A 115,343-nucleotide genomic window follows, 5' to 3' on the forward strand; every position below is an offset into this window, starting at 1 on the left:
CTGTGCTATTTGTTGGATTCGAGAAATCGTAAGGTCAATCTCTCCTCTTTCTATTTTAGAATAGCCGCTAACGCTCATTTCAAGGTCAGCTGCCATTTGCTCACGTGTAATATTCTTTAATTCACGGAACTTCTTAATGTTATCTCCTATATCCATACCGCTAAAGTAGCAAATTAATCTTTTCAGTTGCAAATAAACACTCGAATTTAATGTTTAACTGTATTTAATCCAGTTTTTTTGAAGTGTTTAATCTACTAATATTTACATAATGAAAAAGTAATACTCAGATTCAATTTTTCTTCCTAACACTGTAAAAACATTCAACAAACTTTAAAAATTAAAAATAATGATTCCAATACTATTGCTCTTAGTCGCAGTCTTAATCTCAATTTTCATAGCCAAATTTCTAGGGCATAGAAAAAAAGAATATCAATCTTTACGTTTAATGCAGAACTTCTATCTATATATGGGCGGAATAATCATCTTTATAACCATAGCATATAGTATGGTTATTGCTTATATTCTCATTAGCGATGATTTGGATTTGAGAGGGTTTGTGGCAAGATTTAGAGAAAGAGATTATAACATCTTTGATTTAATCAAAACTCTTTCAATTGGCTTGTGTATGGGTATTTTCCTTATTGGAATGTCACAACTCGTAGAGATACTATTAGATATAAAATCAACTTTGAATAAGAACAATTCAAAATCTAATTATACCACTGATAATTAGTAGCTACATTCAGAGTTCTGTCAAATAAATCCATTTCGTTATATCTTCTATTGAATTTGAAACAGAATTCGTTAAGATAGTTTTGTATATAGCCTCTACCTATAGAATGGTGGATTCCTAAAAGATTTCTTTTTGCATTAGATATTGTCTTATGTACCCAAGGCAAAACTGTATGAGCATCTATGTGCGTCATTTTTACACATTGATGACCTTTAACTATAGCACGGAGCTTACTGTAATGATTAGCTCCATCTGTAGTTATTTCCGCATTTTCACACACAATATTTTTTCTTACTTCTGGTAAAATTGTTTCAGCTTTATTGTCTTCGACACGAATCATTTTTATGAATCTAACAGCTCTTTTTGGCTTATGTATATTGTTATGATTGAAATTAGGTATTGATTCTGCCATAACCAAAACTGTAGCTGTGCGAGGACTTCCTTTACCAGGCTTCATTCTTTTCTTTAACCTAGGCAGTCTCTTACCTTTGTAATCTCTTCTTATATCTTCTGGTGTTGTAATAAAGAAGCCCTCATCCATTTCAATGGTATTTTCTAATCTATATTCTGCATCACGTTGTCCCATAACTCTACGGATTTTATGCATCATTAACCAAATAGGCTCATAAAACTTGTGTTCAATCTGTCTTTGGATTTCTAGGGCAGAAAAGGATTTCTTTGTGCTGCTTACAAGCATAAAAGCCATATACCAATGTTGATATGGTAACTTGCTATTTTCCATTACAGTACCACTTTTAAGAGAGGTTCTGAATCCACAGCTTTTACATTTGTAGTATGAGATTGTAGAGAGCCAATAATGCTCTTTTCCTTGGCATTTTTTACAAGTTACGCCAGATTTATCTCTATAGGCTTTGAAGTGTTGTTTACAAGCTTCTTCATTAGGGAATCGTTGGAAAAATTGTTTAAAGGTCATCTTGTTTATTATTTGGGTTATATTCGGTGTTTTTGGCGTGTTTTATAAGTATATCTTCCATTAGGTTTTTAAGGCTTCTATTTTCTTTTTCTGCTTGTTTTTGAAGCAAATCTATTATGTCTTGTGTTAGGTGTACCTCACGTCTAGTTTTATTTTTAGCTATTGTCATTTTATGTGAATTAATTAAGTTACGTTAAAGATACGTAACTTTTTAAAATAAACAAATTTTTTCATAATATTTTAACAAATGTGGTTTCTCGTAAATTATATATCAATGAATTTGTTAATTTTGAAAAAGTAAACAAATAATGCTAAAAAAATTATGAAATTAATAGATATACCATATTATGTAAAATTCATTTTTAGTTGTGATTCCAATGACGAATGTTTCTCAACTACTGATAGTGAAATGATGAAATTTATTGTCAATGCGTCCAATAAAGAATCTATTTCCAGATTAGAGATAGGTCAAAAAATTCAATTTGAACCAATAGCAAGAAATCCAAAGGTTTATGAAATAACCAATATTACAATTAGGCATCTATTTGATGATACTGACTCACATAAGTATGGTTTCGATTCGGAAGATTGTGAATATAATCAAGGAGAAAATAAGGAATGGTTATTTAGTATTTTAATTAAAACAGAAATTAAATAAATTATGAACTTTTATCAATTAACTATTTTACATAAAGATTCATTGCATATCTCTACAATACAGAGGTTTGCGCATACATATGGAGCCGTTTATTCAGCACCCACAAATAACAAAGATGGAATAACATTTGAGTTTGAGTTTCCGACCTATAACCAGATGAAAGATTTTATAGCTGCGCTTGACACTTTAAATCCAAGGCTTTTTTCAAAATGATAAATTTACAATTAGTGAAGAACAGCAAAAGAGATGCTGAATTAGTTATTAATGGAATAATCGTATTAATAATGGTGGCTAGCTACTTAAATAAAACTTATAAAATAGTTAAACGCTAAAATTCTATTTACTTTAATTGGTTTCATAACTATTTATAAAGAAAATAGTTATGAAACCAATTTTTAATATCTTTACTATTCTAAACCAATTTTTAATTGATATGATACTTAGAATAGCACAAAATATAGAAGACAGATTTATTCAGACATACCACGTAAACTATCAATTTCAAACATCTGATACCATACATAGTTTTGAGATGCCTATCATTCTCGAAGTAAGAGATGAAAATGAAATGAAGATTATTCATTCAAGAATAATTAATGAAATTACCTGTCCTGGCAAATTTATTATGGATTCAGTTGAAAAACCTATATTAATCGATGAGGATAAAAAAAATCTTTTATTAAGACAAAATGCAATTTTAGATAATTCTGAAATAAAAGCTGAATTCAAATTTACTATAAGTGATGAGAATATAAGTCTGAATAAGGATGTATCACCAGTAAAATTGAATATTAAATTGATTTCAACTAAAAAGCCGAAAGATGTTTATGGTAAAAAGATTTATGCTATATCAGATATCAGTCATTTATTCAAATTTACCATTCCAACAGAACTTAAATAAAGTAAAGCCCTTGTTTAAGGGCTTTACTTTTATATTGATTGTTTGGTATAAAGTCACCGATAGTCAATAAATTTTATTGACTATCGGGAACTTTATACCAAAAAAAAGCACTAGAGATAGTGGCTTTTTTATTTATGTAAACTTAACAAATAAAAATATCATATGCCAGTAATGAGAGATATTTATACTAAAAAGGATATGAGAAGATATTGACAGTATAAATAAGCTATCTAATAAAATTCATCCTAAAGGAATGTTCAGATACTGAAAGAAAAGATATTGAACAGTATATTGAAAAAAATATTAAAGACAAAAAGTTTAAATATGTTACTACAAAATATATAAATTAAAAATCTTGCTTTAATACATTTCATATAGCTATTTATAAGAGAAATAATTACTGTTGAGAATATATAATTTATAGATAATTCTGATTGAGAAAATAAACAAGAATACAATAGAGAAACTTTTTATAATCTAGCTATAGAAATTAATGATGAATAACCTATTGAACTATAAGATAATAATATAGGAAATTCTTTATAGAGATTTGTTATTAGTTAACTTTGTATCATTATGAGCAAAAACAAAAATACTTCAGCAATAATTGCATCTGCTAAAAAATTCGCAGATGACAAAAAGGCTATACGTGCTTATATTAAAGGAGAGCTTACTTTAAAAGATTTGAATGAAAGAGGAATTAAACTTGCAATGCCCTTATAAGGTAACAATTGATTCCGAAAGCTTTACTTACTCCTTTACAACAAAAAACGGTATTGAGTACAATATTATTTTTTCCGACTCTATGAGTTATTTTTCCGACACATCTACTGTAAAAAAATTATCAAAAATATACAGTATAACTATTGATAAAGTTTCAGATGAAAAACCACAGTTAGATACTGATGTAGAGCTAACAATAGATGCGGTAATAACTCATTTTTTTAAAGACATCGAAAAATCAATTGTTTATTATTGCTATACTGCTGACCATAAGGAACGCTCAAGAGCTAGAAAATTTAATGCTTGGTATACCAACAGCCCTTTCAATATTAATACCACCAAAATAGACAATACTATAGAAGTACCAGATGATGAATATCATCATTTTACAAGTATAATCTATCACAAAGACAATCCTTTTTCGAGTGACTTAACTGTGGCTTATTATGAAATGGTTGATGGTCTTACCAAACCTCCTAAAGAAGAAATATAAGCTAAATAGCTCTTGAAATATCACCTCCTTCTTTAGGGAGGTTTTTATTTTCTATATATTTGATAAATCTTAAATAAGAAAGAAATATGTCTGGATTTATAAAAGTAATAGACAAAATGAATAGAGTACAATATTTAAATGTTAATTACATAGTAAAAATTACTCCTCTGGGAGAAGAGCGTATAGCCAAGGCAATAATCTTTACTACGTCAGAAACAATTGAGGTCTTACATACAGTTGAGGAGATTTTAGATATAATTAATTTATCAAAAAACTAACTTACTACAAAAAGATATAGTTCAATAATTTTTTGGTATAAAGTCACCGATAGTCAATAAATTTTAAGTTTTGGACCTCAGTCTTTAACTAAAAATAAATTACAAAAACGTACCTTTGCGTTTTGCAAAAAATGCTATGCTAGACACTGAAAATACGATTGAAGTTTTGGGCGCCCGCGTCCACAATCTGAAAAATATTGACGTTACGATTCCTCGTGAAAAACTGGTAGTAATTACCGGGCTTTCAGGTTCGGGAAAATCGTCTTTGGCCTTCGATACAATTTATGCCGAAGGACAACGTCGCTATATTGAAACCTTTTCTGCTTATGCAAGACAGTTTCTTGGCGGTTTGGAACGCCCGGATGTAGATAAAATCGACGGACTTTCGCCTGTAATTGCCATCGAGCAGAAAACCACCAGCAAAAGCCCGCGTTCTACTGTAGGAACCATTACGGAAATTTACGATTTCCTGCGTTTGTTATATGCCAGAGCCGGTGACGCTTACAGCTATGTAACCGGAGAAAAAATGGTAAGCTATAGTGACGAACAAATCAAGGAACTTATTTTCGAACAGTTCAAAGGACGACGAATCAATATCCTGGCTCCTATAATCCGTTCCAGAAAAGGACACTACCGTGAATTATTTGAACAGATTACCAAACAGGGATTCCTGAAAGTCCGCATCAACGGCGAAATCAAAGATATTACTGCCGGAATGAAGCTCGACCGTTACAAAACACACGATATTGAAACGGTTATCGACAGGATGCTCATCGAAAATACACCGGAAAATGACAAGCGCCTGACCGAAAGCATTAAGACAGCCATGTATCATGGTGATGATATTCTGATGATTATTGACCAGGATAGTCAGGAAATACGCTATTTCAGCCGAAACCTGATGTGTCCTACTTCAGGTATCTCCTATCCGAATCCGGAACCGAATAATTTTTCGTTCAACTCACCAAAAGGGGCTTGCGACCATTGCAATGGCCTGGGAACCGTGAACGAAATCAATATGAAAAAAATCATTCCGAATCCGAAACTTTCCATCAAACAAGGCGGTTTTGCTCCTTTAGGAGAATACAAAAGTTCCTGGATTTTCAAACAATTGGAAATCATTGGAGAGAAATTCGGTTTTAAACTGACCGACCCGATTGAAAAAATCTCCGATGAAGCCATGGAAATTATCATGCATGGTGGCAAAGAGAAATTTGAGGTTTCTTCTAAAACACTGGGAGTTACAAAAGATTATAAGATTGACTTTGAAGGAATTTCCAATTTTATAAAGAACCAATTCGACGAAAGCGGCTCTACAACCATCAGACGCTGGGCAAAAGAATTCATGGATGAAGTTAAATGTCCGGTTTGCGAAGGTTCCCGTCTGAAAAAAGAATCCTTATATTTCAAAGTAAACGGAAAAAATATTGCAGAATTAACCGATATGGATATTTCTGACCTGGCGGTTTGGTTTAAGCAACTGGATAACGACCTAACAGAAAAACAAAAGAAAATTGCTTCTGAAGTCGTGAAGGAAATCAAATCCAGATTGAGCTTTTTAGTGAATGTCGGATTAAATTATCTTGCCCTTAGCCGAAGCTCCAAATCGCTTTCCGGTGGAGAAGCCCAACGAATCCGTCTGGCTACCCAAATTGGTTCACAACTGGTTGGCGTACTTTATATCCTGGATGAACCAAGCATTGGATTGCACCAAAGAGACAACGAAAAGCTAATCCATTCCTTAGAACAATTGCGTGACATCGGAAATTCAGTTGTTGTTGTAGAGCATGATAAAGACATGATTGAAAGAGCGGATTATGTTATTGACATAGGTCCAAAAGCAGGACGTTTTGGCGGACAGATAATCAGCAAAGGAACACCCAAGGAACTTTTAAAAGAACATACTCTTACAGCTTCCTATCTGAATGGTAAGATGGAAATTGCCGTTCCGAAAAAGCGACGCGAAGGCAACGGAAAATTCCTTAAACTCACTGGAGCAACCGGAAACAACCTGAAAAATGTTTCGATTGAGCTGCCTTTGGGCAAGCTGATATGCGTAACCGGAGTTTCCGGAAGTGGAAAATCAACACTCATTAACGAAACGCTTTATCCAATTCTGAACGCCCATTTCTTTAATGGTGTCAAAAAACCTCAGCCTTACAAAAAGATTGAAGGATTGGAAAATATTGACAAGATTATTGATATTGACCAGTCGCCTATTGGAAGAACACCACGTTCCAATCCGGCAACCTATACCGAAGTTTTTTCGGAAATCAGAAGCCTATTTACACAAACACCCGAAGCCATGATACGCGGTTACAAACCGGGACGTTTCAGCTTTAACGTTTCTGGCGGAAGATGCGAAACCTGCGAGGGTTCCGGAGTACGAACTATTGAAATGAGCTTCCTGCCAGATGTGTATGTAGAATGTGAAACCTGTCAGGGAAAACGCTTTAACCGTGAAACTTTAGAAATACGCTACAAAGGAAAATCCATTTCTGACGTATTGAACATGACGGTTGATGAAGGTGTGGAATTTTTTGAAAATATCCCGAAAATCTACCGAAAAGTCAAAGCCTTGCAAGATGTCGGTTTAGGATATATTACACTCGGACAGCAAAGCACAACGCTTTCCGGTGGTGAAGCCCAACGAATAAAACTGGCCGGCGAATTGTCTAAAAAAGATACCGGAAATACATTTTACATTCTGGACGAACCTACAACCGGATTGCATTTTGAGGACATCCGCGTTTTGATGGAAGTAATTGACAAACTGGTCAACAAAGGAAATACCGTCCTAATTATTGAACATAACATGGACGTTATCAAATTAGCCGACTATATTATCGATATCGGACCTGAAGGAGGAAAAGGCGGCGGACAGCTGATTGCCAAAGGAACGCCGGAAGAAGTTGCCAAAAATAAAAACAGCTACACCGCGCAATTCCTCAAAAAAGAGCTATCTTAGCAGGCTGATTAATTTTTAAGAAAGATGAAAAAAGAGACATTCGAAAACGAAGACGACAAAATACAAGAAGTATTTAAACAAAAAACCTGGAACGAAATACGAAGCAATGACTCCTGGGCAATTTTCAAGATTATGTCCGAGTTTGTTAACGGCTACGAAAATATGGGAAGAATAGGCCCTTGCGTTTCGATTTTTGGTTCAGCAAGAACTAAGCCCGAAGATAAATATTACCTGCTTGCAGAAAAAATTGCTTATAAAATAAGTAAAGCCGGATATGGTGTCATTACCGGCGGTGGTCCCGGAATTATGGAAGCCGGAAACAAAGGCGCCCACCTCGGAGGCGGAACTTCTGTAGGTTTGAACATTGAACTGCCTTTTGAACAGCACTTCAATCCTTATATCGATAAAGACAAAAACCTGAACTTTGACTATTTCTTTGTTCGCAAGGTAATGTTCGTGAAATACTCCCAGGGTTTCGTGGTTATGCCGGGTGGTTTTGGAACTCTGGATGAGCTTTTTGAAGCGATAACGTTGATTCAGACCAAAAAAATAGGGAAATTCCCAATCATTCTGGTAGGAAGAGATTTCTGGGCCGGACTGATTGAATGGGTAAAAACCGTACTGATTGAAAAATACAGCAATGTAAGTCCTGGCGATATGGACCTTATTAAAATTGTAGACAACGAAGACGAAGTACTGGATGTACTGGATAACTTCTATAAAAAATACAATTTAAGTCCAAACTTTTAATTCAGGAATTACCCATCGCACAATAAAGAGCATCCTCAAACAAGGGTGCTTTTTTGTTTTTGCATCTTTAAGCCAATCTTAAGCAACCTTTATTAGGAAATGTATCTAATTATAAGTAAACTTGCTATAATTAAAATCATCATTTGAAGACTTTCGCCAAAATTGCTATTGCCTGCCTGTCTTTATTTTTTTCCACCAGGGGAAATGCACAACATCATTCAAAAGTGAATGTTGAAATCAACAGCGAAGAAAAGTCAGCTTATGTCCAGCAGGAAATTACTTTTTACAACCAAACCGGCGATACGTTAACTTCAATTGTAGTAAACGACTGGAATCAGGCTTATTCAGATAAAAACACGCCTTTAGCCAAACGTTTTTCTGATGAATTTGTACGCAGCTTCCACCTAGCCCATGATGAAGACAGAGGAAAAACAGAAAACATAACCATTATTGACCAGGAAAATCTGTTTTTGAAGTGGCACCGATTTGAAAAGCACCCTGACGTGATTGAAATCAATCTTCGTGAAAAATTAGCTCCAAACGAAAGAATAATACTAAAACTGACCTATCAGGTTAAATTCCCTAACGACCGTTTTACAAAATACGGATGGAACGACAAAGGCGAATTTAACCTTAAAAACTGGTGCCTTGCTCCTGCCCGCTATGAAAACCATCGCTTTATCATATACAGCAATAACAATCTTGACGATATCACCAATGCTGCAACTGATTTTGACGTAACCTTAAAACTGCCATCGGGACTGATAGCGACTTCGGACCTCGACGAAGTAAACCACATAAAAGACAGTTCATTTTCAACTTATGAACTGACGGGAAAAAACCGTCTGGACTTTAATCTGTTTGTAGAGCCAAAGACGACATTCTACAGTTACAAAAACAATAATGTTACGGTAGAAACCAATTTGAAGGAAAACAGGCTGAACGATATACAGAAAGCTATTGTAATTGACAGAATCGTGAACTTTGTCCATGAAAATATTGGAAGCTATCCATTTGAAAAAATAACGGTTTCCCAAACCGACTATGAGAGAAACCCTTTTTATGGACTCAACCAGCTTCCTTCCTTTATAAGTCCGTTTCCGGATGAGTTTATGTTTGAGATAAAATTCTTAAAGACTTACCTCAACAATTTTCTAAAAACCAGCCTGCATCTGAATGCCAGAGACGACAACTGGATTTATGACGGCATACAGATTTATACCATGATGAAATACATTGACGAAAATCACCCCAACAGCAAAATGATGGGTAACCTTTCGCAATGGTGGCTTTTGCGTGGCTATAATCTCACCACTATTGACTTTAATGAGCAGTACAGCTATTTCTATATGCTCATGGCCCGAAAAAACCTCGACCAGCCCTTAGGCGACCCAAAAAACACTTTTATTAAGTTTAACGAGCAGATTGCAAGCAAATACAGAGCCGGACTCAGCCTTAAATATTTAGACAATTATCTTGGAAATGATATCGTAGAAAACAGTATCAAAGAATTTTACAACCTCAACAGTGAGCATATCACTTCCCGTACTGATTTTGAAAACATTCTCAAGTCTAACGCCAACCAAAATATCGACTGGTTTTTCAATACCATTATCGATTCCAGAGACATTGTAGATTATAGATTTACGGGTGTTTCAAAAACAAAAGACAGCGTGACATTTACGGTACGGAACAAGACAAAAACCGTTGTTCCTATTCCTGTTTACGGAATTAAAAAAAATGAAGTCGTTTTTAAAAAATGGCTCAATAATATCAAAACCGACAGTACTTTTACCGTTCCGCGAAATGATGCCGATAAAATCGTATTAAATTATAAAAACGAGGTTCCGGAATACAATCTCCGCAATAACTGGAAATCTTTAAAAGGTTTCTTTTCTCAGAACCGGCCAATCAAGTTCAATTTCATGAAAGACCTTGAAGACCCGTATTACAACCAGATACTTTACATACCTACAATAAGTTATAACCTTTATGACGGGCTTTCGCCTGGTATTCGTTTCAACAATAAGACCATACTCGACAAACCGTTTATTTATGAAATCAATCCTATTTACTCTCCTAATACACAAACACTGACAGGTTCGTTTTCATTTCTGGTAAACCAACACAATCGCAATACCAACAGTCCTTTTAATGTCCGTTATCAGTTAAGTGGCTCCTATTTCCATTATGCGCCCGATGCAGCCTACACCAAATTAACACCAACGGTGACCATGCTTTTCCGTGAAAACAATTTCAGGGATAACAGAAAACAGGGTATCCAATTTCGGGAAGTGCTTGTAAACAGGGACAAATCGGCTTATAGTGTAGAAAGAACTGAAAATTACTCTGTCTTTAATGCCAAATACTACAATATAAAAACAGAAGTAACCAACCATTTTAATTTTTTGACCGACCTGCAGCTTTCAGGAAAATTTGGTAAACTTTCAACTGAAATCGAATACCGCAGGCTGTTTGAGGACAACAGACAACTGAATCTTCGATTCTATGCCGGAACTTTCCTCTATAATAAAACCAATACGGATTATTTCAGTTTTGCACTTGACCGCCCAACCGACTATTTATTTGATTACAACTATTACGGACGTTCCGAAAGTACCGGATTTTTTAGTCAGCAATTGATTCTTGCAGAAGGTGGTTTTAAATCAAAACTTGATACTCCTTTTGCCAATCATTGGATGGCAACCCTAAATGGTAGTTTCAATATCTGGCAATGGATTGAAATCTACGGAGATGCCGGATTCGTCAAAAACAGGCACAATGACCCTAATTTTGTGTATGACAGTGGTATCCGACTCAATCTCGTTACCGATTATTTTGAACTTTATTTCCCTGTGTACTCCAGCAACGGATGGGAAGTAGGACAACCTCATTACAATGAAAAGGTACGCTTTATCATTACCTTCAGTCCAAGAACATTAATTAATCTCTTTACCAGAAAATGGTTTTAAATCCTCAATTTCGATACAAGAATATTGAGAATCAATTATTTCGTCTTAAAATTGCATAAAAAATAATTTTAAAGAGGTTTTCCTGATTATTTTCTATCCAAAACAGCATTTCAAACAACTTGACTGAAAATATCAAAATTAATTCTCTCTTGTTTTATAAGCAGAAATGATTAAATTTGTTTTCTATTCAAGAAATTCCATTTTATGACACAGATAGCTTCCAAAAAAGAACTTTCGTTTGAAGATTTCAAAACTGAAGTATTGAATGACTATAGAATTGCCGTTATCAGCAGGGAATGTAGCCTGTTAGGACGTCGTGAAGTTTTGACCGGAAAAGCCAAATTCGGGATTTTTGGTGACGGAAAAGAAGTGCCGCAGCTGGCTATGGCCAAGGCTTTCAAGAATGGAGATTTCCGTTCCGGCTACTATCGCGACCAGACTTTTATGATGGCTATTGGGCAAATGACAATACAACAGTTTTTTGCCGGACTTTATGGCCATGCCGATATTGACCATGACCCGATGTCTGCCGGACGTCAAATGGGTGGGCACTTCGCGACACACAGTTTGAATGAAGACGGTTCGTGGAAGAATCTTACCTTACAGAAAAACTCAAGTGCCGACATCTCTCCTACTGCCGGGCAGATGCCTCGATTGTTAGGATTGGCACAGGCTTCTAAAATATACCGAAACGTTTCAGGAATCAACAACAAAACCAATTTCTCTATCAATGGTAATGAAATTGCCTGGGGAACGATTGGAAATGCAAGTACATCCGAAGGTTTGTTTTTTGAAACCATCAATGCTGCCGGAGTTTTACAGGTTCCGATGGTAATGAGCGTTTGGGATGACGAATACGGAATTTCTGTACATGCCAAATACCAGACTACAAAAGAAAACATCTCTGAAATTCTGAAAGGCTTCCAAAGAGACAATGAAAATAAAGGTTATGAAATCATCCGCGTAAAAGGATGGGATTATCCGGCTTTGGTCACTGCTTACGAACAGGCAGCACAAATTGCAAGAGAAGAACATGTTCCTGTGCTCATCCACGTTCAGGAATTGACTCAACCGCAAGGTCACTCAACTTCAGGTTCGCACGAACGCTATAAAAATGCAGACCGTTTGGCATGGGAAGCTGATTACGATTGCATCCGCCAGATGAAATTATGGATGATTGCTATTAATATTGCAACTCAGGAAGAATTAGACGAGATTGACAATGCCGTTAAAAAAGAGGTTCTTGAAGGCAAAAAAGCGGCATGGAGCGCTTTTGTAGACCCGATAAAAACAGAACAGAAGGAATTGGTTGCTCTATTAGAAAACATTGCAGCTTCAAGCGAGAACAAGGTTTTTATCCAAAAGTTCTCTTCTGATTTAGCAGGTATTAAAGAACCAATCCGTAAAGATATTATCGTAACAGCGCGAAAAGTGTTACGTCTAATTGCTAAAGAAAACGGTAAAAACCAGTTAGCACAATGGATTACAGCTTATATTGAAAAAATACAGCCAAAATTCAGTTCTAACCTGTTCTCAGAATCAACACAAAATGTTCTTTCTGTAGAGGAAGTACGCCCTCAATATGCAGAAAATGCGGAAGAAGTAGATGGAAGAATTATCATCCGTGACAACTTTGATGCTATTTTCAGCAAATATCCTGAAACTCTTGTTTTTGGTGAAGATGCCGGTAATATTGGTGACGTGAACCAGGGTCTGGAAGGAATGCAGGAAAAATATGGCGAGCTGCGTGTAGCCGATGCCGGTATTCGTGAAGCTACAATCTTAGGACAGGGAATTGGGATGGCGATGAGAGGATTACGTCCTATTGCCGAAATCCAATACCTGGATTACCTGTTGTATGCTATCCAGATTATGAGCGACGATTTGGCTACTTTACAGTACAGAACCAAAGGAAAACAGAAAGCACCGCTAATCATCAGAACCAGAGGACACCGTTTGGAAGGTATCTGGCACTCCGGCTCTCCAATGGGAATGATTATCAATGCTATTCGAGGAATACACGTTTTGGTTCCCAGAAGCATGACCAAAGCTGCCGGATTCTATAATACATTATTAGAAACGGACGAGCCTGCATTAGTTGTGGAATGCCTAAACGGCTACCGACTAAAAGAAGCCATGCCTGTAAATATGGGTGAATTCAAAACACCAATTGGTGTTGTGGAAACACTTAAAGAAGGAAAAGATATTACTTTGGTTTCTTACGGTTCAACATTGCGATTGGTTGAGCAAGCTGCAAAAGAACTTCTGGAAATTGGTATTGATGCTGAAATCATTGACGTACAGTCATTATTGCCTTTTGACATTAACCATGATATTGTAAAATCACTGGCTAAAACTAACCGATTACTGGTTATTGACGAAGATGTCCCGGGTGGAGCTTCAGCTTATATCCTGCAACAGATTCTTGACGAACAGAACGGTTACAAATACCTGGACAGCAAACCGGAAACACTGGCTGCAAAAGCACACCGTCCGGCTTACGGAACCGATGGAGATTATTTTTCTAAGCCATCTGTTGAAGATATTTATGAAAAAGTATATGCTATTATGAATGAGGTGAATCCTGAGAAGTTTCCTAATTTGTATTAATCGTATTTTTGATATTAAAAAATCCAGCTTTAGGCTGGATTTTTTAATTGAATTTTATTACTCTGAAAATTTATATTGATGGATTTTCTTGTTTTTTTATCTCTTCTAAAATTCTATCTATTACTTCTTGTGTTGTAAAATATAGATAAGTATGATTTTTTATATCTAATTTTTCACTCCAATCCTGTTTTAGAATTTTTACCATTTCTGGCACTTTATTTTTAAATTTTAATCTTACTATGCCTCCATAGCCTTTTGGTATAAGACCAATATTATCACTCTTCTTTAAAGATACAAAATCAATTTCAGCAACTACCTTCTGATATTTTTTTGGATCTTTTATATCAAACATGACGTTATATTGTTCTCCTTTTAAAATATCATTATAATTACTTACATTTTCGACATAAACATATTCATCCTTATTAACACTTTGTAATTGATGCAATAAAATATCTTTATCGGAAAGCATTGATTGTGCTCCTAAATAAGAAAATTCATTAAACAGACCCTCTTTTTTTAATTCCGCAAAAATTTCTCCTATTGTTTTCATGATTATTTTAATTTAATTACTTCTTTATAAAATTCTAATGCTTGTTTGGGCGTTAATTTTTCAGTATTTTCCATCAAATATAATCCATTATTAGGATCATTGACATAAATAGATTTTGGAATATCAACTTTATATAATTCATTTATCAACTTTCTTGCATCTTCAATAGGTATTTCTATTTTAACAAAACTAGACAATTCTTTAGGATTAGTTTTTACAATTATCTCTAATTCTTTACTAAATCTAAAATTAGGAGCTTGTAAATGTATGTTTTTCAAATCTTTGGATAAAAAAAACTGCAAAATTCCTTTTTGTCCAGATTCAGTTGCCGATTCAATTCCAAAAATAACAGCACGAATAGGATCTGTAGAAGTTGAAGTTCCATAAGCAACTGTATTCGCATTCCCTGAGAACAACAGTCCCTCAGCATTTCTCGTTGTACCTCTGAACAATACTTCGATACCTACTTTATCCAAATCAGTTGCTAAAACATTTTCATCGATTGCATTTAGGAAATCAATAAGTTCATCAACTCTAGTTATTTTTTTTCCTTTAAAGAAATTTGATAACCTTAAGAGTGTACTACCTCTTAATGCCGTTATTTCAGGCAATAACCCTCCTGCAATGTTATTTAAAATATTAGTTCTTTCATTATCAATTTTTTCATTTGTGAAATATTCCGCTACAAAAACTGGTACATAGATAGTATTTTTATCAACCATTATCTTCATTGGTTTATATGCATATACTAATTCTTGAGGTCCAATTTCTCTCTTTTGGTCTGGGGAAACAGATGTTCCAGTTTTATATCCAAAAATCGCTGTACCAATTTTGTATTGCTTTTTCAGCTTATCATAATACGCAAAACCAGTATAAGTAATATGAGAATCACTTAAGTTTCTTTCCTCCTTTTCAAACATCTCCTTATACTCTAAATCAAAATTCCATGCTTTTGCAAGTTCTTCATCAGACCAATTTTTCAGGCCTATCTTACTTAAAGAAAGTATTAATTGGTCAATGTATTTTAAGCTAAACTTTTCAAAAAGCAATCGTATTGTCTCAGGATCCTTATTAACCTGTTCAAAAAACCATTTTGCATTTTTAATATTATTTATAATGTTAAGAATTGCAATGTTTTCATTTGTTCCCCAATTGTCAATACCTTTTTTGGAGAGTAATACCAAATCCTTATACAAAAGCTCATCCTTTCTTTCTTTTAAAACAAAATCTGGAACGTTTTCATATAGAAAATCCAAAATTTCACTTTCATCTTTTGCTTCAAGAAAAGCATTATTAAACTTTTCTAAAACATTTTTTTGCGAAACCAATTGAAGGGCTTTACCCAAATAGGAAAGTAGTTCCTGAAATTCATTCCCTTTAGCAAGACTTAGAATAATAGCTAATTTGTTTTCATCTTTGGAATCTTTATACTTTCTAAATGGATAGCATAGTATATATTGTATTTTTTGCTTATTAATATCAATATTAAATCTAAAATAAGGATCAGCTTGAAAATCTATCTCTCCATTTAAAGTATTTAATTGGGCTTGAATAGCAATATTTTTTTCATTAAGAAGAAAATATTGCATATCAGTTGCTAACATTACTTCAAAATCAGAAAATTCGTATTTTAATGTATTTTTTTTATCGGTATATAACTTAATGATTTTCATTAACTTACCAATATTCACATCCATTGATACTAACTTACCATCATTATTATAAAAAACACTCCCTTCTCCAAAAGGACTTTTCTTAGAATATTCATTTGAACGTTCTTCAAAACTTTTATTTTTAATTACCGACTGAAAACTGCTGTTTTGCCTATTCTCCATAACTTGTTCAAAATCCAGCATCTTCAATCCTACCAATTGATTTTGACTTTCTTCATCAAAATCTTCAATTATATTTGTTGCCATATCTTTTATTATAAAATAAGGGAAGAAGAGTTGCCTTCTTCCCTTGTGGTTAAGATTAAAAATTCATGGATTCCTTAAGGGTTTCAATAGTAATCTGTGAGATGGTCTGGCTTGGCTCAGAATTAGTCTTCAGTTTTAAATATCCATCTTCGATAGCTATTTTTCCTATCATTTTTGAGGCTATTTCCTCAACTTGTTCCGCTAAATTTTCATCTTCTCCACTAAGCAACGAATCACTGACATAGAAATTTTCAGATTGCGGTACTGATGTCGGATCTTCAAAATCAGACAAGTCTTCATCAAATGGCAATGCTTTGTCGACTTTTAATCCAATGCTGTCTGCCTGAAGGATAGTCAGGGAAGTCGGGATTCTTGTCGCCCATGCTTTTCCTTCTTTTTGTCCTTCCGGCTGACGCAATTCGTCAACGATAGACATAAACAATTTGTCCTCAATTACCGGAACTTCGCCTCCGTTCCAAATTTGGCCTGTCTGCATATAATAACTTACAGCTTCTTCAAATCCTGGTTTAACAGTTACGATGACTCTTGCCATACCTGCCTGTATAAAGCTTCGGAACAATGGGTCGTTGTTTTCGTGTTGGTAGAGTTTATTCCAGCTTTGTCTTGCTCCCCAGTAATATGGATAGAAATTATATGACATGATGTCCCATTCAAATGCCTGTTCGATGAATTTCACGAAAGCTGTATAGTCATCAAGATTGGCATCTACCTGTATTTCATGATTGCCAAAGTTTTTTACAACTCCTGCGCCAAGCGGTTTGCTCATATCTTTGCCATATGTTCTTTTTGCAGTAGCATTCTGATCAATAATATAAGAGATACAATTTTTACGCAGTATCAGGTTCTCAATCTGACGATAAAAACCACTATTCGCTTCTTTGATCGTTACTTCTTTTGCCTTTTCTTCCGCTAACTTTTGCTCATATTCTGCAACAGCATCTTCATAAGCATCAATAATTGCCTTAAAAGTTTCTTTTTGCCATCTGTCTTTTACTTCGTTAGTAAGCTTGCATTCAACCGAAGCGTTCAGATTTCCATGTAAGAAGTTGGACATAGTATAAGAAACGGGCACATTTTTCACATAACCTACCAAATCAAATGTTTCATTAAGGTCAATCGAACCATCCTGACCTGGCAATAGCTTATTTACTTTTCCAAGTGAAGCATGCATTCCTGAATATACTTGTCTGTCATTATCTTTTGTCGCAGTAAAATTTAAAGTTCCGCGAGTTGTGATATATCCTTCAGGAATCTCAATCTTTCCAGATCCTGCAGCACCTTCATGTCGAGATGATGTAACCCCATCAAAAGTAACTCCAAATGAAGCACCACAATGAATTACCTCTTCAGGTTTGTCAGGTATTTCAACATTGTATTTTCCTGCCCAATATCTGACCGTATTATCGTTTACCGAAGCATAGTTCTCTAAGTTGAATTTAACGGCTGCGTTTGTTGGATCCTTATAGGTTCTTGGATCGACCGGTTCTACTAATTTTGTTATTGCTTGATTTTCTGCCATACCCAAAAAATGTAGTTTTGCAGGTTCAGGAATCATAAATTCAAACATAAGGCGCTTGCCATAGTTAACAACCTGGTTCTTGAATACCTTGTCTACCCAACGATAAACGCCCACAACATGGTTGTCGCCTTTTGTATTGTCAAAACCATGTTTGTTATTTTCTTCAAATTCATCAATGATTTTTTCAATACGTTCTTCCTTGACTTTTGCAACGATTCGCTCCATCGCACGCTCCGTAATTTCTTTAGCCTGGGTCACAGCCTGACGTGTACTTTCCTCTTTAGATGAATGTGTAGCCATATTGACATTACCACCAATATTATACTTACCTAAATCAGCATTAAAAAAAGTTCCAGCAGTAAAATCTTTATTATCCTGAATAATTTTGGCAACTTCATTCTGCATTTCATGGCGTGTAGTACTTGTAGTATCTGTCAACTGCTCTCTTTCACTTTCAGACGAAGTTGTAGTTGTGTTTTCACTTCTACGTAGCCTACGGGTGGCTTTTTCTTTATATTCGCGCGCCATGACGTTTTCTATCGCCGCTACTTCACCTTCGACATAACCCTGGATACTTTGCTCTACTTTTTTATAATCGGCAATCCCTAGCTGTCTTACACCAAACCCGGAAGGAATAAACGTTCCTTCAGAACCTGTTTGAGGTACAGATGGTATTGTTGGTATCTCAGGTACTTCTTGTTTGGGATCAGCAATAGTTACCATACTTCTCCTAGATACACAATTAAGCGATTGGAAGAAATTAACAGTGAGTGATTTTTTAGCACCATTTGAAAAAGCAATCTCCACAGTCAATGTTTTCAGGGTCGAATAAAACTCGTCTTCTGTCAATCCATTAGTATGAAGATTCGGTAACGTCACTTTATTTCCTGTCCAACTTTGTGTAAAGTCAGTTCCATATGTTTTTACTCCAGATAAGCTCTCTGTTATAGTGGTAACCCCAATTATTTGCCAAGACAAATCCGGTGTCGAAAAAGAAAGATCAAAATTCACATACGTTCCTGCAAGAGTAGGACTCTTATAACTTTTTGGGCAAATCTGGTAGGCAAACGGCGCTGCTAAGATTTCTAGTGTTCCTGTAGCTGGAATTAATACGCCACCTATACTAATAGAAGTATTGCCTTGTCCCGGTGTATTGCCAATAATGACACCTGTATTATGATTAATACCATCATCAATCAAAAGGTTGAGTCCTTCGAAAGAAGGCATAACAGGATCAAGAGAAAAGTTTTCAATTATACCTGATCTTGATGCAATTTCTGTTTCAATTTCCAATAATTCCAAAAGTGTTTCATAAGAAGGAGCTGATAATACGCTCTGAAAATAAGCTAAATCCAGCTGATCCTTGAATCTAAATTCAAATTTTGGCAACTCTGGCTTTGGAACACTAACCGGATTGTCACACGGATCATTAGGATTGTATGGCACTTGAGGATCCCTTACAGTGCACCAATTTTGTCTTTCCGCCTCTAGAGCAGCTTCGTAAGTAGCCAAAATAGGCTTTATGTCTTCTTCATATTGCTCTAAAGCAAGATCATAAGCAATCTTATAATCTCTATTATAAATTTTTTCAACTTTTTGCAGCTCTTTTTTAAGTTTTCTGTGTCTTTCAATATTTGCATTTGATTGAGAAATGGCCTGCACCCTTTTCATTTCCTCGCCTGGTAATGTGATAGTCTGTTCTTCCTCTTCTTCAACACTTCCAGCTGCTAATGGAGTATTCGGTAATGCAGGAACATCTTCTACAAAAAGTTTTTTAGGCAATACTACCTTAGCATTCATCAAATGTTTGACTAACTTAGTATTATTAGCATCGAAATTTTCTAAAACATGCACCGCAACTAAAAGTTGCATAAAAATTTCTTTTAAATAAAAATCTTTTTGGGTTATTACCTGATAGAAAAAATTGTCCCAAAGAACAGTTCTATCAACAGTATTCAAGACATTTCCTAAACCTGTAACTTTATTTGCCAATTCAGAAGCAGTATAAGAATATTTATTTCTTGTTATCCAAATTGCAAATTGCTGTAGATCGTGGTTAAAATAATCACTAATTCCTTCCTCTTTGACAGGATTAAAAGTTTCTGAAAAATTTTTCATGGCTGCCCATTTGCTAGTACCGATCGGTCTATTTGTCACAGCATTATCAAACCCAGATTCATTTGCTATTCGATAAACAAAACGTTTGTCCTTGTTAGTTTCTTCTGGCAATTCCGGCGAACGCATCGTTACAAATCGGAAAAGCGTGTTTTTAATTTCTGTACTCATTTTTTTTCGTGTTTAAATTATAAGATTAATTTCTTGCAATATTCGTGGCAAATAGAATTCTTTGGTATTGTTTTCCGGACAACAAGATTTTGAATGGCTATTATCGAATGATTACAATGCAAATGTATAAGAAATAAATCTTCTTTTCAAATAAAAATAAGATTATTTTCTAATTATTTATAATTCATTGATTACTAGCTTAATTATATAGTTTACTTATTTATAAGCTATCGGATATCAACATAATGAACTAGTTATAAATAACTTACAACAATAAACCATATTAACAAAAAAGCCTTTTTAATTGATTTTACAGAACAAAAAGAGAATATTTTCTAACAACATATGTGTTTTACTGTTCCCTTCTAAATTCTTATATTGCACAATTAATAGTAAATATAAGCCATGCTCAAAAAACTCTTTTTCCTATTTTTCGGATTTCAGGCTATTTATGCCCAAGAAAAAACGCCTCATTTGAATGGTAATGTGAAAATTTCAATTACTGAAGGCACATTTGAATGTGATTTTACACTTAGTGACATTCCCAACCTCAAAGACTATTATATCCGTATTAATTCCAGAATGAATATTCTTAATTTTAAAAGTCTGCAGCCAGATGAATTTCTAATTGGCTATAGCTTTTCTCCTGATGACAAAGCCTATGAATCCAGAGGTTATTATTTTTCGGCTAACAACAGAAAGAATAAGTTTTTACCTAAAGCGGTACAGGTAAAATATGTGGGGAAATTTCCTGTCATAAAAGACACAATTAATGATTATAGCCGAAAAGACTGGAAAGGTAACATTGCCTTTAACTCATTTTCGGTACGTGCTGACGGAACACAAAGCGCATGGTATCCTATTCTATATGATGTTACGAATGACAAGATATATGATCAGATGACTTATGATGTGACTATTGAATGTGCAGATTGCAATACTTTATATGTCAACGGAAATATCCCGGTCAAAACATCTAAAAATCGATTTGTAAGCGATACTCCAAAAGAATTGATGCTGTTTTGTGGAAATTACGATTACAAACAGATCAATTCCACCTATATCCTAAATCCTGATATTGGTATTGGTATTGACAAACTAAAAGAATTGGAAGCTTTTACAGACACTTTTAAAAAATATTATGAAAAAAAGTTATCAATTCCTTTTGGACAACCTATTACTTTTATACAGACGACACCAACTTCCAAAAAAGATGGTTGGCTTTTTGTCGCCTATCCAACTATAGTCAACGTCGGATACGGAAATAACAGCTTGAGCGGTCTTCTCGACAAATGGTTCAAGCCTTTTATCGCTCATGAATTAGGGCATTATTATTTTGGCACTTATAAAGTATTTAATTCTGAACTGGGTGATATGCTAAGCGAAGGTTTTGCAGAATATCTGTCACTAAAGCTCTCCTTAGACCTGTTAGGTAAAGATGTCTACCAGAAAGAAATCAATGAGAAATTCGAATTTCTAAGTGATTTTAAAGCAATTCCATTCCAAAAGATAAAAACTCCTGCAGATTACGTTGACAGACAGACTTATGTTTACGATTATGCTCCTGTTGTATTCCTTGCAATTGAAAAAGAAATTGGAGAAAAACAGATGTGGCAATGGATACGTACTCTATTACAATCTAAAACGGAAATGACCAATTATGATTTTATGATTAAGACTTTGGATAGCGTATTGAAAGACAAAACAAAACTGGAAAATATCATATCAAAGTATTTTGATTCAGATGATTCTGTCGAAAATGCTATTAAAAAACTAAAAAGCTGATTCTATCGAATCAGCTTTTACTTTCTAAAGCAAACAATTTTGCCAATTGTCTTCGGTTTAGACAAGTCGGCGTGGCTTTCATAACAAGATTCCTAAGTATAATCCCAAATGGATTTCTGAGGTGTGACAGTTTGCCTATTTTCCAACTTACGGCTACTACAGTATGCGCTTTTTCTTTACGCAATTGCGGGTACAGGCGAAACGCTTCCTGCATTGAATGTTTTTTAAACAATTCACCCAATGCATACGCATCTTCAATTGCCTGGCAGGCTCCCTGACCCAAATTAGGCGTCGTAGCATGGGCCGCATCACCAATAAGGCAAACGTTATCCAAATTCCATTGCTGTATGGGTTTTAAATCCATAATTGGAGAAACAAACCTATTTTCCTTTGGAGTGGCTTTTATAATTTGTGTTACCGATGGATGATAATCTTTTAAAAAAGGTAGAATGTCAGAATCAACTTCCGCCATATCCTTATCAGCAAGAAAATACCAGTATAGTTGACGTTCGTTAAGCTGGGCAAAACCAAACCGGGTGCCTTTTCCCCAGGCTTCATTAGCTTCATTCCTATAGGATCCCAGCAATTCGACCTTGTCAACTACGCCACGCCAACACCATTGTCCGGCATCACGCAATTCACTTTTCGGGAATAGCAATGCCCTTACAACAGACCGGATTCCATCGGCACCGATAAGGTATCGGGCTTTAACCGATGTACCGTCTTCAAATTCAACATGATGAATGTTTTCATAAGAAATAATATTCTTAAGTCTCTTGCCCAAAATGATATGTTCCAGCCCTACTTCTTCTGCCAATATTTTATGCAGGTCGGCTCTGTGAATCGCAATTGTACTGACATTCAATTGTTTTTCGAAAAAACTAAGGTCATTGGATGAAAGTTTGCTAAAATTGGGTTTGGTAAGATTCATGGCAGTAATCCTATTCCCATGCCGGGCAATCGTATCGGCCAGACCCAGATGACGGTATACCTGCATGGCATTCATTGCTAGTATGATGCCTGCGCCTACGGGTTTTAATTCGTCCGCACTTTCATAAATTTTAAAAGAGATTCCTGCTTTTTTTAGAGCTAAGGCGGTAGTTAGTCCTCCTATTCCTGCTCCTATGATCGCTATTTCCATTTGCTGATGTTTTTGATAAGGCAAAATTGCAGTACCGAAAATGAAAAAACGTTCACTAAAGTTAATTAATTGCTTCGTTTTCGGATACGGCTCAGCGATTGTGCCGTGATACCTAAATAGCTTGAAATGTATTTCTGAGGTATTTTCCTGATGATTTCCGGCGACTTCCGCAAAAGGTTCTGATAACGTTCTTCAGGGCTGTAAAAAAGCAAATCCTCTATCCTGCGCTTTGCTTCTAAAAAACAGATATCCGACATCGTTTTACTGAACCTGGTCCAGAAAATATCACTGTCTATTAATATATCGAGATGCTTCTTTTGAAAAACCAAAATCTCCGTATCTAAGGTAGTTTTGATAATAAAACCGGATTTCTGATTGGTGATATAACTTTCGTAATCGCCAAAAAAGTCACCATTCACCTGGAGCAGAAAACTGATTTCTTCTCCCAAATCATTCACGCAGTAAGTCCTTACAGCTCCATTGACAATATAGCCCAACCAATCGCAAACGGCATTACCTTCAAACAGAATATTGTTCTTTTTAAACTCCCTGGTTTCAGAAACAGATAAGAATTCTTTTAGCCTGTCGGCATTTATCCCCAAACGTTGAGCCAGTTCTGCTTCATTTATCATGGTTTGATAATTTATTGAAACAAAAATAGTAATTTGGAAAGCAAATTTTATGTGATGGTCAATCCAAAAGATATACTAAAACGATTAGGCATTCCTGAAAAACAAGCTGCGGAGTTATTGTCTATTTCCAGAACCAAATCAATAAGCAGCGGAGAAGACTATATTTCTGCAGGGCAAACTCCCAGAACATTCGCAATTGTCATCAACGGACTTTTCCGGTATTATTACATAGACGAAAAAGGGTATGAATTTACAAAAGGTTTTATTCCGGCAGATACAGTTTTGAGCGCCTACTCGGCTATGCGTTACGGAACATCGTCCTACTTTTATATCCAGGCTCTTGAAGACTCCGAAATTTTGGAAATAGATTATAAAAAATGGCTTTTATTGCAACAACAGGATGCTTTTTGGGACAAGTTTCTTATCCAGGCCCTGGAAAAAGGATATTTTATCAAAGAAAAAAGAGAAAGGGAATTGCTTTTACTGGATGCCGAAGCGCGTTATAAGATTTTCACAACTGAATTCCCCGATTTGGAAAAAAGAATAAAACTGCAAATTGTAGCTTCCTATCTCGGTATACAACCTGAATCCTTGAGCCGCATCCGAAAAAATAAGCCCGCTTAACATAAGTCAATTTTTTAACCGATTGCTCCTTCTATTTTTGGGCCATAAACCTATTAAAATAGAATTTAATGACTTTTCAAAACAACACCATCCTGATAACGGGCGGAAGTTCCGGATTGGGGCTTGAAATGGCAAAACAGTTTATCCGTTTGGGAAATAAAGTAATTGTTTGTTCGAGAACATCCGAAAAATTACGACAGGCACAAAATACAGTTCCTGAAATACTAACTTATACTTGTGACATATCTGTTGAAGAAGAACGCAGGAAGTTGAGCAAATGGGTTGACGAAAACCATCCTGAAATAAATATCCTAATCAACAATGCGGCTATTGTGCATCGGATTCAATTTGCTGATGATATAGAAAGCTACGAAAAATCAGTCGAGGAAATAACAACGAATCTTCAGGCACCTATTCACTTGTCGAAACTATTCCTGCCACTATTAGCAGTTAATTCCGGGACAAAAATCATCAATATTACTACGGGGTTGGTCTATGTGCCAAGAACGGATTATCCGTTTTATAACGCCACCAAAGCAGCCCTGCACTCATTTACTCAGGTTTTGAGAAATCATCTCAAAAACAATTCTGTAAAAGTGATAGAAGTGCTATTTCCTGTTGTAGACACACCCTGGCATGAAGGTAATGCTCCCAAAATAGCCATAACACCACAAAAGGCTGTAAATGAAATGATCAAAGGCCTGACAAACGGAAAAGATGAAATAAGGATTGGCAAAGTCAGGATATTGTATTATCTCTCACGCCTTGCCCCTAAATTTGCATTCAGAAAAATCAATTCTTTGAGATGAGCCAAAAATGATTCCGCAATCTTCTATATTTGTAATAAAGCCCATTCTATGAGACTAAAAGCATTCTTATTGTTTTCTTTATTCCTACTCTGGTCCTGCAAACAAGAAACCAAAATCCAAAATACAGTAAAAGAAGAAGAACCGATTGACACTATAGAAACTGCTGTAACTCCATTAAAAGAAGGCTTCCGTTTTGAGGATTTCCAAATCAGAAAAGGAGGATTAGGACGCATAAACGTAGGCATATCTTTGGAAGAAAGCGAAAAATACCTGAAAGAACTGACCCGAAAACGATGCGACCCCTTTGATTTCGGATTTGACGGAGGTGGCGATGCGTATATCTACTATTGGAAAGACCAGCCCGTTTTGGTACTTATTCCTGAAATGGATACTGATATATTGCTCGCCATTGTCGCTATACACAAAGAACTGAAAACCGAAAAAGGATTACATCCAAATGCTACCATAAAAAACATCCAAAAACATTACGGAAATCTTCCGTTGTACCAAAATCTTATGATGAGTTGGGAATTTATGTATGATGAGAAAACAAACTGGGATTTTGTATTTATGAAAGACCCCGAACATCAGGCAGGCAACTATGAAACCCCTGACGCTCCCGGCAAAGTAATTGATTTCAACGCCAAAACAGATTGGATAACCATCCATTAAGGCAAACAAACACTAACTGCAATCAGGACAGTACCCTGAAATAAAACCATTAAAATTAGAAACACTATAACCCACAGGCAAATTCAGATTCGCTTCGTTGGGCATACATTCTACCTTATCACAACCTAAACAACGAAAATGAAAATGGTTGTGGTGATGCTGTTTCTTTTCACAATTAATACAAATTGCAAAATATTGCTTGCCGTCATCGCCTATAATCCTGTGTGCAATACCCTCATCACAAAAACGATTCAAAACCCTGTAAATAGTAGCCCTGTCTGCCTGTCCGTCTAAAGTATTTAACAGATTTTCATGGCTTAGTGCCTGTCTGGATTTCTTCAATGAATCAAGGATTATACTTTTTGTTTTGGTATTTCGGGTACTCATATTTTATTTTTTTAATGCGACTTAGTTGCAATAATACAAAAAATATTTATCTTTGATGAAATTTTTAGCAGAAATCTAATTTGGATTTTAATGCTTAATTTAACATACTACACCTCTACCCACTTTTATTAATCTAAATACGATTACAATGGCAGACAGCAACACTTTTGAAGTTATCATTATAGGCGGTAGCTATTCCGGTCTTTCAGCAGCAATGAGTTTAGGGCGTTCTTTACGAAAAGTCCTGATTATTGATAGTGGAAAACCTTGTAACAGACAGACACCGCATTCCCACAATTTCCTGACACAAGATGGGGAAACACCTGCAGCAATTTCGCAAAAGGCAAAAAAACAGGTGATGAACTATCCCACCATCAGCTTTCACGAAGGACTGGCTATAAAGGCACATAAAACGGGTAATGATTTTGAAGTAATCACAGAAACGGGAGAAAAATTCACTTCAAAAAAATTGATTTTTGCAACCGGATTAAAAGATATTATGCCTGAAATAGATGGTTTTTCCGAGTGTTGGGGCATTTCTATCCTGCATTGTCCTTATTGCCACGGTTATGAAGCGCGTGATACTAAAACCGCTATTTTGGCCAATGAGGATAGCGGTTTTCATTACGCCCAACTGCTATCAAACTGGACAAAAGACCTTGCGCTTTTCACTGATGGAATTTCAATACTGACAGCAGAACAGGCCGAAATAGTCAAAAAAAACGGAGTAAAAATCATCGAAGAGCCTATTAGTCATATTGAAAATGAAAATGGCAAAGTGCGTCATATTGTCTTCAAAGACGGCACCCAATTTCCTGTAGAAACCATTTACTGCAGACCTAATTACATACAACACTGCCCTATTCCTGAAGAATTAGGCTGTGAATTGACTGAACAGGGACTTATAAAAACCGATGCTTTTCAAAAAACAAATATTGACGGCGTATTTGCTTGCGGAGACAGTACAAGCGGAAGGTCTGTTGCCGTGTCTGTATCTACCGGTTCAATAGCCGGAGTTTTTGCTAATAACGAATTGACAGGAGAAGCTTTCAATAGCTAACAAATAAAAAACCGGCGGTAAATTAGCGCCGGTTTATACTTCCATCTTATTTTTTAGATTTCTTTTTCTTTTTGGCTTTTGCTTTCGCTTTGGCTGCTTTTTTTGCCTTCGCTTTTTTTCTGGCTTTTTTCTTCTTTTCCTTCTCTTTTTTCTTTTTAGCTTTTGCTTTTTCTTTCTTCTTCTTTTTGGCTTTTTTGATTTTTTCCTTCTCTTTTTTAGCCTTTTTAGATTTCTTCTTATCTTTCTTTGCTACTTCGGTATTTTCTTGAGCTACCTGTGTTACTACCGATTTTTCTGCCTCTTGCGAAACTACTTCTGCATTTTCTTTAGGTGCTGCTTTAGCAGAAACAGTTTTGCTTGCAGTGGTCGTTTTTGAAACTGCTACCGTTTTTGCTGTTGCAGGTTGGGAAGCAATCGTTTTTGAAGCATTGGATGTTCTTGCGGCAGGTTTTGTTGTAGTTGGTTTTGCCGCTGTTGTTCTTGGCGTTGTTGTTCTTGCAGTAGCAGGCTTTGCTGTTGTGGTTTTAGCTGTTGTACCAGCCGGCCTTGTTGTTTTTGCTGTTGCAGCTGTTTTTGGACTTGCTGGTTTGGCAGCGGCCGGAGTTGCTTTTGGAGCATCCTGGCTTTTCTCTGGTGTATTGCCTGAATTGGTTTCGCTTATTTGACTCATTGTATCGGATTTACTATTTGTTTATTTTATTAAAAATTCCTTGAGATTTTTAGCTGTATTTCTTTAAAGTTAATCTATTGTAAATTTAACGTTAACAAAATTAAGGCTTTAATTCATTCGCCAATGTTAAGTTTTCACCTGAAGCAAAAACTTAACATTGGAATTTTTAGAAAAAAATAACATATAGCCAACTCTTGCCAAAATCACAACAATTCACAATATCTTCATAAAATTGGTGATTTGGGCCATCTATTTTAGGGTTTTTAAATAAAATTGAGTAAATTCAAAATATAAACCTTTAAAATTCCTATCCCATGAAAAAGTCAATCCTTATCGTTGGCATGACAGCACTTTTTGCTTTTGCCTCCTGCAGAGAAGATAAAAAAGTACCTGACCCTGCTCCTAAAACGCCACCTGTAGATAATCCTACGCCACCACCTTCACCGACAACCGGAGTACCCGCAACATCACAAGATGAAGATGGAACTAATATTTCGGTAAGCAAAGATGGTGCTGCAGTTGAAACAAAAGACGGTAAAAATAAAACAGGCATCAGTGTTTCTAAAAATGACGCTTCAGTCGAAATCAAGAAATCTAAAAATTAAACAGATAAGCCGGCAAAGTTTGCTGGCTTATTTAATCAAAGGTCATTTACTGTTGTAAAAAGCAGTTTAAATAAATTTTATTTTTTACTTTATATAATATTGTTTATATCACTATAAATAAACTATTTGACAAAACAATATTATTTAAAAACAAAAGAATTATTACTATGAAAAAAATATTCTTACTGTTGTTTGGCATCGCTATTCTGGGAGCGTGCAAATCAAAACCATCGACTCCAAAAATGGCAAAATTAGAACTCTCTCAAGTGAGTCCGTCGCAAAAAAACAAGGCCTACGAACTGGGAAAAAGAGTACTGAATGCCTGTAATACTTCCAAATTCAAACCTTTCACAAAAGAAGAAGCAACCGACAAAGTAATACAAAACACTACCATAGAAAGACTATCAAGCACCTGCAGGAAATTTTCAATCAAGTATGGCAAATTTGAAGACTTACGACTGGTTGAAGTAATTAAAAATAATGCTGACGAATCACTTATTTTTAGATATAAAGCCGATTACCAAAGAAAATTTGCTCAAAAAGAATTACAGGTTACGTTAGATAAGGACAACAAGGTAGCCGCCATTCGCTCAACAGATTGGACAGATAGTTATACACCGTAGGCAATATTTCCCTATTTTAGCATACCAAACCTGAAAAATGAACACCAACGAACAGATTATCGAAGAGTTTTATGCAGCCTTTGCTGCCCAAAATGCAGAAACCATGTCCAGCTGCTACCATCCGGATATTGTTTTTGAAGACCCTGCTTTTGGAAAACTGCACGGAAAAGATGTTTCTGATATGTGGCATATGCTCATTGAACGGGCAAAAGGAAACCTGAATATCGAATTTGCAGATATCAAAGCTGACGGACAAAAAGGAACCGCCACCTGGATTGCCACTTACCATTTCACAAAAACCAACCGAAAGGTCATTAATAAAATAAAAGCTTCTTTTGAATTTAAAGACGGGCTGATTATCAGGCATACTGACTCATTTGATTTCTGGGATTGGGCAAAACAAGCCTTGGGAACAACAGGTCTATTATTAGGATGGTCTTCCTTTCTTCATAAAAAAGTACAGCGCCAGGCTTTGGAATCTTTGAGAAAATACCAACAAAAACTACAATCATAATTGTTATGAAAAAAACAATCTGCTTAGCATTATTTTTCCTTTCCATATCTGCTTATTGCCAGGATTCATATAAAAACTTTCAGGATGCCTTAAAAGCAAATGACACTACAAAACAGTTACAAATCCTAACGCAATGGGAAAAATCAAATGCCAAAGACCCTGAATTATACACCTCCTATTACAATTATTATTTTTCCAAAAGCAGACAGGAAGTCGTTTCTATCGATAAGGAAAATAAAGGCAAGGAAAGCCTGAAATTAGTAGATTCCACGGGAAATGTTGCCGGTTATATGGGCAGTTCAATTGTGTATGATACTTATTTCCTGAAAAAAGCTTTTGAAAGCATCGATAAAGGGATTTCAAAATTTCCTAACAGGCTTGACATGCGTTTTGGTAAAATTTACGGCCTGGGTTTAAATAAAGATTATGAAGCTTTTACAAAAGAAATAATCAAAACCATTGAGCAGTCTGGCAAAAACAACAACAAATGGCTTTGGACACTGAACAAGCCGGTCGAGGATCCGGAAAACTTTATGCTTGGAAACATTCAAAGCTATGTAGAACAGCTATACAATACTGGCAATGATAATCTTCTCAAAAACATCAAGCAAATTTCGGAAACCGTTTTAAAATACAACCCCAAACACGTCGAAAGCCTTTCAAACATTTCCATATTCTATATCATCAACAAAGAATACGACAAATCATTGCAGTATTCGCTCAAGGCACACCAAATCAATCCAAGCGATGCAATTGTTTTAGGCAACATTGCCTATACTTATAAGGAAAAGGGCGACAAAGCCAATGCTATCAAATTCTATGAACTTACCTTAGAACATGGTGACGAGAGTGCAAAACAACAAGCGCAAAGAGCACTTGACAAACTCAAATAAGGCAATTAAATTAACAAACATTTAAATTCAAAGACGTCATAATTGCTTAACTTTAAAAGACCAGAAATTACTGCTCTTATAGAAATTATTGTATTATGACAAATCCAATTTTAAACTCTTTCCTACCCTTATTTTATATTGCCTGGTCTGATGATGTACTCACAGAAAAAGAAGCTACCCTGCTCCAAGAATCCATTAATTCGCAGGATTGGCTGACCAAAGCAGACAAAAAAGAACTGCTTTCTAAAATAAACATTGACAATCCGCCAACAAGAACAGAGCTTCTCGAATGGAAGGAATCTATAAAAAAAGCCGTAAACGAAGACAGTGAAGAGGAATCGCTTACGGATATTGCCCTAAAACTCGCATTGCTTGACGACCCTAAAATCAGCAATGAAAAACTAAAACCGCTTTATTTCTATCTTCAAAATCTGGAGAAATCATTGGGAATCATTAGTAACGAAGCAGTTTACGCCTTTAAGGAAACACACGACACCATTACTTCAAAATATAGTACCGAGGCTACTTTTTCAGTTGAAAAATTAACCGAAATATTAGACGGAAACCAAGCCGAAATCATCAATACCGTCAAGAAGGTAATCAGCCGTCCCTCTTTCAAATACGAAACCTCTACTGATATTGAAGTCTATCGTGAAAAGGTCCTGAAATGGTGCAAGATACTTGCCAAGGAAGGACTTGGAGCTACAGCCTATCCCAAAAAACACGGAGGACAGGATGATATAGAAGCCTACTTCTCTATTATGGAAACCCTTAGCTACCACGATTTGAGCCTCGTTATCAAGTTTGGAGTGCAATTTGGACTTTGGGGAATGAGCATCCAATCACTCGGAACAGAAAAACATTATGCAAAATACCTGAAAAACATTGGTTCACTTAAACTTCCCGGTTGTTTTGCTATGACAGAAACCAATCATGGCTCTAATGTTAAATCGTTGGAAACGACAGCTATTTACGACCACAAAACAAAGACTTTTACAATAAACACACCACACAAGCTCGCCAGAAAAGAATACATTGGTAATGCGGCCCGTGACGGACAAATGGCAACCGTATTTGCAAAATTAATCATCGACGGCAAAGATCATGGTGTTAATGCTTTTATCGTGCCTATACGCGATTCAAAAAACAATGTGCTGGAAGGCATAACAATTGAAGACTGCGGTCATAAAATGGGCCTGAACGGTGTCGACAACGGAATTATTTACTTTGACAATGTCATCATTCCTAAAGAAAATATGCTCGACAGGTTCGCATCCATCAACAGCAAAGGACAATTTGTAAGTCCTATTGCCAGTGATAACCGTCGCTTTTTCACCATGCTCGGCACTTTGGTAGGCGGAAGAATTGGCGTTCCGCGTTCCGCCCTGGCCGCCGCAAAATCGGCCTTAACGATTGCCGTACGCTATGGCGACCAAAGAAGGCAGTTTGGCCCACAGGGAGGTTCTGAAGTTCCTATTTTAAATTACAGGATACACCAGCGCAGATTGATGCCCTATCTGGCAAAATCATATGCTGTCCATTTTGCACTGCAATATGTTACGCAACGGTTTGTCAAACGACAGGAATCCGAAATGCAGGAAATCGAAGCACTGGCTGCCGGAATGAAAGCCTATTCCACCTGGAACACACGCGATACGATTCAGGAATGCCGCGAGGCTTGTGGCGGAAAAGGCTATTTGTCTGAAAACCGGTTTGATGCATTGAAAAATGATACTGAAGTCTATACTACTTTTGAAGGTGATAATACCGTACTGATGAATCTGGTGGCTAAAAACCGACTTACCGAGTTTAGAAATCAGTTTGGAGAAATGAATGTGCTAAGCCTTTTCAATTATGTAGTCGACCAGGCCAAGACTTCCATCACTTATAAAAATCCTTTTGCCACAAGGAATACAGATGAAAACCATCTGATTGACAGCGAATTTCATATCCATGCATTTACTTTCCGTGAAAAAGAAATACAGGCTTCTGCGGCAAAACGCATCAAAAAGCTGCTGGATAGCGGCCTGGATTCTTTTGACGCATTTAATATCGCACAACATCACTTGATAAACGTAAGTCAGGCCTATCTGGAAAGAATTGTATTAGAACAGTTCCAGCTACAGGTTGAAAATACAAAAGACGAAGGCTGCAAGGCTGTTTTGAAAAAACTCTGCCAGCTTTACGCACTTTCAACACTTGAAAAAAATGCAAGCTGGTATCTGGAACAAGGTTATATGGAAGGCGTAAAAACAAAAGCCATCCGGAAATCGGTAAACCAATTATGCTGGGAAATCAGGCAAAATGCCGTGCCTTTGGTCAACGCTTTTAATATACCGGAAAGCTGTTTGAGCGCGCCTATTGTCACAAAACGATAAATCAAGCCTTTAGCAGCAGGTCAATATTCCAATCCAAATCCGGATTATAGACCAATTCACCCTTTTTTACTTCAAGCGGACAATCAAAATTGTTGGTATAAAGACTTCCTGTGCCTAAACCCTGAGGCATTGGATTCTGTTTTTGAAACGTCCATTGGGCAATGGCATTCAAACCAATATTGCTTTCTAAAGCTGAGGTGGCCCACCAACCAATATTGTATTTTTCGGCCAATGCAATCCATTCCTCAGAACCTCTAAAACCACCTATAAGACTAGGTTTTAAAATGATATATTGCGGCCTGATTTTTTGTAACAGGGCTTCTTTTTGAGCATAATCAAAGACACCTATCAGCTCTTCATCCAAGGCAATAGGAAAAGGAGCGTTTTTACACAGCTCTGACATACTGTCATGTTGATTTTTTTGTATAGGCTGTTCTATGCTATGTATTTTAAATTCAGATAATTGATTTAATTTAAACAAAGCTTCACTTGAAGTAAATCCACCATTGGCATCAACCCGGATTTCTATTGTAGAATCATCATAATTTTCACGTATAAGGCGCAATAATCCGATCTCTTTTTCAAAATCTATGGCTCCTATTTTGAGCTTTATGCAATGAAATCCTTCGGCCAGTTTTTCTTCGATTTGTGACTTCATAAAAGCAGGCTCACCCATCCATACCAAACCATTAATCGGGATGTTTTTTTTGCCAGTTGTAAAATCGGAAGGGAACAATAAAAAAGATGTTTCGCTTTCTAATGACAGGAAAGCCATTTCAACTCCAAACTGTAACGAAGGAAATTCGAGGAGCATTTTCCAAAGCTTTTCTTTTCCAAGATGTATGTTTTCACAAACCCATTTTAGCTTTTCTTCATAATCCGGCCTGTCGTCTGCACTTAACGTTCTCAGAATACCGCACTCACCTATTCCCCGTTTGCCATTTTCCTCCAGAATAAGGAACCAGGTTTCTTTATGGGTCATTATGCCTCGGGAAGTGCCTGATGGACGCTTAAAATCGAGAATATACTTTTTATAGGACGCTTTTAGCATAGTCAATCTGTTTATTCTTCAAGCAGTTTTAAAATCCTGTCAAAATCATCACTTACAAATCCTGCCTTTCTCAGGTCATCAAAATCAAATTGGGTCCTGGCTTTCCACGACAAGGTTGGAGTAACGTTTTGCCCTCTGTATTTTTTATGGATTTCTTTTGCCTTTTTGTAATCGCCTTTCAGCAAATATACATGCGCCATATTCAATTGAATAAGCAATTCCGACTCATCCTTGCTTTCTCCCTCTTTTAAAGCCTTCAAGGCTTTGTCAAACTGTTTGGAATACAAATAATACTGTCCCAAAGCGTTATAATCCAATACGGAGGCATTTCCGTTCTCCATAATCCCGGTCTGTAACAAATCAATTGCCTGTTCGTATTTCCTGTTTTTAAAATACTGCATCGCATCCAGTCTTATGGCAGTCAGTATCGATTTGTTTGCCGGTTTTTCCAAAAGACAGGCATTGCCAAAATCCTTAAAGGCTTTGTTTTTCTCAATTGCCAAAAGATTCTGGAATTCCTGGAATTTATAGCGCTTCTGCATTTTTTCGAGAATGCAAAGCGAGAAATCATCTGCATTCAGCATTTTCTTAGCCAGGTCAGAAGCCTTTATCTGCCTGATAATTGTCTGCCTGTTTTCCAATGTCCAGCCCCGGTTCAGCTTATTATCAACCCATGGCACGATTTCAAGGACTATTTTCTGTTTCATAATCCAGTTCATACTTTCAAAGCCAAACCACAAGTACTCCTGCCCTGTTTTTAAACAGGAAGATTTGTCTATAGAAAGTCGTCTGGCTTCTTTATTTACCGGACTATTCTGAAAAAGGCATGCATTGTCTGTTTTCCCTTTCTCTTTATACTCTTTTGCAAAGGCATTGCTTGAAAATATTCCGTATTTGCATTTATCATCACCGGAAATCTTAGAAGTCAGAAACACAGCACCGGCAGCACCCTGACTAATACCGCTTGGGTCCGGTATTGCTTTTAAGAGCGAACTAAGACTGTTTGCCATTTGCTGGTTTTCATCCAGAATTGTAATCCTGTAAACAATTTCTGTTGTGCCCATTGGCAGGTCTTCCGTCTTTACCGTTATCTTTTCTCCGGCCGAGACAATGATTTCTTTTGTTGTAGCGCGCTCTTTATCCCAATAGCCATCTTGCTGTGAGAAAGCAGATTGGGCTAAAACCAAAAACAAAAGAAACGTAATTTTTCGTGTAAGCATTTTTGCAAATAATTCATTAGCTGCTCCCAGAGCATAAAAAAAGAAAAAGGACTACAAATCCTTTTTCCTTACTTTTTTATTTGTATTAAATATCGATGGAATCCCCGATTTCCAATAGCATCAGGTCTTTTCCTCTGTCAAAAAATTTCTTTTTGGCTTCTTCCTTATCGATTTTGATATAACCGAAAGTATCATAATGGCAACCTAAAATCTTATCGCATTCCACAAAATCAGAAGCAATAATGGCATCTTCAACATCCATTGTGAAATTGTTTCCTATCGGAAAAATAGCCAAGTCAAGCTTGGTTCTTAATGGAATGAGCTTCATGTCAAAAGTCAGGGCAGTATCGCCGGCAATATAAATATTCTTATGTTCGCCTTCAATCACAAAACCGCCAGGATTCCCGCCATATTTGCCATCATTAAACGAACTGGAATGAATGGCGTTCACATATTTTACAGTTCCGAAATCAAATTTCCAGCTTCCGCCATGGTTCATTGGATGGCTTTTTAGTCCTTTTGCTTCAAAATACCATGCGATTTCTGCATTTGAAACAATGGTTGCCCCAGTACGCCTGGCAATAGCCTCTACATCGAGTACGTGGTCACCGTGTGCATGCGTCACTAAAATATAATCGGCTTTAAGTTCCTCAATATTGATATGGCTTGCCAACTCATTTGCAGTTATATAAGGGTCTACAATGATATTTTTGCCTCCTACTTCGATACCGAGGCTTGCGTGTCCGTAGAATGTAATTTTCATAGTTTTTTATTTTAATTATTTACAATAATATCTGAAAGGAAAAAAATCAGGCATAATGAAAGCAGTACTGACAAAAGAAAAGTACTGATAGCCAGTTTTTTTAATTCCGGGTCTAATTTTTTAGGGTCTTTATTTTTATACACCGTTATCAAATGGCTGATTAATGGGAAATAAGCCACGACGAAAATATACTGGTCAAACTGGAAATTATTCAACACCGCAAAAACAAGCACCAAAATCATGGCAGAGATTACCAGAAAATAATGGTATTTTTTTGCTTTTGCTCCGCCAATTTTCACCACAATAGTGTTTTTACCTGATTTTCTATCCGATTCTTCGTCTCTCATGTTGTTAAGGTTTAGTACTCCTACACTCAAAAAACCTATCGCTATAGCCGGAAGGAAAAGTTTATAGTCTAACTCTTTAGAATATAAAAAGTTAACACCCAGCGTACTCACCAACCCGAAAAACACAAAAACAAAAAGGTCACCATAACCACGATAGCCATAAGCCGTATTCCCAATTGTATATCGGATAGCCGAGGCAATAGCCAGAAGGCCTAATATTAAAAAGAAAATCGAGTAACCTATATTCGTTTCGCCAAACGCGAAATAAATCAGCAAAACGGCTGAAATAAAAGTCAGTACAGAAGTAATGATAATGGCCCGTTTCATGGCTTGCGGCGAAATTACGCCGCTTTGGATTGCCCGTTTCGGACCAATCCGGTCTTCATTATCGGTTCCTTTGATTCCGTCACCATAATCATTCGCAAAATTGGAAAGTACCTGAAGTCCCAGTGTTGTCAGGATGGCAAAGCCAAATAGCTGCCAGTTAAAAACTTCGGTCGGCGTCAGCACATTGGCTGTCGGATATGCCAAAGCATACATACTCCCCACAATAATTCCTGATACCGAAAGTGGCAATGTTCGCAGACGTGCTGCTTCTACCCAATGTTTCATTTTTAGTGTTTATTCGTAAATAGTGTTTCTTTTTCAGGCAAAGCTACATCCAGTTCTTTTCGGATGTCTCCACCTGATACAGCCAATAGTTGACCAATTGTTTTATATGCGTATAATCTCCAAATCTAAAGTCTACGTCACCTGCAGCCGTATGCAAAATCAGGTGCCCCACATCGGCACTTTTATGCCAAAAATATTGTTTGGCAGTAATCGCCTGGATTTTATGCGGCTCTATAATCTCGTGTTCCACATCCCAGGCTCCGTGTCTTTTTATGATAAAGTCCTGATTTACATACAGTGCATGGTTTCTATAACCGAAATAAATCAGGCTGCTTATAAGACATAAATATACAAAAACAAGCGGAATATACAGGTCCATATTTCCAATTTCTGCATAATGCAAAAGGGTTAAAATAACGGTCAGAAAAGCAACAGCAGAAAATGTTCTGAAAATCAGGTAGCGAAAATTGGAGCGGTATTGGTTTCCCTTTTGAGGAATTTTTCCGAGGATAATTCTAAGGATTTCATCCCTTTCTTCTGTATTACAGCCCGGCACCTCAATCGCATTGCTTTTTTTCTTCTGTTCCTTTACCTCATCGCTCGAAGCCTGTTTCATGTTCATGTCCAGAATACGGAATTTTTTCTGGAAATAATTCTGGCTATAGGATGTAATCTGGACTTTATCAGGATTGAGCAACGTATTCTTCTTTGCAAACAACCCGGATGTAATGACCAGTGACTGTTTCTGCTTAATCATTACAAAATCAAAATGCTTGATAAAGATTCGGACAATATTGATAAGCAATACCAAAACCAACAATCCGAAAATTAAAATTCCGGCAGAAAAGAAACCTGCTCCTCTTTCAAAAACGGTATCTACCTCTTTCTCGTCAATTTCAAACGCATTAATCGCATCTTTAAAACTTTGATAAAGTGTAATGACAAAAGTTACTAAAAGCGCTATGGTCCGCCCGTAATTGGATGTAATTCCTACTTTAAATAACGTGTTGTAACTTATTTTAAGAAAGGTTTTTGACTCTTTAATTACTTCTTGATTATCGTCAAGTGCTTCTTCATCCTTATTGCCATAATCAAGTAATTTTTCTTTCAGTAGCAATGCCAATCTTTGGTCGATTGCCCGAATGCTGATTTCTTTTTTATCGGTTCCTGCCGTATCAATATCCAGGCTATAGACACCAATTATTTTTTGGATTATGGACTGATTGATGTCAACCTGCTGGATTTTGGAAAGCTGAATGCTGATTCTGCTTTTGCTGATAACACCTTTTCTCAATACAAACTCCTGCTTTTCTTCGTCCAGATAGAAAGTGAAATTCCTGTATTTCAAATAGCCAATAACTAAGGTAAGCAGCACCAATCCTAAAAAACCAAGTCCAACAACCAAATATTGATCTTCTTTAAGCTTGAATAAAATAACCAACAAAAGAACCCAAAATTGGCGAACAATGCTCTGAAAAGTGTCGGCAAACATGACTATGATTCCCGTAACCGATTGCCGTTGCGGGGTAGTAAAATCAAGCCTCATCAGATGTGGTTTTGGATTTTTTGCATCAGCAGTTCCTTAATGCTTTCTGCCTTTTCTTTTTCAATTCCGGAAATTTTCACGTCACTGGTGTTTCCACCTGCCGTAAATATCTGAATCTGTGCCAGTTTATATATTCTGGAAAAAGCACCCTCATGCATTGCTACATGCTGAATCCTGTTGAAAGGCATTATGGTGGTTGTGGTTGAAAGCAAACCTCTTTTGTAAAGGATATCCTTATCTCTTAAAGCAAAAGCACGTCTTTTCACAGCCATAACCGAACTGAAATATAAAATCAGCGCAAAAACCGCATATGAAATTCCAAAAACCAGATAGGTCTGAGTATTCTGAAAATCTTCATTGAAATAAATCAGTACACCAATTCCAATAGCTATAATCAATAAAACAATCGCAATATTGATGTAGACTACCTTGATATAATTCTTATTCAGTGGCGAAAAGTGCACTTCCTCAAATTTTGGAAGCTGGTTTATGTCAATGGTTTCATTTGTAAATTCCATCGCAGTTAGGGGTTTCTATAAGTTAGGATGCTATTGTTTGTGGGTCTATGGCAAATATTTCTTTTCGAAGTTTGGTTTTCTTTTTTCCAGGAAAGCATTTCTTCCTTCTTTGGCTTCGTCTGTCATATATGCCAAACGCGTTGCTTCTCCTGCAAAAACCTGCTGTCCGACCATTCCATCATCTGTAAGGTTCATGGCAAATTTCAGCATTTTTATAGAAGTTGGCGATTTGGCCAAAATTTCCTGAGCCCATTCGTAAGCCGTATCTTCTAATTCAGCATGAGGGATTACAGCATTGACCATTCCCATATCAAAAGCTTCCTGTGCCGAATAATTTCTTCCTAGAAAGAAAATTTCCCTTGCTTTTTTCTGTCCAACCATTTTTGCAAGATATGCCGAGCCATAACCTCCGTCAAAACTTGTTACATCTGCATCCGTCTGTTTAAAAATAGCATGTTCTTTGCTTGCCAATGTCAGGTCGCAAACCACATGAAGGCTATGTCCGCCTCCAACGGCCCATCCCGGAACTACTGCAATGACTACTTTTGGCATGAAGCGGATTAAACGCTGCACTTCCAAAATATTAAGGCGGTGCATTCCGTCATCGCCCACATAGCCCTGATGTCCTCTCGCCTTTTGGTCACCACCACTGCAAAAGGAATATATACCATCTTTGGAAGATGGTCCTTCAGCAGATAACAGGACAACACCAATGGAGGTATCTTCCTGTGCGTCGTAAAAAGCCTGATAGAGTTCGCTTGTCGTTTTTGGACGGAAAGCGTTCCTTACATCCGGACGGTTAAAAGCTATCCTGGCAACGCCATTGGACTTCTTATAGGTTATATCTTCAAAATCTTTAACAGTTTCCCAGTTTATTGAACTCATTTTTATACTATTTTAGCGTAAAAATAAATCATTTTTTACAGACTACGAATAACAAAAATTAAAATCTAAATGAGACAGACTTTCTTACCTATTGCTTTGCTTGCATTTGCTTTTTCAGCATATTCTCAAAAGTATGAGTTCCAAACCATTAAAGATATAGAAGCGACTCCTGTGATTTCTCAGGACATTACCGGAACCTGCTGGAGCTTTTCTTCTACTTCTTTCTTAGAAGCTGAAATTATCAGAACAACAGGCAGGAAGATCGATCTTTCTGAAATGTACAATGTTCGCAATACTTATCCTAAAAAGGCATGGAATTATGTAATGCGTCAGGGAAAAGCACAATTTGGCGAAGGTGGTCTAAACCATGATGTTATCAATAGCGCTATGCAATTTGGTATTGTGCCTCTGACAGCCTATTCCGGTTTGGTAGGAAATGCAACCAAGCACGATCATTCTAAAATGGCTAAAGAACTGGAAGATTTGCTGAAAAAATATGCCGACCCTTCCAAAAAACTGGATCCGAAATGGAAAACTGAAGTAGAAGCCATATTGGACAAATATATGGGAGCCAACGTAACCGAGTTTACTTACGACGGAAAAAAATATACGCCAAAGAGCTTCCTGGAAATGACCAAACTAAATCTGAAAGATTATGTGACAATCACTTCCTTCACCAACGAGCCTTACTACAAGACTTTTATTCTGGATATCCCTGACAATTTTTCTAACGGAAGCTTTTACAACATGCCTCTTGACGAGTTTGTACAAAACGTTGATAACGCTTTAGACAAGGGATACACGCTGGCTTTGGATGCCGATGTAAGTGAAAAAACCTTTTCCGGAAAAAATGGAATTGCTGTAATCCCGGAAAACGAAGCGGATGAAAAGACGATTCTTACTGAAATTAAGCCGGAAAAGAATATCACTCCTGAATTCCGCCAGCAGGAATTTGAAAACTTCAATACTACAGACGACCACCTGATGCATATTGTTGGTAAAGTAAAAGACCAAAAAGGCAATATCTATTACAAGGTAAAAAATTCATGGGGCTCAAAGAATCTTGGAAATGACGGTTATATTTACATGAGCGTTCCTTACCTAAGATTAAAAGCCATTTCTGTACTATTGCACAAGGATGGACTTTTGAAGAAAACCAAAAAAGAATTAGGCGTCTAACGTTTCCATAAAATAATAAGTCGGGATTTTCTAATCCCGATTTTTTTGTTTGAACTATTTTCTTAAATTTAAAGATGAAAAAATTTTATTCAGACCATCATATTCCTACGGTCACTATGCTGTGGCTGATTGTTCTCTTTTTAATCGCCACCCCTTTTTTTACACCCAATCAAATCTGGGGTGAAATGTTTATCCCTATTATCATAGTTTCACTTTGTGCCCTTCTTATTCTATGGATTCTTTTGGACACCAAATATGTCATCAAGAATTCATTCCTTCATTATACATCAGGACCTATTCGCGGAAAAATTGATATTTACAAAATCAATGCAATAGTCCACCAAAAAAAGTGGTTTGTACAATCAACGCTTAAACCTGCTTTGGGTAGCAAAGGACTTATCATCAAATACGGCAAATTTGACGATATTTATATTTCGCCGAAACGAAAGCAGGAATTCATTGATGCCTTGTTAGAAATCAATCCGCACATCGAAATCGAGTAGAAAAACTGTTAAATTTTACTCTTTGAAAATTATGCAATCGGCAATTTTGAAAAGTTTATTTTATCGAGTATTCAATAAATCTTTCTTATTGTTTTCGTTTCAATAAAATGTTGCCGAATTCCGGAAATTTATGAACAGCGGTTGATAAGTCGCCTAGCCTTTCCTCTATATTTTTTTGATAACTTTATCATACAAAAGCTCTAATAATGAGCTTTTTATAAAGTCCACTAAAAATATAATGAGGTATGGAAAACATTAATTTTCTGGCATTTGCAATGCCTGCTTTTTTCCTTTTCGTCTATTTAGAATATAAATTAGCACAACGCAAAAAGCGTCCGGAAATATTCAATTATGAAAGTTCTGTTTCTAATATTAGTATTGGCCTGGCAGAACGACTGATTAATCTTTTTATAGCGGCAAGCTTTTACCAGCTTTTCTATTATATTTATGAGCATTACCGAATTTTTGACATTCCCGGTAATTTCTGGATTTGGATAGGGCTTATTCTTGCAACCGATTTTGTCTGGTATTGGTATCACAGGCTCGGACATGAAGTAAACTTCTTTTGGGCCGCACATATTGTCCACCACCACAGCGAGGAATTCAATTTTACGGCTGCTGCCAGAATTACGACCTTTCAGGCTATCATCAGGACAGGATTCTGGTGCATACTGCCTTTTCTAGGTTTCCATCCCAAGATGGTAATTACGATGTTACTGGTTCATGGTGCATATTCTTTTTTTACTCATACGCAGGTCATCGGACGTATAAAATGGCTGGAGTATGTGTTCGTAACGCCATCGGTTCACGGTGTGCATCATGCTTCGGATGAAAAATACCTTGATAAAAATTATGGCGATATGTTTACTTTTTGGGACCGAATGTTTGGAACTTTTCAGGAAGAAGAAGAAAAACCAAAGTACGGTTTGACGCATCCGCTGAAAAGCTACAGCTTTCTATGGCAGCATTTCCATTATTATTTTGAAATATATGAGTTATGGAAACGTTCCAAAGGTTTTAAGGCAAGATGGGATGCTGTTTTTGGCAGTCCTGCTGCTATGGACCAGGACATTCGTCCAATGCTGGAAAAACGGTTCCTGCAAGACAAAACCGATAGAAGCCACCGACTCAAGTTCCGAAATTATTTATACATACAGCTTGCCGTGAGTACGCTTATACTGACCGTATTTACCTATTATTTTGGAAGTCTTGGGTTTTATGATAAGATTTTCGGGCTTTCCTTTATTATAATTACACTAATTAACTGTGGGGCTTTGCTGGAACAACGCAAATGGATTTATTATTTGGAATATTCAAGGCTTTTTATCCTTTCTACCTATTTCCTTTATATTGAAAATCTTGCTGAATATTTCCTGATTCCGGTCATTATCATGATAGCGGCTGAGAAAATGTTCTCCCTAAGCCGAAAATATCAAAATCTGGTACTGCAAATGGAAAGCGCAAAAAGATAATCAGCCAATTTTTACTGATGTCATATTTAAGGAACCGCCCACCAGCTTGTCATTAAAGAAAACGGTATCTTCCTGATTGTCCTGTAAGGCAAGCGAATACAGCATCGGATAATAATGGTCTGGCGTTGGAATTGCCAGTTTTGATGCCTTGCTGAGGTTTTCGTAATCAATCAGGGCTTTGTGGTCTCTATTCTCGATTTTCTGTTTAAAAATATCGTTCATTTCTATGGCCCAATCAAAACCATATTCCGGTTCGCGTAATTTTTTCCAGTCAATCATTCGGAGGTTGTGCACCATATTACCGCTTCCGATAATTAGTACGCCTTTTTTGCGAAGTAAGGCTATCTGTTTTGCCAGGTCGTAATGGTATTGGGCAGGTTTGCTGTAATCAATACTCAACTGCAATACCGGAATGTCTGCGTCAGGATACATATGTCTCACAACAGTCCAGGTTCCGTGGTCGAGTCCCCAATCATGGTCAAGGCCAACATTAGTAGAATGAATCAGTTTGGCTGTTTCTGCCGCTAGTTCCGGACTACCTTTCGCTGGATACTGTACATCAAACAAAGCCTGTGGAAAGCCTCCAAAATCATGAATTGTTTTTGGATTGTTCATGGCTGTAATGTGTGTACCACGTGTTAGCCAATGGGCTGAAATGACCAGAACGGCTTTTGGTTTTGGGATTTCCTTTCCCATTTTTGCCCAATTTTGGGAGAATTCATTGTCTTCTATCCCATTCATTGGTGAACCGTGTCCTATGAATAGTACGGGATGTTTTATGTCTTCTTCGTTTAAGTCTTGTGTCCAATTGTAAAAAGGCTGTAATGATGCCATAACTATTCCTCCTGTTATTGTTTGAATAAAATGCGAACGTTTCAATTCTTTAATATTTGTATATACAAATGTATAAAATATTCTTTATACAAAACTTAAATTCAGGTTAATAGAATTTCACAAAAAAAGCCTCAAAAAGAGGCTTTTATATTTTAAAGAAAAAACAATAAATTACTTTACAAGATAAATCCCGTCTTCTTTTATTTCAATCAGTTTTTGCTTATACAATACACCTATTGCTTTTTTAAATGTCTTTTTGCTCATTTTCAATACCGTTTTGATGTCTTCCGGGTGGCTGTTGTCGTTCAGACGAAGGAAACCACGGCTGGCACGAAGCTCATCCATGATTTTTTCAGCATTGGGCTCAACGGCATCAAAACCCTGTTTCTGTAAAGCCACATCAATTTTATTACCCGGACGAATGGTCTTAATATAACCACGCAAACGGTCGCCGGTCCTGATTCGGTCATCATATACTTCATCCTTATAGATTAAACCTTTGTGCTGTTCGTTGATAATAACATTGATACCCAAATCTGTAATATGAGAAACAATCAGGTCGACTTCTTCTCCTACTTCAACCGTAAGCTCTTCATTATTTAAGAACTGATTGGTTTTGCTGGAAGCAACCAATCGGTTTGTTTTTTCGTCCATGTATAGGAAAACCAGATAACGCTTTCCTTTTTCCATTGGGCGGGCCTGTTCCTTAAACGGAACAAGTATGTCTTTTTCCAATCCCCAATCCATAAAAGCGCCTATACGGTTGGTATAGTTTACTCTCAAAAGCGCAAATTCATTAAGCTGGATATAAGGTCTTAAAGTTGTGGCTACGGGTCTTTCTTCGTGGTCAAGATATACGAAAACTTCTATTTCTTCTCCTATTTCAAATACTTTCGGGACATATTTATTGGGTAGCAAGACATCCTCTTTCCCATCGGTTAAAAATAATCCGACTTGCGTGTCCCTGTCAATTGTCAGCGTATTGTATTTTCCTATTTCAATCATTTCTTTTCAGTTGCAAAGTTTCTAAGTTGCAGAGGACAAAGGTACAATCTTTATTATAAAACCTGCTTGTCCTTTTTTAAACCAGTTCTTTAAAATACTGCAGCAATATTTTGTCGTTTTCCAAAGTAGGCGTAAAAATTTCCAATATTACCGGTTTTTTACTGGCATAAAATGCTTTAAGCCCATCTTCCAGAGCAGTTTCATTACTGGCAGAGAAATAATCAAAATGATACATTTTTGCCAACTGTTCTCCTGTCAGACAATGTGAAGTTTCAAAATAAGTATTAAAGACAGGTGTTTCCTGATGTCCGGGAAGAATCCTGAAAATACCGCCTCCTCCATTATTGAGCAGGATAATTTTGAAATTCTTTGGGATATAATTATTCCACAAGGCATTACTGTCATAAAAAAAGCTTACGTCACCGGTAATCAATATGGTTTCTTTTCCGCTGGCCAGTGCTGCGCCAACTGCTGTTGAGGTACTGCCATCTATACCACTTGTGCCGCGATTACAGAAAACGGCAATACTTGGGTCAATATCAATTAATTGGGCATAACGGATAGCCGAACTGTTACTGATTTGCAACTGGCTGTTTTTGGGCAGGCCAGGTATTATCTTATCAAAAACCGTAAAATCCGAAAATGGTATTTTGGAAACATACAAATCGTGTTTTTCTTTTCTGGCTGCTTTTAACTCTTGTGCCTTCTTATTGTAATCTGACACAACAACAGTTTCCGATAAAAATTGCTTCAGGAAATCATTAGGTTCAGCAATAAAATGCTTGGTTAATGCACCAAATGTATCATAAGCCCGTAAAGTATCGATATGCCAGTGTGCTTTTGGTCTGTATTTCCTTAAAAAAGCCTTGATTCTTTTTGACACTACCATTCCACCAAATGTCAGGAGAATTTCCGGCTGGAAATCTTTAAAATCCTCATCGGTAAAAGGTGTGATTATAGTATCAATATTGTTTATAAAATTAGGATGGTGCAAATTGGATGTCGTTTCGGTCATGACTACTACCGAAGAATCCTGTGCCAAATGATTAATAACCGCTTCATCAATTGTGTCCGGGTCGTTGACTCCTACCAAAACCAATTTCTTTTTGGCCGTATTCCATTGTGAAATATACGGTGTTAAATCTTCATCAGAGTTTGGATTTTCAAAGGTAGTTTCAGAAATAACCGGAGTGACTTCCGGTTTAGAAACGGTTTCATATAAAGGCTCTTCAAACGGAGCATTAATATGAACAGGGCCTTTCTTAACCAAAGCCAGAGTTATTGCATCGGCAATTTTGAGGTCATTTTCCTGAGAAGCTTCTTCCGTCAGATTAGCGCTGTAGATAATATGGTTGGCATAAACATTCTGTTGCCGGATAGTCTGCCCGTCCCCAATATCAATCTTGCTCAACGGCCTGTCTGCTGAAATTACAACCAAAGGAATCTGGCTGTAAAAAGCCTCTGCAATAGCCGGATAATAATTGAGTAAGGCTGAGCCTGATGTACAGACAAGCGCGACTGCTTTTTTGGTCTGCTGTGCCATTCCCAAGGCAAAAAAAGCGGCACATCTTTCATCGGCTATACTATAGCATTTAAAGTCCGGATTGCTGGCAAAACCAATAGTTAACGGGGCATTTCGTGAACCTGGAGAGATTACAATATCGGTGAGTCCTTTAGTCCTGCAAATCTCAATTATGCTTTGTGCTAAAGGTATTTTAGGATAAATCATTCTTTATAGTATCAAAGCCTCAAAGATACAAAGATACTAAGGCTTTCAGCTCATTCTTAACAAGTTTTTCTATCTTTGGAAGTGAAAATATTATGACATGGAAATCCATATCCGAACTGCCAGAATTGAAGATACAGAAGCTATTTTAGAAATTGTGAATGATGCCATATTAAACACTACGGCCATTTATGATTATGATGTCAGAACCTTAAATGAACAATTGGATTGGTTTAGGGAAAAAGGACAGCAAAATTTTCCCGTTATTGTTGCAACGGATGAAAATGACAAAATATTGGGATTTGGAACCTATGGCAGTTTCCGTCTAAAAGCAGGCTATAAATTTACGGTAGAACATTCTGTGTATGTCAGGGAAGGTTTTTCAGGAAAAGGAATTGGAAAACTAATTTTATCCGAATTAATTGAAGTTGCTAAAAAACAGAAACTTCATACCATAATCGGGCTTATTGATACTGATAATGCCGGAAGTATTGCCTTTCATGAAAAATTCGGCTTTGAAAAAGCAGGTGTTCTCAAAGAAGCCGGCTATAAATTTGAAAAATGGCTGGATGTTCAGCTCATGCAATTGCTTCTGAAATAAGAAAGGCTTTCAAAACCTGAGATTCTGAAAGCCTTTCTTTATTTGTTCAAAAAGGTTTTAAGCCTTAATCCAATTTACAATTTCAGGGTCGGTTGGTAGTGTTTTAGGCGATATTACTTTTACCAATTCTCCTTTTTCGTTAATCAGGTATTTTTGGAAATTCCATTCTACTTCGGAATCCTGCAAGCCATTTTTAGATTTCTGGGTCAGAAATTTATAAACCGCATCCATATCATCTCCTTTAACTGAAATTTTAGACATCATCGGGAAAGTCACACCATAATTTCTTTCACAAAAAGCCCCTATTTCTTCATTCGTTCCCGGTTCCTGTGAGGCGAAATTATTAGCAGGAAAACCGACAATAACAAAACCTTTATCTTTGTATTGGTCGTAAATTGCCTGCAAATCTTTATACTGTGGTGTTAATCCGCATTTTGAAGCTGTATTGACAATTAAGACCTTCTTCCCTTTCAAAGAAGCGAAATCAAAATCATTTCCTTCCAAATCCTTTACCTTAAACTGATAGATTGTTTCTTTACTCATTGTTTTATTTTTTGGTGTTGCCGTTTTTGTGTTTTTTTCCTGTGCCTGGTTCTGCTGACATGCCAGACAACCCAATAAAGCAAAGGCGAAGGCTAATTTTTTCATCGTTTTTATTTTTTATAAAATTAGAAAATTCGAAAACTGTTTTAGTTTAAACTTTTGTTAAATAAAAATGAGTGTCGAAAAGTCTACATGCAATAAAATAGGTTTTTGTTTATAAAACAAGGATTCGAAATTGAATCCTTGTTATTTTTTCTCTCCTATGAATATTTTAGGCATGATTTACTTTTTCTTTAATACGAAATATACCACATATCCAATAAATAGTACAAATTGAACAGTAAATACAATGTAAAGATTACCAGCTAAATTTTGATGTCCATTTATAAATAACATGGTTGTACTAGTTAAGAATATAAATTGAACTATACCCCAAATCAAGATTATCTTCATGTTTTTCATTTATAATTGTGCTACAGAACAAGCAGCTATTAAACCTAGTGTCCATGCAGGACCTGTAAGTGATCTTGCAATATCACATCGATTGTCTTGTGTACAGACATCATTTCCGCAAGCATAACATTTGGAAAATTTATATTTTGCACAATTTTCCATCCTATCGAACTTATGATTACACGATGATTCTTCACCATGACAATCGCACTTACTATAAGGAATACCTACAAATGTATTCTGCAAATCAGAAACTAATCCAGAGTCAATATAATTTTTACCCTGTGATTTTAAATCTGCCGTAAAAATCTTTATACCCTTTTTATTAGTAACAGTTAATGTATTTTTTTCTTCTTTATAGAATAAGAGATACGATTTATCTATAAGCGTAATAACCGCAGTTTTTTGGGTTACATCTTTAATATTTGTAAATTCATAAACTCTTACATGGGTAAAATTATAAGTTGTGACAGTGGCGGTTAAAAAGGAAAGCTCTTTTTCATAATCTTTAATCTCATTATATACAATAGTATAGTTTTTGTCTTTATCATTGAAAGGGTCAACAGTCATTTCCATTTCATCTTTTGACATTTTACGTTGGTAATTTTCTGAAGCAGTTTTAGGGTTTTCAGAAATAGTTTGTGGATCCTCTTGGCATGATGTTAATCCTAAAAAAATAATTAATAGAATTGCGGCGCTAATTTTTTTCACGGCTTATATGTTTTAGATTAAAAAATAAATATAACTTTTTTTTATAAAATAAACATATCTCCCTTTCGTGATTTTATATTTAACAAAAGATAGCTATCGATAATCTAACACCAAATTAAAGAATAGTGATTTTGCCGGGAAATTTGAGTTATGAGTTTTTATTTTAGCCCAAACAAAATGGATTAGACCAATTTGAAGAATCCATACAAAATGAAAGAAGAGGAAAAACTCATTTCCTACAACTTTTTCTTTAAAATCTTATGGTGCTGAAGCTTTACCAGCAACTATTTAACACAGATGCAGAGCCGCAAAAGGGAAATATAAATATATTTGAATTGTTGAGTATAGGTTTCGGATAATTATTTTATCTGTCCGTCTTTATAGCTTAAAACTTCTAGTATGCTATCTTTTAAAGCTTGGGTTTCGTATATGATTAAAGTACCGTTGCCATTTTTAATAGTTCCTTTGTCGATATCATTTCCTTTAAAGTTTTTGGCAAAATCTACAGAAACCAACTTCCCGTTTTCATAACTTCTGATGGTGTGGATTTGCCCGTTGGGGAAAAACCATTTCCAAACGCCCTGAAAATTTCCCTCTTCGGCCTTACCTAATCCGTATAAAATGCCATTTTCATGGTAGAATTTCCAAAGACCGTCAAACTTCCCGTTTTTAAACTTTCCCGTTTGCCTTAAAAAACCATTAGGATGAAATACTTTCCAGTTTCCGGTTTCCAGATTATTTTTAAATCTCCCTACCTGATAAAGCCTTCCATTTTCATAGCTGTATTTCCATTTACCTGTTTTCTTATTGTTTTTTATTTTTCCCGTTTCAATGTAGCCTTCCTTTTGGATGCTTACCATTTTAGTGGAATTACAGGAAATAAATAAAAGCGCCATCAGAACAGTTACAAACTGCTTTAAACGTATCAGCAAAATAAATCGATTAGCTTCTCAAATATTTTTTTTGCTTGAAATAAGCCAGAATCGAAATCAAGGTTACAATTCCAATCGACACAAAGACAAAATTAGGTGTTACTACCTTATCACCGCTGGCATAGGAATGCAATCCGGTCAGGTAGAAGTTCACACCAAAATAGGTCATCATGATGGAATAGAAAGCAAAAACGCTAAACACGTTAAAAATCCATGTTCCTTTTAGTCCCGGAACCAATCTGGCGTGGATTACGAATGCATAAACCATGATACTAATCAATGCCCATGTTTCTTTCGGGTCCCAACCCCAGTAACGTCCCCAACTTTCGTTAGCCCATTGCCCTCCAAGGAAGTTTCCTATGGTAAGCATTACCAGACCAACTGTTAATGACAATTCCGTGATATAGGTAATTTCTTTGATATTTAATTCCAACTTCTTGCTGTTCTTTTCATTGGCAAAAATCATCAGCAATAGCGAAACTAAGCCCAGTATCATTCCAAGTGTAAAAGGTCCGTAACTTGCCACAATCACGGCTACGTGAATCATTAACCAGTATGAATTCAATACAGGCTGCAGGTTGGCGATAGCAGGATCCATCCAGTTCCAGTGTGCAATCATCAAAATCATCGAAGCAACAAAGGCTGTTGAAGCTACTGTCAATTCAGATTTTCTTCCGAAAGCCAATCCGAAGAACATGGTTGCCCAGCCTACATAAATCATCGATTCATAAGCATCACTCCAAGGTGCGTGTCCTGAAATATACCATCTCATAATCAATCCGGCCGTATGAAGGATGAAAAAGAAACCGATAAGGATATGGAAGGCTTTTACAATAACACGAATGGCTTTTCTGCTATTAAATATCTTTACAATCGTGAACAGCAGCATGAAAACACCTGCCATCATATACAAATAGTATAATTTTTTAAAGATATCGTATTTGTTGTAAAGGATTTCTGAGTTGATTTTATCATCACTTGGACGAACTGCCTTTCCGTATTTCTTTTGGAAAAGCGTAATGCTTTCCAGAATTTCATCCGCCTGCTTGTAGCCGCCTGATTTTCTGGCTTCATTCAGGAATCCCATATAGGCCGGAAGTACATTTTTGGTATAGGTTGAATCTACACCTTTAATGCCCGTTTCATTCAATTCCAGATAGGAAACCCATTTATTGGCCTTGTTATACGGAATCGGGAAAATTTTTAATATTTTCCCACTCAAAGCCGCATTCAATAGCACTACTTTTTTATCAACATCTATAAAATCTTTCTGGAACTGGTTTGGAATGGCCGCTTTGTAGGCTTCGTCCAGATAAGGTGATAATTTGTAATTGCCCTGCTCGTCAAAAAAACTGATAAACGGAACGTGTTTTGCCTTCAGGTCAACGCCTAAGATTTTATGCAGGCTATCATTGTCTTTTTTCAGGTAAACAAAAGGCACATTGAACCAAACTTCCGGATATTGTGACATTGACAAAAACACCTGGTCGGAATTATAGCCTTTATAGTGGTCGCTCTTGCTCACTTTTCGTAATAATTCTGATGAGAACGTATTGATAGGCTTCATTCTTCCGCCATCATCCTGAATTACGATTCTTCCAAATTTTGCCGCATGTTCCGGCTTAACTTCGATGATTTTTAACAAGGAATCAATCTGTTTTTCTGTAGGCATTACTCTTTTTAATGGAGCAGCGCTACCGGTTCCGTGATTGTGTCCCGGGGCATTATGGTCGTGCTGTGCAAAACTTCCGGCACTCACAAACAATAATAAGAGGGTAATCAGCTTGGCTTTTCTTGATTTGATTTTGTCCAGTTTTTTCTTCACAATACCAAATCTTGAGTTCTTATCAAATAAAATGGCCATCATGCCAATGTATAAAAGGAAATATCCGATATAGGTAATCCAGGTTCCCCAGAAATCGTGGTTTGCAGATAGTACCGTGATATTTGGTTCATAAGTATCTCTCAGGTGATTGTCTGTATAATCGTAGGATGCCTGGAAAAAACGGTAACCTCCGTGGTCAAGAACATTATTCATAAAAATTTCGTAGTCAAAAGGTTTCTCGTCTTCCACGGTAATTTTACTCCTGAAAGCCGAAAAGCTTTTCAAAGTTCCAGGATATTTTTCCGCAATAAAATCGTTCAGCTTGATTTTAAAAGGTAATGTATAAACTTTACTTCCGTAAAACAGCGTAAAGTCAAGACCTCCAACTTTAAAGGATTGAGGCTCTCCCATTTTTCCTTTGGAACCAATTAAGGTTACATCCTGCGTCTTCCCTCCCGCCTTAATTGTCACAATTAAAGCATCATCAGTAGTTTTGTCTTTATAGTCATTGTTCGATTCATAGGCTACTTTTCCTTTTATGGCAGCTTCCGGGAAAACAAACTGAGCCCCGCCAACATTATATAAGGAACGGAACATCAAATCCTGTACAGAATCTTTCACAACTGTACCCTGAAATTTGTCCGCCATACGCATAAACTGTCCGCCAAATGGTGCTTTGAAAGTATATTTATCGCCTTCTTTGATAACATTTACCGCACCGTTTGTTGGTTTATTGAAAGCAAAAAGCACATTGTGGATGCTTTGTACTTCACCTTCTTTTAGGTAATGCTCATGGCGCGACCCGTCTCCGGATTCAACCATTTTAATATATAATGTTCCATTCGGGTCTTCTTTAATGACCTCTTTGGCATTCATGATAAAGTCCTTGTATTCTATTTCATAAGGAGTGTCAGCAAATTTGCCCTTGATTGAGAAATCATTGTCCGTTACCTGTGAAAGCAACAGTTCCTTTTCTTCAACGCGGCGTTTCATTTCGCCTTTATATTCGCCATCCACAAAAACATTGAGGAATGTTTTTTCAGAGTAAACCTGATTTTCAGAAGCACCTTCTGCAATAGACATCATCCCTTCATAACTGATGTGTCGGGTTACAAAAGCACCTATTAAAATAAAAATGAAGGAAAGATGGAGTAATAACGTAGCCCATTTTTCCTTCTTATGTAATTGGTATTTCTTGATATTTCCTATAAAGTTAATCAGAAAGAGAAACATAATTGCCTCAAACCACCAGCTGTTATAAATTAAAATCCGGGCAACATCGGTATTGTAAGCGTCTTCAATAAAAGTACCGATTCCCATTGCAGCTGCAAAAACGATAAATAAAACAGCCATTAAACGTGTGGAAAACAGGAAGGAAAAAATCTTATCCATGGAAAGTGGAATTACATAGTTTAAAAAGTGCCACAAAAATAAGGAAAAATGTTTGATACAACCGTTAATCCTACTCCTGCGTTTTTCGTAATTCCTTGTTAATTTTTTCTAAATATTTTAAGTCATTTTTAATTCTGCATCAAAAATCCTGAAACCTCATGAAATAATTGGGCGTATTGCGTTACCATTTAAAACTACAGGCAGCAGCACATTTCCTGCAAGCCTCAGCACATTCCCTACAATGAGCGTGATGGGCAAATTTTTCACATTCTACGGCACAGGCGGTACAGATTTTAGCGCACAACTTCATCAGGGCAGTTGAAAACCCGGAATTCCTGGAACAGAACTTGACACAAAGAATGCAAATTTCTGCACAATCACGGCAAAGCAAAATACAGTGCAGGTGATTCTTATCATTCATTTCGATACAATTGGCGGCACAGACTTCACAGGCACCAAAACAGGCAAGGCAGGCTTCAACTGCCAGTTTAAACTTTTTCATAATCCTCCTACATTAAAACTTCTTAAATCCTTTACTTATTGGCTATTATAAATGTAGTGATTTAATTGCCTTCTTTATTCTAAGAGTCTGTTAAACCTAAAGGAATTATTGAAATAAACCTTCCTTGTAATTCATAACTAAATCCCTAAATTAGCGGCATGATTAGAGCAACTATAATCGGTTCCGGAAATGTGGCACAGCATCTTATCCATGCTTTTAAAAAAAGCAACGGAATTGAGCTGTCACAAGTTTTCTCACGACAAAAGGAAAGCCTTTCGCATCTGGTTGAGGATTCAAAAATAATCAATGACCATAGTCAATTTTTAGAAGCAGATATCTATATCATTGCTGTTTCTGATAGCGCCATTGCTGAGGTTTCTTCAAGTCTTCCGTTTGAGAACCGACTTGTTGTGCATACTTCCGGTAGTGTTCCTTTGAGTGAACTACATCCGAAAAACCGCAGGGGCGTTTTTTATCCGTTACAAACCTTTACGAAAAACAAGGAAGTCGACTTTTCTACCCTACCAATATGCATGGAAAGCGAGTTTGACGATGATTATACCATTTTAGAAAATGTTGCCGAAGCTATTGGTTCCAAGCATTACCTGATTAGCTCTGAACAAAGAAAATCGCTGCATGTTGCCGCTGTTTTTGTCAACAATTTCACCAATCATCTTTATCAGATCGGGAAAGAGATTTGTGCTGAACACCAGCTACCATTTGAAATTCTCAAACCGCTGATTGCCGAAACCGCCAATAAAGTGCAGCATCTTTCACCATTAGAAGCCCAAACCGGACCGGCAAAAAGAAACGACCTCAATACCATTCAGGTCCATTTGGCGTTACTTACAGACAATACACAAAAAGAAATCTATAAAATACTAACACATTCCATTCAACAATCTAATGTCAAAAAGTTATAAAGAAATCATGAACGACATCACAACTTTTATTTTTGATGTCGATGGCGTTCTGACCGATAGTTCTGTCCATATTACTCCAACCGGCGAAATGCTCCGCGTTATGAATATTCGCGATGGCTTTGCTATGAAAGCAGCAGTAGAAAGTGGCTACCATGTCTGTATTATTTCTGGCGGAAGTAACGAAGGCGTCCGAATCCGATTGCGAAATCTTGGCATCACAGACATCCATTTGGCTTGTCCTGACAAAGTTGAGGCATTCAAGGAATATACGGATATTTATAATATCAAACCGGAACAGGTGCTTTATATGGGTGACGACATTCCTGACTACCATGTGATGAAACTGGTGGGTCTTCCTACCTGTCCGTTGGATTCGAGCCCTGAAATCAAAGAAATCTGCACTTACGTTTCTCATAAAAATGGCGGCCGTGGAGCCGTGCGTGATGTTATCGAACAGGTAATGCGCGTACAGGGAAAATGGATGCAATATTTCAACGGAAAACACGATTAATAATTTACTGAACAGTAACCTATGTCTTTTTTAAAACTAATACGCTACCAAAACCTCATTATGCTTGCCATAATGCAATTGGTTTTCAGATACGGATTTTTAGAATCACAGTCCATTCCTCTTGCCTTAAAGGACTGGCAGTTTGCACTTCTGGTATTTTCAACCGTATGTATTGCGGCCGGCGGTTATCTTATAAATAACATTTTTGACCAGGCCACGGACGAAATCAATAAACCGGACAATGTGGTAATTGGAAAACAGATTTCAGAAAGCATGGGATATAATATTTATATTGCCCTGAATGTTATAGGCGTTGGTATTGGTTTTTATCTGGCTAATGCGATTCACAAACCTAACTTTGCCGCCATATTTGTTATTATTGCCGCTACATTATATGTATACGCCAATGGTTTAAAACAGACATTGCTGATTGGCAATATTATTATTGCGCTTTTGCTTTCATTGAGCATTCTTATTATCGGGATTTTTGACTTGCTGCCAATGGTTGTACCGGAAACCCAGGCTGGTATGGGCATTATTTTCAATATCCTTATTGATTATGCCGTATTTGCCTTTATCATCAATTTTATCCGCGAAATTGTTAAGGATATGGAAGACGTGAACGGTGACTATAATCTGGGAATGAATACGCTTCCTATTGCTTTAGGCTTAGCCAGAACGGGCAAGGTAGTTTTCGGGTTGAGCTTTATTCCGTTGGGACTGATTGTTTATTACATTAATGAAAATCTCTATTCCAACAACCTGTTTTATGCTTCCGCTTATGGTTTCTTATTTATATTGGCACCGCTACTCTACTTTACCATCAAGATGTTTTCTGCCAAAAAACAAAAAGATTTCCATCATCTGAGCAGGGTATTAAAGTTTGTTATTTTCTTCGGAATCCTTTCTATAGCCGTTATTAATTTCAATATCAAATATGCTTAATCCTCATTTAAAAAACTACACTATCCTGTTGGCATCAGGGTCACCAAGAAGACAGCAGTTCTTTAAGGACATGCATCTGGATTTTGAAGTACGCCTGAAAGAAGTAGACGAAATCTATCCTGAACATCTCAAAGCTTCCGAAATCACTGATTTTCTGGCTAAACTAAAAGCCGATGCTTTTCAGGATGAATTGGCTCCAAACGATATTTTGGTAACCAGCGATACAATTGTCTGGCATAACGGAAAAGCTTTGGGAAAACCTAAAGATTATGATGATGCGTTCCAAATATTGAGAGCCTTGTCGGATTCCACCCATGAAGTCTATACATCCGTATGTTTCAGGCATAACGGAAAAACCGACATCATTAATGAGGTTACTAAAGTTACTTTTGCCCATTTATCAGACGAAGCCATTGCCTACTATCTTGATAATTTTAAGCCGTATGATAAGGCCGGAGCTTACGGCATTCAAGAGTGGATTGGCATCATAGGCATTAGCAAAATAGAAGGTTCCTACTCTAATGTAGTGGGGCTTCCCGTCCAAAAAGTTTATGAATATTTCACTACCTTTGGGAAAAACAGCTAGAAAATGTCCTTTTTCGAAGAAAATACTCCAAAGATTGTAAGCACAATCGTACTGCTGGTTTGCGTAACAATTATTCGTTTTATTATTACAACCCTGATAAAACGATACGCCAAGCATGCAGAAATTAACGAGCATCGTGCTATTCTGGTCAGCAAGTACATCAGCATTGTTATTATGGCTATAACTTTGGCCGGTGTCTTTATGATTTGGGGCGTCCGAACAAACGACATCTATATTGCCTTTACTTCTGTCATTACCATCATTGGCGTTGCTTTCTTTGCCCAATGGTCTATACTGAGTAACATAACGGCAGGGATAATATTGTTTTTTTCCTTTCCTTTCAAAATTGGTGATACTATCAGAATCCACGATAAGGATTTCCCGCTGGAAGGAGAAATTGACGATATCAAGGCTTTCCATACCTATTTGAGAACCAAGGAAGGAGAACTCGTAACCTATCCAAACAATCTATTACTACAAAAGGGCGTTTCTATTGTGAATACCACACGGGAGGAACGGGAATTCATGGATTAGCATCTTACTTTGCTTTACATAAGCATAATCTGGATGCTATTTTGTAACTTCACTTTAACCAAGGTCATCCCAAATAGTAAAAATTGCCCAATGCTTAAGAAAATCAGATTCTTTTTACTCCTGTTGACTCTGTGCTGCTGCCACTATTCGCATGCGCAGGAAAAGCCCGTGAAAAGAGATTCTCTGAAAGGCTATCGGGACATTGAACGCTATTCTAAAAAAAGAGGTTTTACCAAATTCCTCCATAAGCTTATTTTCAAACCCGTAGATTCAAAAAAACCGAAAAACAGGCAGAAAGATAAAGTCGTACTTAAAAGCTACAGCCAGTATGAAGGAAAAATTATCCGGAATATCTATATCACAACGCTTGACCCTTTTGGGTTTTCTGAAAAAGATACGACTAAAAAAGCCCGTAACGGATTTGAACGGTTTGGAAATAACGTCCATATCAAAACCCGCCAGCTCACAATAAAAAACCTGTTACTTATTCGAAAAAACAGGCCACTGGATTCGCTTCTCGTCAAAGAATCCGAACGTTTAATCAGAAGCCAAAGATATATACGAAGCGTTGACTTTACTACCCGATTGGTAGGAACAAATGCTGATTCTGTTGATATTTATATCAGGGCATTGGATTCCTGGAGCCTGATTCCGAATGCTTCCGGGTCGACTTCCAAGACTACTTTTGAGCTTACGGAACGAAATTTTTTAGGAACAGGACATGAATTGGATAATACCTACCGACAGCGGTTTGACAATGGAAGGAGTGCCGTTAGTACGCGATATACGATTCCTAACATTCTTAATACCTATATCCGGACATCGCTCGCCTATCGTGTTGATGAGCATAATAACTACTCCAAAAGTATTTCCGTTGACCGTCCTTTCTTCTCTCCTTTTGCCAAATGGGGAGCCGGAGTCTATATTGGTCAGGATTTTACGGTTGATTCCTTACCGGATGCTACCGGACGTTATGCGGCACAAAATTTTAAAGTGGGAACCCAGGATGCCTGGGTAGGAAAATCGACCCAAATATTCAAGGGAAATTCTGAAGAAGACCGAACCACCAATTTCATTACTTCATTCCGGTTCGTGAGAAAAAATTACAGCGAATTCCCTGCGCCGGAATACGACAGCCTAAAGTATTTCTCTGACGAAAATTTCTACCTGGTGGGATTTGGTATCACTTCCCGAAAATTTATTCAGGATAAATACCTTTTCAATTACGGCATTACAGAAGACGTTGCCATTGGAAAAGTATATGCACTCACGGTAGGCCATCAGAATAAAAACCACATCAACCGACTGTATGTGGGTGGTCGCTTCTCTTTCGGGCAATATTTCAAATGGGGCTATTTTAGTACCAATGTTGAATATGGTACCTTCTTTAGAGGCCCAATCACACAGCAAACTGTCTTTTCTGTTGAGGCCAATTATTTTACAAATCTTATTGAATTGGGCGATTGGAGGCTGAGGCAATTTGTGAAACCAAGACTGGTAATAGGTAACAACCGCTTTCCTACGGTTGCAGACCGGGTAGACCTCAATGAAGAAAACGGCATACCGGGTTTTAGCAGCTATAAGTTGCGGGGTACTAAAAAAGCATTATTAACGCTGCAAACCCAATCCTATTCACCCTGGAACTTGGGAGGATTCCGTTTTAATCCTTTCTTTACCTATACGATTGGCCTGCTGAGCAACGAAAACAACAACCTCTATAAAGGAAAAGCCTATTCCCAAATTGGCATTGGCGTTATAATCAGTAATGACTTTCTGGTGTTCAATTCCTTTCAGTTTTCTTTCTCGTATTATCCTAGTGTTCCTATTGATGGTAGTGGGAATATGCAAACCAATTCTTTTAAAACAACCGATTTCGGAATGCCGAATTTTGAATTTGGAAAACCGCAAACCGTACCTTACGATTAGTTAAATATTTCTTAAAAAAATTGTGTTGGCATCATTATTGGTTTTTGTTCTCCAACGAAGAACCTAAAAATACAGCGCTATGAAAACTCTAAAAGTATTAATTGCAGGATTGGGCCTTTTAATGGCCGGTACGCTTGAAGCACAAGTATCTGTTAATGTAAGTATCGGAAGTCGTCCAGATTGGGGTCCGGTTGGATACACAGAAGCAAATTATTATTATCTTCCTGACATTGAAGCCTATTACGATATCAGAGCCTCGAATTTTATCTACATCAACAACGGAACCTGGGTAAGAGCCCGATATTTGCCAACCCGATACCGTAATTATGATTTGTACAACGGTTATAAAGTAGTACTGACGGATTACCATGGATCAAGACCTTATGCCCACTTCAATACCCATAAGGTTAAATATTACAGAGGACCGAGACCACGTCCGGTTGTCGTAAGAGAAGTTCACCACTATCATGACGACCACAAGCATTACAAAAAACATAAAAAACATCACAAGCATCGCCATGATGACTAATAAAATAAGGAGAGCCTGACAGCTCTCCTTTATTGTTAAAGTCTTAGTAAGAAAAACACATCCGGAAAATTATGAAACAAATATAGTTTTTTAATTCGCCTTTATTTTTTTGATTCTTATTTGCAATATCTTCTTTTAGAGTTTCAGTGAATTTCGTAGTTTTGTCCTCATGGATAGCATTCTTTTCATAATAAAATGTGTTTCAACACTCCCATAACACATTAAAGCTAGCCATTTTCTTATCAAACAGAAAAACACTAATTTTTAATCATGTGGTGAAATGCTTTATTAAAATCAAGCTGTTTGAAAAAGTCATTTTTAAAAATTAATAGATTAAGGTAATTAATTTAAAATATATTCTTATGAGAATTAAAAATTGGATATTATATTCTGGAATAGGGTGTCTTTTGCTGGGAAGTTTAATCTTATATTTTTTTGATGGCGAATATCTTAATTCAAGACAAGATATTAATGGAGCCTTTTTACCAATATTGCTTTTTGGAATAATCATAGCTCCTGTTTTTGAAGAAATAGCTTTTAGAGGGTATTTTAGTAAAATCAAGAAACTTCAGATTTTATCCCTTGTTATCCTACTTCTATATGTTATAATATTCTTTAACATCATAAATCTTAGTCTTTTCTTATTATTTCTATTACTTCTTATCATCAACAAGGGAAAAGAAAATAACTTTATTTTTATAGTATCTATCATCTTTTTTGGAGTAATGCATTACAAAATATCAGATTTTACTTCTTTATTAGCATTTAACAGTATTTTTTTTCAAATTGGTTTTGGAGCAATTTTATTGTGGATTGTAATAAATTTCAATCTCAAAAGAGCCATCCTATTACATTCACTTATTAATTTAACTTTATTTACTTTCGAATATTTCTATATTATTAATGAAACGGATTTTTCGCAAAAGCGCATAGAAAACAAAGAAATATATGTTGAATGGAAAAAAGAATTTAATTTTTTACCTAAAAGACAAGAAATAACAGCTTCAGAAACTTCCTTCGAAGCAAAGAATTATGATGCACTAGAACTGTACAGAGCAATTCAGCCATTAGATAAAAAAGAGAAACAACTGTTTGCAAAAGAGCCCTTTATATCGTATACAATTAATTTTCAATTAAAAGATAGTATAAACGCAAATTCTGGATTAGGATTAGATTTAGATGAGCTGGCAGAACAATACTTAAAATTTTCAATTGAGCATAATATATTAGCTCCAAAATAAATGTTAATGACTATTTGGGAAGTTTATAGCAGCTAAAAGCTGATTTTGACAGAAATTATTTGAATTGCGTTTTTAATCTCAAATTATTACGAATTAAAAAATACACTGATTTAAAAAGTCATAAAGGTTTCAAACAATCAATAAATCTTTTTTAGTAATTTTAGCATTACTCATACACCATTAACAATAACTAAAAATCAAAATACAATCCAATACTTAAAAACTACACATTTTCTTACTTCTTTAATTTTTTATTCCATTAAAAAAGAGAAATTAGGAAAATCTTAATTTTTATTGAACACGATTATAATTCTACTTTTTTATGTAAGTTTGAAAGTTAGTTCCATAAAATCAAAATGATACCAAAAACTGCTTACCACTCCCTCATCCTTTTTCTTCTTTCATTCTGTACGGTAAATGCCCAGAAACCGCAAAAATTAAGCTCTGGTGAAATCTACGAACAGGTACAAAAACTTAACTTTTTAGGGTCGGTTTTATATGTAGCCGCACATCCTGATGATGAAAACACCAAACTGATTTCCTATTTTTCTAATGAAGTAAAAGCCAGAACCGCTTATTTGTCATTAACGCGTGGAGATGGAGGACAAAACCTGATTGGTTCTGAACTTCGCGAATTGCTTGGCGTTTTAAGAACACAGGAACTATTGGCAGCGAGAAGAATTGACGGCGGTGAACAGCTATTTTCACGGGCCAACGATTTTGGCTTTTCCAAAGAGCCTAACGAAACTTTTTCCATTTGGGACAAGAATCAGGTGTTGAGCGATGTAGTTTTAGCCATCCGAAAATTCCAACCTGATATTATCATTAACCGTTTTGACCACAGAAGCCCGGGAACCACTCACGGACATCACACTGCTTCTGCCATGTTAAGCATGGAAGCTTTTGACCTTGCCGGAAATAAAAACAGTTTTCCTGAGCAGCTTTCTTCCTTAAAAACCTGGCAGCCAAAACGAATATTTTTTAATACCTCATGGTGGTTTTACGGCTCCGAAGAAAAATTCGCACAGGCCGATAAAAGCAAAATGGCCACTATCAATGCAGGTGTTTATTTTGGAATTAAGGGTAAAAGCAATGGCGAAATAGCCGCGTTGAGCCGAAGCCAGCACAAATGCCAGGGTTTTGGTACTATAGGAACGCGTGGAGATGAGATGGAATATCTTGAATTTCTAAAAGGCGACTTGGCTAAAGATAAAAACAACCTGTTTGAAGGCATCAATACCACCTGGTCAAGAGTAAAAGGAGGCGAAGCTATTGGAAAAATCCTGAACGATATTGAGGCGCATTTCAATTTCAAAGACCCGTCTGTTCATATCCCGAAATTAATCGAGGCCTACCATTTGGTCAGCAAACTGGAAGACGAACATTGGAGGACCATCAAAAAACAGGAATTGGAAAATATTATCATGGCTTCGGCAGGATTGTTTTTTGAAGGTGTTTCTTCAGAACAAAGCACAAATCCGGACAGCGATTTTACTTTAAAGCTTGAAGCCGTAAACCAGGGCGCACAGGATGTTGAACTGGTTGCCGTGACTTTCCTTAATAATCCTGAAAATGGAATCATTCAAGGAAAAAAACTGGATAAGAACAAACCGTTCAAGACCGAAAAAAAATTACATACGCTTGCCTCTACTCCCTACACTTCTCCGTATTGGCTAAATGAAAAAGGAACATTGGGAATGTATACCGTCAAAGACAGGGCCATGATAGGACGACCGGATTCTGAAAAGCTCAAATTAAAATGGAGCCTTAAAATTGCCGGACAACCACTGGATATCTACAGAGAAATTGTCTATAAAATTTCCGACCCGGAAAAAGGCGAAATCTACCAGCCTTTTGAAGTATTGCCGGAAGCCACGGCTACGGTAATTGATGAGGTCACCATTTTCTCCGATTCCAAAACAAAACCGATTTCCGTAAGGGTAAAATCCGGAAAAGCCAACTTAAAAGGAAACATCAGCCTGCAGGTTCCTCAAGGCTGGACTGTTTCTCCCGACAAAATCGATTTTGACATCGCGATGAAAAACGATGAAAAGATTGTGGTATTTAACGTAACACCGCCTTCCTATGAAAATAAAGGCATCATTGCTCCGGTAATTACTGTTGACGGACAAAAATATACGCAGAAATTAACGACCATCCAATACGACCACATCCCGAAACAATCGGTACTGATGCCATCTGAAGCTTCGGTTGTCCGATTAAATATTAAAAAAAGCGGACAGGTTATCGGCTATATCGAAGGAGCCGGAGATGAAATTCCGCAAAGCCTGAAACAGATTGGCTATGATGTAAGAATTATAAAACCTGCTGAGATTACAGAAACGGCTTTGTCCGGATTTGATGCCATTGTTATGGGAATCAGGGCGTATAATGTTATTACCGACCTTCAATTCAAACAACGTTATCTTTTAGATTATGTTAAAAACGGAGGAACTATGGTCGTACAGTATAATACTTCCGGCAGACGTGGATTTAACGGCTTTAACGTTCCTGATTTTTCTCCTTACGAATTGAATATTTCCAGCGACAGGGTGACGGATGAAAATGCAAAAGTTTCTTTTTTAAACGCAACGCATTCGGTATTAAACCATCCTAATAAAATAACAGAAGCCGATTTCCAGGGCTGGGTTCAGGAAAGAGGATTGTATTTTCCTGACAAATGGGCTCCTGAATTTACGCCTATATTGGGGATGAAAGATTTAGGAGAAACTGAAAAACAAGGAAGCCTTTTAGTCGCAAATTACGGAAAAGGATATTATATTTACACAGGATTAAGCTTTTTCCGCGAACTTCCGGCCGGAGTCCCGGGAGCATTTAAGCTGTTTACCAACCTTATCTCTATAGGAAAAAAGGACAAATCATAAATTAATGAAAGAAAAGAAATTAAGAAGCTGGAAAAGAAATTACACCCTGGTGCTTGTAATGAATGCCCTGTACATTCTGATTTTTTATTTTATAATGCAATATTTTTCATAAATGCAGGCAATTGACTGGGTAGTTTTAATCATTACGCTTTTTTTCATCGTTTTTTATGGCGCATGGAAAACGCGGGGCAGCAAAAACGTACAGGATTATATTCTGGGCAACAACGAAACGCCGTGGTACACCGTAGGAATTTCCGTTATGGCAACTCAGGCCAGCGCCATTACTTTTCTTTCTACTCCCGGACAGGCATTTAATGATGGGATGGGGTTTGTGCAGTTCTATTTCGGATTGCCGTTGGCGATGATAATTATCTGTATCACTTTCATACCTATTTACCACAAACTTAAAGTTTATACGGTCTATGAGTTTTTGGAACAGCGTTTTGACCTTAAAACACGTTCTCTTGCTGCTATACTATTCCTGATTCAGAGAGGCTTTTCAACCGGAATCACGATTTATGCACCCGCCATCGTATTGTCATCCATATTGGGCTGGAATCTGAACCTGATGAATATCATTATTGGTATACTGATTATCATTTACACGATGACAGGCGGTACAAAAGCCGTAAATGTTACCCAAAAACAACAGATGTTTATCATCATGTCGGGGATGTTTATTGCCTTTTTCATCATATTGAGCCTGCTTCCTAAAGAAGTTTCCTTTAATAATGCATTACAGATTGCCGGCGTAAATGACAAAATGAATATCCTTGATTTTTCGTTAGACAAGGAAAAAAGATATACGGTCTGGACCGGAATCACGGGAGGTCTGTTTTTAGCCCTCTCCTATTTTGGAACAGACCAGTCGCAGGCACAACGCTATCTTTCAGGTAAATCGGTAAAAGAAAGCCAGATGGGACTTGTATTTAACGCACTTTTGAAAGTACCAATGCAATTCTTTATTCTTCTGGTTGGGGTTATGGTCTATGTCTTTTTCCAATTCCAGTCGGTTCCAATTAACTTTAATCCGAACAGTAAGGCAAGTATTGAAAAATCAGTATATGCCGGTGATTACAAAAAACTCGAAAACGAATTGGTTGATATTGCTTCAGAAAAAAAAGAAGTGACATTGGCTTATGTCAACCAGCTGAATATAGAAACAGACAATAAGGTACTCAAAAACAGGATTATTGCCTTAGCAGAAAAAGAAAAAACAATTCGTGAACAGGCCAAAGTCCTGATTAGCAAAGCCAATAAAAAGAATAAGACTACAGACAGCGATTATGTCTTTATTCACTTCATAATTCACTACCTGCCAAAAGGATTTATCGGGCTTTTACTGGCCGTGATTATCTGTGCTGCCATGTCTTCGACAGCTGCCGGGATCAACTCGTTAGCTTCGACAACTGTAATTGACATCTATAAGAGAAACATAAAAACGGAGAAATCTGAAGCGCATTTCGTGAGGGCTTCAAAAGGTTTTACGCTGCTTTGGGGTATCATCGCCATCTTATTTGCCTGTTTCGGAACCTTATTTGAAAACCTGATTCAGTTTGTCAATATTATCGGTTCTATATTTTATGGTACTATTCTGGGTATTTTCCTGATTGCCTTCTATATTAAATATGTGAGGGCACAGGCCGTATTCTGGGCAGCCGTATTCAGCCAGATAGCCATATTCGTAATTTATTATTTTGCGATATACATCTTTCCTCCGGGCAAAGAAAAACTGAGTTACTTATGGCTTAACTTTATTGGGGTTGTCATTACCATCATTATTTCCGTAAGTATTCAGTATTTCAAAAATTCTAAAGAAATCAAAGCATAAAAAAAGCCGATTGCAATGCAATCGGCTTTTTGTTTGTGTTTATGGAATTATTTTTTGCTCCACTCGTTGATGCTGTCTTTGTTCATTTTCACATAATCAGCATTGTTTGCTTTTTCTGCAGCAGCCAAAGATAATTTCGCTGTTTCGATAGCACCTTTCTTATCTCCCAGTTTAGACTGAATTAATGATTTTTGTCTCAGGTACCAAAAAGGAGCTTCTCCTTTTGTTTTCTCGATAGCAGCATTAACCCAGGTCAGGGCTTTGTTCATGTCACCGTTTGACTGGTAAAAATATTGTGCTGAAGCGAAATAATCATCTGCTTTGGGTCCTGCCAAAGTAGATTCGATACTTGCCATAGCTGTTTTTTGCGTAGGAACATCGAACTTAACGGCTACAAGCGTTTTTTCCCATGAAATTTCCAGACTTCCTGAATCGTTGCTGATTCCATTTACCGCAATGGTAAAAGTTTCAACATTTCTGTTCAGATTTTCCGGCTTAACGCTTGTTCTTAATGCTACCTTATTTTCATTCCATTCTGCCGGTAATCCCCAGTTGTTGGTGTCTTTATAGAAAATAACATCCCATGAGTCTGCTCTTGGAACCGTAAAAAGGCTGTAGCTTCCTTTTGGAAGGTCTTTTCCTCCTATTTTTACATCTTCACTAAATGTGATTATAGTATTGCCATTGGCTCCGGTTCTCCATGTTTTCCCAAAAGGAACCAAATCTCCAAAAACAGCCCTTCCTTTTGCACTGGGGCGAGAATATTCGATATGTACATCTGTTAATCCGACTACCTGAGTAATGTCAGATTTCGGGCTTGCCTGAGGCGTTTTTACTTGAGCATTGGCCGTCAATGTGATTAAAAGTAATCCTGCGGCAATAACTATCTTTTTCATAATAAATTATTAGATTTTGATTTTTGCGAATTTAATAATTTCAAGTCATTTAAATGTTAAATAAAACCAAGAAAAAACAGCTTTTTGTTTAACCTAATTAAATTTAAATTAAACAATATTGTATTTTTGTAGTATGAAATTATATACACTATATACAAAACAACAACTTCCTGTTTCAATAGAAACGGCCTGGGAATTTATTTCCAATCCTAAAAATCTGGAAATAATCACTCCCAAATCCATGCAATTCAAGACGCTTTCGGGTGATGAAAAGGAGATGTTTGCCGGGCAGATTATCCATTATAAAATCACTCCGTTATTTGGAATTTCAATGCAGTGGGTTACTGAAATCACACATGTTCAGGAACAAAAATTCTTTGTTGACGAACAACGTTTCGGTCCTTATGCCTTTTGGCACCACAAGCATTTTCTAAAAGCGATTCCGGGCGGTGTTGAAATGGAAGATATTGTTCATTATAAATTGCCTATGGGGCTATTGGGCCAATTGGCACATCCATTTATAGTCAAGCCAAAGCTGGATGAAATCTTTGCTTACAGGCGAAAAAAACTCATCGAAATTTTTGGCGAATTTAAATCCTAAATCATGAATATATTCTGGTTCAGACGTGACTTACGTTTAGATGATAACAAGGCATTGTTTGAGGCATTATCAAACAATGCCACACTTCCTGTTTTTATATTTGACAAAAACATCCTTAGTGAACTTCCTAAAGATGATGCCCGCGTGACTTTTATTTCCGCATTGCTGGACAATATACAGGCCATCCTAAAACAAAACCATAAATCACTGGCTGTTTTTCATGATGACCCCATACACGTTTTTAAAAAACTGGTTGCTGAAAATGCAGAGATAAATGCCGTCTACACCAATCACGATTATGAACCTTATGCCCAAAAACGGGATGCGGAAGTTGGCGCATTTTTAAAATCAAAAAATATAGCCTTCCATACTTTCAAAGACCAGGTGATTTTTGAAAAAGAAGAAGTGATAAAAGAAGATGGTAAACCTTATGTTGTGTTTACGCCCTATTCTAAGAAATGGAAAGAAAACTTTAATGAAAAGCTTACCGAATCCTTTCCTTCTGAAAAGAAACTGGCTGAAATAGCCCAACATTCCTATCCGTATCTTTCACTAAAAGAGATCGGATTTGAAGCATCCGGGATAAAAGTTGCCGACTATAATATTTCAAGCGCGCTAATTGAAAATTATGCCGAAACCCGTAATTTTCCCGGTATAGAGGGCACGTCTCATTTAAGTCCTCATTTGCGGTTTGGTGCTGTCAGTATCCGAAAGATTGTAAAAACAGCGCTCAAACACCGAAAAGAAACTTTTTTAAATGAACTGATTTGGCGGGAGTTTTTTATGCAGATTCTTTGGCATTTTCCAAACACGGTCACAGAAAGTTTCCGTCCGAAATATGACCATATCCAATGGCGTAACAATAAAACCGAATTCCAAAGCTGGTGTGAAGGAACTACCGGCTATCCAATAGTCGATGCCGGAATGCGGCAATTGAATGCTACAGGAACCATGCACAACCGCGTTCGAATGATTGTGGCCAGCTTTTTATGTAAGCACTTGTTAATTGACTGGCGTTGGGGTGAAGCGTATTTTGCAGAAAAACTATTGGATTATGAACAATCCAGCAATATAGGTAACTGGCAGTGGGCTGCAGGAAGCGGTGTCGATGCCGCTCCTTATTTCCGGATTTTTAACCCAAGCGAACAGGTTAGAAAATTTGACAAAGATTTAAAATACATCCGAAAATGGGTTCCGGAGTTTGAGCAATTGGACTACAGGCCAATAATCGACCATAAGGAAGCACGGGAAAGATGCCTGGTAGTATATAAAAAAGCAGTCGGATAACGACTGCTTTTGTTTTATGCATTTATATTTTTGATTTTCTCAAAATTCAAATCCCGGAAATCGGTTATCACCATATCTGCTTTCGACTGGTCCTGCCCTGTTCCGCTTTCACCCTTGTAGGCAATACAAAAAATTCCCGCCGCTTTAGCAGCCGTAATTCCGTTGGTACTGTCTTCAATGACAATACATTCATTGATAGGCGCTTTTGAATAGGAAGCCGCTTTTAAGAAAATAGCCGGATTGGGTTTGGATTCAGGAAAATCCTCACCACTGACTTTGTGCGTGAAATACGGATTCAATCCGAAACGCTCAAAAACCTTGTTGATAATGGCCATTTCAGAAGAGGAAGCCACTATCAGCTGTATACCGTTATTGTATAAATCAATAATAAGTTCCTTAACGCCCGGCATCAGATACAGGTCTTCCTTTTTATCAAAAGCCTCTATAAAAAGTTTGTTTTTGGCTTCAATCAGTTCTTCTACTTCATGAACCAATTGAAAATTATCTTTGATTTTCTGATAAATCATCTTATTGGAGTTTCCTGTGAAAGTGTGGTACATTTCATCCGGAACTGTAATATCCAAATCTTTAAATTGCAATAAACTCACATCATAATGAACCGGTTCGGTGTCGACTAAAACACCGTCCATGTCAAAAATTACGGTCTTAACCATTTTTATTTTACTTTAAATTCTTAATCTTTTCGGCGTTTAGCTCGTTAAAATGATTGATAATCCTGTCTGCTTTTGACAAATCCTGAAGCTTGGTGTTTGCGCTTCTGTAACCTATACAAAAAATTCCTGCTGCAACCGAAGCTTCAACTCCGTTGGTACTGTCTTCTATAACAATGCATTCGTCTTTTTTTCCTATTGCTAAAGAAGCCGCATATTCAAAAATAGCCGGATGCGGTTTTGACTTCGGAAAATCTTCACCACTCACAATATCCGAAAAATACTGATGCAGCTTAAAACGGTTAAAAACGCGTTCTATTGTTACCTTTGAAGCCGATGATGCTACTATAAGCTGAACACCGTTTTGATAAAGGTCTTTTATCAAATCCTCAACTCCTTCTATAAGGTGGAGGTCTTTTTTAGTATCAAAAGCATCATTAAAAATATTTCTCTTTCTCTGTATCAAATCCTCGACATCGTGGTCCAGACCAAAAGCATGTTTTAGTTTCTGGAAAACATTTCGTGTAGAGTTTCCGGTAAAAGTAGCAAACAGGTCATCGGTTACAGAAATTTCCAGTTCATCAAAATGCTGGAAATAGGCATATCTGTGAACGGGTTCCGTATCAACGATAACGCCGTCCATGTCAAAAATTACAGTTTTTATCATTATTGTGTTGTGTGTTTTGAGTAGTTTAGTTCTTATTCTTTCTTCAACAGGTATCGGATTACCGTTTCTGCCGCATGAAGCCCGAATAATCCCGGCATATAGCTATTGGTTCCGTAGAATGATTTTTTGAAGTTGGAACCGTCTGTCATTCTCAAACTATTCGGGTCCTGGATTTCATAGGAATAAACAGCTTTCACACCTTTATCAATTCCGGCTTCTCTCAATCTTCTTTTAATAGCCTTTGCCAGATAGCAGTTTTTGGTTTTACTGATGTCGGTTACTTTTACTTTACCTGCTTCCATTTTGCCTCCGGCGCCCATACTGCTGACAATTTTTATTTTTTTGCGTTTGGAAGCAATAATCAGGTTTAATTTTGGTGTAATACTGTCAATACAGTCCATCACATAATCAAATTCATCCGTAACAATCTCAAAAGCCCTTTCCGGCGAAAGGAACTCTTTTATTCTGGTTAGCTGTAATTCCGGATTGATATCCATCAGACGGTCACCAACCACATCAATTTTTGGCTTGCCTACGGTAGAATGCAATGCGGGAAGCTGACGGTTAATATTGGTAATATCAACAACATCACCATCAACAATTGTCATTTTTCCAACACCCGCTCTGGCAATAAATTCAGCTGCAAAAGACCCTACACCACCTACTCCAACAATCAATACGTTGGAATTCTTTAATTTTTCAAGACCTTCTTTTTTGAACAACAATTCGGCTCTTTCTGTCCACTGCGCCATTTTCTATAATTTATTTTTGTACTTATTTTTTAAAAACATTTTTAAAATTCTGCTCTACAATTCCCTGCAAATCTTCAGGATTTTTGCCTTTGTACTTCGAAGCTACGGCATATACTTCTTCTATTGTTTCTTCAATCGTATCCGTTTCCAGGAAAAAACGATTATCCGGAACATTTTTAAAAACCGATTCCAATTCCGGGTTCCGCAACAAATATTTACCAAAAGAAAGATAAAAACCATTGTCCAGCAATTGTCTGGCCAATTGTTCATTTTTTGAGAATCCGTGGATAATCATTGGAACCGTAATCTTTAAATCATTCCTGATGGCTATTAATTCCTGAAACGATGCTACACAATGGATAACCACCGGTTTTTGATATTTTTGAGCCAATGCCAATTGTTTTCTAAACACCTGTTCCTGCAGGCTAAACGGAATTTCAATTCTTTTATCCAGTCCGCATTCGCCAACAGCCAGACAATTGGAAGTCTGTATTTTTTCTTCTATAACGGCAAGGTCATCTTCAACCCTATCCGCTACAATATACCACGGATGAATCCCTATCGAATACAACGGAATGGACGCATCGAATTCCTGCGGATATTGATTGACCAATTCCAGACAACCGGGATGGTTTGAGAATTTATGCGTGTGGAGATTGTATAGCAAAGCTTATTTTTTAAATTTTTTCACTCCTGCCTTAATTTCAATCGCAAGATCATTTTCCTGTGGAGGAATCGGGCATGAATATTTATGATTATAGGCACAATACGGATTATACGCCGTATTAAAATCAATAGAGATTGTATCGCCTTGTGGTATTTTCAAATCAATATACCTTCCGCCTCCATAGCTGTCAACTCCGGAAGTCAGGTCTGTAAAAGGCAAAAACAATGCATCCTTATATTCTTCTATTTTTTTCAAATCCAGACTTTGGTAAAGATTTACCTTGAACTTTTTCCCGTCTATCGAAAAATGGGCTTCACCATATTTCACATACATGGGTTTTCTGGAGGTAGTCGTTGGCATTTCAAAAGGTTTTTCATCCGGAGTTCTTATGAACTTTGCATTGACGAAAAAATTTCCGTTTATGGGATAAAAATCCAAAGCCTTAAATGTTTTCAAATCTTTCTTTAGCAAGGGACTTTTTACCGAGTCGGCATATTCCGCATTTAATTCTTTCTGGAAAGCAACAACAGCTTCTTTATCAAAACTTTTTTGTGCCAACAAAACGGTCGACACCAATAAAAACAGCAGGTTGAAGAAGCTTTTCATGAATTTCAATTTTTATGCAAAAATAAGCAAAATTATCGATTACGCTTTCCAAAAAAAGGGAAGCAAACTTTGTAACTTTGTGTCAAAAATTGACTATCTGATGCTCCAAACGGCCTTCAAGCGCTATATAGATTCCTTTCGGGGATTTTCTAAAGAAATCTGGATACTGGCACTTATTACTTTCATCAACAGGACAGGAACAATGGTTCTCCCATTCCTTTCGAAATATATGAAAGAAGACTTGCATTTTGACTATGACGCCATTGGAACGGTTATGGTCTTTTTTGGTTTGGGGTCAATGATTGGTTCCTGGATTGGCGGAAAGCTTTCCGATAGGATTGGTTTTTACAAAATAATGATTTTCAGCCTGCTCACCAGTGGTCTGCTGCTAATTTTTGTGCAGTTTGTGACTTCATTTACAGGAATGTGTTTTGCCATGTTTGGTATTATGCTTATCGCAGATATGTTTCGTCCGGCCATGTATGTTTCTCTGGGAGCGTATGCCAAACCCGAAAACAGAACCCGTGCTTTTTCACTGGTCCGGCTTGCAGTAAATTTAGGCTTTGCCGCCGGTCCGGCATTGGGAGGGCTGATTATTATGGGAATTGGCTACAAAGGCTTGTTTTGGGTTGATGGTGCTTCCTGTATTATTTCCATACTCATTTTTGCTACATTGGTGAAAGAAAAGAAACTAGCTACCCATCAAGACCATGAGGATGCTGAAAAAGCGGTTGTAAAATCTGTATTTTGGGATGGTCCTTTCTGGATATTCCTTTTCGGAAGCTATTTAACAGCCCTGATTTTCTTACAGCTGTTCTCAACATTGCCGCTTTACCATTCCGAGTGGTATCATATCACAGAATTCCAAACCGGATTACTGATGTCGTTAAACGGACTGCTTATATTCTTTTTGGAAATGCCGATGGTGACTTCCCTCGAAAGAAAACAGGTCAATCGCCTGAAACTCATACTATGGGGTACCTTTCTGTTAAGCGTGAGTTTTTTTGTACTGCTTTTTGACAATTGGGCCGGCATACTGATTGTCAGCATGCTTTTTATGACCTTTGGAGAAATACTGAATTTCCCATTTACCAACTCTTTTGCTATGAGTCGGGCTCCAAAAGGACATGAAGGACGTTATATGGCCCTGTTCACCATGAGTTTCAGCCTGGCACATATTACAAGCGCCAAATTGGGGTTAGGAATTATTTCCCGCTACGGCTATGCGACAAACTGGTTGGTAATGGGGGTTTTAGGACTCCTCTCCTGTGCCAGCATATTGTATCTCAAAAGAATAGTTACACAAAACAAATAAGCTGATTTTTTCACTATCGGGAAGTTTATACGATTGGGAAGAAAGTGCTGAAATCTATTTTCGATAATTTTCTATTTTATATATACAACACATAAACTTAGCGCTTCAGAACCTTAGTATCTCTTTTTATTCCAGCCACAGATTTAAAAAATTACACCGATTTAAAGCTTCTCTATAAAATGAAAGAAGACATGAAAAGTTAGACTTTAATCATTTTATATATCCATTTTGCGACTCTGCGCCTTTGCGTGAAAAAATTGTTCGCAAAGTCGCAAAGTCGCAAAGTTGCAAATCAACAAAATACCCATAAACCATTATTTTTGTGTATTCCTTTTTGATAGCCTTACAATAAAAAACTAAAATTTACGTTAAATAACTAAGAAAATAGTTTGTCAACTAAAAAATTAGTTATACATTTGTCTTGTTAGAGTTAGAATATGGATTATCTCCTGAATAGGATTTAAAAATTATTCAGGAGAAAAACCATTAAAAAAGTAACAAGATGCAGAAGTTAACAAACAAAGAAGAAGAAGTAATGCAGATTTTATGGAAGCTCGAAAAAGCTTTCGTTAAAGAAATAATGGCTGAAATTAAGGAAGACCAGCCGCATTATAATACATTATCTACTATAGTAAGGATTTTGGAGGAAAAAGGATTTGTTGGGCATACTGCTTTTGGAAATTCACACCAGTATTATCCTATTGTAGCGTTGGAAGATTATAGAAAGCGTTTTATGACAACCGCAATTGATAATTATTTTGACAGTTCCTATAAAAATCTGGTTTCGTTTTTTGCGAAGGAAGAAAAAATTTCTGCCGATGAGCTACGCGAAATTTTAGACATGATTGAAAAAAAGAAATAAATATGGAAAACTTTATCCTATATTTTGCAAAAGCGTCAGCCCTATTGGCCGTATTTTTCTTAGCCTATTATTTTTTGCTTAGGAAAGAGACTTTCTTTACTGCCAACAGATGGTTCCTTTTGGCCGGAATAATAACTTCATTGCTTTTACCAAAGATAATTCTTGTAAAGACAATCTGGGTTGAACCCGCTGCCACAGTAAAATATGCTCCAATTGAAACAGCAAAAGAACCCATTGCTTTTGATGCTATTCCTAATGCTGAAGCCGGATTATCATCACCCTTACATACGGTATCAGAAAACTCAGTTATAACTACTGAGCCGCTTATGGTTGAAGAACCAGCCTTTGAAATTAACTGGCTGTATGTTATAGTTGGCGTATATCTTATAGGAATGTTTTTCTTTTTGGTGAAATTTATCCAAGATTTTTGGGGCTTGCGAAAAATTTTCCGCAATCAGACTGTTGAGCTTCACGGAAAATTCAAATTTGTGGATACTGACAGGATACAATCGCCTTTTTCATTTTTTAATTATATCGTCTATAATTCGAATCACTTTAAAAAAGAAGAACTGGAAAACATATTGGAACACGAAAAGGTACACAGTTCGCAAATGCATTCTGCAGATATGATTTTAAGCCAGTTGTTCTGTATCGCATTTTGGTTCAATCCTTTTGCCTGGCTACATAAAAAAGCTATCGTTCAGAATTTAGAATTTATTGCCGATTCAACAGCTTTAAAAGCCGTTCCGGACCGTATAATTTATCAGAAAACATTATTAAAAGTAAGTGCACCTCATCACTGCATTCCAATTACTAATCATTTTTTTCAATCATTAATCAAAAAACGAATCGTTATGTTAAACACAAATCAATCCAAAAAGAGGAATTCCTGGAAGTACGCCATCGTATTGCCATTGCTGACAATCTTTATGCTCCAGTTCCAGGTAGAAACTATTGCACAGGAAAAAGAAGACGGAAAAGTTCAGAAGCAACAGACAAGCAATTATGAAGTCAGAGTCGATAAAAACTCTACTGATGACTATTTGAAAGCACAGTCAAAAATCTTTAAGAACAATCACGGAATTGACCTGAAATTTTCCAAAATCAAAAGAAATTCAGACAAGGAGATTGTTGCTATCAAAACAACTTATAAGGATAAAAACGGTAATTCCGGTGACTCCTACCTAAAAGGTAAAGAACCCATCCAACCTTTCCTTTTAAGCAGAGAAGACAATAAGGTAGTTGTTTCGAATGTACCGGCTGTTTATGGAAGCTTTAATACACCAACCGTTTACGGTAAATTCAAAAACAATTCGTCGCCTGTGGCGTTGACATACAAAACAGGAATGCCGGTAATGCCAACACCTCCTGTTCCTCCAACAATGCCCAATATACCAACATTACCCAATGCGCCAACATTTCCACCATTGCCTGCGCCGCCAACACCTCCAACTAGCGAGTATGATGAAAATAGTGCAGAGTGGAAAAAATTTGAAGAGCAGATAGCAAAATTCGAAGCCGAAATGGATGCAAAAGAAGGCGACATAGCAAAATTCGAACAAGCTATGGAAAAATTTGCAGCTCAGGTAGAAGCTACCTACACTAAAGATGTTGAAAAACAAATGGCCGAATTTGAGAAAAAAATGAAGGTCTATGAAAAAGAAATGGAAATGTATGCCAAGCAAATTGAAACTCTAATGGAGAAAGAGGAAAGAAACAGATAACCAGAAAACAAATAAAAAAAGCTGTCAATAGACAGCTTTTTTTTGTATCTTTAAGATAAAAAGTAATGTTTAAGATATTAGCAAAACTAAATAAATGGCTATTGCCCAACTACACTAAACAAGGTTTGGATTTGGCAAAGGCAACCAAATTTCAAAAAGCAATTATAGCCTGGAAATACTACGTTACCATCCACGCACTGGACTAATACTTTAAAGGAGAAAAAATATCGTATTGCCTTATTTTTTCCCTTCCGTTGAGGAATGTAAGCTCCATCAGGAAATTACATTGCACAATCTCACCTCCTAATTTTTCTACCAATTCGCATACTGCTTTTGCAGTGCCGCCCGTAGCCAGTACATCATCGTGTATGAGTACCTTATCCCCTTTTTGTATAGCATCGGTATGGATTTCTAACGTATCCTGTCCGTATTCCAAATCATAGGTTGCTGAAATCGTCGTAAACGGAAGTTTTTTTGGCTTTCTTACCGGAACAAAACCGGCGTTTAATTTATAGGCCAAAAGTGTGGCAAAAAAGAAGCCCCTGCTCTCCACTCCCACAACCTTATCGATTTTCACATCAGGCAAACCATTGAGTAACAGCTCCAAGCACATTTTTGAAGCTTCCGGTTCAGCCAAAAGAGGCGTTATATCTTTAAAAACAATTCCGGGTTTTGGAAAGTCCTGAATATCACGGATGTACTTTTCTATTGACATTTTTATTACATTTAATTTAGAAATTGATTTGCAAGATAAACATAATTTCCTATATTTGCACCCGCATTAAGGCCTCGTGGCGCAACTGAATAGCGCATCTGATTACGGCTCAGAAGGTTACAGGTTTGAATCCTGTCGAGGTCACTTCAAAAGGACAAATCAAAATTTTGATTTGTCTTTTTTTTATCACATAAACTCTTTATTAAATAGTAATATAAATCGTAAGGCTTCATTCGTCTCACTGTTGGGGTATTTATATAATAAGTTTCATAGCAAAGAGTTTAAAGGATGGCTAGAATAAATGTAATAAAAAACCCGTGCCAGGCACGGGTTTAAAAATTATTTATTTCTTAATCAGCTTTTTAGTATCTACTATCTTACCATTACTTATCAAGGCTACCGTATAAAGGCCGCTTGGATAATTGGAAATATCTATGCTAATTTCAGTATTTTTTACATCCAGGATGTAATTGTTAGAGGCTCTGTTTGCACCATAGCTTCCAATGATTGACAGATAGGCAGAATTTGTGTCGTTCAGCTTGTATCCTACTGTAACATTGTCTTGCGCAGGGTTAGGAGCAATACCTCCTAAAGTACTAGGATTAAGTGTTACGGATACTTCGGCATAATCTTTAGTTCCGTCTGCCAGGGCTACTACTTCAAGCTTGTATTTCTTAGCAATGTCTACCGCTACTGTCAGGTCTTTTCCCTGATAGATAAGTTTGCCATCAGCATACCAATTGTAAATCACTGCTTCATTTAACTGTGCTGCGCTGAAGGTAATGATTTCGTCCCTATCTGCTTTTTTATCGCCTCCTGCATCAGCAAAAAGTCTTCTGCCTTCAGTTTTTCCTTTATTAACCAGATAGGTCTCGCCACCTACCACGTTTCCGGTTTCAAGGTCGCGTTGCACAATATGGTAAACAAACTGCTGTGGTCTGGTGGCTTCATCGTTCGTAAAATTAAAGGTCAGATTAAGCGTTCCCAGTTCTTCAGGCTGGAACACGATGTTATTCAGAGTGGCATAGTTTGACCTGACCAGGTATGCCATTCTTTCCCGACCTTCAACAAATCCCCGGGCTAGTCCGCCGCCTTGCTGCCATGCTCTATAAAGCCTTTCATCCATTTTAATGGCTACCTGAGCTTGCTCAAAAATAGGTCGCACGCCAGGAATGTCTTCAGCAATAAATTCTAATAAATATTTTTTAGGAACTCTGACAGGATTACCAACTCCTACAACACCTCCTATGCTTCCGTTAGCTAACACGTCAACAACGGTTACGTTTTTCCACGCAATATTATTGTTGTTCTTAACATTCATATTGAGGTCTGCTGTTTCGGGGAAGGTCATCGGGTCATTGGCAGCTTCAATTCGTGTTAGCAGACAGAAATGCCATGGTTCGGGATTGATAGGCGCATAGTCGGCAGGGTTTGGAACGTTCCATGCAAAGGCTATAATGGTTTCTTCTCCGGGTTGAAGTACCGGAATCGGGATTCCAGCCAGCGCTCCAATCTGTTTGCCCATTAGCACACCGCCTACATAATAGGTTCCGTTCCAACTCAACGGCCAAGCCAATGAGGTTCCGGCCTTTGCCCAATATAGTTTTAAGCGTTCACTTCCTGTTGAAGCCACACAACTTTTGTTTCTTACACGTACATAAACATAGTTTGGGTTAGTTGGACTATAATCCGGGTTCTGGTGTACCAGACCGTTATCATTATAATTTCGTACCCAGATATCTTCACTGGCCCACATGTATGGCGAGATGGTATTCGGTTCAATTCCTAAATCACCGGGACTATCTTTTACATACAAATCTAAGGTTGGTGAATACATCTGCTGCGCAAGTTGTACGGCGGCATAGGCGTCTATTAATCCATAACCTAACTGTTCGTTCCATGTTCCGTTACCTCTTCCTGCTGTGGGTGAAAAGACATAGCTTGGCAATTTTTGAGAAGTGCTTTCTATAATGTCGCGTACTTGCTGACCTGTAAGACATGGATTTACTGAAAGAATCAGGGCTACCAATCCGGTTACGTGCGGTGCTGCCATTGAAGTACCGTCCATCGATCCCACGCTGTTGGTTGGAAGTGTAGACAGAATATTGCTACCTGGTGCTACTACGTCTAGTTTTGGACCATAACCCGAAAAGCTGGATCTTGATCCTGAAGAGGTGATTGATCCTACAGTCAGAATATTATCGTGAAAGTTACCCGGATAATCCATTACCGGCCCGCCGCCTCCATAGTTTCCTGCTGCAAAAACCACAAGGGTTCCTTTTCCTCCCCTGCCGTTTGTCATAGCGTTGACGATGGCATTTTCCAAAGCCAAACTATACAGCTGGGCATAAAATATTCCACCCTGGTCGCCCCAGGAATTGTTGATTACATCTGCTCCATTTGCTACGGCCCAGTTAATACCGCCCGCCAGTTGTAATGAGATGCCCGGAACAACCCCTAATGAGTGGCTCACTGAAATCAGTTTTGATTTTGGCGCTACTCCAACTACCTGAAGGTTGTTGTCTTTTATGGCTCCTACAGTTCCTGCCACATGGGTACCGTGTGTATTACCCGAGATAAAAACGCTAGGACTTGAACCACTCTGTGCGTCAAAGCTCAAAGGTGAGATGTTGGCAGCCAGGTCATTGTGTGGCTTGTAGATTCCCTGATCAAGGATGGCTACATTTACGCCATTTCCCTGTGAAAGTGTCCAGGCCTGACAGGCGTTGATATCGACATTTGGGTTGGCGCTGTTGTTAAGCCCCCAAAGGCTGCCAAAATTGGTATCGTTAGTACATACAGACCTGAAGTTGAACATGAATGCCGGATCAATACCTTCAAATTCTCCGGTTTCATAAAACAGATTCGCCATCTGCAGTGAGTTGCTTTGGTTTTCCGGTTCTACTGCCATCACGTACCATAAAGGCATTCCATAAATCTGCTGTACGATTTTTACATTATTCTCTGAGGCCATCTTTTTAAGCAACTCAAATCCTCTTTCGTCTTTCAGTTTCACATAAAAAAGGCTGGAAGTTCCAATAGAAGGAGCATTAGGTCTTTTGAAGAAAAGCGAAACGCTTTTGATTCCCTTAACCTTTCTCAGATCACTAATGGCCTTTTCAAAGTCGGCTGCTGAAGGTTCTGACAGGAATTCCAGTTTTCCAAACTTTTGGTGCTCACCTGTAGAGTTGTCATCCTGCAATGTTACGTCTTTAAACTTAAATCCTGCAAGAGCCGATTTTTGGAAGTCGGCTGAAGTATTGATGTTCAGAAATTTCCGGTCGAGGTTGAGGGCGATTTTTTGGTCTTTATAGTAATAGAAGTAGCTATTTTTTTGGGCATTCATCCCAATAACACTCATAAAGAAAACGAGTAATAGTGTGTAAATTTTATTGTTCATGATTTCATAGTTTAGGTTTCTAATTGTTTTAGGTATGCTAAAAGGCGACCTCAGTTCATGGGGGATGAATTGACTTTAGATTCATCTGTAGAAAGGTGGGTATGTTTAATAAGTTTGCCATAGTATATAGTAGAGGTGGTAGCTCCTTATATAACCGTTAAAAATGCAAATCCTTAAAATTCAATAGGTTTACCGAATTTACGATAGACAAAAAGCCTATCCTTACGGCTTTCCCCATCTGGTCCTTTTTTCTGAAAATGAACGTCTAATCTTACGTATTTTTAGTCTGCGTGTGGTTTTAAAAAAAAGGTGCTCAACACCCGTTTTTATTTGTTTTTTCTGAAAAATCGTATGGGTTTGTTTTGAAAAAGACTTCGTGATTTTTTTTAAAAAAATTTTTTTTTATTATTGTCAAAAAATGACCTAATTACGTTTTTCCTCAATAAAAAAATACAAATAACTGTACTTCAAAATATTACACACAATCACAAGATTCGAATTTGTATCCAAATGTTTACAAAACATAAAAAAAGAGGCATTTTAGCCTCTTTTTTTTATTCGGAATGATTTGACACTAAAGTCAGATAATTTTAAGACCAAACTTACCGGTCTACTGTGCTTTTGAACTCTCCAATTTTCTAATGCCTTTACTGGCTGTTCCTCTCATTTATAATCTCAGACAAAATCTGATACGACACAACTCTATCATTATGTGCATGCATATTGGAAACCACCATCAATTCGTCTACACCTGTATCTAAAAGAAATTTATCCAGCTGCTTGGCAACCGCTTCCTTACGTCCTACAAATGAATATTTGAGCATTTCACGTACCGCTGGATTATGCTGAATCATCATGAGCTCGTCTGTCATTTCCATTGGTGGCTGGAGTGCTTCTCTCTTTCCTGTCAGGATACCGAGGAACATGCGGATAAGCGATGTGAAATTCCTTTCGGCCTTATCATCCGTATCGGCAGCTATGACATTGACTCCGGCTATGGTATAAGGTTTGGCAAGATATTCCGAAGGCTGGAATTCTTTTCTGTATATATCCAACGCCTCTTGCAGCAAACCGGTAGCAAAATGGCTTGCAAAAGCATACGGCAATCCCATTTTTGCCGCAAGGTGTGCACTGTCCAGGCTTGAACCTAAAATATACAGAGGGACATTCACTCCTTCAGCCACAACGGCCCGTACCTGCGACCACTCATTTTCGCTTGAAAAATACTTTTGTATCTGCTTAATTTCTCCCGGAAAATTGTGTACCGACTGCATTCTGTCGCTACGAATGGCATGTGCGGTAATCTGGTCAGTACCCGGTGCCCTACCCAATCCCAAATCAATCCGGTTTGGATAAAGCCTGCCAAGTGTACCAAATTGCTCTGCCACGATAAGCGGCGAATGGTTGGGAAGCATAATACCTCCGGAACCTACCCTTATGGATTTGGTATTTCCGGCAATATGCCCTATAAGAACCGATGTAGCTACACTTGCCACATGAATCATATTATGATGTTCTGCCAGCCAGAATCGCTTGTAACCCATCTCTTCTGTTTTTTGGGCAAGGTCAACGCTATTCTTAAATGTCTGCTCTAGTGTCACCCCGCTCGATACGATGGCAAGTTCCAATATCGAGTAGGCTATTTTTTTATTTGTTGTTTCCATAGTATGTTATGCATCTAATTGTTTTAGATGCTTTAGCTTATCAGTGTCTGCAAGCTTAGAAAACCGTTCCATGATAAGCTTTAATTTGGGATTGATATAAAGTTCGCAAAAAGGTTTTTGCGGGTCATTAAAATAATAATCCAATAACTCCTCTCTGCTTGAAGTAAATGCCCCGTAGGGCAATACCTTTGTAATGATAGTACTGTCAAACTCTGGTTGTAGGGTTTCGATGGCTTCTCTGGCCGATTCTGCATCCTGAACATTAAATGTATAGATGGCAGAGCGATACTTGCCACGCATTGAATGTTGTGAGGTGCTGCTGTGAGTATGCAGATGGATAGCAATAAGCGTATCGAAGGAAATAATATCGTCATTATATTCGACAATCACTCCTTCTGAAAATAACGTATCTGAACCTGTTGAGGCAATCCAACCCTGTTGCACAGACACTATGCCTTTTAACGAGGAAAATACAGCCTCAGTACACCAATGGCATCCACCACCAAATCCCGCCTGCCTAATCATGCTTATTTTAATTCTCCTTCCTTCGTGTCTTTCAGCCTGTTCTTAAAAAGTTCCCTGAATTTTCTTAGTTTCGGATTGATAACCGCCTGGCAATAGCCTTCCTGAGAATTATTGGAATAATAATCCTGATGGTATTCTTCCGCTTTATAAAAGTATTCCAATGGGGCCACTTCTGTAACGATAGGTTCATCGTAGACTGCCTGGATTTCCGCAATGACTTGCTCCGCCTCTTTTTTCTCAGCTTCATTCCTGTAAAAGATAGCGCTTCTGTACTGCGTGCCAACGTCGGCTCCCTGCCTGTTCAAAGTTGTCGGGTTATGTGTGCTCAGATGTATGCGAAGCAAATCACCATAGGTTATTTCATCAGGATTGTAAGTCACTTCTATAACTTCGGCATGGCCTGTCAGTCCGCTACAAACTTCCCTATAGGTAGGGTTAGCAATTTTGCCACCACTATAGCCGCTTTCTACTTTCGTGACACCTTTCAGTTGGTTAAAAACTGCTTCGGTACACCAGAAACAGCCTCCTCCAAAAGTCGCTTTTCTTTCGTTACTTTCTACCTTTTTAAGGGCTACAGCGTTCATGCAATACCTTAATCCACCAGGACCCGGCCCATCAGGAAAAACATGTCCTAAATGCGCATCGCAGGTATTGCATGTGGTTTCAACACGCACCATTCCATAACTTATATCCTTATGGTAGGCAATGGCATTTTCGGTAACGGGCTGGGTAAACGATGGCCAACCGGTACCGCTTTCAAATTTTTCATTGGCATCAAAAAGCAATGTCCCGCAGCAAACGCAGGCATATTTTCCCGGTTCAAACAGGGAACACATCTCTGAACTATGCGCCCGCTCAGTACCTTTTAAGCGGGTAATCCTGAACTCCTCAGGTGTAAGCAGCTTTTGCCACTCATCATCTGTTTTTACAACTTTTTTGTCTGGAACAGGGTTGCCGGTGCCGGCAAACCGTATAATATCAATCCATTTTAGCATTTTAAATTTCCTTTCTTTTTTTACTTAGGATTATGTAGTGTATAGTATAAAAAGTATGCCAAATGGGGTTTGGTTGTTTATCTGTAAAAAATCAGCCCTTTTGTCATGTCCAAAAAAATGGAAAAAATCATGTGTCAAATTATAAATCTGGCGGCCAATAGCCGCCAGTTAAAGAATCAGTTATTTTTCAAAATGCAGGCTTAAAAACCATATATGCCACCTCCAACAGTGATTTTCTCGCCGGTAATCCATGCCGCATCATCGGAGGCAAGAAATACGGCCACTTTTGCAATATCATCTGGCTGGCCAGTACGACCGAGTGGTGTTTTAGAAACAAAATTTGCTTCGGCCTCACTACCAATAAATCCCGCACTATGCGAGCCCTCAGTCTCTACTATGCCCGGAAGAATTGAATTGATACGGATGTTCCTACCGGAAAATTCCTTAGACAAGGCAATCGTAATGGCATCTAATGCCGTTTTTGTTGCAGAATATACAGAACCAGTAGGCAAAGGCGAATTGCTTGCACCCGAACTGATATTGATGATATTCCCTCCTTTGTCTCCAAAAAGCTTAAGGGATTCCTGAATTGCCAGTATTGAGCCAAGTACATTCGTATTAAATGATTTATGAAAAGTTTCCGCAGATATCTGTTCGATAGGTTCATACAAATAAACGCCCGCGTTGTTCACTAAAATGTCCAGTGAGCCGAATGTATTTCTGGTTTCTTCAAATATTCTTGCCACATCGGCTTCTTTCGACACGTCACCCTGAACGGCTATGGCAGTTCCTCCCTGCTCAGTAATTGCCCTAACTACTTTGTCTGCTCCTTCTTTGCTCGAAGCATAATTCACTACTACCTTTGCACCTTCAGCCGCAAAAAATTTTGCTATCGAAGCCCCTATCCCTTTAGATGCTCCAGTAACTATAGCTACTTTGTCTTTTAATTTACTCATTTTTTAATCTGTTTAAAATTGTGGAATACAAAGCTATATACATCTGATTTATTTAAGTAACTTTGTAACCAAAAGTAACAGTAACCTTGAGGTAACAAAGTAACAACAGCATGGAATGCACAACCCGTATAGAAGAACAGCATAAAAAGGAAATGATGGCCGTTCAGGATTCAATGGATGTATTGAACGGTAAATGGAAAATAGCGATACTCTCCTCTATCTGCTACTACAATAAGAGACGATTTTCAGACATACTGAACGATGTTAAAGGTATTTCCAACAAGATGCTTAGCAAAGAATTAAAAGAATTGGAAATAAATAAATTGGTCCGACGCACAGTTCTGGATACACAACCCGTTTCGGTTTTATACGAACTTACTGAACATGGGCTTACCCTTAAAACACTAATTACCCATTTGGTAGAATGGGGAATACAGCATCGGAAAGAAATTACAAGGAAATAGTCAATACCATCTATGGAGAAGCCTGTAGGTGCGTATCAATGAAACAGGGTTGCTTAGAATGCAGTCAAAATACTTTCATCCGCATCAATTGTTTGATTTTTGCAATTATCCCTTTGTTTATTACAAAAAAAGAAATGACTACACAGACTAATTTTGTCATATAATTTTTAATTTTAAAAAAACAAAGATCATGAATAAAATAGCATTAGTTACAGGAGGTAGCCGCGGACTCGGAAAAGACATGGCTCTTAATCTTGCCAAAAAAGGAATTGATGTCATCCTGACTTATAACAGCAATAAAGACGCAGCGGATAAAGTTGTTTCTGAAATTGAAAGCATGGGACAAAAAGCATTTGCTGTACAATTAGATGTAAGCCAACCGAATACTTTTGATACTTTTTTTGGTGAATTGGAAAAAGCCCTGAATCCAAAATTTGGTACTTCTAAATTTGACTTTCTTATAAATAATGCCGGAACAGGTGTTGCCGCGGGATTTACTGAAACTTCTGAAGAACAGTTTGATGAAATGATTAACGTTCAATTCAAAGGTCCTTTTTTCTTTACCCAGAAAGCCCTTAACCACATGAATGATGGCGGAGGAATCGTAAACGTCTCATCCGGACTGACACGCATTATCATTCCTTATTATCCGGTTTATGCCTCTGTAAAAGCTGCCATGGAAAACCTGACCAAATACCTGGCAAAAGATTTGGGTGTAGCACGTAAAATCCGTGTCAATATTGTTGCTCCTGGCGCTATAGAAACTGATTTTGGAGGTGGAGTTGTACGCGATAATCAGGAAATGAATACATTTATTGCGTCGCAAACCGCTCTTGGACGTGTGGGACAGCCTACCGACATAGGTAGCGTGGTAGCCTTTCTTTGTACCGATGAAGCAAAATGGATTACTGCCCAACGTATTGAAATTTCAGGCGGGCAAAGTCTGTAATAATTATGAAGATATAAAATGGGCACTTAATTATAAGTGCCCATTACTTTTAATTTTAGCTAATCTTCTGCATCTTGATTTTTCCTGAGTATACCCTTTTCTACGCTTTCATTTAATAAACGTTCGGCATAACTCCAGATTGAGGCAGAACCGTCCTTTATTGCTTTTTTCTTATTGTAGACGGTATGATATTCCACATCATATTCTGCCCACGTTCCTCCATTATTGCTTGTATTTTGTAACAATGGCTCAAAACGGTCCATAGCCCGTGCAAATTTGGCTTCGTCAGTATTACCCGCTTCAAATTCTTCCCAGATGGCTATGAATTCCTGTGCCTGTTTTTCGGGTAAAAGTCCAAAAATGCGTTTTGCAGCCAGCAGTTCTTCGTCCGTATTGGTATGATTTTTTGAAGTATCGTATATGAAAGTATCTCCGGCATCAATTTCCACCAAATCATGTATCAATACCATTTGTACAACTTTAAGTATATTAACCGGTTTATCCGAATGTCCGGCCAGAACGAGTGCCATCATGGCCAGGTGCCAGCTATGTTCGGCATCATTTTCATGCCTGTCGCTTTGGAATAATCGGGTCCTGCACTGAATGTACTTTAGTTTGTCAATTTCTTTGATAAAAGCCACTTGCTTCAGTAAATCATTTGTGTCCATTTCCTTTTAATTTAGATACTCCGATACCGGTTTAAAATCAGTATAAATATACTTCAATTATGGCTTATGCAGCTTTACGTCATTTGAAATTTTCAGTCCTTTTTAATTACAGATACATTGACTTTTTTCTGCCTGATATATTGATAAACAGAACCGGCAATAAAAAGAAGAAAAAGAGCCAAAAGTGTCTGCCCAATTATTGGGTCGCTGATGTCCTTTGCCAAAGGATGTCCGATTGGAATTCTTGTAAATGTTTCGTTCACAGTAGGTACCAACGACAGAAAAAAACTAAACGACAAAAGAAAGTTTTCGAAATACCGGGCTCTTTTGCTGGTTTTCTTTTTTGAAAATAAAAAATAAGCCACAACTACCAAAAGAATGATAAATATAGAAAAGACATGTCCTGCGTTAAAGCCACCATGTTTTGAGATACCCAATGCAGTTGCGCTAGTTACAATAGTCGTATAAAAATACATATTCCCTGACAATTCATTCAGATTGATCTTGCCATATCTAATAAAACCTATTACAGCGGCTACAATTGCCGTAATACCAATAATTGTGTGAAAAATTCCTAAACCTGATAATCCCATTTTGATACTTCTTTAATAATTACAATGCAAAGTTGTATCAGAAAGAAGAGAATAGTTTTGCGAATTAGTTCAATTATTTGGCATTTTAGTCCATAAAAAAGCATTCCACATCCTTTTGGAAATGCTTCGTTTTTATACTATTATCTGTCAGTTATCTTTTGTTCCGTTTCTGTAATTTGTGGGAGTAACGTTATATTTATCGCTGAAACTTTTGGTAAAGTTAGCCAGGTCATTAAACCCGCAATCAAATGCGATATCGGTAATTCGTTGGTCCGAAACCCGCAACAATTGCGCAGCTTTTTCGAGCCTTTTGTTTTTAATGTAATTCGCCGGACTATCATTGTATAGTTTGGCAAATTCCCTTTTGAAGGAAGAAACGCTTAAATTATTCTGATCTGCCAGCTGTTCAATCGTTAATTGCGAAAACAGATTGGCTTCAATAACCTGTTTGAAAGTATAAGTCGTAGGAGAAAAAAGCTGTGAAAGGATAATTTGTACGGCTTCTGCATTCTGCGTTTGTGATAGCAAAAGTATGATTTCCTTTAGTTTCAATACCAGTATATCCTCATTGATGAGCGACGGATTTTCAAAATAGAAGAGCAATCCCTCAATATATTTTTGGATTAGGAAGTCGTTATTTATTTTTTCATTAGACTTGTTAGAAACAATATTTTTTGGAGCATGAAGCAATGTCGGCAATTCTCTGTCGTAGATTTTCTTCAATATATCCGGATAAAACGTAACGATTACAATTTCGCATGTGCTTGAAGGCTCAGGATTACGAAGCTGCTTTCCGGATGTGATGCAGTTTAACAATAGGGAATAATTGGCCGGGATATTTATTTGCTCTGTATCTACCTGATATTGGAATTCTCCCTGCAAAACATAGAGGAAACAAGCCTGTTCTGTAACCGGAAAATCAAATTTAAATGGTGCCGTAAGTGCAATTTTTTGCAGCAGTGTTTTGCCAAATAAGTCGTGTTTCTTATAATCGTTTACCATAACAGCTTGAATTCCGTTTAATTTAAAGATTTTGCAATTCCTTTTCTATCAGATTCAAAGAAACACGGAGCGCATTTATTCGTCGCACCATCAATGTATGCTGCGGTGAATTTTCTTTTAATTTGGCGAATGCTTTCTCACATTTACTTAATGTGGAGTCAATAGATTTCTTTGCTTCTATAAGTTCTTCCGGGGTAAAGCCTGACATGTGATAAGGTATTTGTAGCAACAAAGATACTATCAGATGAGTAAATCTCATTCAAAAGTATGGATTTATCCATAAGTATAAAAAACAAAGTAACAGCCAATTAACTATTTTATCATTTAACGAACTAAAATTACAGTTGTATAACTAAAAAATTAGTTTTATGTTTGGATATCATTAATCATCAATCAAAACATGAAACAGTTTACATTATTTTTTATGCTGCTAATCATCAGCAAGTTTGCCTATGCGCAAAAAAAACAATCCGAAAGACTCGACAGTCTTTTTACAGTACTCTATCAACAAAACCAGTTTAACGGGACGGCTCTTATTGCCGAAAAGGGAAAGATTATCTTTAAAAAGAGCTATGGAATTGCCAATGAGGACACCAAAGCGCCTATCAATGAAAAGACAATATTTGAGCTTGCCTCCTGCTCCAAACAATTTACGGCCACAGCCATAGTTTTGCTTAAAAGAGAAGGCAAATTGCAATATACCGACAAGATTTCGAAATATTTGCCGGAGCTTGGCTTTTGGGAGAATGTCACTATCTATGATTTATTAAGGCACACCAGCGGAATTCCTGATTTTTTAAAGTACATGCCAGACAACTGGGACCACAACAAAATAGCCGATAATAATGACCTAATCAAAGTGCTTGCCGCTAAAAAAGACACCTTAGAATTTACTCCAAAAAGCAGGCATAGTTATAGCAATTCCAATTATATTCTTTTAGGCAGTATCGTAGAAAAGGTATCCGGTAAAAAGTTTCCTGATTTCTTATCGGATAGAGTCTTTAAGCCTTTAAAGATGAAAAATACGTTTGTGTATTGCAGACATAAATACCCTAAAAAGATTGACAATTTTGCTTATGGTTATGTGTGGGAAGATGGCGGGTTTAAGAAAATCCTTGAAGAGAATAGCCAACGCGAAATCTCGGAAGTCTATTATCTGGATGCCATACTTGGTACATCAAAAGTTCATTCCAATGCAGAAGATCTTTATACATGGATGACCAGCCTGAAGAACAACACGCTTCTCACGAAGAAAGAGTTTGATGAAATGACGGAAATTACCAAAACGTCTAATGGCAGGGATGTAGCTTACGGGTTTGGATTAGACCTCAGGAAAGGCGAAAATAAATTCACATTCGGACATACCGGCAGTTGGGACGGTTATAGTACTTTTATGCTTCATGATGTGGTAAAGGACAGGACGTTTATTATACTGCAAAATTTCCATTTTGGTGCCGTACCTTATACCAATATGTTCCAGATAATGGAAGATAAACCGCTTCAATTACAATATCCTAAGAAAATTGCACTATCAGATGATGAAATAGCTCAGTATACCGGTACCTATACCAATGAAGAAGGCGAAACCCATATTATCACCAGTAAAGAAAAGCACTTACTTTATAATACTCCGACAGTTTCATGGAATATGAGATTTTTTCCTTATTCCGATCATGAATTTAGGGGAATCAGGCAAGCCGGTGCTGATGCCGTATTAAACTTTACCAAACTTGACAACGGAGATATAAAACTGGAAATGTTTCAGGATAAACAAATTGTAGGTACCGGAGTCAGAAAAGGGAAATAACAAGGATTGAGAAATTTTCCGGATTGTATTTCCGATTATGCAATGGCAAATTATAACAAAAGAGGCTCCCGGCCTCTTTTGTTACATATCCGAACTTTAATGGGTGTTTATTATAACCAGATTAAAAAATGAATATCAATCCGCAGAAAGTTCCATAAACATTTTACGGGCTCCCATATTTATTTCCTGCCCCAGAAGTTTGCGGGTTTTTGAATCAATGTAAAATATAATGGTGGATTGATTATCCGTTATATCGTCTGTTACCTCTACCGCCCATACATCTTTATCTTTATAGATATCTTTGCGGGTATTTTTGATATGGGCTTTCATTATACCCTTGCCTGCCTGTGGATTGTAATCGAAAATTGAGATGCTTGTTTTATAATTTTCTTTTAACGGTAGCCAACGAATCAACTGCGGATAAAGATTACTGTCAAAATAAGAACCTTCTGCAATTTCATTAATTTCTGTCTTTTCATTAGTGGGTTTACGCAGATAATATCCTGTTATTGTTTTTCCAAACTGTAAAACCATATCCCTTTGCCCGTTAAAGGAAGAATGAGCTATTGGCAAAAGATTCGGGAGTTTTGCCCGGGTGGAATCAATCCAATCTGATGTTGAATTTACCATCTTTACTTTTGTGGTGATAAGAACTTCGCTTTTTGATTTCTCGATTTCGGTAAAAATCTTTGCAATCATTATCTTTTTATCTTCCCGCATAGTATACCAATCCATAGTATATTGCTCATTATTGATAAGTTTGCTGTTAATTTCATTACGCAATGGGGTCTGAAGGTCTGTTTGGGCGTTCAAGCCGGTATATTGCAACGCAAATAAGATGATAAAGACGAGGTATCGTGTAGTCATAAATAATTGGGCTTACTATTTTATTGGATTTTTATTTCTATTTCTGCCATGAAGTATCCAAAATTACAATATTTTTATTCTGATATTGAAACTATTAAAAAATTGTAATAAATATGAATTGCGTCCCCCGGTTATCAAAAAAAAGTACTTTTATCAAACCATTGTCTAAGATTAATTTTCCTTATTATGGTCTTCATAAACGAGGTCAATTATTTTTTCAAGAGCTCCTTTAATCTGTTGACTCCCCTCCTTTTTTGTCAAATCGATTCCACAAAATGTTTCGGCATTCACCCCTTTATACAAATTCAGATAGTAGATTCCGGAAATTAGTATTGCCATGATGGCTCTGTATTGCAGGGCGTTTTCGGCAAAATAGGGGTCTGCAATCTGGTTAAAAAGCTGCTCGCCATTGCGCTCGCGTTCATCGGCAATATTTCTTAGCGAGTTACGCTTTTCAGCCACACCCCAAAGCAATATTTTCTGAAGGTTTTTATTACTGGCAACATAATCAAATTGTTGTGTGAGTAGCTGTTTCGAAAATTCTTGTCCTCCGTCGGCAATTTCCGGATCCGTATTGCCATCAACATTACTCCAGAAATCAAGTGAACTGATGTATTCGTCAATGAGTTGGTCTGTTCCACCAAAATAATTATAAATCATTTTTTTATCAACCCCGGCTGTGGCAGCAATATCATTTACTTTCAGACCTGAATAACCTTTGGTTTCCAGGATTTTGCCCACGGCTTCCAAAAACTTTTCCTTACTCCTTTCTTTATTCCGGATATTACCAGCAACTGCTTTCCTTTCCATAGCGATTATTAATGTGTCTGCAATTTAGCAAAATTCAACAACTATTTAGACACTACTTAGTGTTTTATTTTTATACCTTTGCGGAAAATAGACCCATAATGATAAATGCAATCACCAAAAAGGTAAAAACAATTACCCTAATCTTCCTCTGTTTTATAGCACAAGCAGATGCACAGAATAAACTTGATGCTTATTTCAACCACCTTCAAGCCAACAATAAAATGATGGGAAGTGTGGCCATATCTTTAAATGACAGTATCGTCTACAAAAAAGCAATTGGTTATTCCAATGCAGATGCGAAGACAAGCAATACAACCGATACAAAATTTCGTGTGGGTTCCATCACCAAAACCTATACGGCTGTGCTGGCATTGAAAGCGGTAGAAGAAGAACTTCTTACACTGGATACAAAACTGAGCTATTACTATCCGGAGGTAAAAAATGCGGAGAAGGTAACCATTGAGCACTTACTAAAGCAACGAACAGGCATTTACAATTTTACTGAAATTGCAGGTGAAGTTGAATGGGGACAGCAATTTCATACACAACAAGAATTCATCAATTACTTTGTCAACCAAAAAAGCAATTTTGAACCTGGTTCCGAATACGAATACAGCAATACCAATTATGCCCTATTGGGATTCATACTCGAGAAAATTTATGGCAAAACCTATGCTGAAATCTTAGACGAAAAAATTGTCAGGCCACTGCATTTGCACAATACCTATTACAGTTTTGAAACGGACGAAACTAAAAACGAAGCGCTTTCCTATAATATTCAGGACAAGTATGTCAGAAATGAGAAAACCAATTTCTCCAATCATCCGGCAAGCGGCGGAATCGTATCCACTCCAACAGAGCTAAACAAGTTTCTTTTTGCCCTGTTTAACGGCAAACTTATTACGCCGGAAAACCTTAAAATAATGCTTCCTGAGGAGAAAGGCGCTTATGGGATGGGAATCATAAAATTAAGTTTTAAAAATCCGGAAGGCTATACGCATAGCGGAAGAGTGGAAAACTACATTTCAGATTACTATTATTTCCCGGACGAAAACATAGGGATTGTTTCCTTAGCCAATGCTGTTAATATTAACACCGATGAAGTCATGAATACAATGTTAATGTATCTTTATAGAAAAACTCCCGAATTAGCTAATTTTAATGCAACTGCTGAGGTTTCAGAAAAAGATTTCATGCCTATAAAAGGTACCTATTATTTAAAAGAAACCAATGCAACGGTAACCATTTCATCTGACGGTCAAAGCGTAATTTTTCAGGATTCCAGAGCCGGACAGATGTATGTTCCGCTAACATATAAAGCCAAAAATGAGTTTGAATATGAAGATTTAAAACTTTCGTTTGTTCCTAAAAAGAAAGAAATGATTTTTGAGCAAGGTGGTGTAAAGGTTGTTTATAAGAAGAAATAAACCCCGGATATAAAAAAACTGTTGAAATTAAAAAGAGGCTGTTATGCCTCTTTTTATATTTAGAAAATTAACTGACAGTAACCATGTTCAGCATTTTATTTCCCCGTTACTAATTTCGCCACAACTTCTTTCTTTTCGTTATCAAGCATAAGGCTGTTGTTTTCGATACGATAGCTTTTTACTTGTTTGAATACTTTAAAGAATTCACCTTCAATACCAAGATTTGGACAGGCCATCATGGTTGCTCCGCCTTCAGACAATTCAATACCGTCTGCATCTTTTAGTTTATAGCTGCCTGAAAAATTGTTACAGCCTCCATTTCCGGTTAGCTTGCCGGTTCCTTTTTGAAAAACCATAAGCGGTTCTTTTTTGAAAGTAGTATCTAACTTAATCGCTTTACCGTTTAATTCCTGCAGCTTCCATTCTTTATCGAACAAATCTATGGTTGCAGCAGCAGCCGGTTGAACTTCTTCGGTAGTAACACTTTCTTCCGTTTTGTTTTCTTCTATTTTATTACAGGCAAATGCTGCAAAGGCCAATGCAATAATTAAAATGTTTTTTTTCATACTCTTTTGGTTTTAAGTTTATTAATTGGGTTTATTATTTAGGTTGTAAATTGTCCTGTATCTTCCATTTACTCTGCAAAAGTTACGGTCAATTTTTTATAAAAATATCTTTAACAGATGTCTTACTTTTTCAGAGCCTTTAAAGCGTCATTATATATTTTCTGTATGCTTTTTTTCTCTTCTTTTTTGATAATACCCTCTATCGCCGGCAATAAATCCTTATTGTATTCTGTCCTTAATTTCAGAATTTCACCCAATGCAAATGCAGCACTCCAACGGACAACCGTTCCTTCATGCGCTGTGTTGATAAGCAAATGGGCAATTGGAGTTTTTAATCTTGTATTAAACAGATGGGCAATATTGCCTATTACTTTGGCACTCTCCCATTTTATTCTTGGCACCTTGGAAGTAAGTGTATCGGTTACAAAATTTAATACATTCTCATTCGCAATTTCCGGATGCTCTTTCGTAGCATATTCCAGGGCTTCAATACAGGTTGCCATTGCAGAGTCCTTTTGGCTTTCTGCAAAAGCAATAAGCTCGTCAACAGGCAGTGATTTTTCCAAAATCCACTTGCTTATTATTTCTGTTTTTTCTTTAGACTTTATCGCCTTGTCTTTTAAAAGCTCTTCTATTGTCATCGTGATTTGTATAATTATTTTACTTAAACCGAGCTCCAGATAATAACAAATTTATTAAAAACTTAGACATGTAACCGTTTTACAACTAACCTAAATAATAAAATAATTATTTTTAACAACCAAAAAACATTTTATAACTTGCATGAAGGCTAACAGTTCCAATCATGACCAAACAAGACACTCAAAAACGAAGTGAAGAAATTACCCAAAACTATTTTCAGTTTCTGGACAGGCATATAGCCGACGTGGTTACCGGAAAAGTGACCGACTTTATGGAAATTAACCAGATAGCCAGCGAATTATTTGTTTCTCACAAGCACCTGACGGATACTATCCAACAGGAAACAGGACATCATCCCTGTCATTTTTATGACCTGAAGATTATCGACCAGGCAAAAAAAATGTTGGAAGAAACAAATCTACCCGTTGCAGAGATTGCAAAAATACTGACCTACGACCCTTCTAATTTTTCCAAGTTTTTTAAAAAATTTACGGGACAGGCTCCTGGAACATTCCGGAAAACATAAGCCAATTCATGGAAACTTTGCGGCTCTGCGTCTTTGCGAGCAACTAATTTCACGCAAAGTCGCAGAACCGCAAAGGGAAATTATTGAAATTAAGCCCGTTGTTTTCATTGATTGTTTTTAATCTATGGAATCATTTTAATCTGTGGCTAAAAATCATGACCGGACCTAGTACTCAAAATTACTTTTCTGTAAACTTCCGAAAAGTTCACCATAATTAAAAAACGGACTCTTCTCATCTTTGCCTTATCAATTTGTAACTCATTAAACAACAAATACAATGGCAAGAAACGATTTAAAAGGAAAAGTGGTTTTGATTGCAGGTGGTGCAAAAAACCTGGGAGGTTTATTAAGCCGAGATTTTGCAGCTAAAGGTGCGAAAGTGGCAATTCATTACAACAGCAGCAGTACAAAAGCTGATGCGGAAAAAACATTAGCTGAAATCCAAAATGCCGGAGGAACGGCTTTTCTGTTTCAGGCAGACCTGACAAAAGTAGATAACATTAAAAAACTCTTTGAAGAAACGAAAGCAAAATTTGGAGGTATAGACATTGCTATCAATACCGTGGGAATGGTTCTGAAAAAGCCTTTTTTGGATACAACAGAAGCAGAATACGACACCATGTTCGACATCAATTCTAAAGTAGCTTATTTCTTTATACAGGAGGCCGGAAAAAAGGTAAACGACAACGGCAAAATCTGCACGATAGTAACTTCGCTTTTGGCAGCCTACACCGGATTGTATTCCACCTATGCCGGAGCAAAAGCACCGGTTGAACATTTTACCCGAATGGCTTCCAAAGAATTTGGTTCAAGAGGAATTTCGGTAACCGGAGTAGCTCCCGGCCCAATGGATACACCTTTTTTCTACGGACAGGAGAGCGAGGATGCAGTGGCCTACCATAAATCGGCTTCTGCTTTGGGTGGCCTGACCAATATTAAAGACATAGCTCCTTTGGTTGAGTTTCTGGTAACTGACGGATGGTGGATTACCGGACAGACCATCTTCGCAAATGGCGGATATACGACCCGATAATTTTTTATCAAAACGGCTGATATTTTCAGCAAATTCAATTTATCACTCTGGCATACCTCATCTCAAAAAGATTTTGGTATCGCCGGAGTTTTTTTAGTAATAGAAGGATTATACAATTCCGAAATCAAATATTTCTTACTAAAAAGAAATTTATTAAAGAAAAAAATTACCTTTAACCTTCCAAAAATACCCCAAGCCCTGCCAAATCTTCAACAATTAAAACTTAATAGTATGAATGCTTCAATTTCATCAGGCAAGCTGACGCCTATAAGCGCACAGCAAATTTCTCAAATTAATTTTGAAAGCCTTAATGTAATAGGCGTAATTGACCCTTCGGAACTTTTAACCCCTATGGTTTCTGCAGAAATCGATTTGACCGACAAGGGCCCGGTCTTAAATGTAAGAATGGTTATCCTTATTCCGAAAACACTTTTGGGGAAAGCTCCGGTTGAACTCTTCCTTGACCTCGATAATGCTGCCCAAAATGAATTAAGGTTAGTGTTAAACTACGAAAGTGCCGAAAAGACTCCTAAAGATTATCTGGCCTGGTTTGTCAGCTATGCCCATGATATAAAAGATGGAGAGCAGGAAATCAAAAGTATCAGAACTTTTACGCAGAACACCCATTTTGAAGATGCCAACCCAAAAACTTCAAGAGGAACAGTAACCCACGTATTGCAAAGCTAGGAACGAAATTATTGCCACTGCACCACCCAGTAATGATGTCCCGAATTAAATTGGCGCTTATTCTCCTATTCCTTTTTCCGGCTTATTTTCTTTTTTCACAGGAGCAGAACAACAGTCTCCTGAATTCAGAAATCAGAAAAAAAGCCCTCGAAAACAGGGACAAGACTGATTTTTATAAAGCGCAGGCTTTCTTTTTAGAAAAAAACTGGGACTCTACACTGGTGTATTCTATGAAACAGCTGGCACATACCGGCAATCCGGAAATAGCCGATTATTGCCATTATTTCAGGGCATTCAGTTTCAAGAACAAAAGATTGCTTCAGGAAGCCAGAAAGGAATTTCTACAGATTTCTAAAAGATTCCGTTTTTATTATAAAGTCAGGCTCTATCTGGGCGAAATTGCCCTCGAAGAAAATAATTACGAACAGGCTATCCGTTATTTTAAAGAAATCGAAAATCTTCCGGAAACCGGTAATTATGATTTTAAAAGAGGTGTGGTCTATCACAATCTCGGGCTATGCTATCTGCATCTAAAAAAATATGAGCAGGCTGATGCCTATCTTTCTAAAGGCTCGGAAGTCATGCAGGCAGAAAAAGATACCCTCTCTCTGATAGGTTCGTATATGAATATTGCAAATCTTTACTACGAGCAATACAAAGACAATCTGGCTATTCCCTATTTTGAAAAGGCCTATTCCCTATCTAAAAAGATTAAAAATGTAGAATTAAAGCAGAATGCCGTACTGAATATGGCGGTTGTTGCAGAAAACAATAAAAATTTTCCTCTTGCCCTAACCTACAGAAAAGAATACGAAAGCTGGAGAGATTCTTTAAATGACCAGAATAAAGTGTGGGCAATTGCTGAACTGGAAAAGAAATTTACCGTCAGGCAAAAAGAAAAGGAAATTGGCATCCTGGAGGCTGAAAACAAGCTGAAAATAGCAGAAAGAAACGGTTTTTTCTATTCTTCTGTGCTATTGCTGGTTTTGTTTGGAACAGGTATTTATTTCTACAGGCAGAAAATAAAAAGCAACCGTATCATCCTTTCACAAAAAAACAAGCTGGATGAACTGAATGCTGCAAAAGACCAGCTTTTTTCAATCGTCAGCCATGACCTGCGCTCTTCTGTCAATGCATTAAAAACAAGTAATTCTAAGTTAGCAGAAAGCCTGGAAAGTAAAAATTTTGAAGCATTAGACAAACAGCTTCAAAGTAACAGTGCTATTGCCCACAGTTCCTATAATCTGCTTGACAATCTATTGCATTGGGCACTGCTCCAAACAAAACAGCTTTATTTCCACAAAGAATCAGTACACCTCTTTTCTGTCATACAGCAAATGGAATTCAATTACAAGCCGCTGATGCAGGAAAAAAATATCCATTTTGAAAATTTGGTTCCCAAAGCATTATTCGCCTGTGCCGATTTAAGTTCCTTAAAAATAATACTGCGAAACCTGATGGATAATGCCATCAAATTCTCCGGAGAAAATGGCCGGATAACAATTCATGGCAGTGCTTCCGAAGATTTTTGTACCTTGACCGTTGAAGATTCCGGACAGGGAATGAGTCAGGAAACAATCCGGCAGCTTCTGGAAGAATCAGCATTGGTGTCTAAAAAAGAAAATCCTGAAAAAAACGGAACCGGATTAGGCATGCAATTATGCTTGTCAATGGCACAGAAAAATGATGGGAAGTTACTTATTGAAAGTGAAGAAAATAAAGGTACAAAGATTAGTATTCAACTGTTAAAAGCAAAGAAAAATGAGTAAGGTAAACGTTTTAATTATTGAAGACACTCCGGCAGAAAGTGAGGCACTTGTCAAAGTACTCACGCAAAACAATTATGCTATTGCGGGCGTGGCTACAACCTTCAGTGATGCCTTGGCTTTATTTTATAAAAATACGGTCGATATTGTAATTATTGACGTTTTCCTGAACGGTTCACCGGAAGGCATTACGTTTGCAGAAACTATTAATATTACTCCTGATATTGCCCGTCCGTTTGTGTTTCTTACAAGCTCCAACGACCGCCAGATTTTCGAAAGGGCCAAACTCACAAAACCTTTCAGCTTTCTGCTAAAACCATTTAACGAATTGGAAATACTGTATGCTGTGGAAATGGCCGTTGAAAAATTTTATGAGCAGTCCAATGTCTTTCTAAGCGACGACCAGGACACCGTTCTCAGCACCGACTCCCTATTCATCAAGAAAAAAAACGCTTTAAAAAAGGTGTTGATTGATGATATCGTTTACATCGAAGTCGAAGAACGCTACTGCAATATCATTACGGAACATGAAAAATTCGTAATCATGATTTCCCTGACCAAAATCAGTGAACTTTTGGAAAAGAACAAGTTTGTCAAAACCCATAGAAATTATATCGTGAATGCTAATAAAATAGAAGAAATAGTTTTGCATGATAATCTGGTCATCTTAAAAGGAAATCATAAAGTAACCCTAAGCGAAAAACATAAAGATTTTATCAAAAAACTGAACATCCTGCGATAAGGTATTTTCTGCTTTTATTGTCATAGCTCTTCCCTCATCCGGAAGGGCTTTTTTTATTCCTTATTATCTTCATGCGCTGTTTTTTTATGGTTCATGTCAATAATTTCCCTACTCATATCATTTGTTTACTACAGCCTTGGAATGCCCAGTAATTTTAGTTCAGAATACAAAAGAAAGCTAGCGTCGATTGTTTCTGGGCTTATTTGAAAATCCCCCTTCCTAAATAACCTGCATGTGTTTACATGCCTATATCTAAACTGAATTAGGAATTTATTTTGAATAAGCCATTTATTAAAAACAGGGAAGCAAGCCGAAAAACCCTATAAAAGAGTAGGCAAACTGATACATAAATAACATGGCAAAAATAGCAAACGTAGAAAAAGTAGAAGAAGGTGCCGTTTATACCGGATATGACCATCTTACTGCTATGGAGTGGTGTACGCCCTCCTTTTTAGGTTGTAGCGCATGTATAAGCGCTAGTGCTGTCAACGGATTGGTAAGCATTACCATTAGTTTAAAGACACCTTTTGGTAATGTAAGCAAAAGTTTCAACTTTAATTCCAATGTAAACTACACCTGGCAGCCTTTCTCAAGATTTAAAATCTCTTTAAGCATCACTAACTTTAACGAAGCTGGTGGTGTTTTTAGTTTTGACTTAGGGCTACAGCCTTGTGTTGAAGTTCCATTCCTAGGATGGAAATGTTTTGACTACAGCCACCATTTTATTGTGCCATTGGCGCTTAATGGTATTGAAAATGATATAGACGACAGCCAATTTGCAAGCATCCTGGCATTGCATTCCGGAAATGATTTCAACGCTTCATGCGGTTGTGATGATAAAGGTTCTTCTTTATTGCAAGGCGACATCTACAACAACTACCTGAATAGCCAGGCTGGTTTTCCAACAATTCCGGTAACGCAGTGTTTACCAATTCCTACGGTTCAGTGTATTCCAACAGTAACTTCATGCATTACCGGAGTATCACCAATATGTGCTGCCCAGCAGGAAGCTAATCTTGGAGCTGGTTTTCCAACGATTCCGGTAACCCAATGTTTCCCTATCCCTACAGTTCAGTGTATTCCAACAGTAACTTCATGTATTACCGGGGTATCTCCTATTTGTGCTGCTCAGCAAAAAGCGAAACTTGGAGCTGAATTCCCAACGATTCCGGTAACGCAGTGCTTACCTATTCCTACAGTAAAGTGTATCCCAACTGTAACTTCATGTGTTACGGGAGTATCTCCAATATGTGCTGCACAGCAGGAAGCAAATCAAGGAGCTGGTTTTCCTACAATTCCGGTGACACAGTGTTTTCCAATTCCAACAGTACAGTGTATTCCAACTGTAACTTCATGTGTTACTGGAATATCTCCAATCTGTAGAGCTCAGGAAGCAAACCAGGGAGCGGGATTCCCAACGATTCCTGTCACACAATGCCTTCCAATTCCAACTGTAAAGTGTATCCCAACTGTAACTTCATGTGTTACCGGAATATCTCCAATCTGCAGAGCTCAGGAAGGACTTGTTGGCGCACCAGCCACTGAGAATATTCCAACTATCGTTACTCCACAGTGTTTGCCTACATTACCGCAATCCTGTTTTGCAACTAGTCCGGTTATATGCCGTCCTTTACCTACTATGCCAATCATGTGTCCTCCAACACATATGAGCGTTTGTTTCACAAATCCGGTGGCATGTCATTTAACCAACCAGGGCGGTAATGAGGGATTAAAAGCAGCCGTAGCGCCAACATTACCGGTAGATCAATGTATTCCAACCGTTGGTTGTATTCCAACAATATCTTGTATCCCTACAATTTCCTGTACCGGAATACCATTTATCTGTTAAGAATACTGTATTTCTTCATAAGCCGTGAGAATAAATCTTACGGCTTATTCTTATAAATCCTAAAAAAACTCCTATGCAGCTAATTCCAGAAAACGTGTACCACTACCTGCACAAAAGGCAGCTTATTGATGAGGAAGCCGTAGTAAGAGGGCATTTTATGGTACATCCGGTAAAAACCCGAAACACGATACTAAAGGTAATTGTAGAACCACATAATTCCCTTTTTGTAAAACAGACAGGAAACGATGCCGTGTCCAAAAGCCTTTTTTTACGGGAAATAAACGCTTATGATTTATTCAAAAACAGCCAGACATTTTCTGCTGTTGCTCCTGTTACTTCACATCTGTTAGAACATGATGATGAAAATAATGTGATGGTTTTTGAACTGTTGCACAACGCAAAAAACCTGACTGAATATTATATGCTCACTAAAAATTTTGACTTACATCTTGCCCGAGAGCAAGCCTCTATATTGGCTTTATGCCATATCCGACCTAAAGCTGAAACAGATACCTCCCTATTTCCAAAATTACTGCCATGGGTGTTGCAGCTTGACCGTCATACTGCCGATGCTTTTTTTACAAATAACGAAGCCAGTGCCTCTGCCATTCAACTGATTAAGGATAATCCGCTATTGCTAAATGCTTTGTCACAATTGGGTGCTACGTGGCAGTATACCCATCTGATTCATGGCGATATCAAATGGATTAATTTTCTGGCTATTGAAAACGAAAACGGAATCAGCCAGAGACTCATTGATTGGGAGTTGGCCGATATTGGTGACCCGATGTGGGATGTAGCCGGACTCCTGCAGTCTTATGTAGCAACTTGGCTGCTGGGATTTGACAACAATAACCCTTTCAGCAACAAACTGCCGGAACATATGAAATTTTATGACCTTAAAAATATGCAGCCATCGGCACAGGCCTTTATCTACCAATATATAGAAGAAAAGACAATTCCGGAGTCAGACCACCCGGCTTTTTTTACACGGTTGATGCAATTTACTGCTGCCAGAATCCTACAGACCAGTATTGAAGGAATCACTTTCAATACTAAAATTGAAGCCAATAATATGCGTTGCATCCAGCTTGCCTTCAACATCATGGAAAATCCTCTGGCTGCTTTAGAAGAATTATTCGACATTAAACTCTACCAATATGTTTAAAGATTCCGCCATCATAAAAGAACTAACCCAGCTCATCAATCAATTGGAGATTACATCTTCGCATATTATATTCAGGGGCAAACAATATGCTGTCACTCCGGATACTTTACAGGAATCACTTACCGGAATTCTGTATTCTGAATGTTATGCCCTTAAAGAATCCTACCAATCTGATTTGCTTCATAAGCCAAATTACTCCATTGAGAATGATGTTAATTTTATGAGATTGCTTTCCCAAAACAACCATAGCAAAGACCGGATTGAACAGGGCTGGCAGGTCAAAACCAATTATCCTGGCGGTTATGTAGAAGTTGTAAGGCAGGCAGAAAGCCATATTGTTCCATTAAATGCATTAAAAGAAACAGGCGGGCAAAACGTGGCCGTATTTTTCCCGAAAGAAGACCAACACCGGCAACCTACCTTTTATTATGTTTTTGGAAATCAAAATCTCGATTTTTCAAAAAATCTGGTTCGGGTGTATTGGAACATTATAAGTGAAGGCGCACCTGTGCTGATTGACAGTATTACCAAAAAGCTCAACCGCTACAATATTCCATTCCTTTTCAAATGCCTTAACCATCCACAGCTTTATTTCAGGCGCGATGCCGCTGTCTTGTATATTGAAGACACACTACAACACTTACTTGGCCAATTGCTTCCGGAAGTGTATGAAAATATAAAAGAATTTCTGGAAGAAGATGTACCTCTTTTTAGCTACCGCTACCAAAAAGGTATGGGCATGGCGGAAAATCCATCTTCACAGGAAAGTTTCGGGATGAACCGCATGGCTATTCTTGCCTCTGTACTTGCAAACTCGGTACCTAAAAACCCCGATGCAGGCACATTGCTTCAGGAAATCGCGACAGCTTTTCAGCAAAAAGGAATCCATCCCGAGACTACCTTTTTAAATAAAGGAACAAAAAAAGCATTCAATTAAAAAACAATCATGGAAACTATATCTAAAAACATCTTTCTGGAAACGGCATGGGAAATTGGCTGTCAATTGATGAAAAACAGCATCTGGCATGGAAATTCCTGTAATTGGCAAGGGTATTCCGTTGAATTTGTGGATGGTGTCTACCAGCCTATTATGAGAACTTTTGGAGCCGATTTGTATTCCGGAACTTCAGGAATTGCACTTTTTCTAACGGCATTATATGCTGAAAGAAAAGACCCAATCCTGCTCAAAACGATAGAAGGAAGTATTATACAAATACAAAACACTATCAATACTGTACCAGAACTTGGTTTTTATGCCGGAAAGCCCGGCATTGCCTCTGCCCTAATTCATATTGGAAAAGAATTGGACAGGGAAGATTGGATAGCATACGGAATCAACCTTCTTGACAGTGTCGTTCCCTCATCATTACAATCACATGAAGTCGATGTTATAAGTGGCGCAGCCGGAACGATTCCCGTGCTAATTGACGCTTATAAAGTTTTTCAAAAACAGGAACTTTTAGATAAAGCCATTACACTTGGCCATCTGTTATGCGACAGGGCGGTGAAAAATGAAACTGTATGGTCGTGGGCTACGGTTCCTTCTCCTAAAAACCTAACAGGATTTTCTCATGGTTCATCCGGGGTTGCCCTGGCCTTACTGCAATTGCATGAAATTACCGGAGAAGATTTTTTTTTAAAAGGAGCCGAAGGCGGTTTTAATTATGAAAGACAATCTTTTGATATCTCACAGCAAAACTGGCCTGATTTCAGGGACGGAGTTTCTACTACGGCTGCAAAAGTATGTGGATTAGCCTGGTGCCACGGAGCTCCGGGTATTGCTTTGTCAAGACTAAAAGCCAATCAGGCAAAAGCCGATGCTGTTTTTGTACAGGAAATGAATGTTGCCTTAAAAACGACTGCTTCAAGCATTTATCATGCGCTTACGGATAATCTAAATACCACAAATTACTCTTTATGTCACGGAATTGCAGGCAATGCGGAAATATTGCTGGATTGCGGCGGCGTTGAATACCATCAATTAGCAGAAGCTGTGGGAACTGCCGGTATCCAAAAATACCAGAAAAACCGGATTCCATGGCCGACCGGGCTTAACACCGGGCAATATACGCCAGGATTGATGATGGGAATTGCCGGAACAGGTTATTTCTATCTCCGTCTGTTTAATAAAAACAGGCACAAGACTTTTCTGGTTCCGGGGTTGCTAGATTAACAGTGACAGCTCTTTTTCCCCTAAGCTGTATGCAAAAAAATGCCTCTCAAATGAGAGGCATTTTTTATAATTTCCGGATATAGCTTCCGTAAAGGTCGTTAAACTGGTAGCCTTTGACAATTCTGTCTTTGCTCAGTTTGTTGTACTCCACCAATCCCCAAAGCACAAATTCTTTCATAAAGTAAATGTCTTCGGGTGCTACATCTGGCTGATATTTGGCTATCAATGCCCTAAGCGGAATAATAGAATCGAGCTGTTGCTTATATTCGGCATCAGTCGCATCATCCAAAAGTTCAAAGCCGCTTTCATTGAAAAACCAATCAATTGTATCTTTATAAGGGCTTTTTTCTTCCTGTTTTTCGAGCTTTTCTATTTTGGGAAAATACAGCGAAAAGAAAGTCTTGATGGCATCGCCAATCAAATGTTGGGCTACTGCTCCTGCTCCTTCCTGTTCGCCTTCATAAACCAATTCTACTTTTCCTGTAATGGCAGGAATAATTCCCATAAAATCAGAAAGCCTCAGTGTGGTTTTTTCAGCGCCTGTTTTTAAAGCCCTGCGTTCTGCTGTACTCAATAAGTTTTCAAAAGCCGTAATGCTCAATCGGGCACTTACGCCACTCTTGGCATCAACATACTCGCTTTCTCGGGCTTCAAAGCTAATCTGTTCCAGCAAATCTTTTGCCAGTGAAGGCACATGCACCAAATTGCTTTGGCGGCTGTCAAGATTGGATTCCTGTTCTGTAATTGTTCTTGCAATTTCGATACTTTCCGGATAATGCGTCAATATCTGCGAACCAATCCTGTCTTTTAGCGGTGTAACTATGCTTCCTCTGTTGGTATAATCTTCAGGGTTAGCAGTAAATATAAATTGCATATCCAAAGCCAAACGTACTTTAAATCCGCGTATCTGTATGTCTCCTTCCTGCAATATGTTGAAAAGTGCTACCTGAATTCTTGCCTGTAAATCCGGCAATTCATTGATAACAAAAATACAGCGGTTGGCTCTCGGTATCATCCCAAAATGGATAACCCGGTCATCCGCATACGATAGTTTCAGGTTAGCCGCTTTAATCGGGTCTACATCTCCTATAAGGTCGGCTACGGTTACATCTGGTGTGGCCAGCTTTTCAAAAAAGCGTTCGCTCCTGTGTATCCATTCTATGGGTGTGTTATCTCCCTGCTCTGCAATAAGGTCTTTGGCATATCTTGAAATAGGCTGTAACGGGTCGTCATTGATTTCGGAACCGGCTACAATTGGCATCCATTCATCCAATAAATTGACCATCAGTCGTGCCAGACGGGTTTTGGCCTGGCCGCGAAGTCCTAACAGATTAATATTATGGCGCGAAAGTATGGCTCTTTCCAATTCCGGTATAACGGAATCTTCATAACCATGTACACCTTGAAAAACGGTTTCTCCTTTGCTGATTTTTTCCCGAAGGTTGTTACGCAATTCGTCTTTTATGCTTTGGGTTTGGTATCCTGATTTTTTTAGTTCTCCCAGGGTTTTTATAGTTGCTGCTTTCATTTTTATTCTTACTCTTTTTATTAGGGATTCTTTTACTTCGTCTGTTATTTTATTCTCTTTTTCCTGTTGGTTTCGTAATCTTCAAAAATCATTTCGCCCAAACCTTTCAATCCCGTATAGAACGCCTTTCCTTGATTGGCTTCTGTAAAATAATTGACAAATTGCTGCAAATACGGGTCATTGGCAATCATAAAAGTCGTGATTGGAATATGCAGTTTTCTGGCCTGCTGTGCCATGGCATAACATTTATCAACAATATAATCATCCAGACCATAACTGTTCATATAATACGAACCGTCCCGTTCGCGTATGCAGCTTGGCTTACCATCGGTTATCATAAAAATCTGCTTGTTGGTATTTCGTTTTCTGCGCAACAAATCCATTGCCAGCTCTAATCCTGCCACTGTATTGGTATGGTATGGGCCTACTTTAAGATAAGGCAAATCTTTTATAGCAATTGGCCAGGCATCATTTCCAAACACCAATATATCGAGCGTGTCTTTCGGATATCGGGTAGTAATCAGTTCTGCCAGAGCCATCGCAACTTTTTTGGCCGGCGTGATACGGTCTTCTCCATACAAAATCATACTGTGGCTGATATCAATCATCAACACGGTACTCATCTGTGCCTTGAATTGGGCATCTTCCACCACCAAATCATCTTCCGTCAGTTTAAAACTTTCGATACCATTATTGACCTGGGCATTTTTCAGGCTTTCCGTCAAAGAAATTCGTTCGAGGCTGTCTCCAAAATGAAATTCCCTGAATTCTCCGGTATGCTCGTCTCCGCTTCCTGAATATTTTGTTTTGTGGTTTCCTGAACCGCTTCGTTTCAGATTTCCAAAAATCTGTTCAAGTGCCTGCTGGCGTATGGCTCGTTCTGTTTTTGACGTAATGGCCAGGCCGCCAGAACCGTCATCTTTTATTTCTTCCCGTATGTATCCTTTTTTCTTAAGGTCTTCGATAAAGTCATCAATAGTATAGCTTGAATCTGTCAGTTTATATTCCTTGTCCAGTTCACGAAGCCAATCTATCGCTTCGTCAAAATCGCCTGAAGTGTGCGTTATTAGTTCTTTGAAAATTTCGAAGAGTTTATCAAAAGGAGACAAATCTGGAGCTTCGTATTTTTTGAATAAGAAGCCTTTTCTTTTATTAGTTTCCATAGATGATAAAATTACTATTTAATCAAATGTGATGGTTTGGGCACGGTATTAATTTTTAGTTAAAATGAAAGCCTGCTCCTATCGGATTGTTGACAAGTATTGATGATAATTTTTGGTTGCATTTGAAATTGAAATAGCTTTGCAGTTCATCCAAAGATTTATGACCGATTATATTCACGACCAGAATTACGCTAATGAAGTTTATACAGAAGATGCTTTCAACCTGAAAGAATTTGAAGTTTGCCATTTTTCTAACTGCGATTTTACACGCTGTAATTTTATCGGGGTCACTTTTACGGATTGTACTTTTACCAACTGTGATTTTAGTGGTGCCCGAATCAATCATGTCGCTTTCAGGGGAGTGAATTTTATCGATTGTCAGGTATTGGATGTCAATTTTTCGATGTGCGACAGGTTGATTTTTGAAATCCATTTCAAAGACTGTATCCTGGATTTCTGCAAATTCTATGACCTGACCATGAAAGGCACAACGTTTAGCAATTGCAGTATGATAGCGCTTGATTTTATGAATACTGATTTAACCAACGTTTTGTTTGACCATTGCAACCTGCATAAGACTGTTTTTTCCAACACAACAGCTATCAAGGCTGATTTCACGACAAGCTATAATTTTTCTATTGACCCGGAAAAGAACAAAATCAAAAAAGCCAGCTTTTCATTAGCCGGCCTTAAGGGTTTATTGCAAAAACACGAATTGATTATCAAAGAGTAATTATCCGTGTATGGTTTCTTTCTTGCCATATTTTGCGATGACGGTCGCTTCAAATTCAAGCCATTCCTTCCAACGTTTTTCTACATCAATTCCCTGTCCATACTTTCGGGCATAGGAAATAAATGTAGTATAATGTCCGGCTTCGCTTTCCATCAGGTCGCGGTAAAATTTTGAAAGTTCCTCGTCATTGATATTTTCCGAAAGCACTTTAAAACGCTCACAGCTTCGGGCTTCAATCATGGCCGAAAAAAGCATTCTTTCTACAAATCCGGACACACGGCTTCCGGTATTACTGCGTTTCATATATTGCGCCAGCTCTCCAACATATTCATCTTTACGTTCGCGTCCCAGCTTTAATCCACGCTTCTTGATGATTTCATGAACCATTTCAAAATGCTCAATTTCTTCTTTAGCCAGGGCCAGCATATCCGTTACCAAATCCGGATATTCTGAATTGATTGTAATAATTGTAATAGCATTAGACGCTGCCTTTTGTTCGCACCAGGCATGGTCTGTCAGTATCTCTTCAATATTGGTTTCAACAATGTTCACCCATCTTGGGTCTGTTGGCAATTTTAAACGTAGCATTGACATAGCGAATAATTTAGGTTGCAAATTTAGGGATTTGTTTTTGAAGGTGCTAAGATACTAAGGCTCTAAGTGGCTTAGAAACTTATAAAAACATCAAAAGGAACCCGATAATGAACGGATTCCTTCTGCCTACTAAACTCAATACAAATTTAATTTTTGATTTTTTGATTTGATGATGATTGAAACTCTGCTGATGAGGCAGTTTTTTTTAGGATTTTACAGGCTTTACTGCATCTTTAAGATTCTGATTTGCGGAATCAAAATTGTAGTATACGGCACTGCTATTCGGTTTCAGGTATTTTGTTGGCTTAGTATATGTATTCCCGATAACTGCTTCACCATAGAAAATAATATTATCGCTGTTAAGCTTGTAAGACGGGTTATTCAAATTGGCAATGGCTTTTTCTTTGATTACAACCGGAATAATCTGGCCATTTATACTATTGGGAACATCGGTACTTCCTGTTTTTTGTCCCCAGTTTTCTTTATAAACCTTTAAAAGACTGTCTTTACTAAACTTTATTTTTTGCAAGTCCAGTTGTTTTATCTTTTTGATTTCAATCATTTCTGCTTTTTTCAGCTTAAACTTAGCTTTCTGGTCTATCAGCCACAAATCTCTTTTTTCTTTCAGTGCATCAGCCTGTACCATTTTTTCAACCAGAAGCTTATCTTTTTCTTTCATTTTAATTACAAGAAGCTCGTCATTCTCTTTTAATTTTTTAACAAGAGCATTATCGGCTTTTATCTTATCGGTAATAACACAAATTCCTGATTTTTGTGCTTCTTCAAACGTCATTGGCCTAACAATCTGATAGGTAGTACCAACAGATTTTCTGTCTTTTTCTGCCTGAATCATTGCTTTTTCATGCTCTTCCATAGCCTTTTTGTGCTTTTTCATAGCTTTTTCGTGTTCCTTCCAGACTTTTTTATCTTCTTTTCGGACTTTTTCATGCTCCTTCATAGCTATTCCATGCTTCTTCATGGCCTTATCATGTTCCTCCATGGCAATTCCATGTTCTTTCATTGCCTTATCATGCTCCTCCATGGCAATTCCATATTCTTTCATTGCAATTTCATGTTCCTTTTTAGCCTTTTCAAATTCAACTTGTGCCTGTAAAGCTTCAGCCTCATATTGTTTGGCTTCATCATCAGATAGTGTACCTTGTTGTTGGGCTTTTTGGGCTTCAGCTTTTGCTGTTTCAGCCTTTACCTTTGCCGCTTCCGCCTCAACTTTTGCTATTTCGGCTGCTTTATGTGCCTCTTGTGCTGCAATTTCTGCCTGTCGGATTTCCTCTCCCTCAGACAGCTTAGCTCTTGTAAGGCCTTTCAGATATGCAATTTCAACCTTATTTTCCTTTTCGGCTGTTTTAGCTGTCGTTGCCTTCGTATTGGAACAAGCCAAAGAAAAGGTTAGCATGATAATAATACACACTGACAGAAAAGTCTTTTCAACAGTATTCAGCGACTTATTATTATCCTGGATGATGCGTTTTGCTCTGGCCAAAAGCTGGTTCTTGTTTTTTCCAAAACCCAATGCCAATTCGTTCTGCTTCATATTGTATTCCTGAAAAGAAACCAAAGCATGAATGAACTTCGATTTGCTTTGCGTGATTGTAACGGCAATATCATCGCAGCAGTTTTCTCTTTCATCTTTGATTAATGAAGATATCCAAAGAACACCCGGATTAAAGAAAAATAAGATTTCGGCAAAGCTTTGTAACAGATTAATAAAATAATCTTTACGTCTGATATGCGCCAGTTCATGCAATAATATCGCTTCTATCTGGTCTTGCGGAAGATGGGAAAGCAATCCTACAGGAACCAATATGATAGGCTTAAAAAAACCTGTAACCGAAGGTACTTTCACCAACTGCGATTCTAAAAGCACAATCGGTTTGCTGATGCCTAATTTCTTGCTCAGGTCTGCCACTTTGCTGCTCCAAAATTCAGGTGCATTATGAACTTTATAGTTTCGTATTCTGTAAACATGGGTCAGATTTCTGAAAATTCCGAAGCATTTTATGGCAAAAATCAGGAACCAGACTACTACAATTGTTGTTGCATATTGGTTAAGATAGCTTATGCTTTCTTCGAAATAATCGGGAGCAATTGCTGACGGGCCCGTAAATGTATTTTGCAATTCCGGATTTGTTACGGCAATCATTATTGCATCCGGTTCTATGGCAATTTCCTGATGGTATTCGTAATTAAATGTAAAACCAACTGCTATTAAAAACATCACGAACAATCCTGACAGCACATTATAACGAATCGCTGCTTTGGATTTTCTTGTAAACACTATAACCAATCCGGCTAAAATGGCCAGAACCAATCCTTGCCACACTGAATGTATCAGTGTCCAGGAGATTGCCTTCAATATGTTTTCATTGGGCATAATCATAGTCTGAATTTTTAAGTTGTTATTTTTTCTTGTCTAACTTATCCAAAAGGCTTCGAATCTCTTCGATTTCTTCCTGGGTTGTTTTTTTATTGCCGAGCAGCTGCATTACCAGACTACTGCTGGAACCATTATAAAGCGCATCGACAAATTTTTCCAAAAGAAATCCTTTTGTTTTCTTTTCTTCTATTGCCGGACTGTAGACGTGCTTCATTTGAGTCTTATCGCTAACAAGCATTCCTTTTTCAGTCATAATCTGCATCAATTTTAAGGTTGATGTATACTGAACGGCTCTTTTTTGCTCGTTAAGCTGGTCGTTTACAAATCGTACAGTCGAAGGACCAAACTGCCATAAGACTTGTAAAATTTCTAATTCTGATTTTGTGGGTTCTGCCTGCATATCCTGTCTATTTAATTTTTACGGCCTCAGAACGGACTGAGAGCTCTGGTTGTGTAACAATATATTTTGAAATTTTATTATTCTCTGCTACAAATTCATAGAAAACTTCGGGTTGGTAACCGTCAGCCAAAAATTTATTTTCTGAAATTGGAATCAGTTCCAGCTTTTGTTCTGCATTGAGCTTTGTGTAAAGCTTTCCTTTTTCAAAAAGCAATTCCCTTTCATTTCCTTTCTCCGTTTTATAAATTCCTACTATTTCTTCCATTTTTTTCTTATCTGCCTTATAAATTGGCTCAAAGAGGATGTTCCTGATTTCAGCTTGAGGAATTTTCGTGTTTTGGTTCATTGCATTTTGAAGTATAATTATAGTGCAATTGCGGTCCAGATAGCGGGCAATATAAGTTACATAGCCTGACCAACCGCCACTATGGGATGCTATTTTCCCATACAGGCTGCTTGTCGAAACTTTCCATCCAAAACCATAATTGGTTGCTTTGCCGCTTTGGGTAGGATACGAACTAAAAATCAATTCTTTGTCCTGCTTATTGACCAACTTATCCGTATATAATGCCTGGTCCCATAACAGCAGGTCGGTTGTAGTCGAATTAACCATACCATCGCCAACGATTCCGTCAAGATAAATTGTAAAATAATCTTTGCTGATTTCATCTGGTGTGACTAGTCTTTTAAGACTGTCCGAATAAATATATCCTTTGGTGACATCTTTGACTTTTTCAGGCTTAAACCATCTTCTGTAAACTCTTGTATCGTTCATTTTTAATGGTTTGAAAATGTTTTCCGCCAAATAATCGCCATAACTTTTCCCGGATGCCTTTTCTATGATACTGGCCAATAAGGCATAACCCGTATTGCTGTATTCATGTTTTTCGCCCGGTTTAAATACAACCGGAGGCTTCTTTTTAACGAACAGGTCAATAATGGTTTGGTTGGTAGCAAAACCATCGTGATTTTCTTCCTGACTCATAAGCTCCATATAATCCGGAAGTCCTCCGGTATGCACCAGAAGGTTTTTAATCGTAATGTCATTGTACATTGACAATTCCGGTAAAAATTTGCTGATGGGGTCGTCATACGAAAGTTTCCCTTGCTTTTGCAACAGAACAATTCCCATTGCGGTAAATTGCTTGGAAACGGAAGCCAGTTCAAAAACCGACTTGCCGGTCAGTTTTTCCTTTGCCTTGATGTCGGAATAACCGAACGATTTCTGATAAATGACCTTGCCCTTTTCTGCAATCAGGACATTGCCGTTAAATGAGCCATCGTTTACAGCAGATTGGAACAGACTATCCAACTTTTCAGTTTTAGTCTGCGCTACTGCAACCTGCAAAAAAAAGATGGCAGAGATTGTGATTAGTTTTACCATTTGATTGATGATGATAGTTATTAAATAAACAATTATTTATTTTGATTAAACCAAAGGTAGGAAATTTTTCGTACGAAAATATTATTAGCCTATTTTTTTTCAAAAAAATTTTTATCCAATAAAAAAGCCCATACAAAATGTATGGGCTTAGTCCTATTTTTTGACTTGTGATTAATAAACAAAAATGGGTCTTTCGCTCATCATTTCGTTTACTTCATCAGCAATCTGCTCTAAAAGTTCTTCATTGGTATGGTCCTGAATCACTCTGTCCATTAAATCAACAATGGTTTCCATATCTGCCTCTACCAATCCTCTGGTTGTGATTGCAGCAGTTCCTACGCGAATACCGGAAGTAACAAACGGAGATTTATCATCAAACGGAACCATGTTTTTGTTTACAGTGATTTCAGCTTTTACCAATGCATTTTCGGCTTCTTTACCTGAAATATTTTTATTTCTAAGGTCAATCAGCATCATGTGGTTGTCTGTACCTCCGGAAATGATATTATAACCTCTTTTTACAAAAGCGGCTGCCATTGCTTTGGCATTTTTCTGCAACTGTCTTGCATAAGTAAAAAACTCATCAGACAAAGCTTCTCCAAAAGCGACAGCTTTAGCTGCAATGATGTGCTCTAACGGACCTCCTTGGTTTCCAGGAAAAACGGCAGCATCCAATAAAGACGACATCATTCTGATTTCACCTTTTGGTGTTTTGATACCGAATGGGTTTTCAAAATCTTTCCCCATCAGAATCATACCACCACGTGGTCCTCTTAATGTTTTGTGGGTAGTTGTGGTTACAATATGGCAATGCGGAATCGGGTCGTTCATCAATCCTTTGGCAATCAATCCGGCCGGATGCGAAATATCGGCCATCAAAATAGCACCAACGCTATCGGCAATTTCTCTAAAACGGGCAAAATCCATATCACGGGAATAGGCCGAAGCACCTGCGATAATCAATTTTGGTTGTTCTTTAGTAGCAACTTCCTGAATTTTATCATAGTTCAGCAATCCTGTTTCTTGGTCAACGCCATAAAATACAGGGTGGTATAATTTACCTGAAAAGTTTACCGGAGAACCGTGCGTCAGGTGGCCACCATGGGAAAGGTCAAAACCCAGAATCTTATCTCCAGGCTTTAAGCAGGCATGGTAAACCGATGCATTAGCCTGTGACCCGGAATGCGGCTGTACGTTGGCATATTCAGCACCAAACAAAGCTTTTGCCCTGTCAATCGCAATCTGTTCGATCACGTCTACTACTTCACAGCCACCATAGTATCTTTTACCGGGATAGCCTTCAGCATATTTATTAGTTAGTATTGAACCTGCCGCTTCAAGCACTTGGTCACTTACAAAGTTCTCGGAAGCAATCAGTTCCAATCCGTGGATTTGTCTGTCTTGTTCTTCTAATATTAAGTCAAAAATTTGTTCGTCGCGTAGCATTTGATAATTTTTTGTTAATTTGAGGACAAAAATACAAAAAGCGTTTGTTAAAATGCCATATAACGATATATTTGATACTTGATTTATAAACAAATAAACTAACAATAATAATGCCTATAACAGCAAACGACCCAAATAGGAAATCATGGCTGGAAGTACCACAAGACAGCGATTTTCCTATACAGAATATACCTTTTGGAGTTTTCCTTACTAAAGATGATGTAGTCACAATCGGAACAAGGATTGGTGACTATGCCATTGACCTTGGTGCCCTACAGCAATTGAACTATTTTGAAGGAATTGACCTGACTGACGATATGTTCATGCAGGACACTCTAAACGATTTTATCTCTGACGGAAAAAAAACATGGCGATTGGTAAGAAACAGGATTGCCGATATTTTTGACGCTACCAATTCCGAACTAAGAGATAATGAAAAACACAGAGAAACGGTTATCTTTAAGATAGAAGATGTTGAAATGCAACTGCCGGTATTGATTGGTGATTATACTGATTTCTATTCCAGCAGAGAACATGCTACCAACGTTGGAAAAATGTTCCGCGACCCTGAAAATGCCCTGCTTCCTAACTGGCTTCACATTCCTGTAGGCTATCACGGAAGAAGCTCAACCATTGTCCCTTCCGGAATTCCTGTTCACAGACCAATGGGACAGACTTTGCCTAATGGTGAAACGACTCCTGTATTTGGACCGTCAAGATTGGTTGATTTTGAATTGGAAACTGCTTTCATTACGACCGATGCCAATATTATGGGAGAAAATATCCCGGTACATGAAGCGGAAGATTATATTTTCGGGATGGTTCTTTTGAACGACTGGAGTGCCAGGGATATCCAAAAGTGGGAATATGTCCCACTAGGACCATTCCTTGCAAAAAACTTCGCCTCTTCTATTTCACCCTGGATTGTAACTATGGATGCTTTGGAGCCTTTCCGTACAAAAGGTCCAAATCAAGACCCTATGCCGCTGCCTTACTTACAGGAAAAAGGCAAGAAAACTTTTGACATTAATCTCGAAGTTTCCCTACAGCCGGAAAATGCAGAACCTACAGTTATTTCAAAATCAAACTTTAAGTACATGTACTGGAGTATGAGCCAGCAATTGGCGCACCACACTTCTAACGGCTGCCGTGTCAATTCAGGCGATATGATGGGCTCCGGAACTATTTCCGGTCCTACACCTGACAGTTTCGGCTCAATGTTGGAATTGACCTGGGGCGGAAAAAATCCGCTTACTATGAGCGACGGTACGGAACGTAAGTTCATTAATGATGGCGATACGGTCATTATGAAAGGCTATTGCAAAAAAGACAATGTCAGAATTGGATTTGGTGAGGTTTCCAGCAAATTGCTACCTCCTTTTTTCAGAAAATAACAGACACTCTATATTTTACAAAAGCTCCGGTATTCCGGGGCTTTTTTGTTTTGGTACCCAAAGCAGAAAACACTTTGAAAAAAGATATATATTTGCTTAAAATTTTTAACATTTATGAAGAAGATTACTCTCCTGTTTTTAGTATTTGCTTTAGCGTCCTGCGGCGTAAAACAAACTACCAATATGTTAACCAGCGGTGATTATGACGGAGCTATTGACAATGCCGTAAACAGTCTCCGCTCCAACAAAGACAAAAAAGGAAAACAGGACTATATCTACTTACTCGAAGAGGCCTTTGCCAAAGCAAAAGAACGGGACTTGCGCGACATCCAATTCCTGGCGAAAGACGCCAATCCAAGAAATCTGGAACGCATCTATACGACCTATGTTCAGTTAAACAACCGCCAGGAAAAAATACGGCCGCTTTTGCCTTTGCGCCTGATGAAAGAAAACAGAAATGCCATCTTTCCGTTTGACGACTATACTGACCAGATTGTAAACAGCAAAAATGCGCTTTCAAAATATCTTTATGACAATGCCAAAGCCTTATTGTTGACTAAAGACAAGATGACAAGCCGCCGTGCCTATGACGACCTTTTTTATCTTGACCAAATCAATCCGG

107 protein-coding genes and 1 tRNA gene (2 of these 108 cut by a window edge) are annotated in these 115,343 nt (G+C 37.5%); 56 read left to right on the top strand and 52 right to left on the bottom strand.

From position 1 onward, the window contains the following. Positions 1-156 carry the 5' end (the start) of a helix-turn-helix domain-containing protein gene (locus BGO88_RS13800; RefSeq protein WP_286707250.1) on the bottom strand. 192 nt of this gene lie to the left of the window's left edge, so the window shows 156 of its 348 coding nt (coding positions 1-156); it begins with the start codon at positions 154-156; the stop codon falls past the left edge of the window. A 190-nt stretch (positions 157-346) separates the two neighbouring features. Between BGO88_RS13800 and BGO88_RS13805 the strand changes: the two genes are divergently transcribed. Beyond that, positions 347-733 carry a hypothetical protein gene (locus tag BGO88_RS13805; protein ID WP_286707251.1) on the top strand — a complete coding sequence of 129 codons (387 nt, stop codon included), beginning with the start codon at positions 347-349 and terminating at the stop codon, positions 731-733. Here the strand turns inward: BGO88_RS13805 and BGO88_RS13810 are convergent. After that, the gene (locus tag BGO88_RS13810; RefSeq protein ID WP_286707252.1) at positions 711-1,667 is read right to left on the bottom strand and encodes an IS1595 family transposase; all 957 of its coding nucleotides are present in this window, start codon (positions 1,665-1,667) and stop codon (positions 711-713) included. The two genes, BGO88_RS13805 and BGO88_RS13810, sit on opposite strands and share 23 nt — an antisense overlap. Continuing rightward, positions 1,657-1,836 carry a hypothetical protein gene (locus BGO88_RS13815; protein ID WP_286707253.1) on the bottom strand — a complete coding sequence of 60 codons (180 nt, stop codon included), beginning with the start codon at positions 1,834-1,836 and terminating at the stop codon, positions 1,657-1,659. The genes BGO88_RS13810 and BGO88_RS13815 overlap by 11 nt, the downstream gene beginning before the upstream one ends. Before the next feature lie 153 nt (positions 1,837-1,989). Here BGO88_RS13815 and BGO88_RS13820 point away from each other — a divergent pair, with 153 nt between their 5' ends. The 8 genes from BGO88_RS13820 (at position 1,990) to BGO88_RS13855 (ending at position 14,020) form a co-directional block, all read left to right on the top strand. Then, a complete protein-coding gene (locus BGO88_RS13820; protein WP_286707254.1) occupies positions 1,990-2,325 on the top strand; it encodes a hypothetical protein in 336 nt (111 codons plus the stop codon). A gap of 382 nt (positions 2,326-2,707) precedes the next feature. Then, the gene (locus BGO88_RS13825) at positions 2,708-3,226 is read left to right on the top strand and encodes a hypothetical protein (RefSeq protein ID WP_286707255.1); all 519 of its coding nucleotides are present in this window, start codon (positions 2,708-2,710) and stop codon (positions 3,224-3,226) included. A gap of 576 nt (positions 3,227-3,802) precedes the next feature. Beyond that, positions 3,803-3,949, top strand: coding sequence for a hypothetical protein (locus tag BGO88_RS13830; RefSeq protein WP_286707256.1), 147 nt, complete (start codon positions 3,803-3,805; stop codon positions 3,947-3,949). Next, positions 3,915-4,442, top strand: a complete 528-nt coding sequence (locus BGO88_RS13835) for a DUF6169 family protein (RefSeq protein WP_286707257.1) — start codon at positions 3,915-3,917, stop codon at positions 4,440-4,442. The genes BGO88_RS13830 and BGO88_RS13835 overlap by 35 nt, the downstream gene beginning before the upstream one ends. A gap of 414 nt (positions 4,443-4,856) precedes the next feature. After that, positions 4,857-7,688, top strand: coding sequence for an excinuclease ABC subunit UvrA (gene uvrA / locus BGO88_RS13840; RefSeq protein WP_286707258.1), 2,832 nt, complete (start codon positions 4,857-4,859; stop codon positions 7,686-7,688). Between the two features lie 24 nt (positions 7,689-7,712). Further along, positions 7,713-8,438, top strand: coding sequence for an LOG family protein (locus tag BGO88_RS13845; protein WP_056066262.1), 726 nt, complete (start codon positions 7,713-7,715; stop codon positions 8,436-8,438). 224 nt (positions 8,439-8,662) lie between these two features. Then, a complete protein-coding gene (locus BGO88_RS13850) occupies positions 8,663-11,410 on the top strand; it encodes an aminopeptidase (protein ID WP_286707355.1) in 2,748 nt (915 codons plus the stop codon). A 204-nt stretch (positions 11,411-11,614) separates the two neighbouring features. Beyond that, entirely contained in the window at positions 11,615-14,020 is a 2,406-nt protein-coding gene (locus BGO88_RS13855; RefSeq protein ID WP_286707259.1) for an alpha-ketoacid dehydrogenase subunit alpha/beta, read from the top strand. A 70-nt stretch (positions 14,021-14,090) separates the two neighbouring features. Here BGO88_RS13855 and BGO88_RS13860 read toward each other — a convergent pair whose 3' ends face one another. Genes BGO88_RS13860 through BGO88_RS13870 form a run of 3 tightly spaced genes read right to left on the bottom strand, consistent with a single transcriptional unit; the run spans position 14,091 to position 20,318 of the window. Then, complete coding sequence (locus BGO88_RS13860) at positions 14,091-14,573, bottom strand: hypothetical protein (protein WP_286707260.1); 483 nt, start codon at positions 14,571-14,573, stop codon at positions 14,091-14,093. Between the two features lie 2 nt (positions 14,574-14,575). Then, positions 14,576-16,492, bottom strand: coding sequence for a hypothetical protein (locus tag BGO88_RS13865; RefSeq protein ID WP_286707261.1), 1,917 nt, complete (start codon positions 16,490-16,492; stop codon positions 14,576-14,578). Between the two features lie 55 nt (positions 16,493-16,547). Beyond that, a complete protein-coding gene (locus tag BGO88_RS13870; protein ID WP_286707262.1) occupies positions 16,548-20,318 on the bottom strand; it encodes a hypothetical protein in 3,771 nt (1,256 codons plus the stop codon). A gap of 405 nt (positions 20,319-20,723) precedes the next feature. On the opposite strand from BGO88_RS13870, the gene BGO88_RS13875 reads away from it, so the two are divergent. Beyond that, positions 20,724-22,103 carry a gluzincin family metallopeptidase gene (locus BGO88_RS13875; protein WP_286707263.1) on the top strand — a complete coding sequence of 460 codons (1,380 nt, stop codon included), beginning with the start codon at positions 20,724-20,726 and terminating at the stop codon, positions 22,101-22,103. Between the two features lie 10 nt (positions 22,104-22,113). Here BGO88_RS13875 and BGO88_RS13880 read toward each other — a convergent pair whose 3' ends face one another. Beyond that, the gene (locus BGO88_RS13880) at positions 22,114-23,244 is read right to left on the bottom strand and encodes an FAD-dependent monooxygenase (RefSeq protein WP_286707264.1); all 1,131 of its coding nucleotides are present in this window, start codon (positions 23,242-23,244) and stop codon (positions 22,114-22,116) included. A gap of 65 nt (positions 23,245-23,309) precedes the next feature. Further along, the gene (locus BGO88_RS13885; protein WP_286707265.1) at positions 23,310-23,876 is read right to left on the bottom strand and encodes a Crp/Fnr family transcriptional regulator; all 567 of its coding nucleotides are present in this window, start codon (positions 23,874-23,876) and stop codon (positions 23,310-23,312) included. A 33-nt stretch (positions 23,877-23,909) separates the two neighbouring features. On the opposite strand from BGO88_RS13885, the gene BGO88_RS13890 reads away from it, so the two are divergent. The 3 genes from BGO88_RS13890 to BGO88_RS13900 all read left to right on the top strand — a co-directional run bounded on the left by BGO88_RS13890 (position 23,910) and on the right by BGO88_RS13900 (position 25,981). Beyond that, positions 23,910-24,500, top strand: coding sequence for a Crp/Fnr family transcriptional regulator (locus tag BGO88_RS13890; protein ID WP_286707266.1), 591 nt, complete (start codon positions 23,910-23,912; stop codon positions 24,498-24,500). A gap of 68 nt (positions 24,501-24,568) precedes the next feature. Then, positions 24,569-25,309 (top strand): SDR family oxidoreductase, encoded by a 741-nt coding sequence (locus BGO88_RS13895; RefSeq protein WP_286707267.1) that lies wholly within the window; start codon positions 24,569-24,571, stop codon positions 25,307-25,309. A gap of 48 nt (positions 25,310-25,357) precedes the next feature. Beyond that, positions 25,358-25,981, top strand: coding sequence for a hypothetical protein (locus tag BGO88_RS13900; protein ID WP_286707268.1), 624 nt, complete (start codon positions 25,358-25,360; stop codon positions 25,979-25,981). Positions 25,982-25,993: 12 nt separating this feature from the next. On the opposite strand, the gene BGO88_RS13905 is transcribed toward BGO88_RS13900, so the two are convergent. Then, positions 25,994-26,368 (bottom strand): Fur family transcriptional regulator, encoded by a 375-nt coding sequence (locus BGO88_RS13905; protein WP_286707269.1) that lies wholly within the window; start codon positions 26,366-26,368, stop codon positions 25,994-25,996. A gap of 148 nt (positions 26,369-26,516) precedes the next feature. On the opposite strand from BGO88_RS13905, the gene BGO88_RS13910 reads away from it, so the two are divergent. Beyond that, complete coding sequence (locus BGO88_RS13910; protein ID WP_286707270.1) at positions 26,517-27,428, top strand: NAD(P)/FAD-dependent oxidoreductase; 912 nt, start codon at positions 26,517-26,519, stop codon at positions 27,426-27,428. 46 nt (positions 27,429-27,474) lie between these two features. On the opposite strand, the gene BGO88_RS13915 is transcribed toward BGO88_RS13910, so the two are convergent. Beyond that, the gene (locus BGO88_RS13915; protein ID WP_286707271.1) at positions 27,475-28,098 is read right to left on the bottom strand and encodes a hypothetical protein; all 624 of its coding nucleotides are present in this window, start codon (positions 28,096-28,098) and stop codon (positions 27,475-27,477) included. A gap of 314 nt (positions 28,099-28,412) precedes the next feature. Here BGO88_RS13915 and BGO88_RS13920 point away from each other — a divergent pair, with 314 nt between their 5' ends. From BGO88_RS13920 to BGO88_RS13940, 5 genes are all read left to right on the top strand, one after another. After that, on the top strand, positions 28,413-28,703 hold the full coding sequence (locus BGO88_RS13920) for a hypothetical protein (protein WP_273238843.1): 291 nt from the start codon (positions 28,413-28,415) through the stop codon (positions 28,701-28,703). Between the two features lie 167 nt (positions 28,704-28,870). Next, positions 28,871-29,326 (top strand): hypothetical protein, encoded by a 456-nt coding sequence (locus BGO88_RS13925; RefSeq protein ID WP_286707272.1) that lies wholly within the window; start codon positions 28,871-28,873, stop codon positions 29,324-29,326. A 37-nt stretch (positions 29,327-29,363) separates the two neighbouring features. Further along, a complete protein-coding gene (locus tag BGO88_RS13930; protein ID WP_286707273.1) occupies positions 29,364-29,840 on the top strand; it encodes a nuclear transport factor 2 family protein in 477 nt (158 codons plus the stop codon). A 5-nt stretch (positions 29,841-29,845) separates the two neighbouring features. Next, the gene (locus tag BGO88_RS13935) at positions 29,846-30,733 is read left to right on the top strand and encodes a tetratricopeptide repeat protein (protein WP_286707274.1); all 888 of its coding nucleotides are present in this window, start codon (positions 29,846-29,848) and stop codon (positions 30,731-30,733) included. A gap of 95 nt (positions 30,734-30,828) precedes the next feature. Further along, on the top strand, positions 30,829-33,111 hold the full coding sequence (locus tag BGO88_RS13940; RefSeq protein ID WP_286707275.1) for an acyl-CoA dehydrogenase family protein: 2,283 nt from the start codon (positions 30,829-30,831) through the stop codon (positions 33,109-33,111). A gap of 1 nt (position 33,112) precedes the next feature. Here BGO88_RS13940 and BGO88_RS13945 read toward each other — a convergent pair whose 3' ends face one another. The 7 genes from BGO88_RS13945 to BGO88_RS13975 all read right to left on the bottom strand — a co-directional run bounded on the left by BGO88_RS13945 (position 33,113) and on the right by BGO88_RS13975 (position 40,053). Next, positions 33,113-34,162 (bottom strand): o-succinylbenzoate synthase, encoded by a 1,050-nt coding sequence (locus BGO88_RS13945; RefSeq protein ID WP_286707276.1) that lies wholly within the window; start codon positions 34,160-34,162, stop codon positions 33,113-33,115. A gap of 11 nt (positions 34,163-34,173) precedes the next feature. Further along, positions 34,174-35,382 (bottom strand): tetratricopeptide repeat protein, encoded by a 1,209-nt coding sequence (locus BGO88_RS13950; RefSeq protein WP_286707277.1) that lies wholly within the window; start codon positions 35,380-35,382, stop codon positions 34,174-34,176. Between the two features lie 85 nt (positions 35,383-35,467). Further along, the gene (locus tag BGO88_RS13955; protein WP_056066198.1) at positions 35,468-36,145 is read right to left on the bottom strand and encodes a metal-dependent hydrolase; all 678 of its coding nucleotides are present in this window, start codon (positions 36,143-36,145) and stop codon (positions 35,468-35,470) included. 11 nt (positions 36,146-36,156) lie between these two features. Further along, positions 36,157-37,104 carry a 1,4-dihydroxy-2-naphthoate octaprenyltransferase gene (gene menA, locus BGO88_RS13960; RefSeq protein ID WP_286707278.1) on the bottom strand — a complete coding sequence of 316 codons (948 nt, stop codon included), beginning with the start codon at positions 37,102-37,104 and terminating at the stop codon, positions 36,157-36,159. Positions 37,105-37,147: 43 nt separating this feature from the next. Continuing rightward, the gene (locus BGO88_RS13965; RefSeq protein WP_286707279.1) at positions 37,148-38,650 is read right to left on the bottom strand and encodes a PH domain-containing protein; all 1,503 of its coding nucleotides are present in this window, start codon (positions 38,648-38,650) and stop codon (positions 37,148-37,150) included. Continuing rightward, positions 38,650-39,168, bottom strand: a complete 519-nt coding sequence (locus BGO88_RS13970) for a PH domain-containing protein (protein ID WP_056066188.1) — start codon at positions 39,166-39,168, stop codon at positions 38,650-38,652. The genes BGO88_RS13965 and BGO88_RS13970 overlap by 1 nt, the downstream gene beginning before the upstream one ends. Positions 39,169-39,213: 45 nt before the next feature. Next, a complete protein-coding gene (locus BGO88_RS13975; RefSeq protein WP_286707280.1) occupies positions 39,214-40,053 on the bottom strand; it encodes a 1,4-dihydroxy-2-naphthoyl-CoA synthase in 840 nt (279 codons plus the stop codon). Between the two features lie 69 nt (positions 40,054-40,122). Here BGO88_RS13975 and BGO88_RS13980 point away from each other — a divergent pair, with 69 nt between their 5' ends. The 3 genes from BGO88_RS13980 to BGO88_RS13990 all read left to right on the top strand — a co-directional run bounded on the left by BGO88_RS13980 (position 40,123) and on the right by BGO88_RS13990 (position 43,207). Continuing rightward, positions 40,123-41,232: a C1 family peptidase gene (locus BGO88_RS13980; RefSeq protein ID WP_056066182.1), complete on the top strand. Its 1,110-nt coding sequence runs from the start codon at positions 40,123-40,125 to the stop codon at positions 41,230-41,232. 74 nt (positions 41,233-41,306) lie between these two features. Continuing rightward, positions 41,307-41,735 (top strand): PH domain-containing protein, encoded by a 429-nt coding sequence (locus BGO88_RS13985; RefSeq protein WP_273238851.1) that lies wholly within the window; start codon positions 41,307-41,309, stop codon positions 41,733-41,735. Between the two features lie 245 nt (positions 41,736-41,980). After that, a complete protein-coding gene (locus BGO88_RS13990) occupies positions 41,981-43,207 on the top strand; it encodes a sterol desaturase family protein (RefSeq protein ID WP_286707281.1) in 1,227 nt (408 codons plus the stop codon). Here BGO88_RS13990 and ygiD read toward each other — a convergent pair whose 3' ends face one another. The 3 genes from ygiD to menD all read right to left on the bottom strand — a co-directional run bounded on the left by ygiD (position 43,208) and on the right by menD (position 46,775). Further along, positions 43,208-44,041, bottom strand: coding sequence for a 4,5-DOPA-extradiol-dioxygenase (gene ygiD, locus BGO88_RS13995; RefSeq protein ID WP_056066730.1), 834 nt, complete (start codon positions 44,039-44,041; stop codon positions 43,208-43,210). A gap of 171 nt (positions 44,042-44,212) precedes the next feature. After that, complete coding sequence (locus BGO88_RS14000) at positions 44,213-45,046, bottom strand: CvfB family protein (RefSeq protein ID WP_286707282.1); 834 nt, start codon at positions 45,044-45,046, stop codon at positions 44,213-44,215. Between the two features lie 76 nt (positions 45,047-45,122). Next, positions 45,123-46,775: a 2-succinyl-5-enolpyruvyl-6-hydroxy-3-cyclohexene-1-carboxylic-acid synthase gene (menD, locus tag BGO88_RS14005; RefSeq protein ID WP_056066167.1), complete on the bottom strand. Its 1,653-nt coding sequence runs from the start codon at positions 46,773-46,775 to the stop codon at positions 45,123-45,125. A 97-nt stretch (positions 46,776-46,872) separates the two neighbouring features. Here menD and BGO88_RS14010 point away from each other — a divergent pair, with 97 nt between their 5' ends. Next, positions 46,873-47,373 carry a GNAT family N-acetyltransferase gene (locus BGO88_RS14010; RefSeq protein ID WP_286707283.1) on the top strand — a complete coding sequence of 167 codons (501 nt, stop codon included), beginning with the start codon at positions 46,873-46,875 and terminating at the stop codon, positions 47,371-47,373. Between the two features lie 57 nt (positions 47,374-47,430). Here the strand turns inward: BGO88_RS14010 and BGO88_RS14015 are convergent, their stop codons facing one another. The 5 genes from BGO88_RS14015 to BGO88_RS14035 form a co-directional block, all read right to left on the bottom strand. Continuing rightward, positions 47,431-48,021, bottom strand: a complete 591-nt coding sequence (locus BGO88_RS14015; protein WP_056066160.1) for a glutathione peroxidase — start codon at positions 48,019-48,021, stop codon at positions 47,431-47,433. A gap of 357 nt (positions 48,022-48,378) precedes the next feature. Beyond that, positions 48,379-49,080 carry a hypothetical protein gene (locus BGO88_RS14020; RefSeq protein WP_286707284.1) on the bottom strand — a complete coding sequence of 234 codons (702 nt, stop codon included), beginning with the start codon at positions 49,078-49,080 and terminating at the stop codon, positions 48,379-48,381. A gap of 359 nt (positions 49,081-49,439) precedes the next feature. Beyond that, positions 49,440-50,012 carry a toxin-antitoxin system YwqK family antitoxin gene (locus tag BGO88_RS14025; protein WP_286707285.1) on the bottom strand — a complete coding sequence of 191 codons (573 nt, stop codon included), beginning with the start codon at positions 50,010-50,012 and terminating at the stop codon, positions 49,440-49,442. A gap of 10 nt (positions 50,013-50,022) precedes the next feature. Further along, on the bottom strand, positions 50,023-53,229 hold the full coding sequence (locus tag BGO88_RS14030) for a cytochrome c biogenesis protein CcsA (RefSeq protein ID WP_286707286.1): 3,207 nt from the start codon (positions 53,227-53,229) through the stop codon (positions 50,023-50,025). Positions 53,230-53,410: 181 nt separating this feature from the next. Then, a complete protein-coding gene (locus BGO88_RS14035; RefSeq protein ID WP_101472203.1) occupies positions 53,411-53,731 on the bottom strand; it encodes a four-helix bundle copper-binding protein in 321 nt (106 codons plus the stop codon). A gap of 158 nt (positions 53,732-53,889) precedes the next feature. On the opposite strand from BGO88_RS14035, the gene BGO88_RS14040 reads away from it, so the two are divergent. The 10 genes from BGO88_RS14040 (at position 53,890) to BGO88_RS14085 (ending at position 65,642) form a co-directional block, all read left to right on the top strand. Beyond that, the gene (locus tag BGO88_RS14040; RefSeq protein ID WP_286707287.1) at positions 53,890-54,654 is read left to right on the top strand and encodes a Rossmann-like and DUF2520 domain-containing protein; all 765 of its coding nucleotides are present in this window, start codon (positions 53,890-53,892) and stop codon (positions 54,652-54,654) included. Then, complete coding sequence (locus tag BGO88_RS14045; protein WP_056066141.1) at positions 54,638-55,165, top strand: KdsC family phosphatase; 528 nt, start codon at positions 54,638-54,640, stop codon at positions 55,163-55,165. Before BGO88_RS14040 ends, BGO88_RS14045 begins: the two co-directional genes overlap by 17 nt. Positions 55,166-55,186: 21 nt before the next feature. Next, complete coding sequence (locus tag BGO88_RS14050) at positions 55,187-56,110, top strand: geranylgeranylglycerol-phosphate geranylgeranyltransferase (protein WP_286707288.1); 924 nt, start codon at positions 55,187-55,189, stop codon at positions 56,108-56,110. Further along, complete coding sequence (locus tag BGO88_RS14055) at positions 56,103-56,696, top strand: Maf-like protein (RefSeq protein ID WP_273238858.1); 594 nt, start codon at positions 56,103-56,105, stop codon at positions 56,694-56,696. Before BGO88_RS14050 ends, BGO88_RS14055 begins: the two co-directional genes overlap by 8 nt. A gap of 3 nt (positions 56,697-56,699) precedes the next feature. After that, positions 56,700-57,230, top strand: coding sequence for a mechanosensitive ion channel domain-containing protein (locus BGO88_RS14060; RefSeq protein ID WP_056066134.1), 531 nt, complete (start codon positions 56,700-56,702; stop codon positions 57,228-57,230). A 90-nt stretch (positions 57,231-57,320) separates the two neighbouring features. Continuing rightward, positions 57,321-59,156, top strand: a complete 1,836-nt coding sequence (locus BGO88_RS14065) for a BamA/TamA family outer membrane protein (protein WP_245867812.1) — start codon at positions 57,321-57,323, stop codon at positions 59,154-59,156. 79 nt (positions 59,157-59,235) lie between these two features. Beyond that, positions 59,236-59,685: a hypothetical protein gene (locus BGO88_RS14070; RefSeq protein ID WP_101472208.1), complete on the top strand. Its 450-nt coding sequence runs from the start codon at positions 59,236-59,238 to the stop codon at positions 59,683-59,685. Positions 59,686-60,047: 362 nt separating this feature from the next. Beyond that, on the top strand, positions 60,048-60,926 hold the full coding sequence (locus BGO88_RS14075) for a CPBP family glutamic-type intramembrane protease (RefSeq protein ID WP_286707289.1): 879 nt from the start codon (positions 60,048-60,050) through the stop codon (positions 60,924-60,926). A gap of 356 nt (positions 60,927-61,282) precedes the next feature. After that, entirely contained in the window at positions 61,283-63,811 is a 2,529-nt protein-coding gene (locus tag BGO88_RS14080) for a PIG-L family deacetylase (protein WP_286707290.1), read from the top strand. Positions 63,812-63,923: 112 nt separating this feature from the next. Continuing rightward, positions 63,924-65,642 (top strand): sodium:solute symporter family protein, encoded by a 1,719-nt coding sequence (locus BGO88_RS14085; RefSeq protein WP_286707291.1) that lies wholly within the window; start codon positions 63,924-63,926, stop codon positions 65,640-65,642. A gap of 47 nt (positions 65,643-65,689) precedes the next feature. Here BGO88_RS14085 and BGO88_RS14090 read toward each other — a convergent pair whose 3' ends face one another. Continuing rightward, complete coding sequence (locus BGO88_RS14090) at positions 65,690-66,538, bottom strand: DUF2911 domain-containing protein (protein ID WP_101472211.1); 849 nt, start codon at positions 66,536-66,538, stop codon at positions 65,690-65,692. A gap of 133 nt (positions 66,539-66,671) precedes the next feature. Here BGO88_RS14090 and BGO88_RS14095 point away from each other — a divergent pair, with 133 nt between their 5' ends. Together BGO88_RS14095 and BGO88_RS14100 are read left to right on the top strand one after the other, a co-directional pair. Further along, entirely contained in the window at positions 66,672-67,139 is a 468-nt protein-coding gene (locus BGO88_RS14095) for an SRPBCC family protein (RefSeq protein ID WP_286707292.1), read from the top strand. Positions 67,140-67,142: 3 nt separating this feature from the next. Then, positions 67,143-68,426 (top strand): cryptochrome/photolyase family protein, encoded by a 1,284-nt coding sequence (locus BGO88_RS14100; RefSeq protein ID WP_286707293.1) that lies wholly within the window; start codon positions 67,143-67,145, stop codon positions 68,424-68,426. A 14-nt stretch (positions 68,427-68,440) separates the two neighbouring features. Here BGO88_RS14100 and BGO88_RS14105 read toward each other — a convergent pair whose 3' ends face one another. Genes BGO88_RS14105 through BGO88_RS14125 form a run of 5 tightly spaced genes read right to left on the bottom strand, consistent with a single transcriptional unit; the run spans position 68,441 to position 71,789 of the window. After that, positions 68,441-69,100, bottom strand: coding sequence for an HAD family hydrolase (locus BGO88_RS14105; RefSeq protein ID WP_056066107.1), 660 nt, complete (start codon positions 69,098-69,100; stop codon positions 68,441-68,443). 7 nt (positions 69,101-69,107) lie between these two features. Beyond that, the gene (locus BGO88_RS14110) at positions 69,108-69,764 is read right to left on the bottom strand and encodes an HAD family hydrolase (RefSeq protein WP_286707294.1); all 657 of its coding nucleotides are present in this window, start codon (positions 69,762-69,764) and stop codon (positions 69,108-69,110) included. Positions 69,765-69,796: 32 nt separating this feature from the next. Next, positions 69,797-70,516, bottom strand: coding sequence for a tRNA threonylcarbamoyladenosine dehydratase (locus BGO88_RS14115; RefSeq protein ID WP_286707295.1), 720 nt, complete (start codon positions 70,514-70,516; stop codon positions 69,797-69,799). A 22-nt stretch (positions 70,517-70,538) separates the two neighbouring features. After that, on the bottom strand, positions 70,539-71,183 hold the full coding sequence (locus BGO88_RS14120; RefSeq protein WP_277013853.1) for a TatD family hydrolase: 645 nt from the start codon (positions 71,181-71,183) through the stop codon (positions 70,539-70,541). Between the two features lie 3 nt (positions 71,184-71,186). Beyond that, entirely contained in the window at positions 71,187-71,789 is a 603-nt protein-coding gene (locus tag BGO88_RS14125; RefSeq protein WP_277013856.1) for a DUF1684 domain-containing protein, read from the bottom strand. A gap of 100 nt (positions 71,790-71,889) precedes the next feature. Between BGO88_RS14125 and BGO88_RS14130 the strand changes: the two genes are divergently transcribed. From BGO88_RS14130 to BGO88_RS14145, 4 genes are all read left to right on the top strand, one after another. Next, positions 71,890-73,104, top strand: a complete 1,215-nt coding sequence (locus BGO88_RS14130) for an MDR family MFS transporter (RefSeq protein WP_101472466.1) — start codon at positions 71,890-71,892, stop codon at positions 73,102-73,104. Between the two features lie 502 nt (positions 73,105-73,606). Then, positions 73,607-73,966, top strand: a complete 360-nt coding sequence (locus BGO88_RS14135; RefSeq protein ID WP_056066092.1) for a BlaI/MecI/CopY family transcriptional regulator — start codon at positions 73,607-73,609, stop codon at positions 73,964-73,966. A 2-nt stretch (positions 73,967-73,968) separates the two neighbouring features. Next, on the top strand, positions 73,969-75,690 hold the full coding sequence (locus BGO88_RS14140) for a M56 family metallopeptidase (RefSeq protein ID WP_286707296.1): 1,722 nt from the start codon (positions 73,969-73,971) through the stop codon (positions 75,688-75,690). A 65-nt stretch (positions 75,691-75,755) separates the two neighbouring features. Then, positions 75,756-75,896, top strand: coding sequence for a hypothetical protein (locus BGO88_RS14145; protein ID WP_056066087.1), 141 nt, complete (start codon positions 75,756-75,758; stop codon positions 75,894-75,896). Here BGO88_RS14145 and BGO88_RS14150 read toward each other — a convergent pair. Next, entirely contained in the window at positions 75,893-76,405 is a 513-nt protein-coding gene (locus BGO88_RS14150) for an adenine phosphoribosyltransferase (protein ID WP_101472218.1), read from the bottom strand. The two genes, BGO88_RS14145 and BGO88_RS14150, sit on opposite strands and share 4 nt — an antisense overlap. 70 nt (positions 76,406-76,475) lie before the next feature. Between BGO88_RS14150 and BGO88_RS14155 the strand changes: the two genes are divergently transcribed. Continuing rightward, positions 76,476-76,549 (top strand) — tRNA-Arg (locus BGO88_RS14155). Positions 76,550-76,748: 199 nt separating this feature from the next. On the opposite strand, the gene BGO88_RS14160 is transcribed toward BGO88_RS14155, so the two are convergent. From BGO88_RS14160 to BGO88_RS14180, 5 genes are all read right to left on the bottom strand, one after another. Then, the gene (locus tag BGO88_RS14160; protein ID WP_286707297.1) at positions 76,749-79,805 is read right to left on the bottom strand and encodes a S8 family serine peptidase; all 3,057 of its coding nucleotides are present in this window, start codon (positions 79,803-79,805) and stop codon (positions 76,749-76,751) included. Positions 79,806-80,452: 647 nt separating this feature from the next. Beyond that, a complete protein-coding gene (locus tag BGO88_RS14165) occupies positions 80,453-81,469 on the bottom strand; it encodes an LLM class flavin-dependent oxidoreductase (RefSeq protein ID WP_286707298.1) in 1,017 nt (338 codons plus the stop codon). A gap of 6 nt (positions 81,470-81,475) precedes the next feature. After that, complete coding sequence (locus tag BGO88_RS14170) at positions 81,476-81,994, bottom strand: peptide-methionine (S)-S-oxide reductase (RefSeq protein ID WP_286707299.1); 519 nt, start codon at positions 81,992-81,994, stop codon at positions 81,476-81,478. Positions 81,995-81,996: 2 nt separating this feature from the next. Next, the gene (locus BGO88_RS14175; protein WP_286707300.1) at positions 81,997-82,989 is read right to left on the bottom strand and encodes a bifunctional methionine sulfoxide reductase B/A protein; all 993 of its coding nucleotides are present in this window, start codon (positions 82,987-82,989) and stop codon (positions 81,997-81,999) included. A 200-nt stretch (positions 82,990-83,189) separates the two neighbouring features. Beyond that, a complete protein-coding gene (locus BGO88_RS14180) occupies positions 83,190-83,945 on the bottom strand; it encodes an SDR family NAD(P)-dependent oxidoreductase (protein WP_273237931.1) in 756 nt (251 codons plus the stop codon). Positions 83,946-84,055: 110 nt separating this feature from the next. On the opposite strand from BGO88_RS14180, the gene BGO88_RS14185 reads away from it, so the two are divergent. Continuing rightward, the gene (locus tag BGO88_RS14185; RefSeq protein ID WP_286707301.1) at positions 84,056-84,409 is read left to right on the top strand and encodes a winged helix-turn-helix transcriptional regulator; all 354 of its coding nucleotides are present in this window, start codon (positions 84,056-84,058) and stop codon (positions 84,407-84,409) included. Positions 84,410-84,599: 190 nt separating this feature from the next. Then, positions 84,600-85,358 carry an SDR family oxidoreductase gene (locus BGO88_RS14190; protein WP_286707302.1) on the top strand — a complete coding sequence of 253 codons (759 nt, stop codon included), beginning with the start codon at positions 84,600-84,602 and terminating at the stop codon, positions 85,356-85,358. Between the two features lie 59 nt (positions 85,359-85,417). On the opposite strand, the gene BGO88_RS14195 is transcribed toward BGO88_RS14190, so the two are convergent. The 4 genes from BGO88_RS14195 to BGO88_RS14210 all read right to left on the bottom strand — a co-directional run bounded on the left by BGO88_RS14195 (position 85,418) and on the right by BGO88_RS14210 (position 87,829). Then, positions 85,418-86,026, bottom strand: coding sequence for an HD domain-containing protein (locus BGO88_RS14195; RefSeq protein WP_286707303.1), 609 nt, complete (start codon positions 86,024-86,026; stop codon positions 85,418-85,420). Positions 86,027-86,118: 92 nt separating this feature from the next. Further along, on the bottom strand, positions 86,119-86,619 hold the full coding sequence (locus BGO88_RS14200; protein WP_286707304.1) for a hypothetical protein: 501 nt from the start codon (positions 86,617-86,619) through the stop codon (positions 86,119-86,121). 147 nt (positions 86,620-86,766) lie between these two features. After that, positions 86,767-87,621, bottom strand: coding sequence for a helix-turn-helix domain-containing protein (locus BGO88_RS14205; RefSeq protein WP_286707305.1), 855 nt, complete (start codon positions 87,619-87,621; stop codon positions 86,767-86,769). 22 nt (positions 87,622-87,643) lie between these two features. Beyond that, the gene (locus BGO88_RS14210) at positions 87,644-87,829 is read right to left on the bottom strand and encodes a hypothetical protein (RefSeq protein WP_273237925.1); all 186 of its coding nucleotides are present in this window, start codon (positions 87,827-87,829) and stop codon (positions 87,644-87,646) included. Positions 87,830-88,021: 192 nt separating this feature from the next. Between BGO88_RS14210 and BGO88_RS14215 the strand changes: the two genes are divergently transcribed. After that, positions 88,022-89,428, top strand: a complete 1,407-nt coding sequence (locus tag BGO88_RS14215) for a serine hydrolase domain-containing protein (RefSeq protein ID WP_286707306.1) — start codon at positions 88,022-88,024, stop codon at positions 89,426-89,428. Positions 89,429-89,563: 135 nt separating this feature from the next. Here the strand turns inward: BGO88_RS14215 and BGO88_RS14220 are convergent, their stop codons facing one another. Both BGO88_RS14220 and BGO88_RS14225 read right to left on the bottom strand, forming a co-directional pair. Further along, the gene (locus tag BGO88_RS14220; protein WP_286707307.1) at positions 89,564-90,295 is read right to left on the bottom strand and encodes a DUF3108 domain-containing protein; all 732 of its coding nucleotides are present in this window, start codon (positions 90,293-90,295) and stop codon (positions 89,564-89,566) included. A 171-nt stretch (positions 90,296-90,466) separates the two neighbouring features. Beyond that, the gene (locus BGO88_RS14225) at positions 90,467-91,105 is read right to left on the bottom strand and encodes a TetR/AcrR family transcriptional regulator (RefSeq protein ID WP_286707308.1); all 639 of its coding nucleotides are present in this window, start codon (positions 91,103-91,105) and stop codon (positions 90,467-90,469) included. A 98-nt stretch (positions 91,106-91,203) separates the two neighbouring features. On the opposite strand from BGO88_RS14225, the gene BGO88_RS14230 reads away from it, so the two are divergent. Continuing rightward, positions 91,204-92,532, top strand: coding sequence for a serine hydrolase domain-containing protein (locus tag BGO88_RS14230; RefSeq protein WP_286707309.1), 1,329 nt, complete (start codon positions 91,204-91,206; stop codon positions 92,530-92,532). Between the two features lie 95 nt (positions 92,533-92,627). Here BGO88_RS14230 and BGO88_RS14235 read toward each other — a convergent pair whose 3' ends face one another. Together BGO88_RS14235 and BGO88_RS14240 are read right to left on the bottom strand one after the other, a co-directional pair. Continuing rightward, on the bottom strand, positions 92,628-93,098 hold the full coding sequence (locus tag BGO88_RS14235) for an META domain-containing protein (protein WP_286707310.1): 471 nt from the start codon (positions 93,096-93,098) through the stop codon (positions 92,628-92,630). 122 nt (positions 93,099-93,220) lie between these two features. Continuing rightward, the gene (locus tag BGO88_RS14240; protein WP_286707311.1) at positions 93,221-93,739 is read right to left on the bottom strand and encodes a hypothetical protein; all 519 of its coding nucleotides are present in this window, start codon (positions 93,737-93,739) and stop codon (positions 93,221-93,223) included. A gap of 164 nt (positions 93,740-93,903) precedes the next feature. Between BGO88_RS14240 and BGO88_RS14245 the strand changes: the two genes are divergently transcribed. From BGO88_RS14245 to BGO88_RS14285, 9 genes are all read left to right on the top strand, one after another. Beyond that, a complete protein-coding gene (locus BGO88_RS14245; RefSeq protein ID WP_286707312.1) occupies positions 93,904-94,266 on the top strand; it encodes a helix-turn-helix domain-containing protein in 363 nt (120 codons plus the stop codon). Positions 94,267-94,543: 277 nt separating this feature from the next. Then, the gene (locus BGO88_RS14250; RefSeq protein ID WP_286707313.1) at positions 94,544-95,299 is read left to right on the top strand and encodes an SDR family oxidoreductase; all 756 of its coding nucleotides are present in this window, start codon (positions 94,544-94,546) and stop codon (positions 95,297-95,299) included. Positions 95,300-95,530: 231 nt separating this feature from the next. After that, positions 95,531-95,986, top strand: a complete 456-nt coding sequence (locus tag BGO88_RS14255; RefSeq protein WP_286707314.1) for a hypothetical protein — start codon at positions 95,531-95,533, stop codon at positions 95,984-95,986. A gap of 35 nt (positions 95,987-96,021) precedes the next feature. Next, positions 96,022-97,755, top strand: coding sequence for an ATP-binding protein (locus BGO88_RS14260; protein WP_286707315.1), 1,734 nt, complete (start codon positions 96,022-96,024; stop codon positions 97,753-97,755). Next, on the top strand, positions 97,748-98,494 hold the full coding sequence (locus BGO88_RS14265; RefSeq protein ID WP_286707316.1) for a LytR/AlgR family response regulator transcription factor: 747 nt from the start codon (positions 97,748-97,750) through the stop codon (positions 98,492-98,494). The genes BGO88_RS14260 and BGO88_RS14265 overlap by 8 nt, the downstream gene beginning before the upstream one ends. Positions 98,495-98,849: 355 nt before the next feature. After that, positions 98,850-100,343 carry a hypothetical protein gene (locus BGO88_RS14270; RefSeq protein ID WP_286707317.1) on the top strand — a complete coding sequence of 498 codons (1,494 nt, stop codon included), beginning with the start codon at positions 98,850-98,852 and terminating at the stop codon, positions 100,341-100,343. A gap of 73 nt (positions 100,344-100,416) precedes the next feature. Further along, entirely contained in the window at positions 100,417-101,511 is a 1,095-nt protein-coding gene (locus BGO88_RS14275) for a phosphotransferase family protein (RefSeq protein WP_286707318.1), read from the top strand. Then, positions 101,504-102,448 carry a T3SS effector HopA1 family protein gene (locus BGO88_RS14280; protein WP_286707319.1) on the top strand — a complete coding sequence of 315 codons (945 nt, stop codon included), beginning with the start codon at positions 101,504-101,506 and terminating at the stop codon, positions 102,446-102,448. The genes BGO88_RS14275 and BGO88_RS14280 overlap by 8 nt, the downstream gene beginning before the upstream one ends. A gap of 9 nt (positions 102,449-102,457) precedes the next feature. Continuing rightward, the gene (locus BGO88_RS14285; RefSeq protein WP_286707320.1) at positions 102,458-103,684 is read left to right on the top strand and encodes a lanthionine synthetase LanC family protein; all 1,227 of its coding nucleotides are present in this window, start codon (positions 102,458-102,460) and stop codon (positions 103,682-103,684) included. Positions 103,685-103,748: 64 nt separating this feature from the next. Here the strand turns inward: BGO88_RS14285 and BGO88_RS14290 are convergent, their stop codons facing one another. Both BGO88_RS14290 and BGO88_RS14295 read right to left on the bottom strand, forming a co-directional pair. Further along, positions 103,749-105,212, bottom strand: coding sequence for an AAA family ATPase (locus tag BGO88_RS14290; protein ID WP_286707321.1), 1,464 nt, complete (start codon positions 105,210-105,212; stop codon positions 103,749-103,751). 44 nt (positions 105,213-105,256) lie between these two features. After that, complete coding sequence (locus BGO88_RS14295; protein WP_056065973.1) at positions 105,257-106,375, bottom strand: vWA domain-containing protein; 1,119 nt, start codon at positions 106,373-106,375, stop codon at positions 105,257-105,259. A gap of 160 nt (positions 106,376-106,535) precedes the next feature. Here BGO88_RS14295 and BGO88_RS14300 point away from each other — a divergent pair, with 160 nt between their 5' ends. Continuing rightward, positions 106,536-107,108, top strand: coding sequence for a pentapeptide repeat-containing protein (locus BGO88_RS14300; protein WP_056065971.1), 573 nt, complete (start codon positions 106,536-106,538; stop codon positions 107,106-107,108). Here the strand turns inward: BGO88_RS14300 and BGO88_RS14305 are convergent, their stop codons facing one another. From BGO88_RS14305 to glyA, 5 genes are all read right to left on the bottom strand, one after another. Continuing rightward, on the bottom strand, positions 107,109-107,696 hold the full coding sequence (locus BGO88_RS14305) for a MiaE family protein (protein ID WP_056065968.1): 588 nt from the start codon (positions 107,694-107,696) through the stop codon (positions 107,109-107,111). 211 nt (positions 107,697-107,907) lie between these two features. Continuing rightward, positions 107,908-110,100, bottom strand: a complete 2,193-nt coding sequence (locus tag BGO88_RS14310) for a M56 family metallopeptidase (protein ID WP_286707322.1) — start codon at positions 110,098-110,100, stop codon at positions 107,908-107,910. A 19-nt stretch (positions 110,101-110,119) separates the two neighbouring features. Continuing rightward, positions 110,120-110,497 (bottom strand): BlaI/MecI/CopY family transcriptional regulator, encoded by a 378-nt coding sequence (locus BGO88_RS14315; RefSeq protein ID WP_101472247.1) that lies wholly within the window; start codon positions 110,495-110,497, stop codon positions 110,120-110,122. 7 nt (positions 110,498-110,504) lie between these two features. After that, positions 110,505-111,881 (bottom strand): serine hydrolase domain-containing protein, encoded by a 1,377-nt coding sequence (locus BGO88_RS14320; protein ID WP_277013936.1) that lies wholly within the window; start codon positions 111,879-111,881, stop codon positions 110,505-110,507. Between the two features lie 171 nt (positions 111,882-112,052). Further along, positions 112,053-113,327, bottom strand: coding sequence for a serine hydroxymethyltransferase (glyA, locus tag BGO88_RS14325; protein ID WP_056065956.1), 1,275 nt, complete (start codon positions 113,325-113,327; stop codon positions 112,053-112,055). Positions 113,328-113,437: 110 nt separating this feature from the next. On the opposite strand from glyA, the gene fahA reads away from it, so the two are divergent. After that, a complete protein-coding gene (gene fahA / locus BGO88_RS14330; protein ID WP_056065952.1) occupies positions 113,438-114,721 on the top strand; it encodes a fumarylacetoacetase in 1,284 nt (427 codons plus the stop codon). Between the two features lie 114 nt (positions 114,722-114,835). Beyond that, on the top strand, positions 114,836-115,343 hold the 5' portion of the coding sequence (locus BGO88_RS14335; protein WP_286707323.1) for a hypothetical protein. It continues 674 nt past the right edge of the window; only the first 508 of its 1,182 coding nucleotides appear in the window; the start codon lies at positions 114,836-114,838; its stop codon lies beyond the right edge, outside the window.

The sequence above is a fragment of the Flavobacterium sp. 38-13 genome (genome assembly GCF_001899155.1).
GTDB lineage: Bacteria > Bacteroidota > Bacteroidia > Flavobacteriales > Flavobacteriaceae > Flavobacterium > Flavobacterium lindanitolerans.

What these genes read in the sequence shown, in the direction of transcription:
- BGO88_RS13980 (WP_056066182.1), top strand. Translation starts at nt 40,123, where the DNA reads ATGAGACAGACTTTCTTACCTATTGCTTTGCTTGCATTTGCTTTTTCA.
- BGO88_RS14280 (WP_286707319.1), top strand. Translation starts at nt 101,504, where the DNA reads ATGTTTAAAGATTCCGCCATCATAAAAGAACTAACCCAGCTCATCAAT.
- BGO88_RS14030 (WP_286707286.1), bottom strand. Translation starts at nt 53,229, where the DNA reads ATGGATAAGATTTTTTCCTTCCTGTTTTCCACACGTTTAATGGCTGTT.
- BGO88_RS14055 (WP_273238858.1), top strand. Translation starts at nt 56,103, where the DNA reads ATGCTTAATCCTCATTTAAAAAACTACACTATCCTGTTGGCATCAGGG.
- BGO88_RS14100 (WP_286707293.1), top strand. Translation starts at nt 67,143, where the DNA reads ATGAATATATTCTGGTTCAGACGTGACTTACGTTTAGATGATAACAAG.
- BGO88_RS13940 (WP_286707275.1), top strand. Translation starts at nt 30,829, where the DNA reads ATGACAAATCCAATTTTAAACTCTTTCCTACCCTTATTTTATATTGCC.
- BGO88_RS14035 (WP_101472203.1), bottom strand. Translation starts at nt 53,731, where the DNA reads ATGAAAAAGTTTAAACTGGCAGTTGAAGCCTGCCTTGCCTGTTTTGGT.
- BGO88_RS13870 (WP_286707262.1), bottom strand. Translation starts at nt 20,318, where the DNA reads ATGAGTACAGAAATTAAAAACACGCTTTTCCGATTTGTAACGATGCGT.
- BGO88_RS13945 (WP_286707276.1), bottom strand. Translation starts at nt 34,162, where the DNA reads ATGCTAAAAGCGTCCTATAAAAAGTATATTCTCGATTTTAAGCGTCCA.
- BGO88_RS14010 (WP_286707283.1), top strand. Translation starts at nt 46,873, where the DNA reads ATGGAAATCCATATCCGAACTGCCAGAATTGAAGATACAGAAGCTATT.
- BGO88_RS14090 (WP_101472211.1), bottom strand. Translation starts at nt 66,538, where the DNA reads ATGAAAAAGATAGTTATTGCCGCAGGATTACTTTTAATCACATTGACG.
- ygiD (WP_056066730.1), bottom strand. Translation starts at nt 44,041, where the DNA reads ATGGCATCATTACAGCCTTTTTACAATTGGACACAAGACTTAAACGAA.
- BGO88_RS13855 (WP_286707259.1), top strand. Translation starts at nt 11,615, where the DNA reads ATGACACAGATAGCTTCCAAAAAAGAACTTTCGTTTGAAGATTTCAAA.
- BGO88_RS14115 (WP_286707295.1), bottom strand. Translation starts at nt 70,516, where the DNA reads ATGGCGCAGTGGACAGAAAGAGCCGAATTGTTGTTCAAAAAAGAAGGT.
- BGO88_RS14245 (WP_286707312.1), top strand. Translation starts at nt 93,904, where the DNA reads ATGACCAAACAAGACACTCAAAAACGAAGTGAAGAAATTACCCAAAAC.
- BGO88_RS13810 (WP_286707252.1), bottom strand. Translation starts at nt 1,667, where the DNA reads ATGACCTTTAAACAATTTTTCCAACGATTCCCTAATGAAGAAGCTTGT.
- BGO88_RS14075 (WP_286707289.1), top strand. Translation starts at nt 60,048, where the DNA reads ATGAGAATTAAAAATTGGATATTATATTCTGGAATAGGGTGTCTTTTG.
- menA (WP_286707278.1), bottom strand. Translation starts at nt 37,104, where the DNA reads ATGAAACATTGGGTAGAAGCAGCACGTCTGCGAACATTGCCACTTTCG.
- BGO88_RS13915 (WP_286707271.1), bottom strand. Translation starts at nt 28,098, where the DNA reads ATGAGTCAAATAAGCGAAACCAATTCAGGCAATACACCAGAGAAAAGC.
- BGO88_RS14215 (WP_286707306.1), top strand. Translation starts at nt 88,022, where the DNA reads ATGAAACAGTTTACATTATTTTTTATGCTGCTAATCATCAGCAAGTTT.
- BGO88_RS14165 (WP_286707298.1), bottom strand. Translation starts at nt 81,469, where the DNA reads ATGGAAACAACAAATAAAAAAATAGCCTACTCGATATTGGAACTTGCC.
- BGO88_RS13990 (WP_286707281.1), top strand. Translation starts at nt 41,981, where the DNA reads ATGGAAAACATTAATTTTCTGGCATTTGCAATGCCTGCTTTTTTCCTT.
- BGO88_RS14045 (WP_056066141.1), top strand. Translation starts at nt 54,638, where the DNA reads ATGTCAAAAAGTTATAAAGAAATCATGAACGACATCACAACTTTTATT.
- BGO88_RS14190 (WP_286707302.1), top strand. Translation starts at nt 84,600, where the DNA reads ATGAATAAAATAGCATTAGTTACAGGAGGTAGCCGCGGACTCGGAAAA.
- BGO88_RS14065 (WP_245867812.1), top strand. Translation starts at nt 57,321, where the DNA reads ATGCTTAAGAAAATCAGATTCTTTTTACTCCTGTTGACTCTGTGCTGC.
- BGO88_RS13985 (WP_273238851.1), top strand. Translation starts at nt 41,307, where the DNA reads ATGAAAAAATTTTATTCAGACCATCATATTCCTACGGTCACTATGCTG.
- BGO88_RS13955 (WP_056066198.1), bottom strand. Translation starts at nt 36,145, where the DNA reads ATGAAAATTACATTCTACGGACACGCAAGCCTCGGTATCGAAGTAGGA.
- BGO88_RS14225 (WP_286707308.1), bottom strand. Translation starts at nt 91,105, where the DNA reads ATGGAAAGGAAAGCAGTTGCTGGTAATATCCGGAATAAAGAAAGGAGT.
- BGO88_RS14140 (WP_286707296.1), top strand. Translation starts at nt 73,969, where the DNA reads ATGGAAAACTTTATCCTATATTTTGCAAAAGCGTCAGCCCTATTGGCC.
- BGO88_RS14060 (WP_056066134.1), top strand. Translation starts at nt 56,700, where the DNA reads ATGTCCTTTTTCGAAGAAAATACTCCAAAGATTGTAAGCACAATCGTA.
- BGO88_RS14220 (WP_286707307.1), bottom strand. Translation starts at nt 90,295, where the DNA reads ATGACTACACGATACCTCGTCTTTATCATCTTATTTGCGTTGCAATAT.
- BGO88_RS14070 (WP_101472208.1), top strand. Translation starts at nt 59,236, where the DNA reads ATGAAAACTCTAAAAGTATTAATTGCAGGATTGGGCCTTTTAATGGCC.
- BGO88_RS14265 (WP_286707316.1), top strand. Translation starts at nt 97,748, where the DNA reads ATGAGTAAGGTAAACGTTTTAATTATTGAAGACACTCCGGCAGAAAGT.
- BGO88_RS14145 (WP_056066087.1), top strand. Translation starts at nt 75,756, where the DNA reads ATGTTTAAGATATTAGCAAAACTAAATAAATGGCTATTGCCCAACTAC.
- BGO88_RS13970 (WP_056066188.1), bottom strand. Translation starts at nt 39,168, where the DNA reads ATGGAATTTACAAATGAAACCATTGACATAAACCAGCTTCCAAAATTT.
- BGO88_RS13930 (WP_286707273.1), top strand. Translation starts at nt 29,364, where the DNA reads ATGAACACCAACGAACAGATTATCGAAGAGTTTTATGCAGCCTTTGCT.
- BGO88_RS14275 (WP_286707318.1), top strand. Translation starts at nt 100,417, where the DNA reads ATGCAGCTAATTCCAGAAAACGTGTACCACTACCTGCACAAAAGGCAG.
- BGO88_RS14290 (WP_286707321.1), bottom strand. Translation starts at nt 105,212, where the DNA reads ATGAAAGCAGCAACTATAAAAACCCTGGGAGAACTAAAAAAATCAGGA.
- BGO88_RS14125 (WP_277013856.1), bottom strand. Translation starts at nt 71,789, where the DNA reads ATGAAAAGCTTCTTCAACCTGCTGTTTTTATTGGTGTCGACCGTTTTG.
- BGO88_RS14015 (WP_056066160.1), bottom strand. Translation starts at nt 48,021, where the DNA reads ATGAAAAAATTAGCCTTCGCCTTTGCTTTATTGGGTTGTCTGGCATGT.
- BGO88_RS14185 (WP_286707301.1), top strand. Translation starts at nt 84,056, where the DNA reads ATGGAATGCACAACCCGTATAGAAGAACAGCATAAAAAGGAAATGATG.
- BGO88_RS14250 (WP_286707313.1), top strand. Translation starts at nt 94,544, where the DNA reads ATGGCAAGAAACGATTTAAAAGGAAAAGTGGTTTTGATTGCAGGTGGT.
- BGO88_RS13860 (WP_286707260.1), bottom strand. Translation starts at nt 14,573, where the DNA reads ATGAAAACAATAGGAGAAATTTTTGCGGAATTAAAAAAAGAGGGTCTG.
- BGO88_RS13965 (WP_286707279.1), bottom strand. Translation starts at nt 38,650, where the DNA reads ATGAGGCTTGATTTTACTACCCCGCAACGGCAATCGGTTACGGGAATC.
- BGO88_RS13910 (WP_286707270.1), top strand. Translation starts at nt 26,517, where the DNA reads ATGGCAGACAGCAACACTTTTGAAGTTATCATTATAGGCGGTAGCTAT.
- BGO88_RS13875 (WP_286707263.1), top strand. Translation starts at nt 20,724, where the DNA reads ATGCTCAAAAAACTCTTTTTCCTATTTTTCGGATTTCAGGCTATTTAT.
- uvrA (WP_286707258.1), top strand. Translation starts at nt 4,857, where the DNA reads ATGCTAGACACTGAAAATACGATTGAAGTTTTGGGCGCCCGCGTCCAC.
- BGO88_RS14095 (WP_286707292.1), top strand. Translation starts at nt 66,672, where the DNA reads ATGAAATTATATACACTATATACAAAACAACAACTTCCTGTTTCAATA.
- BGO88_RS14170 (WP_286707299.1), bottom strand. Translation starts at nt 81,994, where the DNA reads ATGATTAGGCAGGCGGGATTTGGTGGTGGATGCCATTGGTGTACTGAG.
- glyA (WP_056065956.1), bottom strand. Translation starts at nt 113,327, where the DNA reads ATGCTACGCGACGAACAAATTTTTGACTTAATATTAGAAGAACAAGAC.
- BGO88_RS14320 (WP_277013936.1), bottom strand. Translation starts at nt 111,881, where the DNA reads ATGGTAAAACTAATCACAATCTCTGCCATCTTTTTTTTGCAGGTTGCA.
- BGO88_RS13920 (WP_273238843.1), top strand. Translation starts at nt 28,413, where the DNA reads ATGAAAAAGTCAATCCTTATCGTTGGCATGACAGCACTTTTTGCTTTT.
- BGO88_RS14040 (WP_286707287.1), top strand. Translation starts at nt 53,890, where the DNA reads ATGATTAGAGCAACTATAATCGGTTCCGGAAATGTGGCACAGCATCTT.
- BGO88_RS14105 (WP_056066107.1), bottom strand. Translation starts at nt 69,100, where the DNA reads ATGGTTAAGACCGTAATTTTTGACATGGACGGTGTTTTAGTCGACACC.
- BGO88_RS14315 (WP_101472247.1), bottom strand. Translation starts at nt 110,497, where the DNA reads ATGCAGGCAGAACCCACAAAATCAGAATTAGAAATTTTACAAGTCTTA.
- BGO88_RS13885 (WP_286707265.1), bottom strand. Translation starts at nt 23,876, where the DNA reads ATGATAAATGAAGCAGAACTGGCTCAACGTTTGGGGATAAATGCCGAC.
- BGO88_RS13835 (WP_286707257.1), top strand. Translation starts at nt 3,915, where the DNA reads ATGAAAGAGGAATTAAACTTGCAATGCCCTTATAAGGTAACAATTGAT.
- menD (WP_056066167.1), bottom strand. Translation starts at nt 46,775, where the DNA reads ATGATTTATCCTAAAATACCTTTAGCACAAAGCATAATTGAGATTTGC.
- BGO88_RS13900 (WP_286707268.1), top strand. Translation starts at nt 25,358, where the DNA reads ATGAGACTAAAAGCATTCTTATTGTTTTCTTTATTCCTACTCTGGTCC.
- BGO88_RS13815 (WP_286707253.1), bottom strand. Translation starts at nt 1,836, where the DNA reads ATGACAATAGCTAAAAATAAAACTAGACGTGAGGTACACCTAACACAA.
- BGO88_RS14080 (WP_286707290.1), top strand. Translation starts at nt 61,283, where the DNA reads ATGATACCAAAAACTGCTTACCACTCCCTCATCCTTTTTCTTCTTTCA.
- BGO88_RS14200 (WP_286707304.1), bottom strand. Translation starts at nt 86,619, where the DNA reads ATGGGATTATCAGGTTTAGGAATTTTTCACACAATTATTGGTATTACG.
- BGO88_RS14305 (WP_056065968.1), bottom strand. Translation starts at nt 107,696, where the DNA reads ATGCTACGTTTAAAATTGCCAACAGACCCAAGATGGGTGAACATTGTT.
- BGO88_RS13925 (WP_286707272.1), top strand. Translation starts at nt 28,871, where the DNA reads ATGAAAAAAATATTCTTACTGTTGTTTGGCATCGCTATTCTGGGAGCG.
- BGO88_RS14240 (WP_286707311.1), bottom strand. Translation starts at nt 93,739, where the DNA reads ATGACAATAGAAGAGCTTTTAAAAGACAAGGCGATAAAGTCTAAAGAA.
- BGO88_RS14050 (WP_286707288.1), top strand. Translation starts at nt 55,187, where the DNA reads ATGTCTTTTTTAAAACTAATACGCTACCAAAACCTCATTATGCTTGCC.
- BGO88_RS14135 (WP_056066092.1), top strand. Translation starts at nt 73,607, where the DNA reads ATGCAGAAGTTAACAAACAAAGAAGAAGAAGTAATGCAGATTTTATGG.
- BGO88_RS14310 (WP_286707322.1), bottom strand. Translation starts at nt 110,100, where the DNA reads ATGATTATGCCCAATGAAAACATATTGAAGGCAATCTCCTGGACACTG.
- BGO88_RS14110 (WP_286707294.1), bottom strand. Translation starts at nt 69,764, where the DNA reads ATGATAAAAACTGTAATTTTTGACATGGACGGCGTTATCGTTGATACG.
- BGO88_RS14260 (WP_286707315.1), top strand. Translation starts at nt 96,022, where the DNA reads ATGTCCCGAATTAAATTGGCGCTTATTCTCCTATTCCTTTTTCCGGCT.
- BGO88_RS14160 (WP_286707297.1), bottom strand. Translation starts at nt 79,805, where the DNA reads ATGAACAATAAAATTTACACACTATTACTCGTTTTCTTTATGAGTGTT.
- BGO88_RS14295 (WP_056065973.1), bottom strand. Translation starts at nt 106,375, where the DNA reads ATGGAAACTAATAAAAGAAAAGGCTTCTTATTCAAAAAATACGAAGCT.
- BGO88_RS13865 (WP_286707261.1), bottom strand. Translation starts at nt 16,492, where the DNA reads ATGGCAACAAATATAATTGAAGATTTTGATGAAGAAAGTCAAAATCAA.
- BGO88_RS13820 (WP_286707254.1), top strand. Translation starts at nt 1,990, where the DNA reads ATGAAATTAATAGATATACCATATTATGTAAAATTCATTTTTAGTTGT.
- BGO88_RS14300 (WP_056065971.1), top strand. Translation starts at nt 106,536, where the DNA reads ATGACCGATTATATTCACGACCAGAATTACGCTAATGAAGTTTATACA.
- BGO88_RS13845 (WP_056066262.1), top strand. Translation starts at nt 7,713, where the DNA reads ATGAAAAAAGAGACATTCGAAAACGAAGACGACAAAATACAAGAAGTA.
- BGO88_RS13935 (WP_286707274.1), top strand. Translation starts at nt 29,846, where the DNA reads ATGAAAAAAACAATCTGCTTAGCATTATTTTTCCTTTCCATATCTGCT.
- BGO88_RS14230 (WP_286707309.1), top strand. Translation starts at nt 91,204, where the DNA reads ATGATAAATGCAATCACCAAAAAGGTAAAAACAATTACCCTAATCTTC.
- BGO88_RS13950 (WP_286707277.1), bottom strand. Translation starts at nt 35,382, where the DNA reads ATGCTTACACGAAAAATTACGTTTCTTTTGTTTTTGGTTTTAGCCCAA.
- BGO88_RS14285 (WP_286707320.1), top strand. Translation starts at nt 102,458, where the DNA reads ATGGAAACTATATCTAAAAACATCTTTCTGGAAACGGCATGGGAAATT.
- BGO88_RS14130 (WP_101472466.1), top strand. Translation starts at nt 71,890, where the DNA reads ATGCTCCAAACGGCCTTCAAGCGCTATATAGATTCCTTTCGGGGATTT.
- BGO88_RS14175 (WP_286707300.1), bottom strand. Translation starts at nt 82,989, where the DNA reads ATGCTAAAATGGATTGATATTATACGGTTTGCCGGCACCGGCAACCCT.
- BGO88_RS14255 (WP_286707314.1), top strand. Translation starts at nt 95,531, where the DNA reads ATGAATGCTTCAATTTCATCAGGCAAGCTGACGCCTATAAGCGCACAG.
- BGO88_RS14150 (WP_101472218.1), bottom strand. Translation starts at nt 76,405, where the DNA reads ATGTCAATAGAAAAGTACATCCGTGATATTCAGGACTTTCCAAAACCC.
- fahA (WP_056065952.1), top strand. Translation starts at nt 113,438, where the DNA reads ATGCCTATAACAGCAAACGACCCAAATAGGAAATCATGGCTGGAAGTA.
- BGO88_RS14235 (WP_286707310.1), bottom strand. Translation starts at nt 93,098, where the DNA reads ATGAAAAAAAACATTTTAATTATTGCATTGGCCTTTGCAGCATTTGCC.
- BGO88_RS14195 (WP_286707303.1), bottom strand. Translation starts at nt 86,026, where the DNA reads ATGGACACAAATGATTTACTGAAGCAAGTGGCTTTTATCAAAGAAATT.
- BGO88_RS13830 (WP_286707256.1), top strand. Translation starts at nt 3,803, where the DNA reads ATGAGCAAAAACAAAAATACTTCAGCAATAATTGCATCTGCTAAAAAA.
- BGO88_RS14085 (WP_286707291.1), top strand. Translation starts at nt 63,924, where the DNA reads ATGCAGGCAATTGACTGGGTAGTTTTAATCATTACGCTTTTTTTCATC.
- BGO88_RS13895 (WP_286707267.1), top strand. Translation starts at nt 24,569, where the DNA reads ATGACTTTTCAAAACAACACCATCCTGATAACGGGCGGAAGTTCCGGA.
- BGO88_RS13905 (WP_286707269.1), bottom strand. Translation starts at nt 26,368, where the DNA reads ATGAGTACCCGAAATACCAAAACAAAAAGTATAATCCTTGATTCATTG.
- BGO88_RS13825 (WP_286707255.1), top strand. Translation starts at nt 2,708, where the DNA reads ATGAAACCAATTTTTAATATCTTTACTATTCTAAACCAATTTTTAATT.
- BGO88_RS14210 (WP_273237925.1), bottom strand. Translation starts at nt 87,829, where the DNA reads ATGTCAGGCTTTACCCCGGAAGAACTTATAGAAGCAAAGAAATCTATT.
- BGO88_RS13880 (WP_286707264.1), bottom strand. Translation starts at nt 23,244, where the DNA reads ATGGAAATAGCGATCATAGGAGCAGGAATAGGAGGACTAACTACCGCC.
- BGO88_RS14270 (WP_286707317.1), top strand. Translation starts at nt 98,850, where the DNA reads ATGGCAAAAATAGCAAACGTAGAAAAAGTAGAAGAAGGTGCCGTTTAT.
- BGO88_RS13805 (WP_286707251.1), top strand. Translation starts at nt 347, where the DNA reads ATGATTCCAATACTATTGCTCTTAGTCGCAGTCTTAATCTCAATTTTC.
- BGO88_RS13975 (WP_286707280.1), bottom strand. Translation starts at nt 40,053, where the DNA reads ATGAGTTCAATAAACTGGGAAACTGTTAAAGATTTTGAAGATATAACC.
- BGO88_RS14000 (WP_286707282.1), bottom strand. Translation starts at nt 45,046, where the DNA reads ATGATTGAAATAGGAAAATACAATACGCTGACAATTGACAGGGACACG.
- BGO88_RS14180 (WP_273237931.1), bottom strand. Translation starts at nt 83,945, where the DNA reads ATGAGTAAATTAAAAGACAAAGTAGCTATAGTTACTGGAGCATCTAAA.
- BGO88_RS14205 (WP_286707305.1), bottom strand. Translation starts at nt 87,621, where the DNA reads ATGGTAAACGATTATAAGAAACACGACTTATTTGGCAAAACACTGCTG.